Here is a 115,343-nt window from a genome sequence, read left to right as displayed (position 1 = left end):
GAGCAGGGGCTGATGCTGATCGCCCGCCGCTTTAGCTGGCAGGAAAAATAAGGAGCGAAGATGAAACCGATAATTCAGGTCCAGGCCGTGAGCCAGCGTTTTTCCACCGCCAGCGGTGAGTTTCTGGCGCTGCAAAACGTCTCGTTTGATATTCACGAAGGTGAAACCGTGAGCCTGATTGGTCACTCCGGCTGCGGTAAATCGACGCTGCTGAACCTTATCGCCGGAATAACGCTGCCGACGGAAGGCGGGCTGATTTGCGATAACCGTGAAATCGCCGGGCCGGGTCCGGAGCGCGCGGTCGTGTTCCAGAACCATTCCCTGCTGCCGTGGCTTACCTGCTTCGACAACGTGGCCCTGGCGGTGGATCACGTGTTCCGCCACACCATGAGCAAGGCGGAGCGTCGGGAGTGGATTGAACACAACCTCGATCGCGTGCAGATGGGGCACGCCCTGCATAAGCGGCCGGGAGAGATCTCCGGCGGCATGAAGCAGCGCGTCGGCATTGCCCGCGCACTGGCGATGAAGCCGAAGGTGTTGCTGATGGATGAGCCGTTTGGCGCGCTGGATGCGCTGACCCGCGCACATCTGCAGGACTCGGTGATGCAGATCCAGCAGGCGCTGAACACCACTATTGTGCTTATCACCCACGATGTGGATGAAGCAGTACTGCTCTCCGATCGCGTGCTGATGATGACCAACGGCCCGGCGGCGACCGTCGGGGAGATCCTGCACGTTGACCTGCCGCGCCCGCGTAATCGGGTGCAGCTGGCGGACGACAGCCGCTATCACCATCTGCGTCAGCAGATCCTGCATTTCCTTTATGAAAAACAGCCCAAAGCGGCGTAAAGGGGCAGCCATGACGCGACTGATCGTTATCGGCAATGGCATGGCAGCAACGCGGCTGATCGCCTCGCTGACCGCGCGTGCTCCCGGTCGCTTCGCAATTACCGTGCTGGGCGATGAGCCTGAACACGCCTACAACCGCATCCAGCTCTCGCCGGTGCTGGGTGGGGAAAAACAGGCAGAACAGATCCGCCTGCAGGATGACGCCTGGTATGAGTCCCGGGGTGTGACGGTGCGAAGGGGGGAACAGGTGCTCGCGGTAGATGTTGAGAAGCGGCTGGTCCGTACGGCACAAACCACGCTGGCCTGGGATGAGCTGGTGTTTGCCACCGGATCAACGCCCGTTGTGCCGCCTATCCCTGGCGGGGATGCCTCTCACGTCTTTACCTTCCGTCGGCTGACGGACATCGGCGCGATTCAGGCTATCCCGGGCCCGGTGGTGGTGCTGGGCGGTGGGGTGCTCGGCGTTGAGGCTGCCGCCGCGCTTGCCAGTACCTGTGACAACGTCACGCTGGTGCATCGCGGGGCGTGGTTAATGGAACAACAGCTGGACCAGCAGGCTGGCGTCCTGCTGGAAGAGGCGCTGGCAGCGCGCGGGGTGCGCTGCGCGCTTTCGTCCGGGATTGCGTCCATCGCCGCGGAGTCGGTGACGCTGTCGGACGGCAAGCGGATTCGCGCCACCCGTGTGGTGTTGGCCACTGGCGTTCAGCCCAACATCTCGCTGGCCAAAGCAAGCGGCGTTCGCTGCGCCCGCGGCATTGTGGTGAATCCGCAGATGCAGACCTCCGCGGCGAACGTCAGCGCTATTGGCGAATGCTGTGAAATCGACGGCCAGACGTTTGGCCTGGTGGCGCCCTGTCTGGCGCAGGCGGATATCCTCGCCGCCCGGCTGGCCGGGGAGGCCGTAGCCTCTTTTGCCCCAACGGACAGCGGGATGCGGCTCAAGGTGACGGGCATTGAACTGTTCACCGCCGGTCGCGCCTCGGTGCAGCCGGAGGACGTGGTCTGGAGCGCATGGGATCCCCTCACGCACCACTACCGACGCCTATTGATTCACCGCGGTGCGCTGGCTGGCGTACTGCTGATGGGGGACTGCCGCAGCGCGGCAACCTTCACCGATTTATTGGCAACGGCTGCGCCCGCCCATGCGGACTGGCTGTTCGATCGTTTCACTACGCAACCGCAGGTTGCAGGACAGAACGCTATGACAAAACCTACACTGGTGGTGGTTGGGCACGGTATGGTCGGCCACCATTTCCTCGAAGATTGCGTTAGCCGTAATCTGCATCAGCAGTATCAGATTGTTGTCTTTGGCGAGGAGCGCTATGCCGCCTATGACCGCGTGCATCTGTCGGAATATTTTGGTGGCCGCAGCGCGGCGTCGCTCTCGCTGGTGGACGGGGATTTCTTTGCCGACCACGGCATTGAGCTGCGCCTGTCGCAGCAGATCGTCGCACTCGATCGCGATGCTCGCGTGGTGCGCACCGCCAGCGGGCATGAAACCCACTGGGACAAACTGGTGCTGGCGACCGGCTCATACCCGTTCGTTCCGCCCGTTCCGGGTAACGATTTACCGGGCTGTTTTGTCTATCGCACCCTTGACGATCTGGACGCGATTGCGGCGCATGCGGCGGGCTCTCGCCGCGGGGTGGTGATTGGCGGCGGGCTGCTGGGGCTGGAGGCGGCAAATGCGCTGAAGCAGCTCGGGCTTGAAACCCACGTGGTGGAGTTTGCGCCCAACCTGATGGCGGTCCAGCTCGACAACGACGGCGCGGCAATGCTGCGCAGAAAAATCGAGGCGCTGGGCGTCAGCGTTCACATCAGCAAAGCGACGACGGAAATCGCCCCTTCGGACGGCGGGCTGGTGCTGCGCTTTGCGGATGGAGAACAGCTGGAAACGGACATGGTGGTCTTTTCTGCGGGCATACGTCCGCAGGACGCGCTGGCGCGCAGCAGCGGGCTGGCTATCGGCGAGCGTGGCGGGATCTGCATTGACGATCGCTGCCAGACCTCCGACTCGAACGTATTTGCCATCGGCGAATGCGCCCTGTGGGCGGGGAAAATCTTTGGTCTGGTCGCGCCCGGCTACCAGATGGCGCGGGTGGCCGCCGCCGCGCTGGCGGGAGAGGATAAAACATTCACTGGCGCGGATATGAGCACCAAACTCAAACTGCTGGGCGTGGACGTCGCCTCGTTCGGCGACGCTCATGGGCGCACGCCGGGTGCGCTGAGCTACCAGTGGACGCACGGCCCGCAGCAGATCTACAAGAAAATGGTGGTGAGCCACGACGGAAAAACGCTGCTCGGCGGCGTGCTGGTCGGCGATGCCAGCGAGTACGCCACGCTGGTGCAGATGATGCTCAACGGCATCGCCCTGCCAACAGAGCCGGAGACGCTGATTTTACCCGTATCATCAGGCAGTGCGCCAAAAGCGCTCGGCGTGGCGGCACTGCCGGAAAGTGCGCAAATCTGCTCCTGCCATAACGTCAGCAAAGGTGATATCTGCCAGGCGGTGAGTGCCGGTGCGACGGACATCGGCGCCGTCAAGCAGTGTACCAAAGCGGCAACCGGCTGCGGCGGGTGCAGCGCGCTGGTGAAGCAGGTGATGGAGTGCCAGCTGGCCGAGCAGGGCGTGGAGGTGAAAAAGGATATCTGCGAACACTTCCCGTACTCGCGGCAGGAGATTTACCACCTCGTACGCGTCAACCATATTCGCACCTTCGACCAGCTGATTAGCCGCTACGGGCAGGGGCACGGGTGTGAGATCTGCAAGCCGCTGGTGGGCTCGGTGCTGGCCTCCTGCTGGAATGAATACCTGCTGAAACCGTCACACCTGCCGCTGCAGGACACCAACGACCGCTACTTTGCCAACATTCAGAAGGACGGCACTTACTCCATCGTGCCGCGGATGCCCGCAGGGGAAGTGACGGCAGACGGGCTGATTGCTATCGGTCAGATTGCCAAACGCTACAACCTGTACAGCAAAATCACCGGCGGCCAGCGTATCGACCTTTTCGGCGCCACCCTTGATCAACTTCCGGCGATCTGGCAGGCGCTGGTGGAGGCCGGGTTTGAAACCGGGCACGCCTACGGCAAATCCCTGCGTACGGTGAAATCCTGCGTCGGGTCGACGTGGTGTCGCTACGGCGTGCAGGACTCCACCAGCCTCGCGGTCAGGCTGGAGCACCGCTACAAAGGCCTGCGCGCGCCGCACAAAATCAAAATGGCCGTCTCAGGCTGTACCCGCGAATGCGCCGAGGCGCAGAGTAAAGACGTCGGGGTCATCGCCACGGACAAAGGCTGGAACCTCTACCTGTGCGGCAACGGCGGTATGAAGCCGCGCCACGCGGATCTCTTTGCCAGCGATCTTGATGATGAAACGCTGATCCGCACCGTCGATCGCTTCCTGATGTTTTACATCCGCACGGCGGATCGCCTGCAGCGCACCAGCACCTGGATGGACAACCTGGAAGGCGGTCTCGACTACCTGCGGGAGGTGATCCTCAACGACAGCCTGGGCATTGCCCACGAGCTGGAGCAGGAGATGGCCCGGGTGGTGGAAACCTACCAGTGTGAATGGCAGACCACGCTTAACGATCCCAACCGCCTGGCGCTGTTCCGCACCGCCGTGAACGACACTGCCGCGGAGAACAACAAGCGCTGGCAGGAAATTTGCGGCATCGACGACATCCCGGAGCAGGCGGGCATTGGCGCGCGGCTTGGGCGTAAGCCGATTGCGCTGTTCCGCTTTGGTGAGTTCGTCTATGCCCTCGACGATCGGGAGCCGGGCAGCAGTGCGAACGTGCTCTCCCGCGGCATTCTTGGCGATGCGGCGGGCGAGCCGGTGGTGATTTCGCCGCTCTACAAACAGCGTATTCGCCTGCGCGACGGCTGTCAGGTTGATAACGGCGAACCTGCGGTTCGTGCCTGGCCGGTGAAAATTGAAGACGGCAAAGTGTGGGTTGGCAACGATGCCCTGGTGTTGCGCGCGGAGGCCTCATGATGGAAACCCGGACAACGTGCCCCTACTGTGGGGTCGGCTGCGGCGTGGTCGCCCGCGTGGAAGGTGAAACGGTAAGCGTTCGGGGGGATGAAAGCCATCCTGCGAATTTTGGCCGCCTGTGCGTGAAGGGATCGGCCCTGGGAGAAACGACGGGTCTGCAGGGGCGATTGCTGCACCCCGTGGTTGACGGTGTTGAAGGGGACTGGACGCAGGCGCTGGGCGCGGCTGGCGAACGGTTGCGGGCGATCATCGACACCTGGGGGCCGCAGGCGGTGGCCTTTTACGCCTCCGGGCAATTGCTCACGGAGGATTACTACGCCGCCAATAAGTTGATGAAGGGGTTTATCGGCGCGGCGAACATCGATACCAACTCCCGGCTCTGCATGTCGTCGGCAGTGGTGGGCTATAAACGCGCCTTCGGTGAAGACGTCGTGCCGTGCAATTACGAGGATGTGGAAAACAGTGACCTGGTGGTGCTGGTTGGCTCAAACGCGGCCTGGACGCATCCGGTGCTGTACCAGCGGCTGGTGCAGGCGCGACAGGCCAGACCGGAGATGAAAGTGGTGGTCATTGACCCGCGCAGAACCGCCACCTGTGATAGTGCCGACCTGCATCTTGCGCTCGCGCCCGGGAGCGACGCCGGGCTGTTTGTCGGTCTGCTGGATGTGATTCAGGGTACGGACGCGTGGCCGGTATCCCGCGTGGCGGCGTTTTGCGGCCTCACGCCGCAGGAGATTGCCACCTTTTACGACTGGTTTATGACAGCGCCCCGGGTCATCACGCTCTACACCATGGGGATCAACCAGTCTTCCAGCGGCAGCGACAAATGCAGCGCCATCATTAACGTTCATCTTGCCAGCGGCAAATTTAACCGTCCGGGCTGCGGCCCGTTCTCGCTGACCGGCCAGCCAAACGCGATGGGCGGAAGGGAAGTGGGCGGGCTGGCGAATCAGCTGGCGGCGCACATGAACTTCGAGCCGGACGATCTTTCGCGGGTGGCGCGTTTCTGGGGAACGGAGCGGCTGGCGCAAACTCCGGGCCTGATGGCGGTAGAGCTGTTTGACGCCATCGCCCGCGGCGAGGTGAAGGCGGTGTGGATCATGGGCACCAACCCTGCCGTCTCGCTACCGGACAGCCACGCGGTGTGCCAGGCGCTGGCGAACTGCCCGCTGGTGATTGTCTCTGAGGTGATGAGAGATACCGACACCAGCCGCTTCGCCCATATTCGCTTTCCGGCGCTGGGCTGGGGAGAAAAAGAGGGAACGGTGACGAACTCGGAGCGGCGTATTTCCCGCCAGCGCGCGTTTCTGCCTGCACCGGGCGAGGCAAAGCCGGACTGGTGGATTGTCGCGCAGGTGGCGAAACAACTGGGGCACGGTGACGCCTTTGCCTGGCAGCATCCCCACGAGATTTTTTGCGAGCATGCGGCGCTGACGGCCTTTGAAAATGACGGCGCGCGGGCGCTAAACCTTCACGATCTGGCTACGCTGACCCGTGATGCGTGGGATCAGCTTGAGCCTTATCAGTGGCCGATGGGGGATTTTCCGCGCCGGAACATCGTTCCGGTTACCCCTCAGCCGCACGGTGCGACGGTTAGCGCATTCTACCCGCTGATCCTTAACACCGGGCGCATTCGCGACCAGTGGCACACCATGACCCGCACGGGATATGTGGCCAGACTGATGCAGCATATCGCCGAACCGTTTGTTGAGGTTTGCCCTGCAGACGCCGCTCGGTTTTCTCTGTGTGACGGCCAGCTGGCGCGCATCAGCTCGCCGCGCGGCGTGATGGTAGCCCGAGTGTGCATACGCGACGGTCAGCGGGAAGGTGAGGTTTTTGCCCCGATGCACTGGAACGCGCAGTTTGCCCGTCAGGGAAAGGTTAATGCGTTGGTGGAAGGGCGCTGCGATCCGGTTTCGGGCCAGCCGGAGAGTAAACAAACCGCCGTCAGGATCATGCCCTGGCAGCCCGCCTGGCAGGGAGAACTTTATGCCCGTGCGCTACCGGAGCTGCCGCCATCGGCGCACGGGTGGCGTAAAGCCTCACGCCTGACGGTGGCGGGGGATACGCCGCTGTTCTCCTGGGTCGCGGATTACGCCCGCACCCGCGGCTGGCAGTTGCAGACTGCGCAAACGGATGCACTCAGCAGCGTACTGGCCTGGCATGAAGGCCAGCTGATGCTCGGGTTCTGGGAAGGTACCGCGTTACCGGCGCTGGCGCATACGGTCATCGAGGCCGCTTTTCAGTCGCCACCCCCGACGCCTGCTGCGCGCCATGCGCTGCTGAACGGGCAGGGCGTGGGGAAGCACCGCGATCCAGGGCGCATTATCTGCACCTGTTTCAGCGTTGGGGAAAATACGATACGGGAGGCGATTGCCGGTGGCTGTGATTCCGTCAGCGCGCTGGGGGCGAAGCTGCGCTGTGGTACTAACTGCGGTTCGTGCGTGCCGGAGCTGAAAGGGCTGTGTGGATAAGGGTGTAAGGGCGACAATCTGTTCAGGATAATCCTGAAATGTCCGCCAGGACTGCATTTCAGGGCTTATCGCGTTAACATAATAAGAGTTTATTCATAAACACAGGTTCTTATTGACGACGCTGATGGCTGTACCGTCCCGCTTTCGTTTGCTGTTTTTACTCTCCTTTCTTACGGTCGGAGCCGTTCACGGTGCGCCGAATTCCTTTATGCATCAGGCTCTGAATCCCTTTGATAATAACGGGGACAGTTTGCCCGACCTTGGTATGGCGACGCCCACAGGCGAGGGGGAAAAACACCTGGCCGAAATGGCGAAAGCCTTTGGCGAAGCCAGTATGACCGACAACGGCCTGACAACCGGCGAGCAGGCACGTCAGTTTGCCTTTGGTCAGGTGCGCGACGCGGTGAGCGGCGAAGTGAACCAGCAGATTGAGTCCTGGCTGTCGCCCTGGGGGAACGCCAGCGTGAACGTGCTGGTGGATAACGAGGGCAAATTCAACGGCAGCAGCGGGAGCTGGTTTATCCCCTGGAACGATAACAACCGCTACCTGAGCTGGAGCCAGCTTGGCCTGACGCAGCAGACGGATGGTCTGGTCAGTAACGCCGGCATCGGGCAGCGCTGGATCGCCGGGAAATGGCTGCTGGGCTATAACACCTTTTACGATAATCTGCTGGATGAAAACCTGCAGCGTGCCGGGCTGGGCGCGGAAGTGTGGGGGGAAAATCTGCACCTGTCGGCGAACTATTATCAGCCCTTTGCCAGCTGGCGTGAGCGCTCGGACATTCAGGAGCAGCGCATGGCGCGCGGATATGACGTGACGGCCAACGCCTGGCTGCCGTGGTTCCATCACCTGAATACCAGCCTCAGCGTTGAGCAATATTTTGGTGATAACGTCGACCTGTTCAATAGCGGCACCGGCTATCACAACCCGGTGGCAGTCAACCTGGGACTTAACTATACCCCCGTTCCGCTGGTGACGTTGACCGCTGCGCATAAGCAGGGTGAGAGTGGCGAGAGCCAGAATAACCTCGGGCTGAAGCTCAACTACCGCTTTGGCGTGCCGCTGGCCAAACAGCTTTCAGCCAGTGAAGTCGCCGCCACGCGCTCCCTGCGCGGAAGCCGCTATGATTCGCCGGAGCGCAACAGCCTGCCGGTGATGGAGTTCCGCCAGCGCAAAACGCTGTCCGTCTGGCTGGCCACGCCGCCGTGGGATCTGAAAGGGGGCGAAACCGTCATGCTGAAGCTGCAGATTCGCAGCACGCACGGCATCCGCCAGATCCACTGGCAGGGGGATACGCAGGCGTTGAGTCTGACATCGCCGGCTAAAAGCAACAGCAGCGACGGCTGGAGCGTGATCATGCCCGCCTGGGATGACCGGGAAGGGGCGTCAAACCGCTGGCACCTGTCGGCGGTGGTGGAAGATGAGAAAGGCCAGCGCGTCTCGTCTAATGAAATCACGCTGACCGTGGTGCAACCGCTGGTCGCATTGCCTGACGACGACCCGCGCTGGAAGCTGCTGCCGGATGAATAACCCTTAAAAAATGCGTTCCTGGTGAACCCATACCGCGGCTTCCACGCGCGATTTTAGCTTCATTTTCTTCAGCATATGCTTCACATGCACTTTGACCGTGCTTTCGGTGATATCCAGGCGGCGGGCGATCATTTTGTTCGGCAGCCCCTGGGCAATGAGCTTGAGAATATCGCGCTCGCGCGGGGTTAACTGGCTGACGTCACGGTCCGAGGTGGCGCGGTTTGCCCGCAGGCTGGCGGCGAGGACCGGCGTTAAGGCTTCGCTGAGCACCATCTCGCCCGCCGCCGCCTGCTGCAGTGCCTTAAGCAGATCTTCCGGCTCCATATCTTTCAGCAGATAGCCATCCGCCCCGCGCTTGAGCGCCGTGACCACATCCTCTTCGTGGTTCGACACGCTAAAGACGACAATGCGCCCGGAGAGCGATTTTTCCCGCAGCTTGTCGAGGGTTTCCAGACCGTTCATGCCCGGCATATTCAGATCGAGCAGGATCAGATCGGGATCGAGGGATTCGGCAAGCTCAATGCCCTGTTCGCCGTTGCTGGCTTCGCCGACCACGGTGATATCGGGTGCCATGCTGACCAGCTGTTTCACGCCAGTACGCAGCATCGGATGGTCGTCGATCAGCAGGATGGATGCCGGTTCCTGATTAGTCATGGGTATCTCCTTGAGCAATTGTGAGCGGTTTCTCGGGAATAAAGGTGACGACAACTTCCGTGCCACCCGTCTCTCTCCGGCGAACCTGGCAATCACCGCGCAGGCTTTGGGCGCGGTCTCGCATAATAATTAAACCATAGTGGTTCGTGCGTTCGGCATTTTCCGGCACGCCGCGGCCGTTGTCGTGAACCGTCAGCTTCACCTGATTGTTGTGCTGGCTGACGGTGACCGTTACCGCCGTCGCGCCGGCATGCTTAAGCACGTTGCTCAGCGCTTCGCGGGCGATCTGCAGTAAATGGATGGCCTGATGGGAGGGGACAAACCGCGGCGGCAGCTGGTAATCCAGCTTCACCGGGAACCCCAGCCGGGCGCTAAATTCGTGACAGCTGGCTTCCAGCGCCGGGCGCAGGCCCGGCTCGGTCAGCTGCAGACGGAAGGTGGTCAGCAGCTCGCGAAGCTGGATCCAGGAGGTATTCAGCTCGTTGCGGATCTGGCTCAGCAGCTGCTTGTTGCTTTCCGGCATCTCAGCATCCTGCATCTGCAGGCAACTGACCTGCATTTTCATACAGGAGAGCGACTGGGCGATGGAGTCGTGCAGTTCGCGGGCGATGGTCGCGCGCTCTTCCATGACGATCAGCTGCTGCTGTTTTTCCTGATGCCTGTCGAGCGCCAGCGTGGCCGTTAACTGTTCAACCAGCGTATCCACCAGCTGCTGCTGGTCGTGGCTCAGGTGGCGTCCGGTTGGCAGGGTGGCCAGCAGAATGCCGTACTGGGTGTGGCTGTCCGTCAGACGCCACTTCAGGGTGGTGCCGCCGGAGGTCAGCGGCGGCAGGCCGCGAGGGCAAAGATGGCAGCCTTTGTCATCGCAGGACATATCCGACTGACAGGTAAATTCCTGATGGTTCTCTTCGTCTTCCACATCGTAGACCCGCAGCTCCAGGTCGCGCAGCAGGGTCAGATTTTGCAAACCGTTCAGCACCGGCGAGAGACGTTCGCATAACGGCACCTGCATGTGCAGGCGGCGGTTGGCCTGCCACAGGAAGGAGAGGATCTCGTTTTTCTGCTCAAGGCCCGCCGTTTTTTCCTGCACGCGCTGTTCCAGCACCGCGTAACTCTCGGAAAGCTCTGCCGACATGGTGTTGAGCGCCTGGCCGAGCATCGCCATCTCGTTGCGTCCGCTGATGTGCGTGCGCTGGGTGAAATCGCGCGCGGTGACCGCGCGGGCCATCGCCAGCAGCTGTTTCCAGGGATTCAACAGCCGGGCGCGAAGCCAGACGATAGTGAAGATCAGCAGCAGCCCCATAAACAGCGCCATTGCCCGGTGCACCATTACCACCCGGTCGATGCGTAGTTCGGTGGTCTGGTCGAACGCGGAGACCAGCGCGTCAATGCGCGTAACGAACCCCGCCACGTCCTGGGCAACCGCCTCTGTACTGTGCGCCTGTTTCAGGCCCGGCTGCAGCTGGGTGTGCCAGTACCCCTGAAGGGCTTTAAGCTGGGATTGTTGACCGGCGCGAATGGCGGCATTTTCCAGCTCGGGGCTGAACGCGGTGCGCTCCATTTCATCAATTAAGGGCCGATCGGCCTGCGTCAGGGGAACCGATGCCAGCAGGCGATAACTCTGCATGCGTAGTGAGCCTGCCTCATTAATGGCATGCGCATTACCCTGTACCCCCTGTACCAGCCAGCCGGAGATCGCCATGCCGGTCACGCCGATGGCGGTGGACAGCAAAACAATCAGGGCGAGCTGATTCACGAGCGTCAGCGGAGATAAACATCTTTTTAACATAGAGTTGGCGTGCTCCTGACGTGGCCTGCTTGCAGGAATGGCGCTATTCTGGTGCATACCCTGGAGTATACCCATACCAATAAAGGATTACCCCTAAATTGCCAACGGAGTAGGGGGCAGAACGCGGGGGTGGCAGGAACGCGTCAGCGCCGTGAAAAACCACGTCTTTTTTGTCGAATTAACCTACTCACTAAGGATAAGCCCTTTTTTTGTGCCGCAAATCCTCCCACTTTTCCTTTGATTTATATCAACTTACCGCCGCCCTAAAACCCTAATGTTTGCAGCATCATTCGAGAATCAGAGGTGTCTATGAGTCACTCATCCGCTCCCGAAAGGGAAAGTGGTGCCGTTATTACAGACTGGCGTCCAGAGGATCCGGCGTTCTGGCAACAGCGCGGCCATCGTGTTGCAAGCCGGAATCTGTGGATTTCCGTTCCGTGCTTGCTGTTAGCGTTTTGCGTATGGATGTTGTTTAGTGCAGTGGCGGTCAACCTGCCGAAAGTTGGGTTTACGTTTACGACCGATCAGCTGTTTATGTTGACGGCGTTACCGTCGCTGTCGGGTGCGCTGCTGCGTGTCCCTTACGCGTTTATGGTACCGGTCTTTGGCGGTCGTCGCTGGACGGCGTTCAGCACGGGCATCATGATCGTTCCTTGCGTCTGGCTCGGCTTCGCGGTGCAGGATACCTCCACGCCGTTCAGCGTGTTCGTGATTATCTCTCTGCTGTGCGGTTTTGCCGGGGCGAACTTCGCCTCCAGTATGGCAAACATCAGCTTCTTCTTCCCGAAAGCGAAGCAGGGCGGTGCGCTGGGCATTAACGGCGGTCTGGGGAATATGGGCGTCAGCGTGATGCAGCTGATTGCGCCGCTGGCGATTTCGGTTTCCATTTTTGCGGCCTTTGGCGGCGGTGGCGTTGAGCAGGCGGATGGTTCATCCCTGTACCTGCAAAATGCGGCCTGGATTTGGGTGCCATTCCTGGTGGTGTTCACCCTTGCAGCCTGGTTCTTTATGAATGACCTGTCCGCGTCGAAAGCGTCGCTGAGCGAACAGCTGCCGGTGCTGAAGCGTGGGCACCTGTGGGTGATGGCGCTCCTGTATCTGGCCACCTTCGGTTCGTTTATCGGTTTCTCGGCGGGCTTCGCTATGCTGTCGAAAACGCAGTTCCCGGAAATTCAGATCCTGCACTTTGCCTTCTTCGGGCCGTTTATTGGTGCCCTGGCGCGTTCCGTTGGCGGCATGATCTCTGACCGTCTCGGCGGGACGCGCGTAACGCTGGTTAACTTCGTCGTGATGGCGGTCTTCTGTGCGCTGCTGTTCCTGACGCTGCCGGCAGACGGACAGGGCGGTAACTTCATCGCCTTCTTCGGGGTGTTTATGGTGCTGTTCCTGACGGCCGGGCTGGGGAGTGCGTCCACCTTCCAGATGATCTCCGTGATCTTCCGTAAGCTGACCATGGATCGCGTGAAGGCGCAGGGGGGAAGCGAAGAGCAGGCCATGCGTGAAGCGGCGACCGATACGGCGGCGGCACTGGGCTTTATCTCTGCGATTGGCGCGATTGGCGGCTTCTTTATCCCGAAAGCGTTTGGTATTTCGCTGGAGCTGACCGGCTCTCCGGCGGGCGCAATGAAAGTTTTCCTTGTCTTCTATATCGCCTGCGTCGTGATCACGTGGCTGGTATATGGGCGTAATACTAAGAAAAAATAAGTAAGTGTGATTATCCGTTTACGCGGCCTTCGGGTCGCGTTTTTTTTGCTGATAATTAGTTACAACATACTGAAATGCGCGCAGAGGAAACCAGCGGGTAACACTGTGATCGCCATCGCTTTACAGGGGGGTCTACCCCTTAATACCTGAGATGTTAACGAGCGCCCTGTTTTTTGTATGGTAAAAAACAAATAATCTTATATATCAATGAGATGAGTAGTTTCAAAAAATACCGCTTTGGTGGTATTCAGCGTAACCCCACCCCGGAAAGTCCCGCGTCGTCTTGATCGTTATCAATTCTCCCCCTCTTTCAGGGCGTTACCTTCGCTGCAAATCAGCAATGTCGATTTAGAGAGCCACAGGCTCCACACAGGAGATACCCGATGAGCAAATTTTTGGACCGGTTTCGCTACTTCAAACAGAAGGGCGAAACTTTTGCCGATGGGCACGGCCAGGTTCTGGATACCAACCGGGACTGGGAAGACGGTTACCGCCAGCGTTGGCAGCATGACAAAGTCGTCCGTTCAACCCACGGTGTGAACTGTACTGGCTCATGTAGCTGGAAGATTTTCGTTAAAAACGGTCTGGTGACCTGGGAAATGCAGCAGACCGACTATCCGCGCACCCGTCCGGATATGCCAAACCACGAACCGCGCGGCTGCCCGCGTGGCGCCAGCTACTCCTGGTATCTCTACAGCGCGAACCGCCTCAAATACCCGCTGATGCGCAAGCGCCTGATGAAAATGTGGCGCGAAGCGAAGGTACAGCACAGCGATCCGGTTGATGCCTGGGCCTCCATTATTGAAGATGCGGACAAAGCGAAAAGCTTTAAGCAGGCCCGCGGCCGCGGCGGCTTTGTGCGTTCTTCCTGGAAAGAGGTCAACGAGCTGATTGCCGCTTCCAACGTCTACACCGTTAAAACCTACGGTCCTGACCGCGTGGCGGGCTTCTCGCCGATCCCGGCGATGTCGATGGTCTCTTATGCCTCCGGCGCGCGCTATCTCTCCTTAATCGGCGGCACCTGCCTGAGCTTCTACGACTGGTACTGCGACCTGCCGCCAGCCTCGCCGCAGACCTGGGGCGAGCAGACCGACGTGCCGGAATCCGCGGACTGGTACAACTCCAGCTACATCATCGCCTGGGGCTCTAACGTGCCGCAGACCCGTACGCCGGACGCGCACTTCTTTACCGAAGTGCGTTACAAAGGCACCAAAACCGTGGCGGTAACCCCGGACTACGCCGAAATCGCCAAGCTGTGCGACCTGTGGCTGGCACCGAAGCAGGGTACCGATGCCGCGATGGCGATGGCGATGGGCCACGTCATGCTGCGCGAGTTCCACCTGGATAAGCCTAGCCAGTACTTCACCGACTACGTCCGCCGCTACACCGACATGCCAATGCTGGTGATGCTGGAAGAACGTGACGGGTACTACGCCGCGGGCCGCACCCTGCGCGCCGCCGATCTGGTGGATGCGCTGGGTCAGGAAAATAACCCTGAGTGGAAAACCGTCGCGTACAACAGCAACGGCGAGCTGGTGGCGCCAAACGGCTCTATCGGCTTCCGCTGGGGCGAGAAGGGCAAGTGGAACCTTGAGCAGCGTAACGGCACGACGGGCGAAGAGACGGAACTGCGTCTGAGCATGCTGGGTAGCCAGGACGAGATCGCCGAGGTCGGCTTCGCGTACTTCGGCGGCGAAGGTTCCGAACATTTCAACAAGGTTGAGCTGCAGAACGTCCTGATGCATAAGCTGCCGGTGAAACGCCTGCAGCTGGCCGACGGCTCTACCGCGCTGGTCACTACCGTTTATGACCTGACCATGGCGAACTACGGCCTGGAGCGTGGTCTGAACGATGAAAACTGTGCGACCAGCTATGACGACGTGAAAGCCTACACCCCGGCATGGGCGGAACAGATCACCGGCGTACCTCGCGCGCAGATCGTGCGTATCGCCCGTGAGTTCGCTGAAAACGCCGACAAGACCCACGGCCGTTCGATGATCATCGTCGGTGCGGGTCTGAACCACTGGTATCACCTGGATATGAACTACCGTGGTCTGATCAACATGCTGATTTTCTGCGGCTGTGTCGGTCAGAGCGGCGGCGGCTGGGCGCATTACGTAGGCCAGGAAAAACTGCGTCCGCAGACTGGCTGGCAGCCGCTGGCGTTTGCCCTCGACTGGCAGCGCCCGGCACGCCATATGAACAGCACCTCTTACTTCTATAACCACTCCAGCCAGTGGCGCTACGAAACGGTCACCGCCCAGGAGCTGCTGTCGCCGATGGCGGATAAATCCCGCTACAGCGGCCACCTGATTGACTTCAACGTGCGTGCTGAGCGCATGGGCTGGCTGCCGTCTGCACCTCAGCTGGGCACCAACCCGCTGCGCATCGCGGAAGAGGCGAAGAAGGCGGGGATGTCGCCGGTGGATTACACCGTGAAATCACTGAAGGATGGCTCAATCCGTTTCGCGGCAGAACAGCCGGAAAACGGGAAAAACCATCCGCGTAACCTGTTTATCTGGCGCTCCAACCTGCTGGGCTCGTCCGGTAAAGGTCACGAGTACATGCTGAAATACCTGCTGGGTACTGAAAACGGCATTCAGGGGAAAGATCTCGGCAAGCAGGGCGGCGTGAAGCCGGAAGAGGTGGAGTGGAAAGACAACGGTCTCGACGGCAAGCTGGATCTGGTGGTGACCCTCGACTTCCGTCTCTCCAGCACCTGCCTGTACTCCGACATCGTGCTGCCTACCGCCACCTGGTACGAAAAAGACGACATGAATACCTCGGATATGCATCCGTTTATTCATCCGCTGTCTGCGGCCGTTGACCCGGCGTGGGAATCGAAAAGCGACTGGGATATCTACAAGGACATCGCGAAGAAATTCTCTGAGGTCTGCGTAGGGCACCTCGGCAAAGAGACCGACGTGGTGACGCTGCCAATCCAGCACGACTCCGCTGCCGAACTGGCTCAACCGCTGGACGTGAAGGACTGGAAAAAAGGCGAGTGCGATCTGATCCCGGGCGTGACTGCGCCGCACATTATTCCGGTGGAACGTGATTACCCGGCAACGTACGAACGCTTTACCTCTATCGGCCCGCTGATGGAGAAAATCGGTAACGGCGGGAAAGGGATTGCCTGGAACACCCAGAGCGAAATGGATCTGCTGCGCAAGCTTAACTACACCAAAGCGGACGGCCCGGCGAAAGGTCAGCCCTGCCTTAACACGGCGATTGATGCCGCAGAGATGATCCTGACCCTGGCACCGGAAACCAACGGTCACGTCGCGGTGAAAGCCTGGGCGGCGCTGAGTGAGTTTACCGGTCGCGATCATACGCACCTGGCGAAGAATAAAGAGGAAGAGAAAATCCGCTTCCGCGATATTCAGGCGCAGCCGCGCAAGATTATCTCCAGCCCGACCTGGTCTGGCCTCGAAGATGAGCATGTCTCTTACAACGCTGGCTACACCAACGTTCACGAGCTGATCCCATGGCGCACCCTCTCCGGCCGTCAGTCACTGTATCAGGATCACCAGTGGATGCGCGACTTCGGTGAAAGCCTGCTGGTTTACCGTCCGCCAATCGACACCCGCTCTGTGAAAACCGTAATGGGTGCGAAATCGAACGGTAACCCGGAGAAGGCGCTGAACTTCCTGACGCCGCACCAGAAGTGGGGGATCCACTCCACCTACAGCGACAACCTGCTGATGCTGACCCTGTCGCGCGGTGGTCCGATTGTCTGGATGAGCGAAACGGACGCCAAAGATCTGGGTATCGAAGATAACGACTGGATCGAAGTGTTCAACAGTAACGGTGCCCTGACGGCGCGGGCGGTGGTGAGCCAGCGCGTACCGGCCGGGATGACCATGATGTACCACGCGCAGGAGCGTATCGTGAACCTGCCGGGGTCAGAGATCACCGAGCAGCGCGGCGGGATCCACAACTCCGTGACCCGTATTACGCCGAAACCGACCCATATGATCGGTGGCTATGCCCAGCTGGCCTACGGCTTTAACTACTACGGTACCGTAGGTTCGAACCGCGATGAGTTCGTGGTGGTACGTAAGATGAAGAATATTAACTGGTTAGACGGCGAAGGTAATGACCAGGTACAGGAGAGCGTAAAATGAAAATTCGTTCACAAGTCGGCATGGTGCTGAATCTGGATAAATGCATCGGCTGTCATACCTGCTCGGTCACCTGTAAAAACGTCTGGACCAGCCGTGAAGGTATGGAGTATGCCTGGTTCAACAACGTGGAAAGTAAGCCGGGCACCGGCTTCCCGACCGACTGGGAAAACCAGGAGAAGTGGAAGGGCGGCTGGATCCGCAAAATCAACGGTAAGCTGCAGCCGCGCATGGGTAACCGCGCTTTGCTTCTGGGAAAAATCTTCGCTAACCCGCATCTGCCGGGCATTGAGGATTATTACGAGCCGTTTGACTACGACTATCAGAACCTGCACAACGCGCCGGAAAGCAAACACCAGCCGATCGCCCGTCCTCGCTCGCTGATCACCGGTCAGCGCATGGACAAAATTACCAGCGGTCCAAACTGGGAAGAGATCCTGGGCGGCGAGTTCGAAAAACGCGCCAAAGACCAGAATTTCGAGAACATGCAGAAGGCGATGTACGGCCAGTTCGAAAACACCTTCATGATGTATCTGCCGCGCCTGTGCGAGCACTGCCTCAACCCGGCGTGCGTGGCGACCTGCCCGAGCGGTGCCATCTACAAGCGTGAAGAAGACGGCATTGTCCTTATCGACCAGGACAAGTGCCGCGGCTGGCGGATGTGCATCACCGGCTGCCCGTACAAAAAAATCTACTTCAACTGGAAGAGCGGCAAGTCTGAGAAGTGCATCTTCTGCTACCCGCGTATTGAAGCCGGTATGCCGACCGTTTGCTCCGAGAGCTGCGTAGGCCGTATCCGCTACCTCGGCGTGCTGCTGTACGACGCGGACGCAATTGAAAACGCTGCCAGCACCGAGCACGAGAAAGATCTGTATCAGCGTCAGCTGGACGTGTTCCTCGACCCGAACGATCCGAAGGTGATTGAGCAGGCGCTGAAGGACGGCATTCCGCAGAGCGTGATTGACGCCGCGCAGCAGTCTCCGGTGTACAAAATGGCGATGGACTGGAAACTGGCCCTGCCGCTGCACCCGGAATACCGCACGCTGCCTATGGTCTGGTACGTGCCGCCTCTGTCGCCGATTCAGTCAGCCGCGGATGCGGGCGAGCTGGGCAGTAACGGCATTCTGCCGGACGTGGAAAGCCTGCGTATCCCGGTTCAGTATCTGGCAAACCTGCTGACCGCAGGCGATACCCAGCCGGTACTGCTGGCGCTGAAACGTATGCTGGCGATGCGCCACTTCAAACGTGCCGAAACCGTGGACGGCGTGACCGATACCCGCGCGCTGGAAGAGGTCGGTCTGACCGAAGCGCAGGCGCAGGAGATGTACCGCTACCTGGCGATTGCCAACTACGAAGATCGTTTCGTGGTGCCGAGCAGCCACCGTGAACTGGCCCGCGAAGCCTTCCCGGAGAAAAATGGCTGTGGCTTTACCTTTGGCGACGGCTGCCACGGGTCAGACAGCAAATTCAATCTGTTCAACAGCCGCCGCATCGACGCCATGGATGTGACCAGTAAAACGGAGCCGCACTCATGATTGAACTCGTCATTGTTTCGCGTCTGCTGGAGTACCCGGATGCTGCACTGGTGCAGCATCAGCAGGAGCTGTTTGATGCACTCGCGTCATCCGAAAACCTGGATAAAGAGGATGCCCAGCAGCTTGGGGTTTTCCTCCGCGACCTGTTAGCGCGCGATCTTCTCGATGCGCAGGCGGACTACAGCCAGCTGTTTGACCGCGGGCGGGCAACCTCGCTGCTGCTGTTTGAACATGTTCACGGTGAGTCCCGCGACCGCGGTCAGGCGATGGTCGACCTGATGGCGCAGTACGAGCAGCACGGCCTGCAGCTCGACAGCCGCGAGCTGCCGGACCATCTGCCGCTCTATCTGGAGTATCTGGCGCAGCTGCCGAAAGAGGAGGCGCTGGGTGGTCTGCAGGACATCGCGCCGATCCTTGCGCTGCTCGGCGCGCGGCTTCAGCAGCGCGAGAGCCGCTACGCGGTGCTGTTCGACCTGCTGGTGAAGCTGGCCAACGCGTCGGTCGACAGTGAAAAAGTGGCGGAGAAAATCGCCGATGAAGCCCGGGACGATACCCCGCAGGCGCTGGATGCCGTCTGGGAGGAAGAACAGGTGAAATTCTTTGCTGACCAGAGCTGTGGCGAGTCTGAAATTTCTGCTCACCAGCGTCGTTTTGCCGGTGCCGTTGCCCCGCAATATTTGAATATCTCTAACGGAGGACAGCAATAATGCACTTCCTGAATATGTTCTTCTTTGATATCTACCCGTATATCGCGGGCACCGTGTTCCTGGTGGGAAGTTGGCTGCGTTATGACTACGGCCAGTATACCTGGCGCGCTGGCTCCAGCCAGATGCTGGATCGTAAAGGGATGCATGTGGCCTCTAACCTGTTCCACATCGGTATTCTGGGCATTTTTGCCGGCCACTTCCTCGGCATGCTGACGCCGCACTGGATGTACGAAGCGTGGCTGCCCATTGAGGTGAAGCAGAAGATGGCGATGATCGCCGGGGGGGCCTGCGGGGTGATGACCCTGGTGGGGGGCCTGCTGCTGTTGAAGCGTCGTCTGTTCAGCCCCCGCGTGCGGGCAACCACCACCGGGGCGGACATCCTGATCCTCTCCCTTTTGATGGTACAGTGCGCGCTGGGTCTGCTGACCATTCCGTTCTCGGCGCAGCATATGGACGGCAGTGAAATGATGAAGCTGGTGGGCTGGGCGCAGTCAGTGGTGACTTTCCACGGTGGTGCATCTGAACATCTGGACGGCGTGGCGTTTATCTTCCGCGTTCATCTGGTGCTGGGGATGACGCTGTTTGTGTTATTCCCGTTCTCTCGCCTGGTGCACATCTGGAGCGCGCCGGTGGAATACCTGACGCGCAAATACCAGATTGTACGCGCCCGTCGCTAATTTGCCGTTTTGATACCAACCCCGCACTCGCGGGGTTTTTTTTCGCCCCAGCCCAGGTTATTGCCCGCTGCAGCAAACAGGATCAGCGCGCCGCCCGCCAGCTGCGTCAGGTTCAGCGAGTGTCCGAATACCAGATTATCAACAACGATCGCCACTACCGGATAGATAAACGACAGCGAGCCGGTAATGGGCGTCGGCAGCTTCTGAATCGCACTGTAGAGCAGTTGATACATAATGCCGGTATGGACAATGCCCAGCGTCAGCAAGATCGGCCAGGGGAAATCGGCGGAGAATGACGGCATGCGGGCAAAGGGCAGAAGCATGACGACGCCCGTCAGTACCTGGATGAAGGCAATGTGCTGCGGCGCAACCGATCTCAGCTTGCGGGCAATGATGGCCGTTACCGCATAGAAGAAGGCTGCGGCCATTGCCAGCCCGATCCCGGCGAGCCAGTCGGCGCCATGTGCGCTGGTCAACTCACTGGAGAGCAAAATGACCACGCCGCCAAAGGCGAGCACCAGCCAGCCCCATTTCACCAGGCTGACACGCTCGCCGAAAAGCATCCCCATCAGTACCAGCATAAACGGCTGGGTGTTATACACCACGGTCGAAAGACCAATCGAGATCCGTTCATAGGCGGCGAAGAGCAGCAGCCAGTTCACCACTAATGCCGCTCCGCCGAGGATCGCCAGCAGCAGCGTCGTGCGGGTGAGGGGGCTAAACGGCTTTCGACTCATGCGAATAAAAATGAACAGTGCCAGTGCCCCTATCAGGCAGCGCCAGAACACCACTTCCGTTACCGGCAGACCGGATAGTAAAACAAACGCGCCAATTGAGCCGGAAATTAACATCGCCAGGCTCATTTGCCAGACGCCTTTATGGAAATCACGCATCATTCACCTCCTGATTGATGACGTTATTGTCGAAAATGGCTGTCGTGTTTTACAGGGGTGATATAAGGTTGAAGAGCTGAATGACTTTTTAAAATTAGGTGAAAATGATGGAATGCCTTCTTGATGATATCGACCGACAAATCTTAGCCTGTCTGGTTGAGGATGCGCGTATGTCCCTGAAGGTGCTCAGCGGGCGTATCGGGCTGACGTCACCCAGCACGGCAGAGCGCCTGAAAAGGCTGGAAGAGCGCGGTGTGATTCAGGGGTATAGCGCGCGGGTGAACCTGGCGGCGTTGGGGTATACGCTGCAGGCGCTGGTGCGCGTACGGCCGCTGCCGGGGCTGTTGCATAAAGTGGATAAGTACATTCAGGCAATGCCGGAGTGTATTGAGAGCGACAAAGTGACCGGGGAGGACTGCTTTGTTATCCGGCTGGTGGTGCGGTCAATCGAACAGCTTGATGCGCTGCTGGACGGGCTGGCGGAGCATGCCCAGTGCAATACGTCGATTGTGAAAAGCACGCCGGTGACGCGACGTTTGCCACCGATGTAGCCATCTGTCGCCGGGTGGCGGCTGCGCCTCGCCCTTCGGGTCGTTGCCTGCGGCAACGCTTTCTCGCTACGCTCGAATCGAACCTTAGTCGAAGCTTCTCATCCTTCCCCGTTACGGAAATTCATGATGCCCGGTGCGAACAGAGAGTTTAGAGTCGTATGGGAATTGATGGTGGTGGGGGAAGGATTCGAACCTTCGAAGTCGATGACGGCAGATTTACAGTCTGCTCCCTTTGGCCGCTCGGGAACCCCACCAGGGGTAATTCAAATTTTGAGGTGATGCTGAGAGATGGTGGTGGGGGAAGGATTCGAACCTTCGAAGTCGATGACGGCAGATTTACAGTCTGCTCCCTTTGGCCGCTCGGGAACCCCACCACGGGGTAATGCTATTAACTGGCCTGCTTCCTGCTGGAAGCGGGGCGCATCATATCAAATGAGGCGCCCCTGTAAAGCATTCCTTTAGTGAAATGACGTCGTTTGCCTGCTTTTTATCCGTAAAGGTGCAAAGCTAATCAATTCATTTCCCTGGGATTAAAGAATAATGGTTCTGTTACCGTAAACGAAGACCCGCTGCGCCAGCACCTGATACAGCGCACGGCTGAGCACATTCTTCTCAACGTCGCGCCCGGCGCGCATCATGTCCTCAGCCGTGTAGGTGTGATCCACATGAATCACGTCCTGCATGATGATAGGACCTTCATCCAGGTTGTCATTCACGTAGTGCGCCGTGGCTCCGATGATCTTCACGCCACGCTCATAGGCCTGATGGTAAGGACGCGCACCGATAAAGGCCGGCAGGAACGAGTGGTGAATGTTGATAATCTTATTCGGGAAGCGCGCCACGAAGGATGGCGTCAGCACGCGCATATATTTCGCCAGCACCACGTAGTCCGGGTTGTGCGCTTCAATGGCCTGCGCCATCAGGTTGTCGTGTTCTTCACGGGTGTGGCCTTCATGGCTGACCAGCTCGAACGGAATATCAAAACGCTCGACCAGCGTGCGCAGCGTCTCGTGGTTGCCGATAACGGCGGCAATTTCGACGTCCAGACCGCCGTAGTTGGCTTTCATCAGCAGATCGCCCAGGCAATGTGCCTCTTTGGTCACCAGAATCACGATGCGGCGTCGGCCTGCGGGGGTCAGTTCACGCACGGAGCCTTCCGGCAGCGCGCTGTCCAGATCGGCAAGCAGGGTGGTGTCGTTGAAAATACCTTCCAGTTCGGTACGCATGAAGAAACGTCCGGTACGGTGGTCAACGAACTCGTTGTTCTGCACGATATTCAGTTCATGCTTGTAACAAATGTTGGTAATTCGTGCGATCAGTCCTTTTTGATCGGGACAGATGGTGCGCAGAACTTTACGTTGTAGTGATTGCATCGCCGGGAAATCCTGTTTGTATTTGCGAAGTCTGGGTTGTCAGGCGTTACTGCCCGCAACACTTTTTAAATTTTTTACCTGAACCACACGGGCAGGGATCGTTACGACCAAACTGTGGGCGCGTTCCGTCAATATAATACCATTGCCCGCTTTCCTTTAAGAACCGGGAACGTTCGATAATGGCGCCAGGCTTATTATTCTCGGTAAAGCGGGCCACAAAGCTGACATAACCCTCATCAGCATGACTCCCGGTTGAGGATTCATAGACGGTAAGGCCAAGCCATTGCGTACTGGCGAACCCGGCTTCGATCTCCTGTCTGAATTCCGCCGCGTGGCAGGACGGGTGCCAGGTTTTAATCAGGTAGTCTGCGTCTTTGATCACAAAAGCAGTGTACCGTGAACGCATGAGGTGTGACGGGTCTGGTGCAACCTGATCGCCAGAAAGATATCGCTGGCAACATAGGCTATACTCCAGAGCGCTACCACAAGGGCAGAGTTGAGACACGATTCTCTTCCTGGAACAATAAATAAAGGCGTTAAACGCTTCGGGTAGCACTATGTTAACTGAGCTGTTGCGTTGATGCTATGTCAGGAATCCAGGGGACGTAAAACAGGGCTAATGAGAAAGGTTAAAATTGGACTGGCGCTGGGCTCAGGTGCAGCCCGCGGATGGTCACATATCGGCGTGATTAACGCGTTAAAACAGATGGGTGTTGACGTCGATATTGTTGCAGGGTGTTCAATCGGCTCGCTTGTCGGCTCCGCTTACGCGTGCGGGAAGCTGCCGGAGCTCGAGACCTGGGTGCGTTCCTTCAGTTACTGGGACGTGCTTCGTCTGATGGATCTCTCATGGCAGCGTGGCGGACTCTTACGCGGCGAACGCGTCTTTAACCAGTTCCGCCAGGTTATGCCTCTCGAAGACTTCACGGATTGCCAGATGCCGTTCGGCGCCGTCGCGACGAACCTTAGCACCGGTCGCGAGCTTTGGCTGACCGAAGGGGATATCCATCTTGCCGTTCGCGCCTCCTGCAGTATACCGGGCTTAATGGCGCCCGTGCCGCATAACGGCTACTGGCTTGTCGACGGTGGCGTCGTTAATCCGGTCCCCATCTCTCTGACGCGTGCCATGGGGGCAGACATCGTGATTGCCGTGGACCTGCAGCATGATGCCCACCTGATGCAACAGGATCTTATGCCGGTCAATCTGCAGAGCGACGAACCTGAGGGCGAAAAACTGGCCTGGCATGAGCGCCTGCGTGGCCGAATCGGGCGTATGACTGCACGACGCGCGGTGGCGGCCCCGACAGCCATCGAAATCATGACCACCTCAATCCAGGTACTTGAGAACCGCCTCAAGCGAAATCGTATGGCCGGCGACCCGCCAGACATTCTTATTCAACCGTACTGTCCACAAATCTCTACCCTCGATTTCCATCGGGCTGAGGCCGCCATCGCAGCGGGCTCGTTAGCCGTCGAAAAGAAAATGAACGAACTGTTGCCTTTTGTGCGAACAGCACGTTAAGCACCTTTTTTTGACTACTTCAGCAAAATCTGACAGGCGATAGTGCCGATCGCATGCCACTATTTAGTTACTGTCAGCCAGGGGAGGAACCATGACGCAGCCATTGGCCGGAAAACATATTTTGATTGTAGAAGACGAGCCCGTTTTCCGATCGCTACTGGATTCGTGGTTATCCTCACTGGGCGCTAACACGTCACTGGCTGAAGATGGCATCGACGCCCTGGAGAAAATGAACAGCATCACGCCCGATTTGATGATTTGCGACATTGCGATGCCGCGGATGAATGGGCTGAAGCTGGTTGAACATCTGCGTAACGAAGGCAACCAGACGCCGATTCTGGTGATATCCGCCACGGAGAATATGGCGGATATCGCGAAAGCGTTGCGTCTTGGGGTGCAGGATATTCTGCTTAAGCCGGTCAAGGATCTGAACCGGTTACGGGAAACGGTATTAGCCTGTCTTTATCCGAATATGTTTAATTCCCGGGTAGAGGAAGAGGAGCGCCTTTTCCAGGACTGGGATGCCCTGGTCAGCGATCCGCCCGCTGCGGCGAAGCTTTTACAAGAACTCCAGCCGCCCGTTCAGCAAACCATTTCGCATTGCCGTATCAATTATCGTCAACTGGTGGCGGCAGACCAGCCTGGGCTGGTGCTGGATATTGCGCCACTGTCGGATGTCGATCTTGCGTTTTATTCCCTGGATGTCACCCGGGCGGGGGATAACGGCGTATTAGCGGCGTTACTCCTTCGTGCGTTATTTAACGGTTTGCTGCAGGAACAGTTATCGCATCAGGGGCAACGGTTGCCGGAGTTAGGCAGTTTACTCAAACAAGTCAACCAGCTTTTTCGTCAGGCGAATTTACCCGGACAGTTTCCGCTGCTGGTCGGTTATTACCACAGCGGTTTAAAAAATCTTATCCTCGTTTCAGCCGGCCTCAACGCTTCACTGAATACCGGTGAGCACCATATTCAGGTGAGTAACGGTGTGCCGCTTGGGACATTGGGAACGGCGTATCTTAATCAAATAAGCCACCGCTGTTCCTCCTGGCAGTGCCAAATTTGGGGCGCCGGGGGACGGCTACGCTTAATGTTGTCCACGGAATAAGCAATTGGATCTTAATTTTAAGATTGCTTTACCTGTGTTTTACGGGGAGTGCTACTATCGCTGCCCAGATTCATGCGTATTTATCCTAATTGATCGGCAACGCGTTCTTTTCAGACCCGAACTGCGGGGCGAGACTGATATACTCAACGCGTTATTTATTGCATAAAAGTTCAAAACTTGAACAGCTCAGGAGAATTTGAATGGCTGCCCTAAATTCGAAAGTCAGAAAGGCCGTCATCCCGGTAGCGGGATTGGGGACCAGGATGTTACCAGCAACTAAGGCGATTCCTAAAGAGATGCTGCCTCTGGTTGATAAGCCATTAATCCAGTATGTCGTCAACGAATGTATCGCAGCCGGCATTACGGAAATTGTGCTGGTTACGCATTCATCAAAAAACTCTATCGAAAACCATTTCGATACAAGCTTTGAACTTGAAGCCATGCTGGAAAAACGTGTTAAGCGTCAGCTGTTAGAGGAAGTTCAGTCTATTTGTCCTCCGCACGTTACTATTATGCAGGTTCGTCAGGGGCTGGCGAAAGGTCTGGGCCACGCCGTCATGTGTGCACACCCTGTTGTGGGTGACGAGCCTGTGGCGGTGATTCTGCCAGACGTAATTCTGGATGAATACGAATCCGATCTCTCTCAGGATAACCTTGCTGAGATGATCAAACGTTTCGACGAAACAGGCAGCAGCCAGATCATGGTTGAGCCGGTGGAAGACGTGACGGCTTACGGTGTGGTTGACTGCAAAGGCGTTAACCTTGAGCCGGGTGAAAGTGTGCCAATGGTTGGCGTCGTAGAGAAGCCTAAAGCCGACGTAGCGCCTTCAAACCTGGCCGTAGTGGGTCGCTATGTCCTTAGCGCTGAAATCTGGCCTCTGCTGGCGAAAACGCCTCCAGGCGCGGGTGATGAGATCCAGCTGACCGATGCCATTGATATGCTGATCGAGAAAGAGACCGTTGAGGCTTACCATATGAAAGGTAAGAGCCATGACTGCGGTAATAAGCTCGGTTATATGCAGGCATTCGTGGAATATGGCATTCGCCACAATACCCTGGGTGAAGAATTTAAAACCTGGCTCAAAGAGAGCCTAGGTATTAAGAAATAAGCCATAGTGGTAAATGTTCAAAACCGGTGAGGCCTGGCCCACCGGTTTTTTTATGCCCATAACATCCAGAGACCAGCCGGGAGTAACTGCGGCGAAACAGGTGAATAACGCTTTATGACAGAGTGTAAGGGGATGTTTGCGACAAATTTTGGTTAAAAAAAATCCCGCATTATGCGGGATTTTTCTGAATGCGGCTTGATTAATCCTTGATCAGGAAGTCATCCAGCTGTTTACCTTGCTCATCCATGGCTTTCTTGATAACAGCAGGAGTACGACCCTGGCCAGTCCAGGTTTTAGTTTCGCCGTTCTCGTCAACATAGCTATATTTAGCAGGACGAGCAGCACGCTTAGCTTTAGTACCGGTTTTAGCTGCAGCCATGCTGTTCAGCAATTCATTTGGATCGATACCATCAGCAATCAGCATTTCACGATATTGCTGCAGTTTACGAGTACGTTCTTCGATTTCAGCAGCAGCAGCGCTTTCTTCTTCACGACGTTCATTAACTACAACTTCTAATTTTTCCAGCATTTCTTCAAGCGTTTCGAGGGTGCATTCTCTTGCCTGCGCACGAAGAGTACGGATGTTGTTCAGAATTTTAAGTGCTTCGCTCATTGTAGTAATCTCAAACTTATAATGGGGGGTGGTTTGTTGACCTAATAATAGAGCCATAAATTCAGATGTGCAATAGCCAGGAATGTAAGGAATTCAAAAAATACTAAATAATGCCGCTATTATTAATTACGCTAACTTAAATTTCATCGCCCGACAGTCTCGCTTGTTATCACGCAAACCAGCTTTACCCGGCCGCTCGCCTGTTTTTTTGTGACATTTACCGCAGGAATTATAGTTGCGGCGGAGAAATATCAGCCTTTCGTATTAGTTCCCGTCAGGGATGCTAAGACTGGAATAGTTAATAAATAGTGAATTTTAATGAACGATGATTCCACTATAAAAAGAAGTGTTATGTTTGGTTGAACTTATAACATATCAGCCATGCTGAATGGGTTTACCTCCTGTTTTAACGCACTATTTTCGTCAACCGTCGTTCCTGAAAACCGCCCTCGACCGCAGGGGCTGTGCGCCGCATCGCGGATGACCAGACAAAATATGGTACAATCAATCATCGGGAATATTACACATTGATTAGGGTTTTACGGCCAATGGCACAACTTTATTTCTACTATTCGGCAATGAATGCCGGGAAATCCACCGCGTTGCTGCAATCCTCATACAATTACCAGGAACGAGGAATGCGTACCGTTGTTTATACGGCGGAAATTGACGACCGCTTTGGAGCAGGGAAGGTAAGCTCCAGAATAGGGCTCTCGTCGCCTGCGAGACTGTTTAACCCCAAAACGGACCTGTATGAGGACATTCGCACAGCCCATGCCGCGCAGCCCATTCACTGCGTTCTGGTGGATGAGAGCCAGTTTCTGACGCGTGAACAGGTTCATGCGCTTTCAGAGGTGGTGGATGAACTCGATATTCCCGTGCTTTGTTACGGGCTGCGTACGGATTTCCGCGGTGAACTCTTTGCCGGGAGCCAGTATTTGCTCGCCTGGTCGGATAAACTCGTTGAACTGAAGACTATCTGTTTTTGCGGTCGTAAAGCCAGCATGGTGCTTCGTCTCGACCAGGCCGGGAAACCTTATGCAGATGGTGAGCAAGTGGTGATAGGCGGGAATGAACGATATGTATCGGTCTGCCGTAAGCACTATAAGGAAGCGCTGGCTGTAGGCTCGCTGACGGCGATTCAGCACGATAACAGAAAGTAACGTCGGCCTTATCATTCAGACATAAAAAAACCCGCCATAAAGGCGGGTTTTTCATCAGCAGTCAATTAAGCGCTTTTCTTCGCTTTCTTGTCAGCTTTAATGACAGGCGCTTCTGTTTTCACAGCGGCAACGTCACCTTCTTTAAACTCACGACCGTAGTAGGTATCCAGCAGGATCTGTTTCAGCTCGGAGATCAGTGGGTAGCGTGGGTTAGCACCGGTACACTGGTCATCGAATGCATCTTCAGACAGCTTATCTACGTGAGCGAGGAAGTCAGCTTCCTGCACGCCCGCTTCACGGATTGATTTAGGAATACCCAGTTCAGCTTTCAGGCTTTCCAGCCATGCCAGCAGTTTCTCGATCTTAGCGGCAGTACGGTCGCCCGGTGCGCTCAGACCCAGGTGGTCAGCGATTTCAGCATAACGACGACGAGCTTGCGGACGGTCGTACTGGCTGAAAGCAGTCTGCTTGGTTGGGTTGTCGTTCGCGTTATAACGAATAACGTTGCTGATCAACAGGGCGTTCGCCAGACCGTGAGGAATATGGAACTGTGAGCCCAGTTTGTGCGCCATTGAGTGGCAAACACCCAGGAAGGCGTTAGCAAACGCGATACCGGCGATGGTTGCGGCACTGTGGACACGTTCACGAGCAACCGGGTTTTTAGAGCCTTCGTTGTAAGACGCTGGCAGGTTTTCTTTCAGCAGTTTAAGTGCCTGCAGAGCCTGACCGTCAGAGAACTCAGATGCCAGCACTGAAACATAAGCTTCCAGGGCGTGAGTCACGGCATCCAGACCACCGAACGCACACAGTGACTTCGGCATATCCATGACCAGGTTCGCATCAACGATAGCCATATCTGGCGTCAGCGCGTAGTCAGCCAGTGGGTATTTCTGACCTGTTGCATCGTCGGTTACAACCGCAAATGGAGTGACTTCTGAACCGGTACCGGAAGTGGTCGTTACCGCGATCATCTTCGCTTTCACGCCCATTTTCGGGAACTTGTAGATACGTTTACGGATGTCCATAAAGCGCAGCGCCAGTTCTTCGAAGTGGGTTTCCGGATGCTCGTACATCACCCACATGATTTTCGCGGCGTCCATTGGGGAACCACCACCCAGTGCGATAATCACATCAGGCTTGAAGGAGTTAGCCAGTTCAGCACCTTTACGTACTACGCTCAGGGTTGGGTCAGCTTCAACTTCAAAGAACACTTCAGTTTCAACGCCAGCTGCTTTCAGCACAGAGGTGATCTGGTCAGCATAGCCGTTGTTGAACAGGAAACGGTCAGTCACGATGAGCGCACGTTTGTGGCCATCAGTAATCACTTCATCCAGCGCGATTGGCAGAGAGCCACGGCGGAAGTAGATAGATTTCGGAAGTTTGTGCCACAACATGTTTTCAGCTCGCTTAGCAACGGTTTTCTTGTTGATCAGGTGTTTTGGACCAACGTTTTCAGAGATGGAGTTACCACCCCAGGAACCACAACCCAGAGTCAGGGAAGGTGCGAGTTTGAAGTTGTAAAGGTCACCGATACCACCCTGAGAAGCAGGGGTGTTGATCAGGATACGCGCCGTTTTCATCATCTGGCCGAAGTGAGCCACACGTTCTGGCTGGTTATCCTGGTCGGTGTACAGGCAAGAAGTGTGACCGATACCGCCCATTGCAACCAGTTTCTCGGCTTTCTCTACCGCGTCTTCGAAATCTTTTGCACGGTACATGGCAAGCGTAGGAGACAGTTTTTCGTGTGCAAACGGCTCGCTTTCGTCGACAACTTTCACTTCACCGATCAGGATTTTGGTGGTTGCCGGCACAGTAAAGCCTGCCAGTTCAGCGATTTTATACGCTGGCTGACCGACGATAGCGGCGTTCAGCGCGCCATTTTTCAGGATGATGTCCTGAACCGCTTTCAGCTCTTTACCCTGCAGCAGGTAGCCGCCGTGGCTGGCGAAACGTTCGCGAACGGCATCGTACACGGAGTCTACAACGACCACAGACTGTTCAGATGCGCAGATCACGCCGTTATCGAAGGTTTTAGACATCAGTACAGACGCAACAGCACGCTTGATATCAGCAGTTTCGTCGATGACTACAGGCGTGTTACCCGCACCCACACCGATAGCCGGTTTACCGGAGCTGTATGCTGCTTTAACCATGCCAGGACCACCGGTCGCGAGGATCAGGTTAATGTCAGGGTGATGCATCAGCGCGTTAGACAGCTCAACAGAAGGTTGGTCGATCCAGCCAATCAGATCTTTTGGTGCGCCCGCAGCGATAGCAGCCTGCAGAACGATATCCGCAGCTTTGTTGGTCGCGTCTTTCGCACGTGGGTGTGGAGAGAAGATGATTGCGTTACGGGTCTTCAGGCTGATCAGCGATTTGAAGATGGCAGTAGAGGTTGGGTTGGTTGTCGGAACAATACCGCAAATGATGCCGATAGGTTCGGCGATAGTGATAGTACCGAAGGTGTCGTCTTCGGACAGCACGCCACAGGTTTTCTCATCTTTATAGGCGTTGTAGATATACTCAGAAGCGAAGTGGTTTTTAATCACTTTATCTTCAACGATACCCATGCCGGATTCGGCAACGGCCATTTTAGCGAGAGGGATTCGAGCATCTGCAGCAGCCAGTGCGGCCGCGCGGAAGATTTTATCAACCTGTTCTTGGGTGAAATTGGCATATTCACGCTGGGCTTTTTTAACGCGCTCGACGAGGGCGTTCAGTTCAGCGATATTAGTAACAGCCATAATGCTCTCCTGATAATGTTTAAACTCTTTTAGTAAACCAGCGCTCGATACGTCACACAGTATAGACAGAGCCGAAACCACTTGCGTAACTTAAAATAAAACAAAGAGTTACTTTCTGCACCAGCACACTAATTTACTAAAAGAGCCTTACCTTAGCATCATCCTTTTTTGGCAGGTGACCTCCCTGGGGGCGTAACCAAGATTACTCACTTCTGAGTACGAAAATCATGATCTGCGTCAATTTTCCCCCAAGCTGATACCTTTCAGCAGGGTTATTTCGTTGAGATTTTTCCAGTGTTAAATAATTACGTAAGTATTGGAAGCGGCGCTATCATTGATTATACAAATGTTTAACATCCTGAAATGATAACGTTTTGGTACAGATTTCAAGTGAAGTATGCTGATAAAAAAGGTATCTTCAGCGCGATTTCTCATGACAATTTGTCAGTCCCGGGCATCTGTATAAGCGGAGCAAAACGTGATCCAAACGCTCTTTGATTTTCCAACGTATTTTAAATTTTTTATTGGTTTGTTTGCCCTGGTCAACCCGGTGGGGATCATTCCTGTCTTCATTAGTATGACGAGTTACCAGACGGCGGCGGCCAGGAATAAAACCAACCTGACCGCTAACCTGTCAGTGGCGATCATATTGCTGACCTCCCTTTTTCTCGGGGACACGATTCTTCAGCTGTTCGGGATTTCGATTGATTCTTTCCGCATTGCGGGTGGGATCCTGGTGGTGACCATCGCCATGTCTATGATCAGCGGAAAACTGGGTGAGGATAAACAGAACAAACAGGAGAAGTCGGAAACCGCCATCAGAGAAAGCATTGGCGTGGTACCGCTGGCATTACCGCTGATGGCCGGTCCTGGTGCCATCAGTTCAACCATTGTCTGGGGCACGCGTTACCATAGCCTGATGCACCTGATTGGCTTTTCTGTCGCCATTGCCATTTTCGCGCTCTGCTGCTGGGGAGTATTCCGCATGGCCCCCTGGCTGGTGCGCCTGCTGGGGCAGACGGGCATCAACGTCATTACCCGTATCATGGGCCTGTTGTTGATGGCGTTAGGCATTGAATTCATCGTTACGGGGATTAAAAGCATTTTCCCCGGCCTGTTACACTAATATTTCGGATGAAAGAACGGGGCGACGGCTCCGTTTTTTTACGTGATTATCAGCAAATCATATAACTAAAGTTGAAATGCTCACATGTCATAATAAATTCTACTAATAATGTTCACTTCTTGTATTTCAATAAGTTATTAAACCCGCCTGACTTCCTCTGTGCAGAAAACCTGCGATCGCTCTGTTATTTTACTCACATGATACTCTGGGGCTTGCTGAGAGATAACCGAAATGATATTAGTAATTTCAACATTCCCTTAGAGGAATGTGCTAAATAATAACCAGTTGTTAAATTTTTGTACAAAACCACTCGTTGAGAGCGCAACGACGCGCTCGCAGAGAAAATTTTCTCTATCACATTGAATATCTGATGTTTTTAAGGGTGTTCAATGTCTGGCAGGGCTGCCCACAAAGATACGGTGTTCACCGTAAAAGAGAATTGCTTAACAAATTTGCAAAATGTATTGGCGCGCGTTTACGCCATTTGATACTTTCCGGCCTAATATTTTGCAGCATAAAACAACCAGATGAGAATTATTTTCATATTGTTCTCTTCTCAGATATCCAGCACGGGTCTCAAACAGGGGAGGCCTGTGAAGAATCGACGCAAGACGGCCATACGAGCGGTCAGTAATAAAAAAAGTCGGTGATAGCAAGCAGTAAAAGAAGAACCTGACAGCAGCAAAAAAAACTCCTGCGCTGTACAGGCCCCAACAGGGGATTACACAGCTGGCGAAGGCCAGTAATTATAATGAGTGGAGTACCAACACAATGTCCATCATCACAAAAAAAAATCTGGTAGCGGCGGGGATTTTAACTGCGCTAATCGCGGGCAACGCTGCAATGGCTGCGGACGTTCCTGCAGGTGTTCAACTGGCTGAGAAGCAGACGCTGGTGCGTAACAACGGTGCGGAAGTTCAGTCTCTTGACCCGCACAAAATTGAAGGTGTTCCTGAGTCTAACGTTAACCGCGACCTGTTCGAAGGTCTGCTGGTCACCGACGTAGACGGCCACCCGGCTCCGGGCGTGGCAGAAAAATGGGAAAACAAAGATTTCAAAGTCTGGACCTTCCATCTGCGTAAAGATGCGAAATGGTCTGACGGTACGCCGGTAACGGCGGAAGATTTCGTTTATAGCTGGCAGCGTCTGGCGAATCCAACGACCGCCTCTCCGTATGCGAGCTACTTGCAATATGGCCACATCGCCAATATTGATGACATCATCGCGGGCAAAAAACCGGTAACCGATCTGGGCGTAAAAGCGATTGATGCCAATACTTTTGAAGTGACGTTGAGCGAACCTGTTCCGTACTTCTATAAGCTGCTGGTTCACCCGTCCGTCTCCCCGGTACCAAAATCCGCTGTGGAAAAATTTGGTGAAAAATGGACCCAGCCTGCCAATATCGTGACCAACGGTGCGTATAAACTGAAAGACTGGGTGGTCAACGAACGTATGGTCCTGGAGCGTAACCCGCAGTACTGGGACAACGACAAAACCGTGATTAACCAGGTCACCTACCTGCCAATCTCTTCTGAAGTGACTGACGTAAACCGCTACCGCAGCGGCGAAATCGACATGACCTATAACAACATGCCGATTGAACTGTTCCAGAAATTGAAAAAAGAGATCCCGAAAGAAGTTCACGTCGATCCCTACCTGTGCACCTATTACTATGAGATCAATAACCAGAAAGCACCGTTCACCGACGTACGTGTCCGTACTGCGCTGAAGCTGGCACTGGATCGCGACATCATCGTGAACAAAGTGAAAAACCAGGGCGATCTGCCGGCATACAGCTACACCCCGCCATACACTGATGGCGCAAAACTGACCGAGCCAGACTGGTTCAAACAGACGCAGGAACAGCGTAACGCGGAAGCGAAGAAACTGCTGGCCGAAGCAGGCTACACCGCGGACAAACCGCTGACCTTCAGCCTGCTGTACAACACCTCCGATCTGCACAAAAAACTGGCTATCGCTGTCGCCTCGATCTGGAAAAAGAACCTGGGCGCAAACGTGAAGCTGGAGAACCAGGAGTGGAAAACCTTCCTCGACAGCCGTCATCAGGGCACCTTTGATGTGGCGCGTGCAGGCTGGTGTGCGGACTATAACGAGCCGACCTCTTTCCTGAACACCATGCTGAGCGACAGCTCAAACAACACCGCGCACTATAAGAGCCCGGCGTTTGACAAGCTGATTGCCGACACGCTGAAAACCACTGACGAAGCACAGCGTACTGAACTGTACTCTAAAGCTGAGCAGCAGCTGGATAAAGATTCCGCGATCGTTCCGGTTTACTACTACGTTAACGCCCGTCTGGTGAAACCGTGGGTAGGTGGCTACACCGGTAAAGACCCGATGGATAATATCTACGTTAAAAACTTGTATATTATCAAGCATTAATGGCAATGAGTGGGGCGAGCTTGCTCGCCCCACGGTGTCTAACCAACGTCACATTATATAGGCACACGCCAGAAGGTACGGGCAATGTTGAAATTTATCCTACGTCGCTGTCTTGAAGCGATTCCAACGTTATTTATTCTCATCACGATTTCCTTCTTCATGATGCGTCTTGCGCCGGGCAGTCCTTTTACCGGTGAACGTACGCTGCCGCCAGAAGTGATGGCGAATATCGAAGCGAAATACCACTTAAACGATCCTATCTCCACCCAGTACTTCAATTATCTGAAGCAACTGGCTCACGGTGATTTTGGACCGTCATTTAAATATAAAGACTATTCCGTTAACGACCTGGTGGCGTCCAGCTTCCCGGTTTCAGCTAAGCTGGGTGCGGCCGCATTTATTCTGGCTATCGTTTTCGGGGTCACTGCCGGCGTTATCGCCGCGCTCAGACAAAATACCAAATGGGATTATGCCGTAATGGGGGTGGCAATGACCGGGGTAGTAATACCCAGCTTCGTTGTAGCGCCATTACTGGTGATGATATTTGCCATTACGCTGAAGTGGCTGCCGGGCGGCGGCTGGAACGGCGGGGCATTAAAGTTCATGATTTTGCCAATGGTGGCCTTATCTCTGGCGTATATCGCCAGCATCGCGCGTATCACCCGTGGTTCGATGATCGAAGTGCTGCACTCAAACTTCATTCGCACCGCGCGCGCTAAAGGGCTGCCGATGCGCCGGATTATTTTCCGCCACGCGCTTAAACCGGCGCTGTTGCCAGTGCTCTCCTACATGGGACCGGCTTTTGTCGGGATCATCACCGGTTCAATGGTTATCGAAACGATCTACGGTCTGCCGGGGATTGGCCAGCTGTTCGTTAACGGCGCGCTCAACCGCGACTACTCGCTGGTGCTGAGCCTGACTATTCTCGTCGGTGCGCTGACCATCCTCTTTAACGCTATCGTCGATGTGCTGTACGCCGTCATCGATCCGAAAATCCGTTACTAACACTGGAGCACGCCATGATGTTGAGTAAGAAAAACAGCGAGGCGCTGGAAAACTTCAGTGAAAAACTGGAAGTAGAAGGTCGTAGCCTCTGGCAGGATGCGCGCCGTCGTTTTATGCACAACCGTGCTGCGGTTGCTAGCTTGATTGTTCTGGTGATCATCGCCCTGTTTGTGACCCTGGCGCCGATGCTGTCGCAATTTACCTATTTCGACACCGACTGGGGAATGATGTCCAGCGCGCCGGATATGGAATCTGGCCACTATTTTGGCACGGACTCTTCCGGTCGTGACCTGCTGGTACGCGTCGCCATCGGTGGCCGTATCTCGCTGATGGTGGGTATCGCGGCGGCGCTGGTGGCGGTGATCGTGGGGACGCTCTACGGCTCACTTTCCGGCTACCTTGGTGGCAAAGTGGACTCAGTAATGATGCGTCTGCTGGAAATTCTGAACTCCTTCCCGTTTATGTTCTTCGTGATCCTGCTGGTGACCTTCTTCGGCCAGAATATCCTGTTGATCTTCGTGGCCATCGGGATGGTGTCATGGCTGGATATGGCGCGAATTGTTCGCGGCCAGACGCTGAGCCTTAAACGCAAAGAATTCATCGAAGCTGCACAGGTGGGTGGCGTATCGACCGGAAATATCGTGGTTCGCCATATCGTTCCTAACGTGCTGGGTGTGGTGGTGGTCTATGCCTCACTGCTGGTGCCAAGCATGATCCTGTTTGAATCCTTCCTGAGCTTCCTCGGTCTGGGTACGCAAGAGCCGCTGAGTAGCTGGGGTGCGCTGCTGAGTGACGGGGCAAACTCAATGGAAGTTTCACCGTGGCTGCTGTTGTATCCGGCTGGCTTCCTGGTCGTTACCCTGTTTTGTTTTAACTTTATCGGCGATGGCCTGCGTGATGCCCTCGACCCGAAAGACCGTTAAGGAGCGCCGTGATGACAATAATTGAAACGGCAACAGCGCCACAGGCGCAACAGCGCAGCGACCTTCTGCTGGATGTCAAAGATCTCCGCGTCACCTTTAAGACGCCGGACGGGGATGTGACCGCCGTAAACGATCTCAACTTCAACCTGCGTGCCGGTGAAACGCTGGGCATCGTGGGCGAATCGGGCTCCGGGAAATCGCAAACGGCCTTCGCGCTGATGGGACTGCTGGCGGCTAACGGGGTGATTGGCGGTTCCGCCAGGTTCAACGGCCGTGAGATCCTCAACCTGCCAGAGCATGAGCTGAACAAGCTGCGTGCTGAGCAGATTTCGATGATTTTCCAGGATCCGATGACCTCGCTTAACCCGTACATGCGCGTGGGTGAGCAGCTGATGGAAGTGCTGATGCTGCACAAAGGCCTGAGCAAAGCCGAAGCCTTTGAAGAGTCCGTTAAAATGCTCGATGCGGTAAAAATGCCGGAAGCGCGTAAGCGTATGCGCATGTTCCCGCATGAGTTCTCTGGCGGTATGCGCCAGCGTGTGATGATTGCGATGGCGCTGCTGTGTCGGCCAAAACTGCTGATTGCTGATGAACCAACCACTGCGCTGGACGTGACCGTACAGGCGCAAATCATGACTCTGTTAAACGAGCTGAAGCGTGAGTTCAACACGGCGATTATCATGATCACCCACGATCTGGGGGTAGTGGCGGGCATCTGTGACAAGGTGCTGGTTATGTATGCCGGTCGTACCATGGAATATGGCAAAGCGCGCGATGTCTTCTATCACCCCGCGCATCCGTACTCGATTGGCCTGTTGAATGCGGTTCCGCGCCTCGATGCGGAAGGGGAATCCCTGCTGACCATTCCGGGCAACCCGCCGAACCTGCTGCGTCTGCCGAAAGGCTGTCCATTCCAGCCGCGTTGTCCGCACGCGATGGAGATCTGCAACAGCGCGCCGCCGCTGGAAGAGTTTGCACCAGGCCGTCTGCGCGCCTGCTTTAAGCCGCAGGAGGAGCTGGTATGAACGCATTAGATGAAAAACGCAACGTGCTGCTCGAAATCGCCGATCTTAAAGTGCATTTCGACATCAAAGATGGCAAACAGTGGTTCTGGCAGCCGCCTAAGACCCTGAAAGCGGTGGACGGTGTTACGCTTCGTCTGTATGAAGGGGAAACCCTGGGCGTGGTGGGCGAGTCTGGCTGCGGCAAATCGACCTTCGCGCGTGCCATTATCGGTCTAGTGAAAGCGACCGGCGGTAAAGTGGCGTGGCTGGGCAAAGATCTGCTGGGCATGAAACCCGACGAGTGGCGCGACGTGCGCAGCGATATCCAGATGATTTTCCAGGATCCGCTGGCGTCATTAAACCCGCGTATGACCATCGGTGAAATCATTGCCGAGCCACTGCGCACCTATCACCCGAAGATGCCGCGCCAGGAAGTCCGCGATCGTGTTAAAGCGATGATGATGAAGGTGGGGCTGTTGCCCAACCTCATCAACCGTTATCCGCACGAGTTCTCCGGCGGCCAGTGCCAGCGTATTGGTATTGCGCGTGCGCTGATCCTTGAGCCGAAACTGATCATCTGCGATGAGCCGGTTTCCGCGCTGGACGTGTCCATTCAGGCGCAGGTTGTAAACTTGCTGCAGAAGCTGCAGCGCGAAATGGGGCTGTCGCTGATCTTCATTGCGCACGACCTGGCCGTGGTGAAACACATCTCTGACCGCGTGCTGGTGATGTATCTGGGTCATGCCGTGGAGCTGGGCACCTACGATGAGGTGTACCATAATCCGCTGCACCCCTACACCAAAGCGCTGATGTCGGCAGTGCCGATCCCCGATCCCGACCTGGAAAAGAATAAAACGATTCAGCTTCTGGAAGGGGAATTACCTTCACCGATCAACCCACCGTCGGGCTGCGTGTTCCGTACACGGTGCCCAATGGCCGGGCCGGAATGCGCCAAAACGCGACCGGTTCTGGAAGGCAGTTTCCGACATGCGGTTTCCTGCCTGAAAGTAGACCCGTTATAATCGCAAGGGCTGACAAGATGTCAGCCCTTATTTTTTGCGAGGTCACTGTGTCGCGTATATTCACGTCAGCCCGTCGGCGGCTCTATCATTTATTATTCGATCCTGAAACGCTGTCCGGACGACGCGTCGAAGGGCTCTGCGGATTATTTGCGCTCCTTAGCGTGATTGTCATCTTTATAGAGTCAGGTGCCGGAACGCAATATCACCTGACGTTTGACGAATGGCATATCTTTGTCTGGCTTGAACTGATAATAACCCTGGTCTTTACCGCGGAATATCTTCTCAGAGTGATTGCCTGGCCCAACCCGGCCCGATATGTTTTCAGCTTTTGGGGATTTATCGATTTAGCCACAATTCTGCCTCTCTATGTAATGTGGCTGTGGCCGGAAATCAGCCTGAGCTATGTCTTTGCCTGGCGCGCGATGCGCGTTATTCGGGTATTACGCATCCTGAAATTATTGCGTTTTATGCCGTCTCTGCACATATTCTGGAGCGCAATCGTCAGCGCCCGCCATCAGCTTATTCTCTTCTACTCGTTTATTGCCATCGTCATGATTGTTTTCGGCGCGCTGATGTACTTGATAGAAGGGCCTAAATATGGTTTCACGACGCTCAACGCTTCTGTCTACTGGGCAATTGTTACCGTCACGACGGTGGGGTATGGGGATATCACACCGCATACGCCGCTGGGACGTATTGTCGCATCGGTACTGATACTGATTGGTTATTCGGTGATTGCCATTCCAACAGGGCTGATTACCACGCACATGAGCAGTGCTTTTCAGACCCGCAAGCAGCAGCGTAAGTGTCCGCGCTGCCACCAGGCGGAACATGAGCTTAACGCCCGGTTCTGCAACCGGTGCGGAAGTGAATTAGCGGATTAAATAAAAAAGGCTGCAATCGCAGCCTTTTTTATTATTCACGCCAGAGAATATGGCACAGCTTGTGGTTTTTTTCGCGACACAGCAGGACGCGGGCGAAGATATCGTTAATTTCGCCGCCGTCTTCATCGGCCAGTCCAATCACCACTTCAGCAAAGAAGTCCGGATTGAGGTCGAAATCCACATGCTCGGCCCAGTCTTCAGCAGGATCGAACAACTCGGCGCCGCCGCGCTCTTCGAACTGCAGATTAAAGAGGATCACGTCCGCGGGATCGAGATTATCAACCGCCAGTTCGAGAAAAATGTCATAGGCCTGCTCGAGCGTTTCGTCTTCGGTCAGGCGATTGTTCAGATCCATTTCCATGATGACTACCTGTTTAACATCGTTGGGCACGTTTTACAGCAACGGACTAAAGAAGTAAAACAGTCGTTCGGCAATTCTCTGCCACAGCGGACGTTTTACCCACAGTCTGGCATCCAGCAGGCGGGAGCGGGAGATATAATCATCCTGCACCGCCGCGAGGTCGCCGCCAAAGCCGGCATCATCAATCACCAGCGTGATTTCAAAGTTTAGCCACAGGCTGCGCATATCCAGGTTCACCGTTCCCACCAGGCTCAGTTCGCCGTCAACCAGCACGCTCTTGGTATGCAGCAACCCGCCCTCAAACTGGTATATTTTTACCCCTGCAGCCAGCAGTTCGCTAAAGAAGGCGCGACTGGCCCAGCCCACCAGCAGCGAGTCATTTTTGCGCGGCAAAATGATGCTCACATCCACACCGCGCTGCGCTGCGGTACAGATCGCGTGCAGGAGATCGTCGCTGGGGACAAAGTAGGGCGTGGTCATGATCAGGTATTCACGCGCGGAGTACGTAGCCGTCAGCAGCGCCTGATGGATCAAATCTTCCGGGAAGCCCGGGCCAGAGGCAATGGTATGAATGGTGTGACCGCTGGCCTCTTCGAACGGCATGATATTGCCGTCGGGCGGCGGCGGCAGGATACGTTTACCGGTCTCGATCTCCCAGTCACAGGAGTAGACGATGCCCATCGAGGTGGCAATCGGCCCCTCCATGCGCGCCATCAAATCCACCCACTGGCCCACGCCCGAGTCCTGTTTGAAGAAACGGGGGTCAACCATGTTCATGCTGCCGGTATAGGCAATATAGTTATCGATCATGACCATCTTGCGGTGCTGGCGGAGATCCATCCGGCGCAGAAACACACGCAGCAGATTGACCTTCAGCGCCTCAACTACCTCGATGCCGGCATTACGCATCATGCCTGCCCAGGGGCTACGGAAGAAGGCCACGCTGCCCGCGGAGTCGAGCATCAGGCGGCAGTGAATACCGCGTCGCGCGGCGGCCATTAGCGATTCTGCCACCTGGCCGGCCATGCCGCCGGGTTGCCAGATATAAAACACCATCTCAATATTGTGCCGGGCCAGCTGGATATCGCGGATCAGCGCCTGCATGACATCATCGGAGGAGGTCAGCAGCTGGAGCTGGTTGCCTTTTACGCCGCCAATCCCCTGACGTCGCTCGCACAGCTTAAACAGCGAGGAGGCTACGCTGCTGTTCTCCTCGGCAAAGATGTGTTTGCAGGCTTTAAGGTCATGGAGCCACTTCGCGGTCGAAGGCCACATGGCGCGGGCCCGCTCGGCGCGGCGTTTCCCCAGATGAAGCTCACCGAAAGAGAGATAGGCAATAATTCCTACCAGCGGCAGGATGTAGATTATCAGAAGCCAGGCCATGGCAGAGGGTACGGCTCTGCGCTTCATCAGGATGCGTAATGTCACACCCGCGATTAACAGCCAGTATCCCAGAATGACCAGCCAACTCACCACGGTGTAGAAGGTTGTCATGAGTGAAAAAATCCTTTTGAAAGCGTATTGTTATGAGTGTACGCATCAGGAATCATCTGGCAAATAAAAACGCCAGCTAAAAGCGCTGGTTTGCTGTGGGGTTGGGTTTATAATGGCCTTTCTTTTAGAGAAAGAGTTGTAGACATGAAGCGCAGTAGAACAGAAGTAGGGCGCTGGCGCATGTTGCGACAGGTGAGTCGTCGCAAGGCTCGTTGGCTGGAAGCACAATCCCGCCGCAATATGCGTATTCACGCCATCAGGAAATGTGGAATGACCCGGCACCGCAACGCGTTGTTGTTCGCCGTCCAGGATTTCTGAGAACCATGAGGGCACCGTAATGGTGCCCACTGTTTTTATAGCGTCTTATTTTTGGAATAGCGTATTTGCAGCGCTGTTCCTGTTGGGTTTAGCAAAAGGAGGGAGAAGTGTTTGCGGAGTTTGGTGTACTGAATTTCTGGACGTACGTGGTCGGCGCATTTTTTATCGTGCTGGTGCCAGGGCCCAATACCCTGTTTGTACTTAAAACCGGGATTGGTCACGGCGTGAAAAAAGGTTATCTTGCCGCGACAGGGGTATTTATCGGTGATGCGGTACTGATGTTTCTGGCCTGGGCGGGCGTTGCTGCTTTAATTCAGACTACCCCGGTGCTGTTTAATATCGTGCGTTATCTCGGCGCGTTTTATCTGCTGTGGCTGGGCGGCAAAATGCTCTGGTCGGTGGTGAACCGTCAGAACAACGCGCACGAGAGCGGCCCCGAGCCTGCCAGTATGATCATGAAGCGCGCGCTGGTATTAAGCCTGACGAATCCAAAAGCGATTCTGTTCTACGTCTCGTTCTTCGTTCAGTTCATTGACGTGAATGCGAAAAACACCGGAACCTCTTTCCTGATCCTCGCGACCACGCTTGAGTTGATTAGCTTTATCTATATGAGCTTCCTGATCTTCTCCGGCGCGTTTGTCACGCGTTATCTGAAAACCAAAAAGAAACTGGCAAAGCTGGGCAATGGCCTGATCGGGCTGCTGTTTGTCGGGTTTGCGGCGAGGCTGGCGTCGCTGCATTGATGGTTTGAAAGGCTCCTGCGGGAGCCTTTTTAATGTCATTGACAACCCCTCATCATTTAGTTGTATAGTACAACTAAATGATGAGGGCATACTATGCACAGCGAAACCCCCGTAGTCAGCGTTATCCGTCGTTCCTCGCGTCTGATGGTGCGAGAGTTGGGCTTTATGGCTTCCACCCTGGCCTCAACCCCTTATTCGCCCTCGGCCGTTCACACGCTCGTCGAAATCGCCTTGCGCAAAGAGATGACCGCAGGTCAACTGGTGCAGCTGCTGGGGCTGGAAAAATCCAGCGTCAGCCGGATGCTGGCTCGCCTGATTGCCGCGGGTGAACTTGAAGAGGTGGTGTCCGCTGATGATGCCAGATCAAAATGCCTCAGGCTGACGGCGAAAGGCCACGACACGGTCCATAAAATTAATACCTTCAGCAACGCGCGCGTTGTATCAGCGATAAAATCCCTGCAGCCCGCTCAGCAAGAAACCATCTCCCGGGGATTGTCCCTGTACGCCAACGCGCTGCTGGCGTGTCGGGAGGAGGGCGTTGCTATGCCCCCTGATGAGCTTAAGATCGTGCAGGGCTACCTTCCCGGCATGATTGGCCGCATCGCAGAGATGCACGGATGCTATTACGCGCGCGAGCATCATTTCGGCCGCTTCTTTGAGGCTAAAGTGGCCTCCGGTCTGGCAGAGTTTAGTGGCCGGCTGGATAAACCCTGTAACCAGGTCTGGCTGGCGGTGATGAACGACAGGATTGTCGGGTCAGTGGCAATCGATGGTGAGGATTTAGAACAGGGCGCAGCCCACCTGCGCTGGTTTATTATCGACGACGGCTGTCGGGGCCATGGCGCTGGAAAAAAATTACTCACCGAAGCGATGCGTTTTTGCGACGACGTCGGGTTTTCAGCCGTACATCTCTGGACATTCAATGAGCTGACCACCGCCCGGCGCCTGTATGAATCGTTTGGTTTTACGCTGGTTAAAGAGTGGGAAGGCGACCAGTGGGGCAGCCTCATAACGGAGCAGCAGTTTACGCGACGACGGGACGCGTAGCCGCCATGATAAAAAAGGCTCCTTTCGGAGCCGATTTCGTCTCAGAACACTTTCTTATACGGGCGAACCGTCACTTTCGCATACACACCCGCGGCAACGTACGGGTCTGCATCAGCCCAGGCCTGAGCGGCTTCCTGGGATTCAAACTCAGCAATGACCGTGGAACCCGAAAAACCGGCGGCGCCCGGGTCGTTGCTGTCTACCGCAGGCATGGGGCCCGCGGTCAGTAAGCGGCCCTCATCCTGGAGCAACTGCAAACGTGCCAGATGAGCAGGGCGTACAGACTGACGTTTATCGAGGGAATCAGCAACATCTTCAGAGTAAATCACGTAAAACACGGCGAAGCTCCTTAACCGGTAAAAGTGTCAGTTACGTTATGTGAAAGGGCAAACGACTGCAATGTAAAATAAAAACAATGTTAATGCCCTGATCTGAATGCGCCTTTTTTCGCCTCTCTTACGCTAAAGTTGCGCCAGGACAAAGTGTCTTATTGAATATGATTGCTATTTGCATTTAAAATCAGGGTTCGGTTTTTTAACGTTGATGACTATGACTTCGATGACCCTTGATTTACCTCGCCGCTTTCCCTGGCCGACGCTGCTTTCTGTCGTGATTCACGGTGCTGTTGTGGCGGGTTTGCTCTATACCTCGGTTCATCAGGTTATTGAAATGCCCGCGCCCGCGCAGCCGATCTCGGTGACGATGGTATCGCCTGCGGATCTCGAACCCCCGCAGGTTGCACCGCCGCCGCCACAGCCGGTTGCAGAACCGGAGCCAGAACCCGAGCCTGTTCCGGAACCACCGAAGGAAGCGCCGGTGGTGATCCACAAACCTGAACCAAAACCGAAACCTAAGCCGAAGCCCAAACCGGTGAAGAAGGTCGAGGAGCGTCCGAAACGCGAAGAGCGTCCGGTTGAACCACGCGCAACCCAGCCGGTAGAAAATGCAGCCCCTTCACGTCCGGTGATGAACAATACGGCAACGACCACCAAACCAACGGTCGCCGCGCCAGCGGGCCCGCGAGCCGTGAGCCGCAGTCAACCGCAGTATCCGCCTCGCGCCAGGATGTTGCGTATTGAAGGCCGCGTGCGGGTAAAATTTGACGTCACGGCGGATGGGCGCGTTGATAACGTGGAGATCCTGTCAGCGCAGCCTTCGAATATGTTTGAGCGCGACGTGAAAGCGGCAATGCGCAAATGGCGTTATGAGCCAGGCAAACCGGGTAGTGGGTTGGTCATTAATATTGTTTTCCGCCTGAACGGCGGGGCACAGATGGAATAAAAAAAGCCTCCGCAAGGAGGCTTTTTTTTGCCGGTGGTTCAGGCCTGCGGAAGCTGGCGAGGTTTACCTTCGCTGTCGACAGCCACATAAATAAACAGCGCTTCTGTCGCTTTATAACGCTGTCCAATCGGCTCAGAAGAGACTTTCTTCACCCAGACTTCGATGTTAATGGAAATAGAGGTATTGCCGCGTTTTACGCAGCGCGCGTAGCAGCACACCACATCACCCACCGCCACCGGGCGCAGGAAGGTCATGCCGTCTACTCTCACGGTTACCACACGCCCGTGGGCGATCTCTTTTGCCAGAATTGCGCCGCCCATATCCATCTGCGACATCAGCCAGCCGCCAAAAATATCGCCATTGGCATTGGTGTCAGCGGGCATTGCCAGTGTGCGTAAAACCAGTTCGCCCTGAGGGGCGTTAGTTGTTGTCATTGTTTTAACTCGTAACGGAAGACTTCAGGCGGGATGCTACTATGATTTCACAGCGGTGAGAATAGACCAGAACGCCTGTTGCAGACGTTCTGGTCAGTCATTAATCAGTGCTTGTCGTCCTGGGGCATATGGCGATAGATATATACACCGCTTAGCAGCGTAAAGATAAGCGTCAGCGCGGTCAGGCCGAAGACCTTAAAGTTGACCCAGATATTCTGCGGCAGCCAGAAAGCGATATAGATATTGGCGAGACCGCAGAGAATAAAGAACACCGCCCAGGCAATATTCAGACGCGACCAGACCTCCTGAGGCAGCGTCAGCTCTTTGCCCAGCATGCGCTGGATCAGCGGCTTTTTCATTACCCACTGGCTGATTAACAGTGCACCCGCAAACAGCGCGTAAATCACGGTCACTTTCCACTTAATAAATTCATCATTGTGGAAGAACAGCGTAAGCCCGCCGAATACGGCGACCAGAACAAACGTCACCAGCGCCATCTTTTCGACTTTACGATAGCGAACCCAGCTGTAAATCAGGACAACAGCGGTCGCAACGATCAGCGCAGTGGTCGCGGCATAAATGTCGTACAGCTTATAAAAAGCAAAAAAGACCACGAGCGGTAAAAAATCAAGAAACTGCTTCATTCTGTGATTCCATTTTCTGAGCGGGGCGGGAGGCCTGGGTGCCCCCCGCCTCAGGATTACTGGCGAATTAACATATACAGGCGGAACAGGTAGACCAGCAGTACCGCTGAAATCAAATTGCTCAGCGTATTCGCCACTACCGCACCCACATTTGGCGTTAATACCGCAAAGTTCGGTGCAAACAGTAACAGGAGCGTTTTGGCCAGCAGCCAGCCGACTACAGCAGGCGCTACCAGACGCATATTAGCCCATGCGAGACGGATGCTGCTGCGCATCGCGGTAAAAATACCCATTTTATCCTGCACAATCATCACAGGCGCAAAGGAGAGCACGATAGCCAGTAACACACCCGGCACCACCACCAGCATGATCCCCATTTGCACCAGCAGGGTGGTTAAAAAGATCAGGATAAACAGTTTAGGTAACACCGGGGCGCTGGCACCAATCGCCCGTAAGGCGCTAACCCGATGACCTGCCGACACCAGCTGAATCAACAGCAACACGCCGCCGGCCAGAATGGCGTTACCAATCAGGCCGGAGAACGTAGATGCGGCAGACGCGCGCAGCAGAATTTGTTGCTGCTCCGGCGTCATGTTTTGCACCAGTTCAAACAGCCCCACGCTTCCCGCCAGATGGTCGCCCTGGCTCAGACTGGCAATCTGTTCGTCACTCGGTGAGAACGCATGACCCAGCACCACCGTGATAAAGGCGCATAACAACGCGATCAGTAAAAAGGTTATGAACTGATTGCGGAAAAAGTTTCCCGTGTCACGGTAGACAGACTTCGCCGTGATAGACATGCACTCTCCTTGAGTATTGCAGGTGTTAATTAGCCGGCAATTGTACACCGGATGCGCCTGCTGTGGCAGCATCAAGGCTTGTATGGAAAAGCATATCTTTGTAAAGCGGCGGTAATCCAACGCGCGCCCGGGCGCGATTACAGGCTTCGTTAACCTGTCCCTCTTCACCCGACATCGCAAACTCGCGGCACGGGCTGGGGCGATTTTCATAGATGGTACATCGGGTCGAGACCCCAGGTTCACCCTCCAGCGCCACACAGCGGGCCTGCTTTTGGTTCGTGCCGCTCATGCAGCGCAGAAAGGGGGTTAACGGTTCAGTGAGATGAACCGGAACGGTACCGCCGCCATCGCTGGCCTCGGCCCAGTAGAAAGAGACTCGAAAATACGCACAACAGGCTCCGCACGTCATGCACGGGTTGATATCACTCATGGCACACCTGCAAAAGAAGAACGCATCAAATCAATTTGTGAGAGCGCTAAATTATCCAGCCGCCAGAGGAAGAGCAAGAGGGGGAAAAGAGAAAATTTTGTAACCGTGAAATGCCAAAAATTGACATGGAAACAACTTATCGGTTTTTAGTGCGTAACAAAAAATTAATCCAGATCAATGAATGTTAAGTTACTGGTTTTTATGTGATCTGGGGCAGATCACTTATTACTCTTTTGTGAGTATATTCTCATCCGCGATTAAAACCACAACGATGGAGCGGATATGAAAAAATTAGCGGTGGCAGCCCTTGTATTAAGCAGTCTCTCTGGTGGCGCGTACGCGCATGAAGCAGGCGAATTCTTTATTCGTGCCGGTTCGGCCACGGTTCGCCCAACCGAAGGTTCGGATAACGTGCTGGGAATGGGCGGTTTTAACGTCAGTAATAACACCCAGTTAGGTTTAACCTTTACCTGGATGGCGACGGATAACATTGGTGTTGAGCTTCTTGCCGCAACGCCTTTCCGTCATCGCGTGGGCCTTGGGCCAACCGGTGATATCGCCACGGTGCACCATCTGCCGCCAACGCTGATGGCACAGTGGTACTTTGGTGATGCCAGCAGCAAGGTGCGTCCGTATATTGGTGCGGGTGTGAACTACACCACGTTCTTTGATGAGAAATTTAACGATACCGGAAAAGACGCCGGTCTGACTGATCTTAGCCTGAAAGATTCGTGGGGGATGGCGGGACAGGTCGGGCTGGATTATCTGATTAACCGCGACTGGTTAATTAACGCCTCCGTCTGGTATATGGATATCGATACCGATGTACGCTTCAAAGCGGGCGGTCAGCAGCAAAGCATCAGCACGCGTCTGGATCCGTGGGTATTTATGTTCTCTGCGGGTTATCGCTTCTAGTCCCTTCTGTTCAATGCGCCCCCGGCGGGGCGCATATCCTTTCTTACTTTTGAATCAGATAGCGAATGGTCGGGCCATCCTGCTGGATATCCAGCACCGTGTACCCATGGTTTTTGGCATCCAGCGGTATATTGTTGATGGACTGCGGGCAGTCGCTGACCACCTCCAGAATTTCGCCTTTCTTAAGCTGCGGTAACGCTTCAAGCGTAGCAACCGCCGGATAAGGGCAGGGTTCGCCGACCATATCAAGACGGTAATCAGGCACAATCTGTTTCATGCAGCGTTCTCCTGCGTTTCTGTTTTGACACTCCCACGGCGGAAGAAACGTTTCTCCTGCGCGATAACCAGTAAAAACGCGACCAGCAGCAGGGCATAGGTGACCAGCAGGCCGCCGAGAGGCCCGAAGGTGTTCAGCAGGTTGACCTTGTCCCAGCTGGTGGCGAGCGCCGGGGACAGGTCGTCCCAGAAGTACGCCAGGAGCGTCGAGCCGATAACATTTCCCAACCCCACCCACCAGTAATGCACCTGACCTTCAACGGCGCGGTACATCCAGCCAGTTTCACACCCGCCAGCCAGCACAATCCCGAAGCCAAACAGCAGTCCGCCAATCACCGCGTTAGGACCGGCCCACATGATTTTGGGTTCGACGCCTAACTGCACATAGCTGAAGATGCCGATGGCGCTGACCGCCATCCCGGCGATAATCGCTTTTGCCATCATCGTGCGCCCGGTGATCCACATATCGCGAAACGCGGAGGTAAAGCAGATCTGCGCGCGTTCAATCAGCAGACCAAAACCCACACCGAACAGCATCGCCAGACCGAGTTTGGGCTGGTTCAGGGCCGTGCAGAGCGCCCATGCCACCATCGCGAAAAAGACCAGCATTCCGAGGCGGAAACGGTGACGCGCCTGCGAGGGCTTTTGCGTAAGCGGCGACGCGGCGCTCACTTTGACCATTTTGACGGGAATACGGAACAGTGGAAGAAGGGTAAATTTTGCGCCTAAGTAAGAGCCGATCGCTGTAGCAACAGCAAAGAACCAGGCATGGAGCGAAAACTGCGGGATCCCGGTAAAGAAGGCGGCAAGGTTGCAGCCCATCGCCAGGCGCGCGCCGAATCCGGCAATCATGCCGCCGACAATTGCCTGCAAAATACGGATCCGGCTTTTAGGCAGCCTGAGCTTTATGTTGTTTGCCCACAGCGCGGCGGCAAAACAGCCCCCGAACATGCCAATGATCATCATCCCGTCAATGCGGGTTAGCGGCGTACCGTCCAGATGGATGAGTTTGAAGTAACCCCACGCTTCGGTATGCACGCCAGCGAGTTGCAGCAGTTGCCCACCCCAGCGGGTAAACTCGCCAGTCACGGCCCAGAAAGTACCGGTGATGCCGAAATAATAAGTAGAGAGAATGCCAGCTGCGATAACGGCTGGAACAGGTGACCAGAACTTAATCAGGTAAGTCTGTTTGAAGGATTGCCATGACATGAATAAGCCTCTGAACTCAGAAGGATTAAAGATAAAAAAGAGTCCAGATCATACGCTTACATGACCGTTTGAAAAGCCATTCACACCGAAAATATCGAAAGGATCAATTTTGACGTAATTCTTTGTAGATAGCGGGAAAGGAAGGGTAACCGTCTGGCAGGGATGCCAGACGGTGGATGGGTCAGGATTTACGCGTCGCGGCCTTCATGGCGCTGACGAAGGTTTTCAGCTCGGCCAGCATCTGCTCTGGCTTGTCGACGTTCTTCTCGATGATCTTCACAATCGCGGAGCCGGAAATGGCACCTGCCGCCTTCGCGTCAATCGCCGCGGTGACCTGATCCGGAGATGAAATGCCGAAGCCCTGCAGCGGTGGTGCGGCGTGATATTCAGCCAGCTTTTCCACCAGATGATGCAATGGCAGCGCCGCTTTGTTCTCCGCACCGGTCACACCCGCGCGGGAGAGCAGGTAGGTATAACCGCGTCCGTAGGAGGCAATCTGGCGCAGCAGTGCGTCATCCGCATTTGGCGGGCAGATGAAGATCGGGGCCACATTATGGCGCATCGCTGCCTGGCGGAACGGTGCGGACTCTTCAACCGGCACGTCGGCTACCAGCACCGAGTCGACGCCCACCCGCGCGCACTCGGCATAAAATTCGTCGATTCCGCGGTTGAATACCAGGTTGGCGTACATCAGCAGACCAATCGGAATGCTCGGGTGCTTCTGGCGGATCGCGGCCAGCATCTCGAAGCACTGGGTTGGCGTCACGCCTGCGGCAAAGGCGCGCAGCGTCGCGTTCTGAATGGTCGGGCCATCCGCCAGCGGGTCAGAGAACGGGATCCCCAGCTCCAGCGCATCGGCACCGGCTTCAATCAGGGTGTCGATAATCTTCAGCGACTGCTCCGGGCCCGGATCGCCCAGGGTGACGAAGGGAACGAACGCGCCTTCCTGGCGGGATTTCAGCTCTGCAAATACGTTATCGTAGCGTTCCATCAGATTTCCCCTCGTGCTTTCAGAATATCGTGAACGGTGAAGATATCTTTGTCACCGCGACCGGAAAGGTTTACCACCAGCAGTTGCTCTTTTTCCGGGTTTTCTTTCATCATTTTCAGCGCATGTGCCAGGGCATGCGAAGACTCCAGCGCCGGGATGATCCCTTCGCTGCGACACAGCGTTTTGAACGCTTCAAGGGCTTCGTCATCGGTAATGGAAACGTAATCCGCACGACCGGTGCTGTTCAGGAATGCATGCTGGGGCCCGACGGACGGGAAGTCCAGACCGGCAGAAATGGAGTACGACTCTTCAATCTGGCCTTCATCGGTCTGCATCATCGGCGCTTTCATGCCGAAGTAGATGCCCACGCGGCCATGCTTCAGCGGCGCTCCGTGCTCGCCGGTTTCGATGCCGTGGCCGGCAGGCTCCACGCCAATCAGGCCGACGTTCGTTTCGTCGATAAAATCAGCGAACATGCCGATCGCATTAGAGCCGCCACCCACGCAGGCGATAACGGCATCCGGCAGGCGACCCTCTTTTTCGAGGATCTGCGCTTTGGTCTCTTCGCCGATCATACGCTGGAATTCGCGGACAATCGTCGGGAACGGATGCGGACCCGCAGCGGTACCCAGCATGTAATGTGCGGTCTCATAACTGCCAGACCAGTCGCGCAGCGCTTCGTTACAGGCATCTTTCAGCGTGGCGGAGCCGCTGTGCACCGGGATCACTTCAGCACCCATCAAACGCATACGGAAAACGTTCGGCGACTGACGCTCAACGTCTTTCGCACCCATGTAGATGCGGCATTTCAGGCCGAGCAGGGCGCTGGCGAGCGCAGAGGCTACGCCATGTTGGCCTGCGCCGGTTTCTGCGATGATTTCGGTTTTGCCCATCCGCTTCGCGAGCAGCGCCTGACCCAGCACCTGGTTGGTTTTATGGGCGCCGCCGTGCAGCAGGTCTTCACGCTTGAGATACAGCGTGGTTTTGGTGCCTTCGGTCAGATTGCGGCATTTGGTCAGCGCCGTTGGACGGCCTGCATAGTTTTTCAGCAGATCGGTAAATTCAGCCTGAAACGCCGGATCTTTCTGCGCGCTGACAAAGGCTTCTTCCAGCTGGCGCAGTGCGGGCATCAGGATTTGCGGGACGTACATCCCACCAAACTCACCAAAATACGGGTTAAGTAATGTCGTCATCTTCTCTTCCTTAATATGCACGCAGAGTTTTAAATACGGAGGCCAGTTTGCTGGCATCTTTTATGCCGGGCTGGGACTCTACGCCTGAATTGAAATCGAGGCCCGCGCAGCCCATTTTGGCAGCTTCCACGCAGTTATCCGGGCTTAAACCCCCCGCCAGCAGGACGTTGTCCAGCTTTTCACCGTTCAGCAGTGACCAGTCAAATCGCTGGCCCGTGCCGCCCTGGCCGTTGTCGAGGACGTATTTGTCCACATGGTTCAGGTTTCGCGCGGGTAACGTCTTATCGACGCGTTGTGCTTTCCAGATTTGCACCTGCGGTGCCAGCGCGGCGCGCAGGTCATTGATATACGCCTGATCCTCATCACCGTGGAGCTGTACCGCGCTCAGCGATAACGCGTCGGTTTTCGCCGCAACGTCGGCGATGTCCGCATTACGGAAGACGCCGACATAGCTGAGTGGAGCCGCGGCTATCACCTTACGCGCCTGCTCTTCGCTTACCGCGCGCGGGGAGGTCTCCACAAAAATCAGTCCGCCGTAAATGGCGCCCGCTTCATAGGCGGCCTGGGCGTCCTGCTCGCGGGTTAAGCCGCACACTTTGTTTTCACCGAGCAGCACCCGACGCACTGCCGCATTGAGATCGTCATGCGCCATCAGGGCGGAGCCAATCAGAAAACCGTTGGCAAAGTGGCTTAGCTCGCGCACCTGAGCGTAGCTGTTAATGCCAGACTCGCTGATAACGGTTACGCCGGAACCCAGACGCGGCGCCAGCTGGCGCGTGCGGTTGAGGTCGATGGACAGATCGCGCAGGTCGCGGTTGTTAATCCCGACCACTTTGGCCCCGAGCGCGATGGCGCGTTCCAGCTCCTCTTCGTTGCTTACTTCGGTCAGCACGCCCATGTTCAGGCTGTGGGCCACGGCAGCAAGCTGGCGATACTGTTCGTCATCCAGAACCGAGAGCATCAGCAGGCAGGCATCCGCCTGATAGAAACGCGCCAGCCAGATCTGATACGGGTCAATAATAAAGTCTTTGCACAGGATCGGCTGCGGCGCGATGCCGCTGACGATCGGCAGAAAATCGAAGCTGCCCTGAAAATATTTCTCATCCGTCAGCACGGAGATGGCGGACGCATGATGCTTATAAATACCGGCAATACGTGCCGGGTCGAAATCGTCACGGATAACGCCTTTAGACGGGGACGCTTTTTTGCACTCAAGAATAAACGCGGTGCGCGCACCCTGCAGGGCGTCATAGAAACGACGGCTGCTCGGAACGACGTCATTCTGAAAACTGGCAAGCGGCTGCTGTTGCTTGCGGGCTTCCACCCAGATGGCCTTATCGGCAACGATTTTCGCTAAAACGGTCTGCATTCTTTACCCTCTTGCCGCAAGTGCGGTAACGCGATCGTAAGCTGCACCGGAGCGCAGTACATCCAGAACTTTTTGAACGTTGGCCTTCAGATCTTCCTCACCGTGCAAACGCATCAGCATGGCGACGTTGGCAGCAACGGCGGCCTCATGGGCGACCTCTCCCTTACCTTGTAATAAGCGCGTCAGAATGTCACGGTTTTCTTCCGGCGTACCGCCTGCCAGCGCCTCCTGGTGATACGGGGTTAATCCAAAGTCAGCGGCTTCCAGCTGGTAGCTCAGGATTTCGCCGTCACGCAGTTCGGCCACCAGCGTAGGGGCATGCAGCGACACTTCATCCATCCCGCCGCTGTGTACTACGGCAGCCCGTTGATAACCGAGCACGCGCAGCGTCTCAGCAATCGGCAGGACCAGCTCCGGGCTATAGACGCCAATCAGCGCCAGCGGCGGGTGAGCCGGGTTGATCAGTGGACCGAGCACGTTAAACAGCGTGCGGGTTTTGAGCTGCTGGCGAACCGGCATCGCGTGGCGGAAACCGGTGTGGTATTTCGGCGCAAACAGGAAGCAAACGCCCAGGTCATCCAGCGCTTCACGGGAACGTTCGGCGTTCATATCGAGATTAATGCCGAATGCCGCGAGCAAATCAGACGATCCGGAGCGGCTGGAAACGCTGCGGTTACCGTGTTTCGCCACTTTTAAACCACACGCCGCCGCCACAAAGGCGCTGGCGGTAGAGATATTGATACTGTTACTGCCATCACCTCCGGTACCAACGATATCCGCAAACGGATAGTCGGGGCGCGGGAACGGAGCGGCATTTTCCAGCAGGGCCGTAGCGGCGCCCGCGATCTCCTGCGGGCTTTCGCCACGCACTTTCATGCTCACCAGCGCAGCCGCCAGCTGTTCAGGCTTCAGCTCACCGCGAACCACGGCAGAGAAGAGCTGGTGGCTCTCCTGCTGGCTCAGGGTTTGTGCCTGGTACAGTTTTTCCAGAATCGGTTGCAGGGTGTTGGTCTGCTCCAGTTTCTGCAACGCCCAGTCCAGGGTCTGTTCCAGCAGACGAGCACCGTGTGAGGTCAGGATCGATTCAGGGTGGAACTGCATACCACAGACGCGGTCGGCATCGTGACGCACCGCCATCACCATCCCTTCAAACGAGGCGTTAATGGTCAGCCCGGCAGGAATGTTGCTTCCGACCAGCGAGTGGTAGCGTGCCACCGGGAGCGGATTCGGCAGCCCGGCAAACATTGCCTGGCCGTCATGTTCGATGCTGGACGCTTTACCGTGCAGGATTTCACCCGCCTGACCGACGTAGCCGCCATAGGCTTCCACAATCGCCTGATGACCGAGGCAGATGCCGATAATCGGCAGCTTGCCGCGCATGCGGGTCAGCAGCTCCGGCATACAGCCCGCTTCACTCGGTGCGCCAGGGCCCGGGGAGAGCATCAGCACCGGGTTTTGCATGGTAGCCAGACGGTCAATCAGGGTCTGTGCCGGGACATGGTTACGATAGATAACAACGTTATGTCCATTCGCACGCAGCTGATCTGCCAGGTTATAGGTAAATGAGTCGATGTTATCGAGCAGCAGAATGTCAGCCATCAGAAAATCTCCTGTGCATGATGTGCGGTAGCAATGGCGCGAAGGACCGCACGCGCTTTACTGCGTGTTTCGTCAGCTTCAGACTGCGGAACAGAATCAAGAACAATCCCGGCACCCGCCTGTACGGTGGCGATACCGTCTTCGACGTAAGCGGAGCGGATGACGATGCAGGTATCCAGATCGCCATGGGCGGTGAAATAGCCCACCGCGCCGCCATAGCTGCCGCGACGACGTCCTTCGGCGGCGGCAATCAGCTGCATGGCGCGCACTTTCGGCGCACCGCTCAGGGTGCCCATGTTCATGCAGGCGCGATAGGCATGCAGCACGTCGAGGTCATGGCGTAACTCACCGACCACGCGGGAGACCAGATGCATGACGAAGGAGTAACGGTCAACTTTGGTCAGGTCCGCCACGTAACGGCTGCCAGGGGTGCAAATGCGGGCCAGATCGTTACGCGCCAGGTCAACCAGCATCAGATGCTCGGAGAGCTCTTTGTGGTCGGTTCGCATTTCCAGTTCGATGCGGCTGTCGAGATCGCGATCCAGTGAACCGTCTGCGCGACGTCCGCGTGGACGGGTACCGGCGATCGGGTAGATTTCAATCTGGCGGCTGGTGGCGTCGTACTTCAGCGAACTTTCCGGCGACGCGCCAAACAGGGTGAAATCGTTATCCTGCATAAAGAACATGTACGGGCTTGGGTTGCTCTTTTTCAGCACATCATAGGCCGCCAGCGGCGACGGGCAGGGCAGAGAGAAGCGACGGGAAGGCACCACCTGGAAAATTTCCCCGGCGCGAATCGCTTTTTGCATCTGGCGAACCACGGCACCGTACTGATCGTCGGTCTGGTTAACTTCGCAGGTCATTTTCTCCACGCGCTGCACGGGCAGCGCAGGCGGCGCTTCGGTCATCTGCTGCTGCAGCTGCATGATGCGGTGTTCGAGACGCTGCTTCTCTGAGGAAGACGGCGTGAACAGGCTTGCCTGAATGCGGGTATATTTTTTCTGATGGTCGATCACCAGCAAGGTTTCAGCCAGATAGAAGCAGTAATCCGGGCAGCGGTTACCCTGTTCTGTTTCTGGCAAATCTTCAAAACCGGCGACCAGGTCGTAAGCAAACAGTCCACCGAAGAACATCGCCTCGCGTTCATCTTCCGGTACAGTGACCAGATTCTGCAGCAGGCGGAAAGCATCAAAGACGGACAGGGAGCAGAGGCGCGCGTCTTCATCCAGCAGCTGGCTGACCGGCGGGAAGTGCAAAATACGCATTTCCGGATGACGTTCATTTTCAATGCCGGCAGGCAGAGTGGCATCCAGCAATGGCAGCAATGACGCACCGTTCTCAGACAGCGCTTTGATGGTTACGGTGCTATCTAACGCCGTAATACGCAGCGCGCTGTCGACCAGCAGCAGACTCTTCAGATCGTCCTTGCTGTCGATATCCGCCGACTCCAGCAGCAGTGTTGCCGGACGGGCACCGCAAACCTGATGAAACAGCGCGGTAGGGTTGTGACGATAGACCGCCTCGCAGGTCAGCAGTTCGAGGTGTGGTTTGGCTGTTTGCATTATTGTGTTCTCATTTTCTGTTCAAAAAAAAGCCCGCTTAGTCGCGGGCTGGGTATCTGTTTGCATTTCGCAGACGCGTGACACTGCCCGATAATCAGGAAGTACGCCACCAACCGTGCAGAGTGCAATGTGCTGTCATTTTCAGATACCTTTCTCGTGTGAACTTGCGTACTAGTTAACTAGTTCGGTGGCGTGTTGTCAACCCTTGATTTCAGAATTTCGTTTTAAGTCGGTATCATGGTGGTTTCGGATGTCTCCAACCTGTTATGGGAAGTGCTTTGAGCGATACCACCTACGCGATTATTTATGATTTACACAGCCATACTCAGGCCTCTGATGGCCTGCTGACACCCGAAGATCTGGTTCATCGTGCCGTTGAAATGCGCGTCGGCACGCTGGCGATAACCGATCACGATACGACAGATGCCATTCCGGCGGCGCGCGCCGAGATTGCCCGCAGTGGACTGGCGCTGAATCTGGTGCCAGGCGTCGAGATCTCGACGGTCTGGGAAAACCACGAAATTCATATTGTTGGCCTGAACATCGATATAGACCATCCGGCACTTCGGGCCTTTTTGCAAGAACAAAAAGCACGCCGTCATCAGCGTGCTGAGATGATCGGCGAGCGGCTGGAAAAGGCGCATATTCCGGGCGCGCTGGAAGGCGCGCGAAAGCTGGCGAACGGCGGGGCGGTCACGCGCGGTCATTTCGCCCGTTTTCTGGTTGAAGCAGGCAAGGCCACGACGATGGCGGATGTCTTTAAAAAGTATCTTGCACGGGGGAAAACCGGATACGTTCCGCCGCAGTGGTGTACAATAAAACAAGCTATTGATGTGATTCATCATTCTGGCGGTAAGGCCGTGCTGGCCCATCCGGGGCGGTATAATCTTTCTGCTAAATGGCTGAAAAGACTGCTGGCACATTTTGCCGAATGCGGCGGTGAGGCGATGGAAGTCGCCCAGTGTCAGCAGGCACCCAATGAGCGTGCGCAGCTCGCGACCTATGCGCGTCAGTTTGGCCTGTTTGGGTCGCAGGGGTCTGATTTCCATCAGCCCTGCGCCTGGATCGAACTGGGGCGCAAGCTCTGGTTGCCCGCAGGCGTTGAGCCGGTCTGGCAGCTCTGGGAACAGCCGCAGCAAATTGAAGAGAGGGAAGTATGAGTCAGTTTTTCTATATCCATCCGGATAACCCGCAGCCGCGCCTGATTAATCAGGCCGTGGAGATCGTCCGCAAAGGCGGCGTGATTGTCTACCCAACCGATTCTGGCTATGCGCTGGGCTGCAAAATTGAAGATAAAGGGGCGATGGAGCGTATTTGCCGCATTCGCCAGCTGCCGGACGGCCATAACTTTACCCTGATGTGCCGCGATCTCTCCGAGTTGTCGACCTATGCTTATGTCGATAACGTGGCGTTTCGCCTGATCAAGAACAACACGCCGGGTAATTACACCTTCATCCTGAAAGGGACCAAAGAAGTGCCGCGTCGTCTGTTGCAGGAAAAACGTAAAACCATCGGTATGCGCGTGCCGTCGAACCCGATAGCGCAGGCGCTGCTGGAAACCCTCGGCGAGCCGATGCTCTCCACCTCGCTGATGCTGCCGGGAAGTGAGTTTACGGAGTCGGATCCGGAAGAGATTAAAGATCGTCTGGAGAAGGTCGTTGAGCTGATTATTCACGGTGGCTATCTCGGACAACAGCCAACCACCGTGGTCGACTTAACCGAAGACACACCGGAAGTGATTCGTGAAGGCGTGGGCGATGTAAAGCCTTTCTTGTAATGGTATAAGCAGATATACTACGCGGCCATCAAAGCAGGGCGCGGCCCTTTTTTGACCTGATTCGACGCCTGTGAAGGCGACACCTGAGGAAGCTCAATGAGCGAGAAGTTACAGAAAGTGCTGGCGCGTGCCGGCCACGGCTCGCGCCGTGAAATCGAAGCCATTATTGAAGCGGGCCGCGTGAGTGTGGACGGTAAAATCGCCACGCTGGGTGACCGCGTAGAAATCGTACCGGGGCTGAAGATCCGTATCGACGGTCATCTTATCTCCGTGAAAGAGTCCGCTGAGCAGATCTGCCGCGTGCTGGCTTACTATAAGCCGGAAGGCGAGCTGTGCACCCGCAACGACCCGGAAGGTCGCCCGACGGTGTTTGACCGTCTGCCAAAACTGCGTGGCGCTCGCTGGATTGCCGTCGGTCGTCTGGACGTGAACACCTGCGGTCTGCTGCTGTTTACCACCGACGGTGAGCTGGCAAACCGTCTGATGCACCCAAGCCGTGAAGTGGAACGTGAATACGCCGTGCGTGTCTTTGGCCAGGTTGATGAGAATAAACTGCGCGACCTGTCGCGTGGCGTTCAACTGGAAGACGGTCCTGCGGCGTTCAAAACCATCAAATTTACCGGTGGGGAAGGCATTAACCAGTGGTACAACGTAACCCTGACCGAAGGCCGTAACCGCGAGGTGCGTCGTCTTTGGGAAGCTGTCGGCGTGCAGGTTAGCCGCCTGATCCGTGTCCGTTACGGCGACATCCTGCTGCCAAAAGGCCTGCCGCGTGGGGGATATACCGAACTGGATCTGACCCAGACCAACTACCTGCGCGAGCTGGTTGGCCTGACGCCGGAAACCACCTCTAAAGTGGCGGTGGAGAAAGATCGTCGTCGCATGAAGGCGAATCAGATCCGTCGTGCGGTGAAACGCCATAGCCAGGTGAACAGCAATCGCCGCGCCGGCAGCCGCAATAACAACGGTTAAAAACAGAAGCCCGGTCACAGTGACCGGGCTTTTTTTTAGTAATCAATCCCGATTTGCGCTTTGATACCTGCGTCAAAGGCATGCTTTACCGGACGCAGTTCGCTGACGGTATCGGCCAGCTCAAGTATATCCCGATGACACCCGCGCCCCGTGATGATGACCGTCTGATGGACAGGCCGGTTCTTGAGGGCCGTCAGCACGGCGTCCAGCGGCAGATAATCGTAGGCGACCATATAGGTGATCTCATCCAGCAGAACCATATTCAGCGAGGGATCGGCCAGCATTCTTTTCGCGTGCTCCCAGACGGCGAGACAGGCTGCGGTATCGGTTTCCCGGTTCTGGGTGTTCCAGGTAAACCCGGTCGCCATTACCTGAAACTCTACGCCGTGAGGCTCAAGCAAATTGCGCTCACCGTTGGGCCACTCGCCTTTAATAAACTGGATAACGCCGACCTTCTGCCCGTGGCCGACCGCACGGGTGGCGGTACCAAACGCGGCGGTGGTTTTCCCTTTACCGTTGCCGGTAAAAACGATGACGATCCCTCGCTCGTCCTGCGCGGCTGCGATGCGAGCGTCAACCTGTTCTTTCAGCCGCTGCTGGCGTTGCTGATGACGTTCTTTACTCATTGCGAAATTCCCGGCTTACGGCCCGGCTGGGCGTCAAAGGTCATCCCGGTTTTGCGGCGACTGTCATCACCCATCAGCCAGAGATAAAGCGGCATGATATCGGCCGGGGTTTTCAGCTTCTGCGGATCTTCACTCGGGAAGGCGCTGGCGCGCATTTTGGTGCGCGTTCCACCCGGATTAATGCAGTTTACGCGCAGATGACGGCTCTGGTACTCCTCCGCCAGCACCTGCATCATGCCTTCGGTCGCGAATTTTGATACGGCATAGGCGCCCCAGTTAGCGCGCCCCTCCCGGCCAACGCTGGAGGAGGTGAAGACCAGTGAGCCAGAATCCGATTTGAGTAATAAAGGAAGCAGTGCCTGGGTCAGGAAAAACGTCCCGTTGACGTTGACCTGCATGACCTCCTGCCAGATCGCGGGATCCTGTTCATCCATCGGGCGAACCTCTCCAAGCAAACCGGCATTGTGCAGTACGCCGTCCAGTCGCGGGTAGTGCGTGCTGATGCGGTGAGCAAGTTCCTGACATGTCGCGGGGGTACAGGTGAGCAGATCCAGCGTGTACCAGCGGGCAGGAAGGCCACCAGCGGCTTCAATCTCCTGCGCCACCCCTTTCAGTTTTTCTTCGTTACGACCGGTCAGGATGACGCTCGCGCCATACTCAGCGTAGGTTAGCGCCGCTTCACGGCCAATCCCATCGCTGGCCCCGGTGACAAGGATGATGCGGTTCTGCAGCAGATTTTTTTGCGGTTGATAATGCACGGTGACTCCTCGGCGCACAGTGACTCAAAGACGCCTTCTTTTATGACTTTTCGGCTTTATGCCCGAATTAGCATGAGAATTCAATCAGTCTACAGGACGCATTACTGTAAAATTAACAATTTGCAAATATTTAAACTCCCGACCGGGGATTCCTGAAGGCGGCTCGCAGAGGTAATGTCACGAGCGAGACGCATGGGCAGGGCTGTTGTACACTGCCGTGAAAGATTCGTGGTTAAATCAAGGTGGAACGCGTGGAATTACTTTCTCAATATGGGTTGTTTTTGGCCAAAATCGCAACGGTGGTGATTGCCATTGCGGTGGTTGCCGTTCTGATTGTTAACCTGACGCAGCGCAAGCGTCAGCGTGGGGAATTACGCATTACCCGCCTGAGCGAGCAGTACCAAGAGATGCAGGAAGAGATGTCACTGGCTCTGCTGGATACGCATCAACAGAAACTGTGGCATAAAGCGCAGAAGAAAAAGCATAAACAGGAAGCCAAAGCGGCGAAGGCAAAAGCTAAGCTGAATGCACCGCAGGATAAGGTCATTCCACGGGTTTATGTGCTCGATTTTAAAGGCAGCATGGATGCGCATGAAGTCGCGTCTTTGCGCGAAGAGGTCACTGCCGTGCTGGCCGTGGCGACACCGCAGGATCAGGTTGTCGTGCGTCTTGAAAGCCCCGGTGGCGTGGTTCACGGTTACGGGCTGGCGGCGTCACAGCTGCAGCGTTTGCGTGAAAAACAGATCCCATTGACCGTGGCCGTGGATAAAGTGGCGGCGAGCGGTGGCTATATGATGGCCTGCGTGGCGGATAACATTGTTGCCGCGCCGTTCGCCATTATTGGCTCGATCGGCGTGGTCGCGCAAATCCCGAACTTTAACCGCTTCCTGAAAAATAAAGAGATTGATATCGAACTTCACACGGCGGGTCAGTACAAACGTACCCTGACGCTGCTCGGGGAAAACACGGAAGAAGGGCGTCAAAAATTCCGTGAGGATCTCAATGAAACGCATCACCTGTTTAAAGATTTTGTGCACCGTATGCGCCCGACGCTGGATATCGAACAGGTGGCAACGGGTGAGCACTGGTACGGCGTCCAGGCGCTGGAGAAAGGGCTGGTGGATGCCGTTGGCACCAGTGACGATCTGCTGCTCAACCTGATGGACGGCCGTGAGCTGGTTGGGGTGCGCTTTACCCAGCGTAAGCGACTGCTTGACCGCTTTACCAACAGCGCGGCAGAGAGTGCGGACCGCCTGCTGCTCCGCTGGCTACAACGCGGGCAGAAACCGCTGCTGTAAACAAAAACGCGAGGCCTGTGCCTCGCGTTTTGCGTTAATCGACCAAGTGATATTTCTCTGAAAGCGTATGCGCCAGGTATTTAAACATGTTAAACACGGCGGTGCTTTTCGGGGTCGGTAACCCCTGTTCGTCAAGGAAGTATTCACCGCTGAACACCAGCACGCCATTACGCTGCTCTACGCCGGTGGCTTCAATGCCCGCCAGCGTGTCTTCATGGTCACGGATAAGCTTGTTTGCTTCGATAAGCAGAGAGGCTCGGTCAATGGGTTGGGTCGTATTCTGCATAATCCACTCCTTAAACAGTGACAATAGTCTACGCCGCGGGCGCTTTGGGGGCAAATTTTCCCTGTAATGTGAGGGGATAAGGTGCGGGACCCTGGCTGGCAGGATTTGCTTTTGCATGCTAATAAAGTTGCGTAACGAATTTTATCAGGTAGAGTGTGCGCTTTCGTCATTCTGGCAACAGAATTGCTTGACATTCGACCGGGAATTCGTCACGAATTACACGAGATGTGAGAAAAATACCCGAGAACTCAATCACCTGGGCGTGTTTTCTTTGATGCCCGGTAAGACAAAGGGGTTGATATCTCCTGACGCAGTCGCAATATCATTGGCTCGTCGTCAGCGGAAGGGAAATCAACGTGCGGCGTATTCCTGGAAGAATTAAATTAGGTAAAGGTGAATATGGGTAAAGCTCTCGTCATCGTTGAGTCCCCGGCAAAAGCCAAAACGATCAATAAGTATCTGGGTAATGACTACGTGGTTAAGTCCAGCGTCGGTCATATCCGCGATTTGCCGACCAGTGGCTCAGCCAGCAAAAAGAGCGCAGACTCTACCTCCACCAAAGGGGCTAAAAAGCCTAAAAAGGATGAACGTAGCGCGCTTGTCAACCGCATGGGTGTTAACCCATGGCATAACTGGGATGCACACTATGAAGTGCTGCCAGGAAAAGAAAAAGTCGTTAACGAACTGAAGCAGCTGGCTGAAAAAGCAGACCACATCTATCTCGCAACCGACCTTGACCGCGAAGGGGAGGCCATTGCATGGCACCTGCGGGAAGTGATCGGGGGCGATGACAAACGCTACAGCCGTGTAGTGTTTAACGAAATTACGAAGAATGCGATTCGTCAGGCGTTTGAGAAGCCGGGCGAGCTGAATATTGACCGTGTCAACGCCCAGCAGGCGCGTCGTTTTATGGACCGCGTTGTGGGCTATATGGTCTCTCCACTGCTGTGGAAGAAGATTGCCCGTGGCCTGTCCGCAGGACGCGTGCAATCTGTTGCCGTGCGCCTGGTCGTTGAGCGTGAGCGCGAAATTAAAGCCTTCGTGCCGGAAGAGTTCTGGGAAGTGGACGCCAGCGTGACCACGCCGGGCGGAGACGCACTGCCGCTGCAGGTCAGCCATCAGAACGACAAGCCTTTCCGTCCAGAAAACCGCGACCAGACCATGGCCGCTGTCGCGCTGCTGGAAAAAGCACGCTATCAGGTACTGGAACGAGAAGATAAACCGACCAGCAGTAAGCCTGGGGCGCCGTTTATTACCTCCACGCTGCAACAGGCTGCAAGTACCCGTCTGGGTTACGGCGTGAAGAAAACCATGATGATGGCCCAGCGCCTGTATGAAGCGGGTTACATCACCTATATGCGTACTGACTCAACTAACCTGAGCCAGGACGCGGTTAACATGGTGCGTGGCTATATCAGTGACAATTTCGGCAAGAAATACCTTCCGGAAACTGCCAACCAGTTCGCCAGCAAAGAGAATTCCCAGGAAGCGCACGAAGCAATTCGTCCTTCTGATGTCTCTGTGTTAGCCGAATCGCTGAAGGATATGGAAGCGGACGCGCAGAAGCTGTATCAGCTGATCTGGCGTCAGTTCGTGGCGTGTCAGATGACGCCAGCGCAGTACGATTCCACCACGCTGACCGTCGGCGCGGGGGATTTCCGTCTCAAGGCGCGCGGTCGCATCCTGCGCTTCGATGGCTGGACGAAAGTGATGCCCGCGCTGCGTAAAGGCGATGAAGACCGGACGCTGCCTGCGGTGAACAAAGGGGACGAACTGTCTCTGGTTGAGCTGATCCCGGCTCAGCACTTCACCAAACCACCTGCGCGCTTTAGCGAAGCCTCTCTGGTAAAAGAGCTGGAAAAACGCGGTATTGGCCGCCCGTCAACCTACGCGTCCATCATCTCGACGATTCAGGACCGTGGTTACGTACGTGTTGAAAACCGTCGTTTCTATGCGGAAAAAATGGGGGAGATCGTCACCGATCGCCTGGAAGCCAACTTCCGCGAGTTGATGAACTACGATTTCACCGCGCAAATGGAAGACAGCCTCGATCAGGTTGCCAGCCATCAGGCAGAGTGGAAAAAAGTACTCGATAGCTTCTTCAGTGACTTTACCGACCAGCTTGAAAAAGCGGAGAAAGATCCTGAAGAGGGCGGCATGCTGCCTAACCAGATGGTCCTGACCAGCATCGACTGCCCAACCTGTGGCCGCAAGATGGGGATCCGCACCGCAACGACGGGGGTATTCCTCGGCTGCTCTGGCTATGCGCTGTCGCCAAAAGAGCGCTGCAAAACCACCATCAATCTGGTGCCTGAGAATGAAGTTCTTAACGTGCTGGAAGGTGATGATGCAGAAACCAACGCCCTGCGTGCCAAACGCCGCTGCAAAAAATGCGGCACGGCAATGGACAGCTACCTGATCGATCCAAAACGTAAATTGCACGTCTGCGGTAACAACCCAACGTGTGACGGCTATGAGATCGAAGAGGGTGAGTTCCGCATTAAAGGCTATGACGGTCCGATTGTGGAGTGCGAGAAATGTGGTTCTGAAATGCACCTGAAAATGGGGCGTTTCGGGAAGTACATGGCCTGCACCAACGACGAGTGTAAGAACACGCGCAAAATTCTGCGTAACGGTGAAGTGGCTCCACCGAAGGAAGACCCGGTTCCGCTGCCAGAGTTACCGTGTGAGAAATCCGATGCCTATTTCGTGCTGCGTGATGGCGCTGCAGGGGTTTTCCTTGCAGCCAACACGTTCCCGAAATCGCGCGAAACCCGCGCGCCGCTGGTGGAAGAGTTACACCGTTTCCGCGATCGTCTGCCTGAGAAACTGCGTTACCTGGCCGATGCGCCTCAGCAGGATCCGGAAGGCAACAAAACCGTGGTACGTTTTAGCCGTAAAACGAAGCAGCAGTATGTGGCGGCAGAGAAAGAGGGTAAAGCGACCGGATGGTCAGCCTTCTTTGTCGATGGCAAATGGGTTGAAGGCAAGAAATAATCTTCCCTTACCGTAACTTACCTGCAAAAGGGCCGGCTTTCCGGCCCTTTTTTATTGCCTTGTTATTATTTTTTGTTCCGTACTATACAGTCAGGCTATAAATGATATAGTGGTTATAGTTAACCTGTTTCTTATTATTAAATCGTCTTAAGCGATTGACCGCATGCGCTAAATCGGATGGTCTGGCATGAAATTACAGCAGCTTCGTTATATCGTTGAGGTGGTGAATCACAACCTTAACGTCTCTTCTACCGCCGAGGGTTTGTATACCTCGCAACCGGGTATCAGCAAACAAGTTCGTATGCTGGAGGACGAGTTAGGTATCCAGATATTTGCCCGCAGCGGTAAGCACCTGACGCAGGTGACGCCTGCAGGGCAGGAAATCATCCGTATTGCGCGGGAAGTCCTCTCCAAAGTCGATGCGATTAAGTCTGTGGCCGGGGAACACACCTGGCCGGATAAAGGCTCGCTGTATATCGCCACGACGCATACCCAGGCACGCTATGCGCTTCCGGGTGTGATTAAGGGCTTTATCGAACGTTATCCACGCGTCTCGCTGCATATGCATCAGGGCTCACCAACGCAGATTGCGGAGGCGGTATCGAAGGGCAATGCGGACTTTGCTATCGCAACGGAGGCGCTGCACCTGTATGACGATCTGGTAATGCTTCCATGCTACCACTGGAACCGTTCCATTGTGGTCACCCCTGATCACCCGCTGTCGGGTAAAGGCTCGGTGACGATCGAAGAGCTGGCGCAATATCCTTTAGTGACCTACACGTTTGGTTTTACCGGGCGCTCGGAGCTCGATACGGCGTTTAACCGGGCAGGATTAACGCCGCGTATTGTCTTTACCGCCACCGATGCCGACGTGATTAAGACCTATGTCCGGCTGGGGCTGGGGGTAGGCGTCATCGCCAGCATGGCGGTCGATCCGGTGTCAGACCCTGACCTGGTACGCCTTGATGCGCACGATATTTTCAGCCATAGCACCACAAAAATTGGGTTCCGTCGCAGCACCTTCCTGCGTAGCTATATGTATGATTTTATTCAGCGCTTTGCCCCGCATTTAACGCGTGATGTGGTGGATACCGCCGTTGCATTACGCTCTAATGAAGATATTGAAGAGATGTTTAAAGATATCAAACTCCCGGCAAAATAATCACACCCGGTATCTTTCCCCTGCGGAAAGATACCGAAATAACCCCTCAAAGCTAAATTAGAATTATCATCATCTACCCTCCCTGCCATATAATGTCATTAGCCTTTTATTTTGTGTGGTTTTAATGTCGTGAATTGGCGACAAAAGTAGAAACTATTTTACGGCTTCGCAAATTTTTCTTTTCAATTATTTATTTCTGGTCAAAAGATTGAATATTTCATACCTCCCGATGCGTAAATTCACTGGCTTTTCGGCTAAAGTTTCTTTAGGATTTATCTCAACAGATGATTAATTGTACCAATTGTTTGGTCCTAAATGATAAGCGATGTCGATTGTATGAGGTTAGCAATGCCTTCAGGAAGTGAAGAACCGCAAAGGGATCCTGCGCTCAAGCGTAAAGCCTGGCTGGCGGTCTTTCTCGTCTCCGCCCTGTTTTGGGTGGCTGTTGCTCTCCTGGCCTGGAAATATTGGGGTTAAATATGGCAGTGACGGTTCGTACAGCTTCGGTGAAACAGATGTGTCAGCATCGTGACAATGGCCACAGAGGGCGGAAAGCACCGGCGACGGTTGTCCCCGCGTCCTGGAAACTGACGCCGCAGCAGCAAGCGTTTATTGATGTGTTCGCAGAAGACGAACCCAAAAAACAATAATTTAGTTTATTGCGTAACGATGCAAATAGTCTGAATAAGACTCTGCACCTTTGTACTCTTTAATAAATACACATCAGCAATATAGCGCTGAGGACAAACCTCGGAACTTTTTATAAATAATGCCTGGTGTCCCTATGATGAATAACATGACGTCTCACAAATACTGGTCATGGATCGGCGTTTTTACCGTGTCGATTCTGTTCTGGAGCCAACTCATCTGGCTGGCCCTAAGCTAAATTGTAAAACCTCGCTACGGCGGGGTTTTTTGTTTCCTCCCTTCTGGACCAGTCCGAAATTTATCAATTTGGGTTGTTATCAAAACGTTACGACATCTTTGTGTTATCTTTAATTACAGCCCTGATGATTGTCGGGACATCTCTGTGATTAAGGAGGAGCTTATGTCGTTAACCCTACGCGAAGCCAGTAAGGACACATTACAGGCAGAAAATAAAACCTGGCATTACTACAGCCTGCCGAAGGCTGCCAGAACGCTTGGGGACATTTCGCGTTTACCCAAGTCATTGAAAGTTTTACTTGAAAATCTCCTGCGCTGGCAGGATGGTGACTCCGTTACCCTCGAAGATATTCAGGCACTGGCAGGGTGGCTCAAGAATGCCCATGCCGACAGAGAAATCGCCTACCGCCCGGCAAGGGTCCTGATGCAGGACTTTACCGGCGTTCCTGCGGTGGTTGATTTAGCCGCCATGCGCGAGGCCGTTAAGCGCCTCGGGGGTGACACGGCAAAAGTGAATCCACTCTCCCCGGTTGATCTCGTCATCGACCACTCCGTCACCGTGGATCGATTCGGCGATGACGATGCCTTTGGCGAGAACGTGCGACTGGAAATGGAGCGTAACCACGAGCGCTACGTCTTTCTGAAGTGGGGACAGCAGGCGTTCAGCCGGTTTAGCGTGGTCCCGCCAGGTACCGGTATTTGTCACCAGGTGAACCTTGAGTACCTGGGTAAAGCTGTCTGGAGCGAATTGCAGGATAAAGAGTGGGTGGCTTACCCGGACACGCTGGTAGGCACGGACTCGCATACCACCATGATCAACGGTCTGGGTGTGCTGGGCTGGGGCGTAGGCGGTATTGAAGCGGAAGCCGCTATGCTCGGCCAGCCGGTCTCTATGCTCATCCCTGATGTGGTGGGCTTCAAGCTGACCGGCAAGTTGTCCGAAGGCATTACCGCCACCGATCTGGTGCTCACCGTCACCCAGATGCTGCGTAAGCACGGCGTGGTGGGCAAGTTTGTTGAATTCTACGGCGACGGACTGGATTCGCTGCCGCTGGCCGACCGCGCCACCATCGCCAATATGGCGCCGGAATATGGCGCGACCTGCGGCTTTTTCCCTATCGATGACGTCACGCTGGAATATATGCGTCTCAGTGGCCGCAGCGAAGAGCAGGTGGCGCTGGTAGAGGCGTATACCAAAGCCCAGGGGATGTGGCGAAATCCGGGTGATGAGCCAGTATTTACCAGCACCCTGGAACTGGACATGGGAACGGTAGAGGCGAGCCTCGCCGGGCCTAAACGTCCTCAGGATCGCGTCGCACTGACCGATGTGCCGAAAGCGTTTACCGCCAGCAATGAGCTGGAGGTGAACGTGGCGAAGAAAGACCATCGTCCAGTCGACTATGTTCTGAACGGTCATCAGTATCAGCTTCCGGACGGCGCGGTGGTGATTGCCGCCATTACCTCCTGCACCAACACGTCGAACCCCAGCGTATTGATGGCTGCCGGTTTGCTGGCAAAAAAAGCGGTCGAGCTTGGGCTCAAACCCCAGCCGTGGGTCAAGGCCTCGCTGGCACCGGGCTCCAAGGTGGTGTCGGATTACCTCGCTCAGGCCAAACTGACGCCGTATCTCGACGAACTGGGCTTTAATCTCGTGGGCTATGGCTGTACGACCTGTATTGGTAACTCCGGTCCGCTGCCTGAGCCCATTGAAACGGCGATTAAGCAGGGCGACCTGACGGTTGGCGCTGTGCTTTCCGGGAACCGCAACTTTGAAGGGCGCATTCATCCGCTGGTAAAAACCAACTGGCTTGCCTCGCCGCCGCTGGTCGTGGCTTATGCGCTGGCAGGGAATATGAATATCAATCTCGTGACCGATCCGATTGGTCACGATCGCAAGAATGACCCTGTTTATCTGAAAGATATCTGGCCGTCCTCGCGGGAAATCGCGCTGGCCGTTGAAAAGGTCTCCACCGAGATGTTCCGCAAGGAGTATGCGGAAGTCTTTGAAGGCACGCCGGAATGGAAAGCCATTAACGTTGCAGGTTCGGATACCTATGACTGGCAGGATGACTCGACCTATATTCGTCTGTCGCCATTCTTTGATGAGATGCTGGCCGAGCCGGCACCGCTCAAGGATATTCACGGCGCGCGCATCCTGGCGATGCTGGGGGATTCTGTCACGACTGACCATATCTCTCCGGCGGGGAGTATCAAAGCCGATAGCCCTGCAGGCCGCTATCTGCAAAGCCGTGGCGTAGAGCGCCGTGATTTTAACTCCTACGGTTCGCGCCGTGGTAACCACGAAATCATGATGCGCGGCACGTTTGCTAACATCCGTATTCGTAATGAAATGGTACCGGGTGTGGAAGGGGGCATGACGCGTCTTCTGCCGGGAACGGAAGTCGTTTCGATTTATGACGCGGCCGTCAAATATCAGCAGCAAGGTACGCCGCTGGCGGTGATCGCCGGGAAAGAGTACGGTTCTGGCTCAAGCCGTGACTGGGCAGCGAAAGGTCCGCGCCTGCTTGGCGTACGCGTGGTTATTGCGGAATCGTTCGAACGTATTCACCGGTCGAATCTGATTGGCATGGGGATCCTGCCGCTTGAGTTCCCGCAGGGCGTGACGCGCAAAACCCTGGGCCTGACGGGGGAAGAGCAGATTGACATCAGCGGGCTGCAAAACCTGTCACCGGGGAAAACGGTGCCGGTGAAATTAACGCGGGCAGACGGGAAAACCGAGGTGGTGGAATGCCGGTGTCGTATTGATACGGCCACCGAGCTGACCTATTACCAGAACGACGGCATTTTACATTATGTGATTCGTAAGATGCTGGACTGATGAAAGAGCCCGGCCTGTGCCGGGCTTTTTTACATCACTCTTTCAGAAGATGGCCCATCTTGGCGGCTTTGGTATCGAGATAGTGGGCGTTTTTCGGGTTACGGCCGACAATCAGCGGAACACGCTCGACGATATTGATCCCCGCTTCGGTCAGGATCTCCACTTTTTTGGGGTTATTGGTCAGAAGTCGAACTTCATCCACGCCCAGCAGTTTGAACATATCGGCACACAGGGTGAAATCACGCTCATCAGCGGCGAAGCCGAGTTGATGATTCGCTTCAACCGTATCGTAGCCCTGGTCCTGAAGTGCGTAAGCGCGAATTTTATTCAGCAGACCAATATTGCGGCCTTCCTGACGGTGATAAAGCAGCACACCACGGCCTTCTTCAGCAATATGAGAGAGGGCCGCTTCCAGCTGGAAACCACAATCACAGCGCAGGCTGAACAGTGCATCGCCGGTAAGACACTCCGAATGTACACGGGACAGCACCGGCGTCTGCCCTGAAATGTCGCCATAAACCAGTGCGACATGATCCTGTCCGGTTGCCAGTTCTTCAAATCCGACCATCAGGAAATCGCCCCATGGGGTTGGCAGTTTGGCTTCTGCCACACGTTTAAGCTGCATGTGATTCTCCAGAGTAGGCTGGCACGTTTCGTGTCCAGGCCCTGTTTTACTTTCTGTATCTGCTCATTTTGCCACAAGCCCGGCATGTTCGCCTAATGGGCGCCACGCTATATGAACGTTAAACGCACGATCCGACATCTCCACCCGGCGGATAAATTTCAGTTATGATTGTGACGCTTAGCGAAAAAGGAGAAGACATGCTTTCAATCGCCAGACGTACGGCAGCAGGTGCGGCCATTTTACTGATTATGCCTCTGGCCGTATGGGTTTCAGGCTGGATGTGGCAGCCCGGGCACAATACCGCGTGGCTGAAAACGTTATACTGGATTACGGAGACGGTGACCCAGCCGTGGGGAATCATTACCCACGTGCTTCTCTGTGCCTGGTTCCTCTGGTGCCTGCGTTTTCGTCTGCGCGCGGCGCTGATGTTGTTTGCGATCCTCGCGGGAGCGATCGTTATTGGCCAGGGCGTTAAGTCCTGGGTAAAGGATCGCGTTCAGGAGCCGCGACCTTTTGTCGTCTGGCTGGAAAAAGCACATCATATTCCTGTCGATGAGTTCTACACTTTAAAGCGTAAAGATCGCGGGGCGCTGGTAAAGGAACAGCTTTCGGAACAGCAGGATATCCCAAAGTTCTTGCGTAAACACTGGCAAAAAGAGACCGGGTTCGCGTTTCCTTCCGGTCACACCATGTTTGCGGCCAGCTGGGCATTACTGGGGGTCGGGCTGCTTTGGCCACGACGCCGGACAGTCACCATCGCGATTCTGCTGGTCTGGGCAACGGGGGTGATGGGGAGCCGCTTACTGCTGGGGATGCACTGGCCACGGGACCTGGTCGTCGCTACGCTTCTCTCATGGATGCTGGTGACGCTGGCGACCTGGCTTGCTGAACGCTTCTGCGGGCCGCTTACGCCACCGCCAGAAGAGAAACAAGAAATTGCCGAACGGGAGCAAAACGACGCCTGACGGTTGATATTCCGTATTTTGCCCATAAATCCATGACTGGCGCGTCACTTTTTCCGTTTCGCGCCCGTCACTAAAATGGTAGTTTATAAGGCTGATTGCGGTGAGTTGAACACACTTTATTCGCTTGAACCACATAACGGGAAGTAATGTGAAATATTTACTCATTTTCTTACTGGTCTTGGCGATTTTTGTCATTTCAGTCACATTGGGTGCGCAAAACGATCAACAGGTGACGTTTAACTATCTGCTGGCTCAGGGCGAGTATCGCGTGTCGAGCCTGCTGGCGGTCTTATTTGCTGCGGGCTTTGCCATCGGCTGGCTGGTTTGCGGTCTGTTCTGGTTGAAAGTCCGTGTCTCTCTTGCGCGCGCTGAACGTAAAATTAAACGACTCGAAAATAACATTGCGCCTGCGTCCGACGTACCGGAAAGCTCTGGTGTGCCGGTCGTGAAGGAATAATCGACGATGCTGGAGTTGTTGTTTCTGCTTTTGCCTGTCGCCGCAGCCTATGGCTGGTACATGGGCCGCAGAAGTGCGCAACAAACAAAACAGGATGAGGCCAACCGTCTCTCCCGCGACTACGTGGCGGGGGTGAACTTCCTCCTGAGTAATCAACAGGACAAAGCGGTAGACCTGTTCCTCGACATGCTGAAAGAGGATACCGGGACCGTTGAAGCGCATCTCACCTTAGGCAACCTGTTCCGCTCGCGCGGTGAGGTCGATCGCGCCATTCGTATCCACCAGACTCTGATGGAAAGCGCCTCCCTGACATACGAGCAACGCCTCCTCGCCGTACAACAGCTGGGGCGGGATTACATGGCCGCAGGGCTCTACGATCGCGCTGAAGATATGTTCTCGCAGCTGGTGGACGAAACGGATTTCCGCATCGGCGCGCTGCAGCAGCTGTTGCAAATTTATCAGGCCACCAGTGACTGGCAGAAAGCCATTGATACGGCCGAACGTCTGGTGAAGCTGGGTAAAGACAAGCAGCGCGTAGAGATAGCCCATTTCTACTGCGAGCTTGCCCTTCAGCAGATGGGCAATGACGACATGGACAAAGCCATGGCGTTGCTGAAGAAAGGGGCCGCCGCAGACCGCAACAGCGCGCGCATCTCCATCATGATGGGGCGTGTCTTTATGGCGAAAGGTGACTACGCCAAAGCCGTTGAAAGCCTGCTGCGGGTGATCGACCAGGACAAAGAGCTGGTCAGTGAAACGCTGGAGATGCTGCAAACCTGCTACCAACAGCTGGGCAAGCAGGAGGAGTGGGTCGCTTTCCTGCGTCGCTGTGTGGAAGAGAATACCGGCGCGACCGCGGAACTGATGCTCTCAGACGTGGTTGAGCAGTATGAGGGGAGTGATACCGCCCAGGTCTATATTACCCGGCAGCTGCAGCGTCATCCGACCATGCGGGTTTTCCACAAGCTGATGGATTACCACCTGAACGATGCTGAAGAAGGGCGCGCGAAAGAGAGCCTGATGGTCCTGCGCGACATGGTCGGCGAGCAGGTGCGCAGTAAGCCGCGCTATCGTTGCCAGAAATGTGGTTTCACCGCCTATACGCTCTACTGGCATTGTCCATCATGCCGTGCCTGGTCCACCATTAAGCCTATACGTGGTCTCGACGGACAGTAATTTTTTAAAACACCTTATTTTAGTTACAACATACTAGTGGCTTTAAAACCTCTTCTGGCTCCGTGCGGTTTGTCGGCTTACCAGAGGGCGCAAATGGATCCTGTCAATTTGCAGCGCCGGCAGGTAGAATGCTCGCCGTTTATCTGTTCCGCGCCGCTGCGCGCCCATAGACGAAAAGGGCTGGTCATGACGTCTGTTACATCCTCCACTTCCCGCGTAATTACCGATTCTCCTGTTGTTGTTGCGCTTGATTACAATAAGCGTGACGCCGCGCTGGCGTTTGTCGACGGTATCGACCCTCGCGATTGCCGCCTGAAAGTTGGCAAAGAGATGTTCACGCTGTTTGGACCGCAAATTGTTCGCGATTTGCAACAGCGCGGCTTTGACGTTTTCCTTGACCTCAAATTCCACGATATCCCGAATACCACGGCGCATGCCGTTGCCGCCGCTGCAGAACTCGGCGTCTGGATGGTCAACGTTCATGCGTCGGGTGGGGCAAGAATGATGACGGCCGCCCGTGAAGCGCTCGTGCCGTTCGGCCAGGATGCGCCGTTACTGATTGCGGTGACTGTGCTGACCAGTATGGACGAAAGTGATTTACGCGATCTCGGTGTGACGTTGTCACCTGCGGAACAGGCCGAGCGTCTCGCGCGGTTGACGCAACAGTGTGGTCTTGACGGCGTCGTCTGCTCGGCGCAGGAAGCTGTACGCTTCAAGTCTGCACTGGGTCAGGATTTCAAACTCGTCACCCCAGGGATCCGTCCCGCAGGCAGCGACGTTGGCGATCAGCGCCGTATTATGACCCCTGAGCAGGCGCTGGCAGCAGGCGTAGACTACATGGTCATCGGACGTCCGGTAACGCAGTCTGCAAACCCGGCTGAGGCGCTGAAGGCCATCAACGCATCGTTGAAAAAGGGGGCATAATGACCGATTCCAACAGTCGTCTGGTCTACTCAACCGAGAGCGGACGCATAGACGAACCGAAAACGAAAGTGGAGCGTCCAAAAGGGGACGGTATCGTTCGCATCCAGCGTCAAACCAGCGGGCGAAAAGGTAAAGGGGTGTGCCTTATCACGGGCATTGACCTGGATGATGCCGGGCTGACAACGCTGGCGGCCGAGTTGAAAAAGAAATGTGGCTGCGGCGGTGCCGTGAAAGACGGCATTATTGAAATCCAGGGCGATAAGCGCGATCTAATAAAGTCTCTGCTCGAAGCCAAAGGCATGAAAGTCAAACTGGCGGGTGGTTAAAATAAATAAGCCGCGGCAATTGCCGCGGCTCGTTTTATATACGTGCGTAAGTCAGACCTGAAATGCGTTCAAATATCGCAATATCGGGGGAAGGCTTATAGAGTAATTATTTGCCAACCTGGTGACCGATAATACCACCGACAGCAGCGCCACCTAATGTACCCAGCGTACTACCATCTGTTAAGACTGCACCACCGAGAGCACCAGCACCGGCACCAATCGCGGTGTTACGGTCACGTTTAGACCAGTTAGAGCATGCGCTCAGGGACATTGCTACAGTGATTGCCAGAACAGCGGCGGCTAATTTTTTGCTGGTTAAGGTCATAATACTTTCTCCTGAATTATCGATTCACGGAAAGATGTACACGTTAAGTATAGACGAATCGAATACTTAAAACTGTTCTCCGTGAAAGCTGGTCGCGCAGGTGTTACGTCATCACGCAGGTGATAGTCACTTCCTGTTATATCGCTAACAGTAATTTTACGACTTTACGTCAGGTTAAACAGGTAAAAACTCTTAAAGCAGGGTTAAGAATCTTCTCAGAGAAAGAACAACATGCGCGCCCGAAATTCGGGCGCGGAGGGGAATCAGGCGGTAGTTTTGATTATATTGACGATGAGACCATCATCTTCCATTTTATTCCGGTGCTCCTCGCTTAAACGATCGTCAGTAATAACGCGGCTAAAGCGTGAAACGGGTCCCATGGTGTAAGGATGAACGGCGCCAAATTTTGAGCTATCGGTGAGCACTATGGCTTCACACTCTTTTTCCAGTACGGCGTTTACAACGTCAGAGCGCATCATATCCCGGCCGGTAAAGCCTGTTTCCGGTTGCCAGCCGTCAATCCCGATAAAGGCCTTACTGAAATGGACCTGCTGGACGTACTGACGGGTCAGCGGGCCGACCATGCTTTCACTTTTTTTCTGGTAAATCCCGCCCAGCAGAATCACCTCGCAGCGCGTCTCTTTAAGCAAATGCGCGATATAACTACTGACAGTGATAATGGTCACGTCCTTCTGATCGGCAAGCGTGCGCGCCAGAAGGGCATTACTGCTGCCGTTTTCAATAAAGACTGTCTCGCCATTATTCACTAACGATGCGGCAAATTCCGCCAGTTCACGTTTCAGCGCGTAGTTATTCATCATACGCGTCTCTACATCATCACTGTCCAGCGGGACAGCATACCCGTGCGCGCGACGCAGGTAGCTCTGTTTTTCCAGCAGATTAAGATCCTGACGGATGGTGACTTCAGAAACGCCAGTGGTTTTGGCGAGATCGACTACGCTGACGCGCCCCTGGTCAATGACCATCTGCAAAATGAGTTGTTGTCGGGAATTCATAGCATCCATTTAATAAAGCGAAACGAAGTCGGAAACTGTGGGTTTAAACTTCCCACGGCGCTTTGGGCTGGCTGTTTTCGGGCGCAACGTCAGCGCCATTCTGAGCAAGAAGTTCAGACTTCAGGATCTCCAGATTACGAATAGCAGAGTGATAATCGCCCGCCACCAGGATATCCAGCACGGTATCAATACGTTGTGCTACAGCTTGTGCATCAATAGTAGACATAATCTCACCCCAGGCGCGAAAAGTTAATATTTTCAATGATGCAGAAATTAGGATCAAAAGAGAAGGGAAAAAATGCAATAACGAAATCACATAAACGGAAGTGATAAGTTTATTCCCCCTCATAAAGCAGGCCGGGTGAGTGGATTAGTCTAAAACTGCGCGCAAGGCGCTTTTTATAAGAGGTATTAGACTATGACAGTTATCAATCAGCCAACCTGCACACTGTTTACCGATACTGAACGGTTCACCCAGTTGTCAGGCTATTATGAGGCGGAACGACGCACAGTCTGGATGATGCTGCGAGCCCAGCCACGTCCTTGCTTCAACCATGCGTTAATCGAGGAGATCATGAATTTTTCATGGCTGGTTCGCCAGTCCGGCTTTACGGTTGATTTTTGGGTTACCGGTTCGCTGGTGCCTGAAATGTATAACGTGGGCGGCGATTTACAATTCTTCGTCGAATGCCTGCAGAACGGGCGTCGTGAAGCGTTACGGGCGTATGCCCGCGCCTGCGTTGATTGCGTCCACGCCGCGTCACGGGGGTTTGATACAGGAGCCATCAGCCTGGCAATGGTCGAAGGCAGTGCATTAGGGGGTGGCTTTGAGGCCGCGCTGGCGCACCATTTTGTCCTGGCGCAGCGCGATGCCCGTTTAGGTTTCCCTGAAATCGCCTTTAATTTGTTCCCGGGGATGGGCGGATACTCCCTGGTGGCACGCCGGTCAGGCATGAAGCTGGCGGAGGAACTCATCTACAAAGGAGAGTCTCATACGGCGGAATGGTACGAACAGCACGGGCTGGTGGATGTGCTGTTTGAACCCGGACAAAGCTATGTCTCTGCCAGAACCTTCATCGATACGCTGGCACCAAAACTGAATGGCGTAAGGGCGATGTTGCGCGCTCGTGCGCGTGTTCTGCAGTTGCCCCGCAGTGAACTGATGGACATCACGGAAGACTGGGTTGACGCGGCGTTCTGCCTGGAGCCTAAAGATATCGCCTACATGGAGCGTCTGGTGATGCTGCAAAACCGCCATCACGCGGCGGGTTTGCGTAAAGCCAGTTAACGTTGTTTACGCGCTTGATATCGTTTTAGCCATCGCTCGAATGCGGCAGCGGGCATCGGCTTAGCAAACAGAAAACCCTGCCGTTCGTTGACGCCGTTCTTGGTCAGAAAGGCGTCTTCTTTCGCATTTTCCACCCCTTCGGCAATCACCTGCAGGTTCAGCGCCTGCGCCACCGCGACGATGGCGCGCACCAGAGACTGGGAGATTGACTGCTTATGAATGTCTCTGACAAAAGACTGATCGAGTTTTATGGCGTCAATGGGGAAGCGGGCCAGCTGGGAAAGGGACGAGTAGCCGGTACCAAAATCGTCGAGGTGAATTTGTGCCCCGAGTCGGCTGAACTGCTGGATCACCGAAAGCGCCAGCTCTTCGTTCTCAATCAGACAGCTTTCTGTCAATTCAACGTCGACAGGGCAGTATTCAAAGTTCAAATCCTTCAGCGCCTGTTTCAGGTCACTAAAAATTCTCTGGTCGGCAAGCTGGCGCGCAGAGACGTTCACGGCCACGCGCAGGTTTATCCCCTTGTCGCGCCATTTCGCCACCTGGCGAACCACATCCAGCATGACCCAACGGCCCAGCGGCACGATCAGGCCAGATTCCTCGGCATAAGAGATAAACTCCAGCGGCGGGATCAGACCGCGCTCCGGCGATTGCCAGCGGACCAGCGCCTCCAGACTTCTGATTTCTCCGCGCCAGGTTATTTTAGGCTGGTAGTGGATCAGCAGTTGATCGTTATCCAGCGCTTTACGCAGGTTGGTATCCAGCCAGAGATACTCGAACACGCGCTGGTTCATCTCGGGAGAGAAGACGCAGAACTTGCCGCGGCCGTTCTCTTTCGCGGTATACATGGCGGTATCGGCGTTACGAATGACGCTTTCCCGGTCGTTACCGTGCTGCGGGGCGAGGGCAATCCCCAACGAGCAGCCGGTATAAACCTCAATCAGACCGATTCTGAACGGCTGGCGCAGGCGAGTCAAAATACGGGACGCCATCGCCTCCAGAGACCCCTGAGAGGTATGGGTGGCCATGACGATAAACTCATCACCGCCAAGCCGGGCCAGCACCTGGCCCTCATCCAGGCAACTCAAAATGGCGAGCGCGACAGCCTGTAACAGCTGATCGCCAAACATATGCCCGTAGGCGTCGTTGACCTTTTTAAAGTTATCCAGATCGAGATACACCACGCCAACCTGCGTATCGCCGCGGGTAGCGATGGCGTCAGAAATCAATTCGTGAATGGCATTGCGGTTTGGCAAACCGGTGATGGTATCGGTATTGGCCAGCACGCGCAGCCGCTCCTGCGCGCGGCGTTCCTCGGTAATGTCGGTACCGGAACAGATGAGGAAAATTTCATTTTTACCACTCCCGCTATGAACAAATTTGTTTCTGAACAGAAACAACCGTTGCCCCTTACGCGTTTTGATCCAGCGTTCCACTTCGTAGGAGCTGCCGTTGCGAAAGAAACCGGTAATATTCCGCTTTGAGGCTGCCGCTTCGCTGCGGCTCATAAACAGCTTAAACACGTTCTGGCCAATTACTTCGTGTTCTTTGAGACCGGTGTACTCTTCGCTCAGCCGGTTAAAACGCTGAATATTGCCGTTTTGATCGAGAATAACGATGACGGAGTTGGCCTCTGAAACAACCTGTTCCGCAAAAGAGAGTCCCTGAGCCAGATCGCGGGCCACGGAAGGGGTATCGTTCCAGGCCGACGCGGTGCCTGCCCATTCGTTGCGGGTGATTTTGCGCCCCACAAGATGGACCGGCACCTCTTCCCCGTACAGGGAGAGCGACATGGAAATACTGGAGGTAATCACGGTTAACTGACGGATGAGATCGGCCTGCTCGTCGTCCAGCGCCACCACCTGCGTAACGTCGGCATTTTCGCTGGTGGCCAGGTGCAGAGCATTGCTGTCAGCTGACAGGCGCCACCAGGGGCTGTGCGTCCCCATGTAACGAAACAGCAAATTCTGCTCCAGTTCGTCCATCATGTTTTCTCCCGCAGCTGTTCATTAGCGCACAAATTATTCATTTGCAGTCGACTTTTCCGTTGTGAAACAGCGGCAAAACCGAAGTGAACTTATTGTTTTTCCCTGTTTTCTTATAATAAAACGAGTCAGGCAGAAAAAAATACCGAGCGTATAAAAATTCAGGTAACCGAATATAACAACCCCCTTTTACTGTAGATAATTATGGCGATTTTGGGCGAAGGGAGAGGGGAATTTGTGAGAAAACGTGATGATTTTGTGGCGAGGGTAGAAAGAGGGATTGTCGGCCACTCCTGAGAGGAAATGACCGACAATTGAACAGCTTATCAGGCGACAGGGCGTGCGATAATACTGCGGGTTTCCATGCGGACTTCGGCGATAGTTACGTCAATCACGTCGGTGACTTTGTAAACTGTTTCACCTTTAATTTGCACCGTTCCGTTTTCCTGGCTGCAGACCATTTCGTCACGGACAGCGTGCAGGAACGGAGCAGGAATAAAGGCCACCGCGCCGTTATCGACCAGACGTACGCGCATACCCCCGCGGCTGATATCAATGATCTCTGCCGCAAAACGGGTATCCGTGCCGGCTTTATCCTGCAGGAAGCGCGCGTACAGCCAGTCTCCTACGTCACGCTCCGCCATGCGGTTCAGGCGGCGACGTTCGGCCATCTGCAGCGTGGTCTCCTCCTGAGGACGGGCAATCGTTTCGCCTTTGATGATCGCTTTCAGCAGACGGTGGTTCACCATATCGCCGTATTTACGGATGGGCGACGTCCAGGTGGCGTACGCTTCCAGGCCGAGGCCAAAGTGCGGGCCTGGCTCAGTGCTGATTTCTGCGAAGGACTGGAAGCGACGAATACGGCTGTCCAGGAAACCGGATGGCTGTGCATCCAGCTCGCGACGAAGCTTGCAGAACCCCGGCAGCGTAAGTACTTCTTCCGGATCCACATGCACATCGTGATTTTTCAGCAGGGCCGCCAGCGCTTCGGTATTCGCCGGGTCAAACCCGGTATGGACGTTGTAAATACCAAAGCCCAGTTTGTCGCGCAGCACGCGAGCGGCGCAAATGTTAGCGGCAATCATCGCTTCTTCTACGATACGGTTGGCAATGCGACGCGGCTCGGCCACGATATCCAGCACTTCACCTTTTTCACCCAGCACAAAGCGATAATCCGGGCGATCTTTGAACACCAGCGCATGGGTTTGACGCCACTCGCCGCGGTTCAGGCAGATACGATGCAGCAGACGGATCTGCGCGGCAATCGCGTCGGATTCCGGTTTCCAGGTGCCCGTATTTTCAAGCCAGTCGGAGACGTTATCGTAGACCAGCTTGGCTTTCGATTCGATGGTGGCGGCAAAGAACTCAATATCGTCTTCAAGGGTACCATCCGCTGCGATGGTCATGCGGCAGGCAAGGACCGGACGTACTTCATCCGGACGCAGCGAGCAGAGATCGTCTGACAATTCGCGCGGCAGCATCGGAATATTGAAGCCTGGCAGGTAGTTGGTAAAGGCACGGATCTTCGCCGCGTCATCCAGCTTGCTGCCTTCGGCAATCCAGGCTGTCGGATCGGCAATGGCAACCGTCAAATGCAGTTTGCCGTCATCGCTCTCTTCAGCGTAGAGCGCGTCATCCATATCTTCTGTGCTGGCGCTGTCGATGGTGACAAACGTCAGGGCGGTGAGATCGCGACGCGTCAAACCTTCGTCCTGCATCTCGGTCGCCACGCCATTTGGCGCTTCTTTTTCAAGATTGTGGCGCGCGAGGGTGACCCACCATGGCACGAAATGGTCAGCGCCAAAGGTGATGAACTGGGTTAACTCGGCATAGAAACCGCGATCGCCTTTCAGCGGATGACGGCGCATTTCGGCCACGGCCCAGTCACCGTCTTTAAAATCATGCTCAACACCACGGGCAGCACGGCACGGAATGGCATCTTTCAGCAGGGGATGATCCGGTACGACAGAGAGACGATCGTCTTTTCTCTGCACCTTGCCCACAAAACGGGTCAGGAACGGTTCAATCAGTTCTTCCGGCTCGGCGGACTCACGTTCCTTCTCGGTATGAATGACGGCCATGACGCGATCGCCATGCATCACTTTCTTCATCTGCGGAGGCGGAATGAAGTAGCTTTTCTGCGCGTCAACTTCAAGGAAGCCAAAGCCCTTTTCCGTGGCTTTTACGACCCCTTCTGCACGCGGCGTCTGGGAATGCAGTTGCTGTTTAAGCTGCGCTAGCAGCGGGTTGTCCTGAAACATAATGTTCTATTTTCGTAGCCATTGAGCGGCTGACAGTTTTACGCGATTCTCACTGTCTCAGCAAGCGGTCTTTGGGTAATTAGTATGGTTATTCCTCTTTACCCAACGCGACTTTCAGACGCGTAAGCCAGCCCTCAAACGCACTTTGAGTCAGCAGCGCGATGGCGTGTTCGGCTGAAAGTCCTTGATCCGTGAGCGGGGTAAACTGTGCGGCACTGAAGCGGTCCGGTGAACGTGTCAGCAACTCAACCGCAGCGGAGACCGCAGGAGAGGTCAGGGCAATCGTTTCCCGGCTGTGTATCAGGATTTCTCCCGTCAGGTCGAGCAGCGACGGCTCATGACAAAGGACCGGCGTCAGCGCTTCAAGCGTGGGCTCTGCCTGCCAGCGGGACAACGACTCAAGCTGATGCGCACTCGCATAGCGCAGTTCGACGACCGGTAACAGCGGCACCCACGCGCTGTGGATCGCGGGCAGGGTGTGCGGCTGAATATGATGCCCCGGCAACCAGCGAACAGGGTGTCCCAACAGCGCCTGAAACACCGCGACTACGCGCGCCTGAAAACCGATAAAGCCGATAATCTGGTTAATCACCACAATGTCATATATGGACAGGCCCACCTCATCCAGCTGGTTTTGCGCTTTATCATCAATGACATCAGGGGAGCTGGCGAGCTGGCGGGCATACTGCGTGATTTGCGCCAGGCGTCGGTTGCTTTCGCGAGAGGAGTCCGGGCCGGGAAGCGGGGCGAGGAGGGCGGCGTAGTGGTTACAAAGCCGCTGGACGCCACAGGCCTGCGCGACCGTCAGCGCGGTGCTGAGCCTGTCGTAGGCGCTGAGCGTGTGCAGGCGGTTCACGGGAATCGAGAGCGGAAACAGCAGATGACATAAGGCTCTGGCAGGGGTAAGCCAGCCAGAACAGGCGGCGACAATCTCATCAGGCAAGGCTAAATCGAGCAAAAAACGATCGTCGACGTTAGCGGCTTCGGGCACCAGGGGCAGAACATCCGTCTGCGCGTGGTTTGACTGGGTTTCGTGGTACCAGTGGCCTTTGCCGGAAAAACGGCGTTGTTCCATGTGCGTTCCTTGATCTCAAAATGGCGATCAATATCCTGGCGTAAGGCTGATAAAGGGAAAAATATTGTTAGGTGATAACAAATAGCAGAACGGAATAACGAAGGGAGGGGGCGGGAGAAAACTCTCTTCCCGGGCGGGAAGAGAGTCACAGCTTATTTAATTTCCAGCTCGTTCATTGCAGCGATGTTGAAGCCGCCGTCAACGTGAACCACTTCGCCGGAGATACCCGCGGAAAGGTCAGAGCACAGGAATGCTGCAGAGTTACCCACATCTTCAATGGTAACAGTACGACGGATTGGGGTAACCGCTTCGCAGTGTGCCAGCATTTTACGGAAATCTTTGATGCCGGACGCTGCCAGGGTGCGGATTGGACCTGCAGAGATGGCGTTAACGCGCACGCCTTCAGGGCCCATTGCGTTCGCCATGTAGCGTACGTTGGCTTCCAGAGACGCTTTAGCCAGACCCATCACGTTGTAGTTAGGGATAGCGCGTTCTGCGCCCAGGTAGGACAGGGTCAGCAGGGCTGCGCCCGGGTTCAGCATCGCGCGGCAGGATTTTGCCATCGCCACGAAGCTGTAGGAGCTGATGTCGTGCGCGATTTTGAAGCCATCACGGGTTACCGCATTCACGTAGTCACCGTCCAGCTGGTCGCCTGGTGCGAAGCCGATGGAGTGAACGAAACCGTCGAATTTCGGCCATGATTTTGCCAGTTCCGCAAACATGCCATCGATGCTCTCGTCTTGTGCAACGTCACATTCCAGCACAATGCTGGAACCCAGCTGCGCGGCAAACTCTTCAACACGGCCTTTCAGCTTGTCGTTCTGGTAGGTGAACGCCAGCTCAGCGCCTTCGCGATGCATTGCCTGTGCGATGCCGTATGCGATGGACAGTTTGCTGGCAACGCCAGTTACCAGAATGCGCTTACCGGAAAGAAAACCCATAGCTTTAATCCTTATATTCATTGCTAATTTTGCCTTGTAATTCATAGCATTACAGGCAGTATTTCAAAATCATTCGAAATTAGCTCGAAATTATAGCCCACTCACAGCCCCTTGTGTCACGATATTTCTCGCTGTTCTCCGAAGACGCCTGCCCCGAAGAATGCGCCGCGGACTCGCGGGGGCTCAAAATTTCAGCATTCGTCCAGTATATCACCCGGCAACAGCTTCGCCTCATCCAACCAGCGAGGAAACGCGATCCTGCAAGGGTATTCACGCTTTCCTGAGGTTGTCGATGAAGCGCGCGATGACGATAAAGAAAACCGGTACGAAGAAAATGGCGAGAAGCGTACCGCTAATCATGCCGCCAAATACGCCGGTACCGATGGCATGCTGCGTACTGTCGCTCGCCCCACGGGCCAGCATCAACGGAACAACCCCTAAGATGAAGGCTAACGACGTCATCAGAATAGGGCGCAGGCGCTGGCCAGCGGCATGAATGGTTGCCGCCAGCAGGGGCTGCCCCTGGCGATGGAGCTGCCTCGCAAATTCAACAATCAGAATGGCGTTCTTGGCCGACAGGCCGATAAGCGTAATCAGGCCGACCTTGAAGAAAACGTCATTCGTCATGCCGGCAACCGACACCGCTATGACCGCGCCGATAAGGCCCAGCGGAACGACCAGCATGACCGCAAATGGAATAGACCAGCTCTCATACAGGGCGGCCAGCACCATAAACACGACCAGTATCGACAGGACGATAAGGCCCGGAAGCTGAGATTCCGATTTTCTCTCCTGCAATGAGCTCCCTGCCCACTCGCCAGCCATGCCCTGAGGTAAATCTCTGGACAAACTCTCCATAACCTTCATTGCGGTGCCGCTGGACTCTCCCGGCGCCGCATTTCCGGTAATGCGAATAGCCGAATATCCCTGATAACGCGTCAACTGCTGGGGCGCAACGTGCCAGGAAAGCGTGGCAAACGTTGATACCGGCACCATCTGCCCCATCCGGTTTTTCACTGATAATGTCAGTAACTGCTCAGGCTGCATTCGGTAGGGCGCATCGGCCTGAATAATCACCTGCTGAACGCGGCCGTTGTTCGTAAAGTCATTGACGTAATTTGAGCCCAGGGTGACGGAGAGCGTCTGGTTGATTTCATCAAATGAGACCCCCATCGCTTCCGCCTTTTCTCTGTCCACCTGTAGCGCAAGGCTTGTTCCTTCCGGAAGCCCGTCTATATACACATCACTCAGTTCAGGGCGCTGGTTGGCCAGCAGGACCAGCGCGTCGGCAGCGCGCTTTAACGCCTCGTAGCCCAGTCCCGCTCTGTCCTGCACGTACCAGGTGAAGCCCGACGAGGTGCCCATATCCGAAATGGCCGGCGGGAGCAGGCTCATCGTGACGGCATCAGAGACGTTCGCCATGCTGGCCTGTATCCGGTCGGCTTCCTCCTGGGCCGTCGCACCCTGCCGATCTTTCCAGTCCTTCAGCGTGGTGAAGGCCATAGCCGAGTTTGGTCCTGAACCTGAAAATCCAAAGCCCAGGATCATAATGTTGCTTTCAATATCCGGCCGGGCCGCAATTTCCTCTTCAAATTTTTTCACTACGTTGAGGGTGCGCTGCATCGTGGCATCAGAAGGCAGCTGGATTGAGGACATAAAGTAGCCCTGATCTTCATCCGGCAGAAAGGACGACGGTAACGAAGACAATCCCAGAAATAGTGCAGCACAAAGCGCAGCGTACAGAAGCAGCATACGCCCGGTTCGCTTCAGAACGGCACCCAGCCCGGCTTCGTAACAGGCGGTGAGCGAACGAAAGCGCGCGTTAAATCCGACCGCAAACCTTCCGCCTCCGCTCTTTCCTGCCTTATGCGGCTTGAGTAACGTTGCGCACAGGGCAGGCGTCAGCGTCAGGGCAAGAAACGCGGACAGCAGTATGGAGACCGCCATGGAAATACAAAATTGTCGGTAGATAATCCCGACGGATCCTTCCGCAAACCCCATGGGGATAAAGACGGCGGTCAGCACCAGCGTGATGCCAATAATTGCTGGGGTGATTTCCTGCATGGCTTGCCGCGTGGCGTCACGCGGGGACAGGCTTTTTTCCTCCATCAGACGTTCAACGTTTTCTACGACCACGATGGCATCATCAACGATAATCCCTATCGCCAGCACCATGCCGAACATCGTCAGAATATTGATGGAGTAGCCGCTCAACAGCATCACGGTGAAGGTACCAAGAAGTGCGACGGGAGCAACAATCGCCGGGATAAGCGTACAGCGTATCTTGTGCAGAAACAGCAGCATAACCAGGAAGACCAGGACCATCGCTTCCACAAATGTCTGAACAACCTTCACGATAGAAAGTTTCACAAACGGCGCGGTATCGAAGGGGATCGTAAACGCCATTCCTTCGGGTAACACCCGGGAAAGTTCGTCGATGCGCGCCCGTACGCCGGAAGCCGTACTCATTGCATTGGCGCCTGGCGAGAGCTGGATTGCCGCCGCCGTTGCGGGCACGCCATTTTCACGGATGCCAAAAGCGTAGCTTTGCAGGCCAGATTCAATCCGCGCAATGTCGGACAGTTTCAGGCGGGCGCCGGATGCATCAGATTTCAGGGTGATATTCCTGAACGCCTCAACCGAGGAGAGTTGTCCCTTCACGGTGATGGGATACGTCACCCCTTGTCCTGCAGAGGCTGGCTCATCTCCCGTTTTGCCGGGCGACACAAGGGCATTTTGCTGGCCAACGGCGGTAAGAACATCGCTCACCGAAAGCCCGTAGCCGTGGAGCTTTATGGGATCCAACCATATGCGCAGCGCTTTTTCGCCGCCAAACAGCTGAACTTTCCCTACGCCGGGCACGCGACGAAGCTCGTCACTGACGTTTCTGGCAAAATAGTCGCTTAAATCGGCTTCCTCAAATTGACCCGTCGCGGACTTCAGCCCCACCATCATTAAAAAGCCAGAGTTAGCGGCCTCGACGTTAATCCCATTTTGCCTTACCGCCTGAGGCAGACGAGGCTCGACAATCTTAATCTGATTCTGCAGATCCATCTGCGCCAGCTTGATGTCCGTGCCCGGTTTAAACGTGACGGTAATCGATGCCGAACCGGTTGTGTCACTGGATGATTCAAAGTAGAGCAAATTATCTACGCCAGAGATTTCGCGCTCGATTAACGATACCACCGACGTGTTCATGATATCGGGGCTGGCCCCCGGGTAACTGACGGAAATAATGATTCCAGGCGGCGCCACCGCCGGATACTGCGCAACCGGCAAACGGGGGACAGACAGGAGTCCTGCCAGAACGATAAAAAGCGCTACTACCCATGCGAAAATGGGGCGTTCAATAAAAAAATGCGGCATTAAATTAACGTCCGGTTACGTGAATTTCATCATCAGTGGATACGCGCTTGCCGATATCCCTGAGCTGCGAAAATTTCTCAAGAAGCTGCGGTGCGTCATCGAGGCTCGTCGCGAACATCCACATGTAGGTCATCACGGAGTAAATATGTCCGGCAGTGATGCCGGTTGAGCGCGTCATCCAGACGATGGTCAGCGTAAAAAGCGCGGCAACGAGCACGCCAACCCATAAATAACCCCACGCCTCGCGGTCAGATAATGCGATACGTAAACGCGCCAGCGTGGAGTAATGTCGGTGAAGCGTGGCCGTGCCCGCCTTATGGACATAATCCACTTCTTTTTCCAGCCGATTATTCAGGCGCATGAACAGCCATTCATTTTTACGGGCATATCCTGAGACAAATCCGAGCAGAATAAATACAAACGAAAAGCACATGACGCCGGCCCAAAATTCAATAAACAACAACATGATTGCGGCACCAAAAAGTGAGCTCAGCGACGTAATAAGCAGAGGAAGGTGCATTTCAAAGAAATCCACATATTCGCGCGAGAGCGTTACCCTGGCGGCGATCGCCGAATGGTTAAGCTGATATTTGCGCTGTGCCAGGACGACGGAAACCGCGAGTCCGGCATAAATGCGTGCAAACGTGCGCGTGTCTACGCTTCGTCTGGCCGCACCGATGAACCACATGCAAAGCACCATCAGGCCATACAGCGCGGCGTTAAGCGTCTCACCGGCGAGGATGGCATTTATCGCGATGCCAGCCAGAACGGGATAAAGTAAAAACGTCACGTTTTCGGCCACCACCAGGAAAAAAGTGACAACCAGTTTTTTCCGGTGCCGTATCGCGAGTTTTTTTAGCGAGTGCATCACTCCGGCAGGTTCAGAAGAACGAAGATTATTACGGTTCATCATTATGGATAAGTTTTATCAGATGTTTTAGGTGAGTTATTTTTGCGCAAAATACCGTGATGGAGAGTCTACCGCGCGCCTGTTTAGCGGAAATGGGCGGTTGATGGAGGCTGTGTGGAGCAGCGGCTCAAATCATTCTCATAATAAGGTACAGCGGGGCTCCACCAAAAAAAATGATCAAATAACACTCGTAGTAAAAGATCAGATCCTCGATATCGGGCATCGCGTTTAACAGTACGGTGAACGTAATAATGAGATAGACAAAAATCACCATCAGCCAGAAGGCAACGACGAGCAGCTCGGTCAACGCGCCGGCTTTATTCTGGATTATCAGAGAGACAACCGACAATGCGATGCAGCCATAAATGATGGGTGATGAGAGCAGCGTTGAGGCGACTTTTTCATCCATTTTGTGTACCAGCATCAGCCAGGTATAAAGTAATCCCCAGGACAGCAGCAGGAACAGGGAATATATTCCCAGTTTTTTAGGAGAGAAATATTTAGAAAGTTCCATGTTCATTATTTCAGCCAACTTCATAAAGTCTTTAAGTAACAGGATTAATTTGCAACGCTCACTGCCAAAAGGGTTATGCCCCAATAGCGATTTTGAACGGGTATTGTCGAGTCTTTATTGACGGAATGTGTAGGCTGTATGGAGAAATAACCGCGCAGGTAAATCAGCCGGGAAATTTTCGCGACTACGGCACTTTTTCCCGGAGGCTGTGTCTTATTGTGCTAAAGATATCTGATAGCGAGCTCAAAGGGATTTTACCCGCGGAGATAAAATGCACAAAAATACGCTGATCCTTGTTGTTGAAGATGAAGACGAAATTGCCGATATACTGATGAGTTACTTAGAGCGTTCGGGAATGAAAACGCTCCGAGCCAGGCAGGGCGAACAGGCCATAGTGCTCAATCGCCTCCATAAACCGGATCTCATCTTGCTGGACATTCACCTGCCCGTATGTGACGGCTGGAGCGTACTTACCACGCTTCGTCAGGAAAGCGCTGTCCCCGTCATTATGGTTTCCGCTCTCGATCAGGATGTCGATAAGCTCATGGGGCTGAGGCTGGGCGCGGATGATTACGTGATCAAACCCTTCAACCCTTCTGAAGTTGTCGCACGGGTTGAGGCGGTGCTGCGCAGGACAAAACCCGCGCTTCAGCAGGCAGGTTCCCAGCCGCTCAGAACGCCATTTATTACTGTCTACCCGGATGACTTCTACGTGGAAGTCACCGTGGGGGCAGAAGTTGTCTCCCCGGTATTAACGACGACCGAATTTAAATTGCTCACATACCTGGTGAGATATCCGCGAAAGGTCTGCTCACGCGAAGAGCTACTCAACGCGTGTCTGCCGGAAGGGGATACACTCGACAGAACGGTCGATAGCCACATGAGCAAGTTGCGTAAAAAACTGGAGCTGGCCGGCCTTTACGGTGTTCCCGAGAGCATCAGAGGCATGGGTTACCGGCTTGGGGAAAAGAAATGAACAAAGAGTCTTTCCTGAGTCGTCAGATCTTAACGTATATGCTGTTGCTGACGTTTACGATCATTGCCATCGCCATACTTGGCTCCTGGTTTTTTTACTCCTTTATTCTGGATCACCTCCCGGGCGGCCCTGCTGCGGGCGATGACGAGCAGATGACGATGTGGGACTGGGTATGGATTGGGACCGCGACTACGATCAGTATGATTATTGCCCTCTTTTTCACGGTCAAACTTTCATCGCGGATACTCACCCCGCTAAACGCGGTAGCGTCCAGCCTGAAAAAGATTTCTCAGGGCGATCTGAACGCCAGGGCATTTTGCGCCAGTTCCCGGCTGGGTGAGATCAATCACCTGGTGACGGATTTCAATGAAATGGCGGAAAAATTACAGACGCTGGATATTCAGAGGAAATCCTGGAATGCCGCTATCGCGCATGAGCTGAGAACCCCGGTCACGATCTTACGCGGGCGGCTTCAGGGGTTGGTTGACGGCGTTTTTACCCCGGACCCGGTGCTGTTTAATAATCTTCTCAAACAGACGGAAGGGTTAACCCGCCTGATTGAAGATCTCCGGGTTGTCAGTTCGAATGGCGGGGCGGGATACAGGTTATGCCAGTCCAGAACCGATCTAAAAGGGACAATACAGAACGCACTCGATACGTTCATGCCCGAGTTCAGCCGTAAGGCGTTTACCGTCAATACAGACCTGAGGGAGCAGCAGTGCGTATTCGATCCATTACGCATCAATCAGTGTCTGACCGTTTTATTTGATAATGCCTTACACTATTCAACCTCGCGCACGCTCATCGTGAAAAATGGCGTTTCTGATAAAGGCAATTATATCCTTATTCAGGACGGGGGACCGGGCATCCCCAGAGAGTTTCATGATTTCCTGTTTCAACCCTTTCAGCGCGATAATGGCGCCAGACATGTGAACCCGGAAGGCTGTGGCTTGGGCCTGTCGGTGGTAAAAGCCATCATGCTGGCTCATGGTGGCGATGTTACCTATACCTTATCGACGCAAAACCACTCGATATTTAAACTCACCTGGCCCGACTCGTGAGCGTCAGCGGCAGGTCAAATGTGCCTGCCGGCGGTAAATGCCATATTTTTCCTAGCTTAGCATCCCATTCCTGCGGGGTAATCGTCAGTTTACCGCGTCTCGGGCTTAAGGTTATTTCGCTGAAATAAATTTCATCTTTTTTTAGCATAAGGTCAACGCGGCAGTAGTCAATGCCATCCGCCAGCTCCTGGGATGCCAGCAACGCTTGCCGGAACAAGGCCGGTTCGCCTGGCGCCAACGGTGTATTCGGATATTCCATCTGAAAGGGTTGTAAGTTCCAGTGCCTGTCATAAACGTTGATAAACCCTTTGCCGTTATCATCCGTAAAATCCGCTTCTACATAGTGGGCAACGCCATGAAAGCAATGGATCCTCAGCATTTCGGGCGCTGTGTTCCTGTCTGCATCATCGAAGAGATCGACAAACGGTTCGCAAAGTATTTTTGGCGTAATGTTTTTGTACTGCCATTCGCGCGTGGTGTAGTACATATTTTTCTTTAACGCGAGGCTCAGTTTTTTACACGCTTCTTTTTCATTAAATTGCGCTTTGTTTGTACATATTATTGTGCTGCCGCTGTCATGGTTGCACTTAAGGACGAATTTGTCAGGAAGAACTGAAAAATCAATCTGTGATGGCCTGGTATAAACGCCAATTAATGGCACCGTTTTCACGCGCGTTGTTCTGGAGGAAACGTATGCCCGAACGGCGAGTTTATCCGCAAGCATCGTGTAGAAGTTATTATGGTCATAGACCAGACGATGACATATTTTTTCACTCAACGTCGTGGGCGAGTTAATGTCAGGAGTTTCCCCGGTTGATTTTTTAAGCCTCACGGTATGAAAATGCAGGTCCGTCATTAAAAATGAGCGGCATTTTCTGATGAGATACTCTGTGTATTTTAAAACGTAAGTGGCAGTGTTCATTTCTTCTCCTCCGTAATGTCCGGATATTCTGGAGAAGAACTGTTGATTGATATTGCTTAAAATATGGAGCAGGGATGGAGACGAAAAATTTAAGGATTAAATAGCGCTCGCAGGCTATTTAATCCTTAAATTAATGGGGTAGTTTTTGTGAAGCGTCGCGCTTAGCGGTCCTTTCTCCACGCATCGGCGGTTAATGCTTCACCGAAATGACCGGCAATAAGGCGTTTTGTCAGTTCATGGAGCGGGGAGGCCATCACATCCGCCGTACTGCCGCGCTCAACAACTTCCCCCTGGTGCATGACCAGCACCTGATCGCTGATGTGCTTCATCATTCCCAGATGCTGGGTCACGTAGATATAAGAGATACCCTGTTTTTCCTGCAATTCCAGCATCAGGTTAATCAACTGAGAGCGCATCGACATATCCAGCGAGGCAAGCGCTTCGTCGGCAATGATCACTTTCGGTCGCAAAATCAGCGCACGCGCCAGACCCAGACGCTGTTTCTGGCCGGGAGCCAGCATATGGGGATAGTAACTTTCGTGATCCGGTAACAGCCCAACCATACGCAGGGTTTCAACGATGCGCTTGCGGCGCGCTTCCGGCTCCAGGTCAGTGTTCAGACGCAGCGGAAAATCGAGGATCTGCGAAATGCGCTGGCGTGGATTGAGCGAGGTCGACGGATCCTGGAAAATCATGCGGATGCGCTGGCTGCGGAAAGAGTAATCACCGAACGCCAGCGGATGATCGTCAATCAGCACTTCACCGTCGGTCGGTTCGACCATTCCCGCCAGCATTTTTGCCAGCGTGGATTTGCCGGAACCGTTCTCACCGATGATCGCCAGGGTCTGTTTTTCACGCAGGGTAAAGCTCAGGGGTTTTACCGCTTCGACCGTCTGACGATGAAACAGCCCCGTACGATAGCGAAAGGTCTTACTCAGGTTGCGGACTTCCAGCAAGGTTTCGACCATTTCACTCTCTCTCCATGTTCAGCGGGAAATGACAGGCATAAAGATGGTTTTTAGCCCCCGTCAGACGCGGCGTTTCAATGCACTTGCGCTGCGCGTAGGGACAGCGCGGCCCCAGACGACAGCCTATCGGCAGGGATTCCAGCAGCGGAATCGCCCCTGGCAGGGTATTCAGGCGGCTCTTGTGCGGCATGGCGCTGCCAAAATCCGGAATGGCGCGGATAAGCGCCTGGGTATAGGGATGATGCGGCGCGGTGATCAGGTCTTCACTCGGCGCGGTTTCGACCGTTTGCCCGCAGTACATCACATCAATTTTATCCGCCCATTTGCTGAGCATTTGCAGGTCATGGCTGATCAGCAAAATGGTGGTGTTGTTATTCTGGTTGAGACGCGACAGCAGGCGGAAAATTTGTGCCTGTGTCGTGGGCTCCATCGCGTTTGTGGGTTCATCCGCAATCAACAGGCGCGGCTGATTGGCCAGCGCGATGGCAATCATCACTTTCTGACATTCACCGTCGGTCAGCTCATAGGGGAAGCTGCGCATCGCATCTTTATGATCTTTGATCCCGACGCGGTGCAGGAGCTCGATGGCGCGACGCTTGCGCCAGCCAATGCGCTGCCACCAGCGGCCTTTATAGGTCCAGCCGGGAATGTTCTGCATCAGCTGTTTGCCCACGCGTTCCGACGGGTCGAGACAGGACTGCGGCTCCTGGAAAATCATCGAGACGTTATGCCCGACCAGCTTACGCCGCTCGCGCGGGGAGAGGCGCAGCAGGTCGATATCATCAAAGCGCATACGGTCTGCGGTCACGCGCCAGTTATCTTTTGCCACGCCGCAAATGGCCTTGGCAATCAGGCTTTTCCCCGAGCCAGATTCCCCCACCAGCCCACGAATCTCACCCTCCGCAAGGGTGATACTGATGCGATCGACGGCTTTAACCCAGCCTTCACCGGTTTTGAATTCGATGGTGAGGTTGCGAATATCAAGAAGCGGCATTATTGCACCCCCGCGTTAATTGCACGGCGAATACCGTCGCCCAGCAGGTTGATCAGCAGCACGCTCACCATAATGGCCGCACCCGGCAGCATCACCGTCCACGGCGCAACGTAGATTAATTCCAGCGCGTCACCGAGCATCGCGCCCCACTCAGGAGACGGCAACTGCGCGCCGAGGTCGAGGAAGCCAAGCGCAGCGATGTCCAGAATCGCCATCGACAGGGCGCGGGTGATCTCGGTGACCAGCCCGGCGGCAATGTTAGGCAAAACGGCAAACCACAGAATATTGAAGGTCGTTGCGCCGTCCAGACGGGCTGCGACGACATACTCTTTCTCCAGCTCATCATGCACCATGCTGTAAACCGAGCGCACGATGCGGGGCAGAATCGCCAGCCAGACGGCGAACATGGCATGCGACAGGTGCGGACCGGCAAAGGCAACCACAATGATCGCCAGCAGCAGAGAGGGGATCGAGAGCAGCGTATCGAGAATGTGGTTAAGCACCGCCGAACGCAGACCATGGGTGGAGCCCGCAAAAATACCCAGCGCCAGCCCACAGATCGTTGCCGCAAACGTCACCACAAACGCCCCGCCCACGGTAGGGGCAGCACCGCTCAGCAGGCGGCTTAGCACGTCACGTCCGAGATCGTCCGTTCCCAGGAAGAAGGAGACTTCACCGTAGCGCGACCAGGAAGGCGGCAGTAGCTGATAGCCAAGGAACTGCTGATCGATACCATAAGGCGCAAACCACGAACCAAAAATGCAAAGTACTACCAGACCGGCGCAGCCATAAAGGCCGATCATGGCCGTGGTGTCGCCGTAGAATTTACGCCACACGGTACGCAGCACACCGGGTGTGCGCTTTTCACTGTATACGCTATCGTAAGGCATACCATTCCTTATGCTTCAATGGGTTGGCCATGGCACCCAGAATATCGGACAACACGTTCACAATGATCACCAGCGAACCAATCACCATCACCCCTGCCGAAATCGCCGCGTAGTCCTGCTGGCGGATGGCGTTAATCAGCCACCGTCCCAGCCCGGGCCAGCTAAAGACCATCTCGGTGATCATGGCCAGCGTGAGCATGGTAGAAAACTGTAATCCCAGACGTGGAATTACCGGCGGCAGGGCGTTATGCAGGACGTTGCGACGCAGGATGGTCAGGCGCGACAACCCGCGCGTCGCGGCGGCTTTGACATAGTTCTGGTCAAACACCTCGATGGTACTGAGACGCATCAGACGGATCACTTCGGTCGTCGGTGCCACCGCCAGGGTCAGCACCGGCAATACCATATGGCGCAGGGCGCTAACGATCATCTCATCGCGCCACACGGAATCGGAGAGCCATGCGTCAACGATCGCAAAGCCCGTCACCGTTTTCACCGTGTAAAGCAGGTCAAAACGGCCTGAGACCGGCAACCAGCCCATGGTCAGCGAGAAGAAAAGCGTCAGCAGCAGCGCCAGCCAAAAGACCGGGATGGAGAAGCCGAGCAGGGCCAGCGCACTGATAAACTTATCCTGCCATTTGTTGCGATAAATGCCGGCTAACATCCCCACGGGAATGCCAACCATCAGGGCAAAGCCGAAGGCCAGAATGCACAGCTCCATCGTGGCCGGGAAGACCTCTTTTAACTGCTCGGAAATCAGCTGTCCGTTAATGCTGGACACCCCAAAATCCCAGTGTAGCAGCCCGTTAAACCAGAAGAGCCAGGCATCCCACAGGGAAGAGCCCTGGAGCGGGGCATGCGGCGTGAAATAGCTCAGGCTGAAGCCGACAAAGTTCAGGAAAAAGAGCGTCACCAGCAGCAACAGGAGCCGACGTAAGGTAAAAATAATCATGGTTTTTTCACCTCTTGTTCTTTTTCACGCGACACACCGGCGAACGAGGCGTTGCCGAAAGGACTCAGCACCAGGCCTTTAATATCATAACGATAGGCCTGCAGACGCAGGGAGGAGGCCAGCGGCAACACCGGCAGCTCCTGCGCGAGGATCTTCTGCGCTTCATCATAGGCGTCGATGCGGGAAGCCAGCTGTTGGGAAGCCAGCGCTTTTTGCAGCACGGCGTCAAACTCCCGGTGACACCAGTGGGCGTAGTTGGTCTGCGAGTTTATCGCCGCACAGCTTAGCAACGGACGGAAGAAACTGTCCGGATCGTTACTGTCGGTTGCCCAGCCGGTCAGGGTTAAATCATGATTCATATCCATCAGGCGCGCCTCCTGGAAACGGCCCTCTACCGGTACGATGATCACCTTCACGCCGACCTGCGCCATATCCGCCTGCAGCAGCTCGGCGGTCTTGAGCGGGCTCGGGTTCCACGCCTGGGAACTGGTGGGCACCCAAAGTTGCAGCGTGAGGTTTTCCGCGCCCAGCGCCTTCAGCTGTTCGCGCGCTTTTGCCGGATTGTATTCCGTAATTTTAGCCTCACCGTCGTAGGCCCACGAGGCGCGCGGTAAAATTGAGGCGGCGGTTTCCGCTGTGCCGTAGTAGATCGACTGCATCAGGCGCTGGTTGTTGATCGCCAGCGCCAGCGCATGACGAACGGCAGGGTTATTCAGCGGCGGCTTATCGGTGTTAAAGGCCAGATAAGCGATATTCATGCCGGGACGTAACGTCAGACGCAGGCGCGGGTCGTCGCGCAGAATGGTGAGCTGGCTGGCAGCAGGCCAGGCGAGCACGTCACACTCCCCGGTGAGCAGTTTTGACAGACGCCCCGTCCCGCCGGAACCCAGATCGACCACCACCTGCGGCATCAGCGGCGTGCCGCGCCAGAAATGTTCGTGGCGCTGCAGACGAATGTATTGCCCGGCGCGGTATTCGGCCAGCTGGAACGGACCGGTGCCGACCGGCTGGCGATCGAGCAGTTCCTGACGATCTTTTTTCGTCAGCTTCGCCGCGTATTCGGCCGACATAACGGACGCATAGTGAGTCGCCAGGTGCCAGAGGAAAGAGGCATCCGGTCGGGTCAGCGTAAATTCCACCGTCCGGTTATCCAGCTTGCGCACGCTCTTAACGGTGTCGGCAAACTGCAGGCTGTCGAAATAGGGGAAGTTGCTGCCGTTGACGTTATGCCACGGGTGATTGCGGTTAAAGATACGCTGGAACGTAAAGACCACATCGTCCGCGTTCAGCTTGCGCGTGGGGGTAAACCACGGCGTGCGCTGAAACGCCACATCATCACGAAGATGAAAACGGTAGGTTGCGCCGTTATCCAGTACTTCCCAGCTCTCCGCCAGCTCGGGGACCAGACGGTAGGTGTAAGGATCGACATCAAGCAGCCGATCGTAAAGCTGGGCGGCGAGGGTATCCACAATCAGGCCGCTGCCCGCTTTTTGCGGGTTGAAGGTGTCCACCTGGCCGCTGACGCAATAGACGAAGCCGCTGTCTCGAATGTCAGGCTGCGGCGTTTGCCCGGGCGCAGCAAAGGCCAGGCTGCTGAACAGACCGAGTGCAAAAAAGGACGATAAAACCAGACGCATAATTTTTAAGGTTTTTAGGTTCGATCTGCAAAGTGTATCGCACTTACGCCTGCTTCGTAAAAATGTCTGCGGGTAAGTGCTGATATTGTCAGCGCATTTGATGCTTTTTGAGCAATGCCCTTAACTGATGGTAGGTCAGGCCCAGCAGTTCAGCCGCCCGTTTCTGGTTATATTTTGCTGCCTTCAGGCTTTGTTCCAGCAGCTGTTGCTCCTGGTCGTGCTGGAACTGACGTAAATCCAGGGGAAGGGGGGGCGCATCGGCCGACAACGACGGAGTGGGTACCGGGGGGGCGCTGCGCTGAAAAGGATCGATAATAATATTGTCCAGCTCCGTCTCGCTGCTGGCGTGGCGATAGACGGAACGCTCGACGACGTTTTTCAGCTCGCGGATATTTCCCGGCCAGTGATAAGCAAGCAGCATCTCCCGGGCATAGTCGCTAAAGCCGGGGAACAGTGGCAGACCCAGTTCACGGCACATCTGGATAGCAAACTGTTCTGCCAGCAGCATGATGTCGCTTTGCCGCTCGCGCAGCGGGGGAAGCTGAACGACGTCAAAAGCCAGCCGGTCAAGCAGATCGGCACGGAATTTTTCCTGTGCGACCCTTTCCGGCAGGTTGGCGTTGGTGGCGCAGACCAGGCGCACGTTGACCTGCAGCGGCTGGCTGCCGCCGACACGCTCCAGCTCGCCGTACTCAATCACACGCAGCAGTTTTTCCTGCACCAGCATCGGCGCGGTGGCCAGTTCGTCGAGAAACAGTGTGCCGCCGTCGGCGCGTTCAAAGCGTCCGGGATGACGCTTCTGAGCGCCGGTAAAGGCGCCCGCTTCATGGCCGAAGAGCTCGCTGTCGAGCAAATTTTCATTGAGCGCCGCGCAGTTAAGGGAAATGAAGGGGCCATCCCAGCGCCCGGACAAATAATGCAGACGGTTGGCTATTAGCTCCTTTCCGGTTCCGCGTTCACCGATGATGAGCACCGGTTTATTGAGCGGCGCAAGGCGGGAGACCTGTTCCAGCACTTCCAGAAAACTGTTGGCTTCACCGAGTAAATTGTCTTTGTATCCAGGCATGATGAAATTAACCACTCCTTAGCGATATTCACCAGGTAAGCATAGTTGCGCGCTGCCTGAAAAGCAATCAGGCTCATAAAAATCAATAAGATAAAAGTTGGCACGGGTTTTGTATTATCTGTACAGCAGGGCATCGCCCGATTACAGAACTATGAGGATTCGATTATGGGTATTTTTTCTCGTTTTGCCGACATCGTGAACGCCAACATCAACTCGCTGCTTGAGAAAGCGGAAGATCCGCAGAAACTGGTACGCCTGATGATTCAGGAGATGGAAGACACGCTGGTTGAAGTGCGTTCTACCTCCGCCCGTGCGCTGGCGGAGAAAAAACAGCTTACGCGTCGTATTGAGCAGGCTACCGCTCAGCTGAACGAATGGCAGGAGAAAGCGGAGCTCGCGCTGCGAAAGGACAAAGAAGATCTGGCCCGTGCGGCGTTGATTGAAAAACAGAAGCTTGCAGAGCTGGTGGCGACTCTTGAGCATGAAGTGACGCTGGTGGATGACACGCTCAGCCGAATGAAGAAAGAGATCGGTGAGCTTGAAAACAAACTGAGCGAAACGCGGGCGCGTCAGCAGGCGCTGACTTTGCGTCACCAGGCGGCGAGCTCTTCCCGCGACGTGCGTCGTCAGCTGGACAGCGGCAAACTGGATGAGGCGATGGCGCGTTTTGAATCGTTTGAGCGTCGTATCGACCAGATGGAAGCGGAAGCCGAAAGCCACAGCATCGGCAAGCAGAAGTCGCTGGATCAACAGTTCGCCGATCTGAAAGCCGATGATGAAATCAGCGAGCAACTGGCGGCACTGAAAGCCAAAATGAAGCAAGATAACCAATAATAATGCCTGCGGCACCTGAGCGTGCCGCCTCGTAAGACAAGGAGTACACATGAGCGCGCTTTTTCTGGCTATTCCCCTGACTATTTTCGTGCTGTTCGTATTGCCGATATGGCTCTGGCTGCACTACAGCAACCGTTCTTCACGGGGCGAACTTTCCCAGGGTGAACAACAGCGTCTGGCACAGCTCTCAGAAGAGGCAAACAGAATGCGCGAACGCATTCAGGCGCTGGAAGCCATTCTCGATGCCGAACACCCAAACTGGAGGGATCGTTAATGTCTGGACTGAATCTGAACAAAAAGTTGTGGCGTATTCCGCAGCAGGGCATGGTGCGAGGCGTCTGTGCCGGGCTGGCCCATTATCTTGATGTCCCGGTAAAACTGGTCCGCGTGGTCACCGTGCTGTCGATCTTCTTCGGTCTGGCATTTATTACCCTGGTGGCGTACATCATTCTGTCGTTTGTTCTTGACCCGATGCCAGAAGGGGAACTGGCTGCGGAAGGTGCTCCCACCAGCAGCGATCTCCTCAATGCTGTGGATGAGCAACTCGCCGCCGGTGAGAAGCGGTTACGGGAAATGGAACGTTATGTCACATCCGATACCTTTACGCTGAGAAGTCGTTTCCGTCAGCTTTAAGAGAGAAAAGAGATGAAACAACACTGGCAACAGGCCGGTCAGAAGGTAAAACCCGGCCTGAAAATCGCAGGTAAGCTGGTCCTGATGACCGCGTTACGTTACGGTCCGGCTGGGGTAGCGGGGTGGGCGATTAAATCGGTTGCCCGCAAGCCGGTCAGAATGGTGCTGGCCGTGGCACTCGAACCGCTGTTGCAAAACGTTGCAAAACGGCTTTCACGCCGTTATTTCACCCGGTAATGCCCCCTCGCGTTGGCCTTTCTCTTTCGTGAGCAGGGCTGGCGACAGTTAACGCTATTTTCGCTTTTCCCCATTCTTTCTTTGCGGCAGCTCACAATACTGCGTTGAGCTGCTTTGCAATGCCCTTTTTCTGCCTCCCGGTCCGTTGACAGATATTTTCCATGGGAGTAGATTGCCATCTGTGGGACCGCTACCATGGAAAATAAAGTGAACGCAAAAATTAAAGAACTTATTAATCGTATTTACGGGGAAATGTTTTCTGATGCCCAGCTCAATGCGCTAATGGAAAATATCGGAAAGGCTGCTGCTGTTATTACGGAAACGCGTAAAACGGGTTGGGATGAAAATGATGTTGTGCTGATTACCTATGCCGATCAATTTTCGGCAGAAGGGGAGAAGGCACTTCCTGTTTTTACACGTTTTTATAATAAATGGCTTTCTGCTTCTTTTTCTCACGTCCATCTTTTACCTTTTTATCCATGGTCTTCGGACGACGGTTTTTCTGTCATTGATTATCATGAAGTTGCACCTGAAACAGGAACGTGGCGAGACGTTGCCGAATTAAAACAGTCAACCAGTTTGATGTTTGATTTTGTCTGTAACCACATGTCAGCCAAAAGCAAATGGTTTGCTAATTATCTTAAACAAACCCCAGGGTACGATGATTTCTTTATTGCTGTCGATCCTCAAACTGACCTCTCCGCCGTAACGCGTCCGCGCGCATTACCGCTTCTTACACCTTTCACGCTTCATGATGGCAGCGTACGCCACCTGTGGACCACCTTCAGTGACGACCAGGTCGATCTCAATTTCGCCTCGCCACAGGTGCTGATTGCGATGGTCGACGTGCTGCTGCATTACCTGATTGAAGGGGCGCGTTACATCCGGCTGGATGCCGTTGGGTTTATGTGGAAAACGCCCGGAACATGTTGCATCCACCTTGAACAAACGCATCTCCTCATTCAGCTCTTCCGCGCCATTACCGACGTCGTTGCACCTGGCACGGTGATCATCACGGAGACCAACGTTCCGCATCAAGACAATATCTCTTACTTTGGCAACGGTGAAAATGAAGCGCAGATGGTTTACCAGTTCTCGCTGCCTCCGCTGGTACTGCATGCGGTGCATAGTCAGGATGTTCGTGTTCTCAGTGAGTGGGCTGCGTCGCTAACGCTGCCCTCCACGAACACCACCTGGTTCAACTTCCTGGCCTCGCATGACGGGATTGGCCTTAATCCGTTACGGGGAATTTTACCCGAATCAGAGATCCTCTCCCTGGTTGAAAAACTTCAGCACGAAGGGGCGCTGGTTAACTGGAAAAATAACCCGGATGGTACCCGAAGTCCTTATGAAATTAACGTAACCTATCTGGATGCATTAAGTACGCTTGATTGTGATGATAATCAACGCGTGGCCCGCTTTATTCTGGCGCACGCCGTGCTGTTAAGTTTTCCGGGTGTGCCTGCGGTTTATATTCAAAGTATTCTGGGTTCGCGTAATGATTATGAAGGGGTTAAGCGCCTGGGATACAACCGTGCGATTAATCGAGAGAAATATGTTGCAGGCCAAATTGATGGCGCGTTGGAAAATAAAAACAGTTTGCGATGTCAGGTCTATTCCGCGTTAAGCCGGTTAATTGCGCTGCGTCGGGCAGAAAAAGCATTTCATCCTGACAGTGAAGCGTATTTTAGTGCACCGGATGACGCTATTTTAAAAATCACTCGCGTTGCGGCATTGGGTGAAAAGATAACCGCAATATTTAATTTCAGCGAACGTACACAAACGGTGCAATCCGATATTTCAGTTGGCAGGGATTTGATCGCCGGAAATGTTATTACCGATACAACGCTAACCCTTACTCCATGGCAGGTGTTGTGGATTAAAGAAAACTAAAAAAGGATCTTAAACATGAAAATGCCCCGAATTGTGCTGATCTCAGCACTGGTTTCGTGCGCCTTGTTATCAGGGTGCAAGGATGACAAACCCTCTGCTGTCACCATCGAGTTTATGCACTCGTCGGTTGAGCAGGAGCGTCAGGCGGTTATTACGGAACTGATCGAAAAATTCGAGAAAGAGAACCCCGGCATTACCGTAAAACAGGTGCCGGTAGAAGAAGATGCCTATAACACCAAAGTGATTACGCTGGCCAGAACCGGCGCGCTGCCCGAAGTGATTGAAGTCAGCCACGACTACGCGAAGGTGATGGACAAGGAACAACTGCTGGATCGCAAGGCGATCGGCGAAGCCATCAAGGCGGTCGGTGAAAACACCTTCTATGACGGCATCTTGCGCGTTGTTCGTACGGAAGACGGTTCTGCATGGACGGGGGTGCCGATCAGCGCCTGGTTGTCCGGTGTCTGGTACCACAAAGATGTGCTTGCCGCGGCGGGTATTGACGAGCCGCATAACTGGAAACAGTTGCTTAACGCCAGCCAGCGCCTGAACGACCCGGCCAGGAAACATTACGGCATTGCGCTGCCAACCGCGGAAAGCGTGATGACCGAGCAGGCATTCTCTCAGTTTGCACTTTCCGGTGGCGCGAACGTTTTTGATGCAAAAGGGAATATCAATATCGATACCCCTGAAATGGCGGGCGCTCTGGCGTTTTATAAAGCGCTGGCCGCGAACACCATGCCTGGCTCAAACGATGTCATGGAGATCAAAGATGCCTTCATGAACGGTTCTGCCCCCATGGCCGTTTACTCCACCTACATCCTGCCGGCGGTCTTTAAAGACGGAAACCCGGCCAACCTCGGCTTTGTTGTGCCAACAGAAAAGTCGTCTGCCGTCTACGGCATGGTCACCTCCCTGACGATCACCGCCGGTCAGACTGAAGACGAAACGAAAGCCGCAGAGAAGTTTGTCACCTGGATGGAACAGGCTCAACAGGCAACGGACTGGGTAATGATGTCGCCCGGCGCGGCATTGCCGGTGAACAAACTGGTCGTCGGCACCGATACCTGGAAAAAAAATGATGTGATTAAAGCCTTTGGGCAACTGCCTTACGAACTGATCGCGCAGTTCCCGAATGTCCAGGTGTTTGGCGCCGTGGGGGACAAAAACTTCACTCGCATGGGGGATGTGACGGGGTCCGGGATTATCAGTTCCATGGTGCATAACGTCACGGTGGGGCAACACGATCTCCGCGCGACGTTGAGCAGCAGCCAGAAGCAACTGACTGACCTGATGTCACAACGATAGGAGCGCTTTGCGGAAGGAAATTATGAAGACGTTGTTTTCTGGTCGTTCAGATATGCCTTTCGCCATGCTGCTGTTGGCCCCCAGCCTGATTTTGCTGGGGGGCCTGGTGGCCTGGCCGATGATTTCCAACATTGAAATCAGCTTTTTACGTTTGCCGCTTAACCCGCGCATCAGCGCCGTGTTTGTCGGGCTGGACAATTACATTCGCATTCTCAGTGATGCCGCTTTCTGGCATTCGCTGTGGATGACGTACTGGTACACCGCACTGGTTGTGATGGGGAGTACGGTGCTGGGGCTGGCCGTTGCCCTTTTCTTTAACCGCGAGTTTCGCCTGCGCAAAACAGCCCGTTCGCTGGTGATTTTGTCCTATGTCACCCCGTCCATATCACTGGTGTTTGCCTGGAAATACATGTTCAACAACGGCTACGGGATTGTGAACTATCTGGGCGTTGATCTGCTGCATCTGTATGACCAGGCGCCATTGTGGTTCGACAATCCAGGCAGCAGCTTTGTGCTGGTAGTGTTGTTCGCCATCTGGCGTTACTTCCCGTACGCGTTCATTTCGTTTCTCGCGATTTTACAGACCATTGATAAATCGCTGTATGAAGCTGCGGAAATGGACGGTGCCAATGCCTGGCAGCGTTTTCGTATCGTCACGCTGCCCGCGATTATGCCGGTGCTGGCGACGGTAGTGACGCTCCGCACTATCTGGATGTTCTACATGTTTGCGGATGTCTACCTGCTGACGACCAAGGTCGATATTTTGGGCGTCTATCTCTACAAAACGGCTTTCGCTTTCAATGATTTGGGTAAAGCAGCCGCGATCTCCGTCGTGCTGTTCGTGATCATCTTCGCGGTGATCCTGCTGACCAGAAAAAGGGTAAACCTCAATGGCAACAAATAAACGCGTACTGGGCCGTATTGGTTTTTATCTGGGGCTGCTGCTGTTTCTTGTCATCACACTGTTCCCGTTTTTCGTGATGTTGATGACGTCGTTCAAAAGCGCAAAAGAGGCGATATCCCTGCACCCGACTATATTGCCGCAGGAGTGGACGTTGCAGCATTACGTCGACATTTTCAACCCGCTGATTTTCCCGTTTGTGGACTACTTCAGAAACAGCATGGTGGTGTCATTGATCTCATCGGTGATTGCCGTATTTCTCGGTACGCTCGGGGCTTACGCCTTGTCCAAACTGCGTTTTAAAGGACGTGCGACGATCAATGCGAGCTTCTACACCGTCTACATGTTCTCCGGGATTTTGCTGGTCGTACCGTTGTTCAAAATCATCACCGCGCTCGGCATTTATGACACAGAACTGGCGCTGATCGTCACCATGGTGACCCAGACGTTGCCCACTGCCGTCTTCATGCTGCGCAGCTATTTCGACACCATTCCGGACGAAATAGAAGAGGCTGCGATGATGGATGGTCTGAATCGCCTGCAGATCATCTTTCGCATCACCGTGCCGCTGGCGATTTCCGGTCTCGTGTCGGTCTTTGTCTACTGCTTCATGGTGGCGTGGAACGACTATCTGTTTGCCTCCATTTTCCTCTCGAGTGCCAGCAATTTCACTCTGCCGGTCGGGCTGAACACCCTCTTTAGCACGCCAGATTATATCTGGGGTCGCATGATGGCGGCATCGCTGGTGACGGCACTTCCGGTGGTCATCATGTACGCATTATCAGAACGTTTTATTAAAAGTGGTTTGACCGCCGGCGGCGTTAAGGGCTGAGGCGGCCAGTATTTTTTCCCAGGAGCAAGTCATGAAAAAGTTAGTTGCAACGGCGCCTCGTGTGGCGGCGCTGGTGGAGTATGAAGATCGTCCGGTTGCTGTCCATGAAGTGAAAATTCGTGCCCGCTTTGGCGCACCGAAACACGGCACCGAAGTTGTGGATTTCCGCGCGGCAAGCCCGTTTATTGATGAAGAGTTCAACGCGGAGTGGCAGATGTTCACGCCGCGTGAAGCCGGTGCAGCCCGCGGGATCGAATTCGGTAAGTTCCAGCTGGGCAATATGATTGTTGGCGACATTATTGAATGTGGTGCTGACGTGACGGAATACCAGCCAGGCGACAGCGTCTGCTGCTATGGTCCGCTGCAGGAGACGGTCATTGTTAACGCGGTCAATAACTACAAGCTGCGTAAAATGCCGCAGGGCGCGTCCTGGAAAAACGCCGTTTGCTACGATCCGGCACAGTTCGCCATGAGCGGCGTGCGCGATGCCAACGTCCGGGTCGGGGATTTTGTGGTCGTGGTCGGGCTTGGGGCCATTGGCCAGATTGCGATCCAACTGGCGAAAAAAGCCGGCGCGTCAATTGTCATCGGTGTCGATCCTATCGCCCACCGTTGCGAGATTGCCCGCCGCCATGGGGCAGACCACTGCCTTAATCCAGTCGGTACGGACATCGGCCTGGAGATCAAAAAGCTGACCGGGAAGCAGGGCGCGGATGTGATCATCGAAACCAGCGGCTTTGCTGATGCACTGCAGTCTGCGCTGCGCGGACTCGCCTACGGCGGCACTATCTCCTACGTCGCCTTCGCGAAACCGTTCGCAGAAGGCTTCAACCTCGGTCGCGAAGCGCATTTCAATAACGCGAAGATCGTCTTTTCGCGCGCCTGCAGCGAACCCAATCCGGATTACCCGCGCTGGAACCGCAAACGTATTGAGGAGACCTGCTGGGAGCTGCTGATGAACGGTTATCTCAACTGCGAGGACCTGATCGACCCGGTTGTCACTTTTACCACCAGCGCTGAAAGCTACATGCAGTATGTCGATCAGCACCCTGAACTGAGCATCAAAATGGGCGTCACTTTTTAAGCTAAGGAGAGCACCAATGAAAATCGCAACCCAAAACCAGGCTTTTTTCCCAACCCCGATTCTGGAGAAGTTCCAGTACATCAAAGCGATGGGTTTTGATGGCTATGAAATTGACGGCAAACTGCTGGTAGAAAACCTTGATGAGGTAAAAGCCGCGATCAACGCCACTGGCCTGCCGGTGACGACAGCATGTGGGGGATACGATGGCTGGATTGGCGACTTCATTGAAGAGCGTCGGCTGAATGGGTTAACACAGATTGAACGTATTCTGGAGGCCCTGTCAGAGGTAGGGGGCAAGGGCATTATCGTGCCTGCAGCCTGGGGAATGTTTACCTTCCGCCTGCCACCGATGACCTCCCCACGCAGCCTCGAAGGCGACCGCAACGCGGTGAGTGCTTCGCTGCGCTGGCTGGATGAGGTGGCGGGGCGTACCGGAACGACGATTTACCTGGAACCCCTGAACCGCTATCAGGATCACATGATCAATACCCTGGCGGACGCGCGTCGTTATATCGAAGAGAACGCGCTGAAACACGTACAGATCATCGGCGATTTCTACCATATGAATATCGAAGAAGATTCACTGACGGAGGCGCTGCATCGCAACCGCGATCTGCTTGGTCACGTCCATATTGCCGATAATCATCGTTATCAGCCGGGAAGCGGTAGCCTCGATTTTGCCAGCCTGTTCGATCAGCTGCGCGCGGATAATTACCAGGGCTATGTGGTGTATGAGTGCCGTGTTCGTGCCGACGACCCGGCTCAGGCGTACCAGGACTCTCTCACTTATTTGCGTGAATGCTAAGGATGACGAGCGTGATGAGTCCCTCTACACCTTCGTGCCTGCGCGTCGCCATTATTGGCGCCGGGCAGGTCGCGGAAAAAGTGCATGCCTCGTATTACGCCACACGCAGTGATGTTCAGATGGTGGCTGTGATGGATAGCCACCCTGAACAGGCACAGGCGTTTGCGGAACGTCATGCCATCCCCTCTGCCTGGCAGGATGTGCGGGAGATGCTTAAAGCGGTTAAGCCGGATGTGGTGAGCGTCTGTTCGCCTAACCGGTTTCACTTTGAACACGTGATGGCAGCGCTGGAAGCCGGCTGCCATGTGATGTGCGAGAAACCGCCAGCCATGACGCCACAAGAGGCCGACCAGATGCGCATCGCTGCGCGTAAGGCGGGAAAAGTACTGGCGTATGATTTTCACCATCGTTTCGCACTGGATACGCAACAGGTGCGTGAGGCCGTGATGAACGGCGCATTGGGTGAAATTTATTTCACCACGGCGCAGGCGCTGCGGCGCTGTGGGGTGCCGGGCTGGGGCGTCTTTACCAACAAATCGTTACAGGGCGGTGGACCGCTGATTGATATTGGTATCCATATGCTGGATGCCGCGATGTACGTGCTGGGGTTCCCGGCGGTTAAACGGGTGACGGCGCACAGCTTTCAAAGGCTGGGAAACCGCAAAAGCAGCGGCCAGTTTGGCACGTGGGATCCCGCTCAGTTTACCGTTGAAGATGCCCTGTTCGGCACCATTGAATTTTGCAACGGCGGCATTCTGCGTCTGGACACCTCGTTTGCGCTGAATATCCGTGAGCAATCGATCATGAACGTCACATTCTGCGGTGAAAAGGCAGGGGCCACGCTTTTCCCGGCCCACATTTATCACGACGACGCTGGTGTTTTACATACCCTCACGCAGCGAGAAGAGGCGGACGATCGGCGCCATTTACGCAGTATGGATGCCTTTGTCCGTCATGTGCTGGGGGAACCCGTAACGATCGCCGATGCAGAACAGGGGCTGGTTATCCAGCAGCTTGTCGCCGCGCTGTATGAGTCGGCAGAAACAGGGGAAAGCGTCTCATTATGCTAAACGTCTCTGTCTTAACCGATCCGGGCTTTTGTCCCCACAGCCTGAATAAATACGCCTCCATCATGGCCTGCGGTAATGGCTACATGGGGATCCGGGCGACGCATGAAGAAGAGTACACCCGGCAAACCAGAGGCATGTATCTTGCCGGGCTTTATCATCAGGCGGGTCCTCACGAGACCACGGAACTGATCAACCTGCCAGATATCACCGGTATGGATATTGAACTGGATGGGGTGAATTTTACGCTGCTTTCAGGCGAGATCCTCGCGTGGCAACGCGAGCTGGTGTTTGCCAATGGCGAACTCCGGCGCAGCGTCGTCTGGCGCTCGCCCAACGGAAAACGCTACCGTCTGGAGAGCCGCCGTTTCGTCTCGCTGGATCAGTTGCCGTTAGCGGCGATGCAATTCTCGATTACGCCGCTTGATGCCGACTCGCAGGTCGTGCTGAACACCGGCATTGATGCGACGCAAACCAACAGCGGAAGACAGCATCTGGATGAAGTGTCGGTCAGAGTGTTTGACCAGCATTACCTGCAGGGTGTCTATGAAACGCAGGACCGGGGCTCTGAGGTTGTCATCTCGGCGTTTTGTCAGCTGTCTGCTAACAGCGATAGCTGCTTCACCGCAAAAAATCGTCGGTTGCTGGCGCACTATTCACTGATGGTGGCTCAGGGTGACACTGTCACGCTGGATAAACTTGTCTGGGTTGCTCACCGCAGCGATAAAGCCCTGTCGCAGGCGTCGTTTGCACGCAGCGCGCTGGCGGATCTCAAAGTGTGTGCGGCGAGGGGTTATGCCGCGCTGCTGGAAAGCTCTGCGTGTGTCTGGGAAGAGGTCTGGCGCGACGCCCGGGTAGAGGTGGACTCGACGGAAGGTCAGGATCAGATGGCGCTGGACTACGCCGTCTGGCATCTGACCGCCATGACCCCGGCCCATGATGAGCGAAGCAGCATTGCCGCAAAAGGGTTGACGGGAGAGGGGTATAAAGGCCACGTCTTCTGGGATACGGAAATTTTCCTGCTGCCTTTCCATCTTTTTACCCGTCCGCAGGTCGCCCGGAGCCTGCTGCGCTATCGCTGGCTTAACCTGGCCGGCGCCCGGGAAAAAGCCCGTCGCAACGGCTGGCCGGGCGCGCTGTTCCCCTGGGAGAGTGCGGCAAGTGGTCAGGAAGAGACGCCGGAGTTTGCCGCCATCAACATCCGAACGGGCACGCGCCAGAAGGTGGCCTCCGCGCTGGCTGAACACCATATCGTGGCGGACATTGCCTGGGCCGTGGTCGCCTACTGGCAGGCGACGCAGGATGATGCCTTTATGCGCAAAGAAGGTCTGACGTTGCTGATGGAAACCGCCGCGTTCTGGATGGGGCGCGCAACGGAAGTCAATGATCGTCTGGAAATCCATGACGTGATTGGACCGGACGAATACACGGAACATGTGAACAATAACGCCTACACCAACTATCTGGCCTGGAACAACGTTGCCAGTGCATGTCGGTTTATGGCGATGTTTGAGCGTGAAGATGGGCGTTTTACGGAGAATGCCACCCGGTTCCTGGCGAGATTATGGTTACCGGAAGCCGATGCAGACGGAGTGATCCCACAGGATGATACCTTCATGGCGAAACCGGCTATTGATTTGAGCCGTTATAAAGCGAAAGCGGGGAAGCAGACCATTCTGCTCGATTACTCCCGTGCGGAAGTGAATGAGATGCAGATCCTTAAGCAGGCCGATGTTGTGATGCTTAACTACCTGTTGCCCGAACGGTTTACGCCGCAGCAATGTGCCGCCAACCTGGCGTTCTACGAGCCCCGTACGATCCATGACTCTTCGCTGAGCAAGGCCATTCACGGCATTGTGACGGCCCGTTGCGGCGATACGGAAGGGGCCTATGCTTTCTGGCGTGCTGGTGTCGCCATTGACCTGGGGGACGATCCCCACAGCAGCGACGACGGCATTCATGCTGCCGCCACCGGCGCGATCTGGTCCGGCGTGATTCAGGGATTTGCCGGTATGCAGATTGTAGAAGGGGAACTGCATCTTGCGCCGAAGCTGCCCGCTCACTGGCGCAAACTTGCATTTCCGCTGCGCTGGCGGAACGCGCGCATGCGCTTTGCCTTTGAAAAAGACGTGCTAACAATCGATACCACCGCACCCGTCACGTTAACCCTCTGGGGAAAAACGTTGTGCGTCACGGAGCGGCAGGCACTGTCCTTAAGGGATTTTCTTACGCCTGATAATGGGACCGCTACCACGGAGGCCAGCCATGAAGCCTGAAGCTGTTGTTTTCGATCTTGACGGCGTCATCACCGATACCGCGCATCTGCACTTCCTCGCCTGGCGCGCGGTAGCGCAGGAGATTGGCATTGCCATCGACGAGGTGTTTAACGAGGAGTTGAAGGGAATTAGCCGCATGGAATCCCTGCAGCGGATCCTGCGACACGGTTCAAAAGAGGGGGCATTCGACGATAAACAGTGCCTGGCGCTGGCGGGTAAGAAAAATGCGCTCTACGTCGCGTCTCTGGCGTCGTTGACCGAGGCGTCGCTGCTGCCGGGCATCCGCGAGGTGCTGGCGGAGATACGTGCGGCGAAGGTCAAAATTGGGCTCGCCTCCGTTTCCCTGAATGCGCCCCGCATACTGACGGCGCTCGGCATTGAGGACGCCTTTGATTTTTGTGCCGATGCCTCCCTCATTGTCTGTTCGAAACCTGACCCGGAGATCTTCCTCGCCGCCTGCGCTGGTCTGGGGGTTTGTCCTGAATCGGCCATCGGTATTGAAGATGCCCCCGCAGGCGTTGAGGCGATCAACGCTGCGGGAATGCTATCGGTTGGGATTGGATCGGGCCTGCACCATGCGGGATTACAACTTCATTCAACGCGGGAACTGACCTGGAAATGCCTGACCGATTTCTGGGCATCCCGGACGTATTGATAAGGAATTAATGATGGCGCAATTGTCTCTGAAACATATCCAGAAAATCTATGATAACCAGGTTCATGTGGTAAAGGATTTCAATCTCGACATAGAGGACAAAGAGTTTATCGTTTTCGTCGGTCCGTCAGGTTGCGGCAAGTCGACAACGCTGCGCATGATTGCGGGGCTGGAAGAGATCTCCGCAGGGGAACTGGTAATTGATGGCGTTTGCATGAACGACGTGCCGGCCAAATCCCGCGATATTGCCATGGTTTTCCAGAACTATGCGCTGTATCCGCATATGACGGTCTACGACAACATGGCGTTTGGCCTGAAAATGCAAAAAATCGCCCCGGCGATCATTGAGGAACGGGTTAACTGGGCGGCTCAGATTTTGGGTTTGCGTGAATATCTGAAGCGTAAACCCGGCGCATTGTCGGGGGGACAGCGCCAGCGCGTGGCGTTAGGCAGGGCGATTGTGCGTGAAGCGGGTGTCTTCCTGATGGATGAGCCGTTATCCAACCTCGATGCCAAGCTTCGCGTGCAGATGCGAGCGGAAATCAGCAAGCTGCATCAAAAGCTCAACACCACGATGATTTACGTGACCCACGATCAGACGGAAGCGATGACGATGGCCACCCGCATCGTCATCCTGAAGGACGGCATTATTCAGCAGGTGGGGGCTCCAAAGCAGGTTTATAACGAACCGGCGAATATGTTTGTTGCGGGTTTCATTGGCTCGCCTGCCATGAATTTTATTCGCGGCGCGTTAGACGATCGTTATTTCGTCACGGAAACCCTGCGCCTGGAAATCCCACAGGAGATACTTGCGGCTCTGAATAACGCGGGGTATCAGCGTAAAGCGGTGGTGTTTGGCATCCGCCCGGAAGATATCCTGACCCTGCAGAACCGTGATGATGACATTGCGGCGAAAGTCAGCGTCGCTGAACTCACTGGCGCGGAATTTATGCTCTATGCCACCGTCGGCGGACATGAGCTGGTTGTCCGCGCAGGAGCCGCGAATGATTATGCCGCAGGGGATAATATCGGTATTCAGTTCGATATGAATAAGTGCCATTTCTTCGACGCGGAAACCGAAGCGGCTATCAGATAAAAAAGTGTTTGCCGGAAATTCACGTTTCCGGTTTTTTTGTTTGTTAATTATAAAGGGAATATTACATGAGTACTCTACTAAGAAGTGCTGCGCTCGTTCTGTGCGCAGGGGTTAGCTGTGCGCAGGCAACTGAAAAAGCGACGCAGTGGGAATTTAATATTGGCGCGATGTATGAAATTGAAAACGTCGAAGGGCAGGGCGAGGATAAAGACGGCTTATATGAACCGTCCGTTTGGTTTAATGCCACCTGGGACGCATGGACAATTTCGCTGGCCATGTATCAGGAGGGGCCGGTTGATTACAGCAGTATGACCCGCGGCACCTATTTTGATCGTCCGGAATTTGAATTACGTTATCGCTTTATCGGAACCGATGATTTTACCCTCGGCCTGACCGGTGGTTTCCGTAATTACGGCTACCACTTCAAAGATGAGCACGGGGCGAAAGACGGTAGCGCGAATATGCAGCGCTATAAAATCCAGCCTGACTGGGATATTAAATTAACCGACGACTGGCGTTTTGGCGGCTGGTTTGCCATGTATCAGTTTGCCAACGATCTGGAAAAAACCGGCTATGCTGACAGCCGCGTCGAAACAGAAACCGGCTTTACCTGGACCCTTAACGAAACCTTTGCGGCAAAAGTGAATTACTATTTAGAGCGTGGTTTTAATATGGATGGTTCTCGTAATAACGGCGAATTTTCCACGCAGGAAATTCGTGCCTATCTGCCCATTTCATTAGGCCAGACCACGCTCACGCCGTATACCCGCCTGGGGCTCGATCGCTGGTCAAACTGGGACTGGCAGGACGATCCCGAGCGTGAAGGGCATGATTTCAACCGACTCGGTATGCTCTACGCGTATGACTTTAATAATGGTTTGTCCATGACGCTGGAATACGCTTATGAGTGGGAAAACCACGATGAGGGCGAAAGCGACCGCTTCCACTATGCGGGGGTTGGCGTAAACTACGCGTTCTGACCGATGTCACCAGGGGCTGTCAGCCCCTGGTGTTAGCGCAGGGAGGCGGCCAGCAAAAAATGCGTATCGACAAGCACTTTCTGTGGAGCAGGATGACCGGCAATTCGCCTGAAGAGAAGGTCGCAGCTCTCTTCACCCAGTTTGCGGGTGGGAATATCAAAGCCACCAGGCGCGGGGGTTAAAATAAGCGACAGCATTGGGTCACTGTATCCGGCTATCACCACCTGCTCCGGGATCATCAGGTTTAACTCATCCGCCGCGCGATAGAGGCTCAGTAATTTCATACTGTCAGTGGCGAATACGGCATCAGGTGGCGTGGGTGAGGACAACAGTTTAAGCGCCGCCGTTAGCGCGCTCTCATGGGTATAACCGCCATCCATAATCCAGTCCGGGTTAAGCGCAATATTGTGCTTCTCCAGGCTAGCTTTATACCCTGCAAGGCGATCAATCGACACGTGATAATCAAGTGGCGCATGCAAACAGGCAATGTTGCGGCGACCATTCTTAATAAACGCTTCCGTCAGCGTGGCGCTGTCATGAAAATTATCCGTATCAACGGAATAGATATTCTGATAATCCCCTTCCACTTTGCCAATCACCACAACCGGGACGCCATAGGCATCCAGCGTGGTAAAAAAGGATTCATTAGCGGGTGAGCTCAGCATAATGATCCCTTTGATCATCTTCTGTTTTATTTTATTCACGCATTTCAACAGGTCGTCTTCACTGCTTTTTGACGTTTGCAAAATGACGTCAAAACCTTCTTCTTCCGCTTTTGCCGTAATCGCGTGAAGGATATCGGAGAAAAAAGGGTTACCGGCGGTGGTTTTGGTTGAGCGGGTAGAAATAACCATAATGGCGTCGAAACCAGAAGAGGTCAGGGCACGGGCCAGTTTATTGGGCTGATAATTTAATTCGTCAATCGCCTTCAGCACTTTGTCCCGCGCTTCGGGAGAAATATTGGTTTGTTTATTCAGAACGCGGGAAACGGTTGATTTCGATACGCCCGCAACCCGTGCGATATCATAGATGGTGGGTGACATACACCTTACTCACTCAGGACTGACAGCAATACCGTTCATCTTACTGGAGAGAAAACGGCAATAGCAATAAATAAGAATTGATAATCAACGATCTGCCCCCATCTATTGTATTCTGAAGCAAGGTATTTATGGCTTCCGGGCAACGAAGGATGGCGATGAAGCGACTAAAAAATGAACTCAATTCACTGGTCAACCGCGGCGTTGACCGTCATCTGCGTCTGGCGGTGACCGGGCTAAGCCGCAGCGGTAAGACGGCGTTTATCACCGCGATGGTAAACCAACTCCTGAATCTGCACGCTGGCGCGCGCCTGCCGTTGCTTGGCGCGGTTCGGGAAGAGCGTCTGCTGGGCGTTAAGCGTGTTCCGCAACGCGATTTTGGTATTCCCCGGTTTACCTATGACGAAGGGCTGGCGCAGCTCTACGGCGATCCGCCCAGCTGGCCGACGCCGACACGAGGAGTCAGTGAAATTCGCCTTGCGCTGCGTTTCCGCTCGAATGAATCCCTGATGCGCCACTTTAAGGACACCTCAACGCTGTACCTCGAAATCGTCGATTACCCCGGCGAATGGCTGCTCGACTTGCCGATGCTGGCGCAGGATTACCTCACCTGGTCCCGGCAGATGACGGGGCTGTTGCAGGGGCAACGTGCAGAGTGGTCGTCGACGTGGCGACAGCTGTGCGAAGGTCTGGATCCGCTGGCACCAGCAGATGAAAACCGTCTGGCGGCTATTGCTGAGGCCTGGACAGCGTATCTGCATCAGTGTAAGCAGGAAGGTCTGCATTTCATCCAGCCAGGGCGGTTTGTCCTGCCGGGGGATTTAGCGGGGGCACCCGCGCTGCAGTTCTTCCCATGGCCGGATGTGGACGGTACTGGAGAGGCGAAGCTGGCGCAGGCCGACAAGCACACCAATGCAGGTATGCTGCGGGAACGTTACAATTACTACTGTGAAAAAGTGGTCAAGGGTTTCTATAAAAACCATTTTTTACGCTTCGACCGTCAGATCGTGCTGGTGGATTGTCTGCAGCCGCTTAACAGTGGGCCGCAGGCCTTCAACGATATGCGCCTCGCGCTGACGCAGCTGATGCAAAGTTTTCACTACGGCCAACGGACGTTATTTCGCCGTCTGTTCTCACCGGTGATCGATAAGCTGCTGTTTGCGGCGACTAAAGCCGATCACGTGACGGTCGATCAGCATGCCAATATGGTATCGCTGCTGCAGCAACTGGTGCAGGATGCCTGGCAAAACGCCGCGTTTGAAGGTATCAGCATGGATTGCCTGGGGCTTGCGTCCGTGCAGGCGACGCAAAGCGGGTTGATTGACCTCAATGGCGAGAAAATTCCGGCCTTACGCGGCAATCGCCTCAGCGACGGCGAACCGCTTACTGTCTATCCGGGCGAAGTGCCCTCGCGCCTGCCGGGCCAGGCCTTCTGGCAGAGCCAGGGCTTCCAGTTTGAAGCCTTCCGCCCTCAGGCCATGAGCGTCGACACCCCGTTGCCCCACATCCGTCTGGATGCGGCGCTGGAGTTTTTGATTGGAGATAAATTGCGATGACGGAACCGTTAAAACCGCGCATAGACTTTACCGGAACGCTTGAGCAGGCGCAGCAGGAGGCGTTTAAAACGGCGCAGACGTTCAGCGGTGCGCAGGCAGATAATTTTTCCCCGGCGCTCGCGGAGGAGCCGGGCGTTGAGGAAGGACCTGCGGAGGCGGCCGTGGAAGCCGCGTTGCGTCCGAAACGCAGCCTGTGGCGTAAAATGGTGACTGCGGGTCTGACGCTGTTTGGCGTAAGCGTGATCGGGCAGGGTGTACAGTGGACGATGAATGCCTGGCAAACCCAGGATTGGGTTGCGCTCGGCGGATGTGCCGCGGGCGCGCTGATTGTCGGGGCGGGCGTTGGATCGGTTGCCACCGAGTGGCGTCGGCTCTGGCGTCTGCGACAGCGCGCGCACGAGCGTGATGAGGCCCGGGATCTGCTGCACAGTCACGGCACCGGTAAAGGCCGCGTGTTCTGTGAAAAGCTGGCCAGCCAGGCTGGAATCGATCAGTCGCACCCGGCACTCCAGCGCTGGTATGCCGCCATTCACGAAACCCAGAACGATCGGGAAGTGGTGACGCTCTACTCCCATATGGTTCAGCCGGTGCTGGACGCTCAGGCGCGGCGTGAAATCAGCCGCTCTGCGGCGGAATCCACGCTGATGATTGCCGTCAGCCCGCTGGCGCTGGTTGATATGGCTTTTATCGCCTGGCGTAACCTGCGCCTGATCAACCGTATCGCAAACCTTTACGGCATAGAACTGGGTTACTACAGTCGGATCAGACTGTTTAAG

At 55.0% G+C, this 115,343-nt stretch carries 104 protein-coding genes, 2 tRNA genes, 1 other RNA gene and 1 other annotated feature (2 of these 108 only partly in view); of the genes, 61 read left to right on the top strand and 46 right to left on the bottom strand.

The features are described 5' to 3' along the window. From ntrB to EKN83_RS01285, 5 genes are all read left to right on the top strand, one after another. On the top strand, positions 1-51 hold the end of the coding sequence (gene ntrB, locus EKN83_RS01305; protein WP_059387005.1) for a nitrate ABC transporter permease. Its footprint begins 828 nt before the window's first position; the window shows 51 of its 879 coding nt (coding positions 829-879); its start codon lies beyond the left edge, outside the window; it ends in the stop codon at positions 49-51. Between the two features lie 9 nt (positions 52-60). Beyond that, entirely contained in the window at positions 61-849 is a 789-nt protein-coding gene (locus EKN83_RS01300; protein WP_045286270.1) for an ABC transporter ATP-binding protein, read from the top strand. Between the two features lie 10 nt (positions 850-859). Continuing rightward, positions 860-4,849, top strand: coding sequence for a nitrite reductase large subunit NirB (gene nirB, locus EKN83_RS01295; RefSeq protein WP_126800185.1), 3,990 nt, complete (start codon positions 860-862; stop codon positions 4,847-4,849). Then, entirely contained in the window at positions 4,846-7,323 is a 2,478-nt protein-coding gene (locus tag EKN83_RS01290; RefSeq protein ID WP_126800184.1) for a nitrate reductase, read from the top strand. Before nirB ends, EKN83_RS01290 begins: the two co-directional genes overlap by 4 nt. A gap of 124 nt (positions 7,324-7,447) precedes the next feature. Beyond that, positions 7,448-8,854: a YchO/YchP family invasin gene (locus EKN83_RS01285; protein WP_126800183.1), complete on the top strand. Its 1,407-nt coding sequence runs from the start codon at positions 7,448-7,450 to the stop codon at positions 8,852-8,854. A 3-nt stretch (positions 8,855-8,857) separates the two neighbouring features. Here EKN83_RS01285 and narL read toward each other — a convergent pair whose 3' ends face one another. Both narL and narX read right to left on the bottom strand, forming a co-directional pair. Next, positions 8,858-9,508 (bottom strand): two-component system response regulator NarL, encoded by a 651-nt coding sequence (narL, locus tag EKN83_RS01280; protein ID WP_008499531.1) that lies wholly within the window; start codon positions 9,506-9,508, stop codon positions 8,858-8,860. Then, positions 9,501-11,297, bottom strand: a complete 1,797-nt coding sequence (gene narX / locus EKN83_RS01275; RefSeq protein ID WP_025756540.1) for a nitrate/nitrite two-component system sensor histidine kinase NarX — start codon at positions 11,295-11,297, stop codon at positions 9,501-9,503. Before narX ends, narL begins: the two co-directional genes overlap by 8 nt. A gap of 309 nt (positions 11,298-11,606) precedes the next feature. On the opposite strand from narX, the gene EKN83_RS01270 reads away from it, so the two are divergent. The 5 genes from EKN83_RS01270 (at position 11,607) to narI (ending at position 20,044) form a co-directional block, all read left to right on the top strand. Next, positions 11,607-13,001, top strand: a complete 1,395-nt coding sequence (locus EKN83_RS01270; protein ID WP_095449167.1) for a NarK family nitrate/nitrite MFS transporter — start codon at positions 11,607-11,609, stop codon at positions 12,999-13,001. Between the two features lie 383 nt (positions 13,002-13,384). Then, positions 13,385-17,128: a nitrate reductase subunit alpha gene (locus tag EKN83_RS01265; RefSeq protein ID WP_126800182.1), complete on the top strand. Its 3,744-nt coding sequence runs from the start codon at positions 13,385-13,387 to the stop codon at positions 17,126-17,128. Then, entirely contained in the window at positions 17,125-18,660 is a 1,536-nt protein-coding gene (narH, locus tag EKN83_RS01260; protein WP_025756543.1) for a nitrate reductase subunit beta, read from the top strand. Before EKN83_RS01265 ends, narH begins: the two co-directional genes overlap by 4 nt. Beyond that, positions 18,657-19,367 carry a nitrate reductase molybdenum cofactor assembly chaperone gene (gene narJ / locus EKN83_RS01255; protein ID WP_045286273.1) on the top strand — a complete coding sequence of 237 codons (711 nt, stop codon included), beginning with the start codon at positions 18,657-18,659 and terminating at the stop codon, positions 19,365-19,367. Before narH ends, narJ begins: the two co-directional genes overlap by 4 nt. After that, positions 19,367-20,044 carry a respiratory nitrate reductase subunit gamma gene (narI, locus tag EKN83_RS01250; protein ID WP_045286274.1) on the top strand — a complete coding sequence of 226 codons (678 nt, stop codon included), beginning with the start codon at positions 19,367-19,369 and terminating at the stop codon, positions 20,042-20,044. The genes narJ and narI overlap by 1 nt, the downstream gene beginning before the upstream one ends. On the opposite strand, the gene EKN83_RS01245 is transcribed toward narI, so the two are convergent. Continuing rightward, entirely contained in the window at positions 20,041-20,937 is an 897-nt protein-coding gene (locus tag EKN83_RS01245) for a DMT family transporter (RefSeq protein ID WP_126800206.1), read from the bottom strand. The two genes, narI and EKN83_RS01245, sit on opposite strands and share 4 nt — an antisense overlap. 107 nt (positions 20,938-21,044) lie before the next feature. On the opposite strand from EKN83_RS01245, the gene EKN83_RS01240 reads away from it, so the two are divergent. Then, a complete protein-coding gene (locus EKN83_RS01240; RefSeq protein ID WP_126800205.1) occupies positions 21,045-21,488 on the top strand; it encodes an Lrp/AsnC family transcriptional regulator in 444 nt (147 codons plus the stop codon). Between the two features lie 5 nt (positions 21,489-21,493). Here the strand turns inward: EKN83_RS01240 and EKN83_RS01235 are convergent. The 5 genes from EKN83_RS01235 to EKN83_RS01215 all read right to left on the bottom strand — a co-directional run bounded on the left by EKN83_RS01235 (position 21,494) and on the right by EKN83_RS01215 (position 23,366). Then, a non-coding RNA gene (locus tag EKN83_RS01235) (RtT sRNA) lies at positions 21,494-21,611 on the bottom strand. Between the two features lie 46 nt (positions 21,612-21,657). Continuing rightward, positions 21,658-21,742: transfer RNA gene (locus tag EKN83_RS01230), tRNA-Tyr, on the bottom strand. A 35-nt stretch (positions 21,743-21,777) separates the two neighbouring features. After that, a tRNA-Tyr gene (locus EKN83_RS01225) sits at positions 21,778-21,862 on the bottom strand. Positions 21,863-22,018: 156 nt separating this feature from the next. Then, entirely contained in the window at positions 22,019-22,861 is an 843-nt protein-coding gene (gene purU / locus EKN83_RS01220; RefSeq protein WP_014832256.1) for a formyltetrahydrofolate deformylase, read from the bottom strand. Between the two features lie 46 nt (positions 22,862-22,907). Further along, complete coding sequence (locus EKN83_RS01215) at positions 22,908-23,366, bottom strand: YchJ family protein (RefSeq protein ID WP_047958841.1); 459 nt, start codon at positions 23,364-23,366, stop codon at positions 22,908-22,910. A 114-nt stretch (positions 23,367-23,480) separates the two neighbouring features. Between EKN83_RS01215 and rssA the strand changes: the two genes are divergently transcribed. The 3 genes from rssA to galU all read left to right on the top strand — a co-directional run bounded on the left by rssA (position 23,481) and on the right by galU (position 26,597). Then, positions 23,481-24,383 (top strand): patatin-like phospholipase RssA, encoded by a 903-nt coding sequence (gene rssA / locus EKN83_RS01210; protein ID WP_045286277.1) that lies wholly within the window; start codon positions 23,481-23,483, stop codon positions 24,381-24,383. A 91-nt stretch (positions 24,384-24,474) separates the two neighbouring features. Then, entirely contained in the window at positions 24,475-25,488 is a 1,014-nt protein-coding gene (rssB, locus tag EKN83_RS01205; RefSeq protein ID WP_045286278.1) for a two-component system response regulator RssB, read from the top strand. A gap of 200 nt (positions 25,489-25,688) precedes the next feature. After that, positions 25,689-26,597, top strand: a complete 909-nt coding sequence (gene galU, locus EKN83_RS01200) for a UTP--glucose-1-phosphate uridylyltransferase GalU (protein ID WP_126800180.1) — start codon at positions 25,689-25,691, stop codon at positions 26,595-26,597. Between the two features lie 199 nt (positions 26,598-26,796). Here the strand turns inward: galU and hns are convergent, their stop codons facing one another. After that, the gene (gene hns, locus EKN83_RS01195) at positions 26,797-27,210 is read right to left on the bottom strand and encodes a histone-like nucleoid-structuring protein H-NS (protein ID WP_008502781.1); all 414 of its coding nucleotides are present in this window, start codon (positions 27,208-27,210) and stop codon (positions 26,797-26,799) included. 548 nt (positions 27,211-27,758) lie between these two features. On the opposite strand from hns, the gene tdk reads away from it, so the two are divergent. Beyond that, positions 27,759-28,373: a thymidine kinase gene (tdk, locus tag EKN83_RS01190; protein ID WP_025756552.1), complete on the top strand. Its 615-nt coding sequence runs from the start codon at positions 27,759-27,761 to the stop codon at positions 28,371-28,373. A gap of 65 nt (positions 28,374-28,438) precedes the next feature. Here tdk and adhE read toward each other — a convergent pair whose 3' ends face one another. Then, positions 28,439-31,117 carry a bifunctional acetaldehyde-CoA/alcohol dehydrogenase gene (gene adhE, locus EKN83_RS01185; protein ID WP_025756553.1) on the bottom strand — a complete coding sequence of 893 codons (2,679 nt, stop codon included), beginning with the start codon at positions 31,115-31,117 and terminating at the stop codon, positions 28,439-28,441. Between the two features lie 478 nt (positions 31,118-31,595). On the opposite strand from adhE, the gene EKN83_RS01180 reads away from it, so the two are divergent. From EKN83_RS01180 to EKN83_RS01150, 7 genes are all read left to right on the top strand, one after another. Then, positions 31,596-32,243 (top strand): YchE family NAAT transporter, encoded by a 648-nt coding sequence (locus EKN83_RS01180; protein ID WP_008502784.1) that lies wholly within the window; start codon positions 31,596-31,598, stop codon positions 32,241-32,243. A gap of 771 nt (positions 32,244-33,014) precedes the next feature. Further along, complete coding sequence (gene oppA, locus EKN83_RS01175; protein WP_126800179.1) at positions 33,015-34,646, top strand: oligopeptide ABC transporter substrate-binding protein OppA; 1,632 nt, start codon at positions 33,015-33,017, stop codon at positions 34,644-34,646. Positions 34,647-34,730: 84 nt separating this feature from the next. Next, the gene (oppB, locus tag EKN83_RS01170; RefSeq protein WP_008502786.1) at positions 34,731-35,651 is read left to right on the top strand and encodes an oligopeptide ABC transporter permease OppB; all 921 of its coding nucleotides are present in this window, start codon (positions 34,731-34,733) and stop codon (positions 35,649-35,651) included. Positions 35,652-35,665: 14 nt separating this feature from the next. Next, positions 35,666-36,574 carry an oligopeptide ABC transporter permease OppC gene (oppC, locus tag EKN83_RS01165; RefSeq protein WP_025756556.1) on the top strand — a complete coding sequence of 303 codons (909 nt, stop codon included), beginning with the start codon at positions 35,666-35,668 and terminating at the stop codon, positions 36,572-36,574. Positions 36,575-36,585: 11 nt separating this feature from the next. Next, positions 36,586-37,599, top strand: a complete 1,014-nt coding sequence (locus EKN83_RS01160; protein WP_025756557.1) for an ABC transporter ATP-binding protein — start codon at positions 36,586-36,588, stop codon at positions 37,597-37,599. Then, entirely contained in the window at positions 37,596-38,600 is a 1,005-nt protein-coding gene (gene oppF, locus EKN83_RS01155; protein ID WP_025756558.1) for a murein tripeptide/oligopeptide ABC transporter ATP-binding protein OppF, read from the top strand. The genes EKN83_RS01160 and oppF overlap by 4 nt, the downstream gene beginning before the upstream one ends. A gap of 47 nt (positions 38,601-38,647) precedes the next feature. Next, entirely contained in the window at positions 38,648-39,484 is an 837-nt protein-coding gene (locus EKN83_RS01150; protein ID WP_126800178.1) for an ion transporter, read from the top strand. A 31-nt stretch (positions 39,485-39,515) separates the two neighbouring features. Here EKN83_RS01150 and EKN83_RS01145 read toward each other — a convergent pair whose 3' ends face one another. After that, positions 39,516-39,845 (bottom strand): HI1450 family dsDNA-mimic protein, encoded by a 330-nt coding sequence (locus EKN83_RS01145; RefSeq protein WP_025756560.1) that lies wholly within the window; start codon positions 39,843-39,845, stop codon positions 39,516-39,518. A 33-nt stretch (positions 39,846-39,878) separates the two neighbouring features. Beyond that, positions 39,879-41,339: a cardiolipin synthase gene (cls, locus tag EKN83_RS01140; protein ID WP_126800177.1), complete on the bottom strand. Its 1,461-nt coding sequence runs from the start codon at positions 41,337-41,339 to the stop codon at positions 39,879-39,881. 144 nt (positions 41,340-41,483) lie between these two features. Between cls and EKN83_RS01135 the strand changes: the two genes are divergently transcribed. The 3 genes from EKN83_RS01135 to EKN83_RS01125 all read left to right on the top strand — a co-directional run bounded on the left by EKN83_RS01135 (position 41,484) and on the right by EKN83_RS01125 (position 43,447). Next, positions 41,484-41,657: a YciY family protein gene (locus tag EKN83_RS01135; protein WP_088244222.1), complete on the top strand. Its 174-nt coding sequence runs from the start codon at positions 41,484-41,486 to the stop codon at positions 41,655-41,657. A 107-nt stretch (positions 41,658-41,764) separates the two neighbouring features. After that, positions 41,765-42,400: a leucine efflux protein LeuE gene (gene leuE / locus EKN83_RS01130; RefSeq protein WP_025756562.1), complete on the top strand. Its 636-nt coding sequence runs from the start codon at positions 41,765-41,767 to the stop codon at positions 42,398-42,400. A gap of 93 nt (positions 42,401-42,493) precedes the next feature. Further along, complete coding sequence (locus tag EKN83_RS01125) at positions 42,494-43,447, top strand: helix-turn-helix domain-containing GNAT family N-acetyltransferase (protein ID WP_126800176.1); 954 nt, start codon at positions 42,494-42,496, stop codon at positions 43,445-43,447. A 41-nt stretch (positions 43,448-43,488) separates the two neighbouring features. On the opposite strand, the gene EKN83_RS01120 is transcribed toward EKN83_RS01125, so the two are convergent. Further along, positions 43,489-43,785 carry a YciI family protein gene (locus EKN83_RS01120; protein WP_025756564.1) on the bottom strand — a complete coding sequence of 99 codons (297 nt, stop codon included), beginning with the start codon at positions 43,783-43,785 and terminating at the stop codon, positions 43,489-43,491. 220 nt (positions 43,786-44,005) lie between these two features. Here EKN83_RS01120 and tonB point away from each other — a divergent pair, with 220 nt between their 5' ends. Next, entirely contained in the window at positions 44,006-44,728 is a 723-nt protein-coding gene (gene tonB / locus EKN83_RS01115; RefSeq protein WP_045285931.1) for a TonB system transport protein TonB, read from the top strand. A gap of 38 nt (positions 44,729-44,766) precedes the next feature. On the opposite strand, the gene yciA is transcribed toward tonB, so the two are convergent. The 4 genes from yciA to EKN83_RS01095 form a co-directional block, all read right to left on the bottom strand. Then, positions 44,767-45,162: an acyl-CoA thioester hydrolase YciA gene (yciA, locus tag EKN83_RS01110; RefSeq protein WP_008502796.1), complete on the bottom strand. Its 396-nt coding sequence runs from the start codon at positions 45,160-45,162 to the stop codon at positions 44,767-44,769. A 104-nt stretch (positions 45,163-45,266) separates the two neighbouring features. Next, positions 45,267-45,806 (bottom strand): septation protein A, encoded by a 540-nt coding sequence (locus EKN83_RS01105; protein WP_025756566.1) that lies wholly within the window; start codon positions 45,804-45,806, stop codon positions 45,267-45,269. A gap of 56 nt (positions 45,807-45,862) precedes the next feature. After that, positions 45,863-46,606, bottom strand: coding sequence for a YciC family protein (locus tag EKN83_RS01100; protein ID WP_025756567.1), 744 nt, complete (start codon positions 46,604-46,606; stop codon positions 45,863-45,865). Between the two features lie 25 nt (positions 46,607-46,631). Then, positions 46,632-47,036, bottom strand: a complete 405-nt coding sequence (locus EKN83_RS01095) for a YkgJ family cysteine cluster protein (protein WP_025756568.1) — start codon at positions 47,034-47,036, stop codon at positions 46,632-46,634. Between the two features lie 282 nt (positions 47,037-47,318). Between EKN83_RS01095 and ompW the strand changes: the two genes are divergently transcribed. Beyond that, positions 47,319-47,951 (top strand): outer membrane protein OmpW, encoded by a 633-nt coding sequence (gene ompW / locus EKN83_RS01090; protein WP_025756569.1) that lies wholly within the window; start codon positions 47,319-47,321, stop codon positions 47,949-47,951. 43 nt (positions 47,952-47,994) lie between these two features. On the opposite strand, the gene yedF is transcribed toward ompW, so the two are convergent. The 7 genes from yedF to EKN83_RS01055 all read right to left on the bottom strand — a co-directional run bounded on the left by yedF (position 47,995) and on the right by EKN83_RS01055 (position 56,150). After that, a complete protein-coding gene (yedF, locus tag EKN83_RS01085; RefSeq protein ID WP_025756570.1) occupies positions 47,995-48,228 on the bottom strand; it encodes a sulfurtransferase-like selenium metabolism protein YedF in 234 nt (77 codons plus the stop codon). Continuing rightward, on the bottom strand, positions 48,225-49,436 hold the full coding sequence (gene yedE, locus EKN83_RS01080; RefSeq protein WP_126800175.1) for a selenium metabolism membrane protein YedE/FdhT: 1,212 nt from the start codon (positions 49,434-49,436) through the stop codon (positions 48,225-48,227). Before yedE ends, yedF begins: the two co-directional genes overlap by 4 nt. 181 nt (positions 49,437-49,617) lie before the next feature. Beyond that, positions 49,618-50,427, bottom strand: coding sequence for a tryptophan synthase subunit alpha (gene trpA, locus EKN83_RS01075; protein WP_045285935.1), 810 nt, complete (start codon positions 50,425-50,427; stop codon positions 49,618-49,620). Continuing rightward, the gene (gene trpB, locus EKN83_RS01070; RefSeq protein WP_047958829.1) at positions 50,427-51,620 is read right to left on the bottom strand and encodes a tryptophan synthase subunit beta; all 1,194 of its coding nucleotides are present in this window, start codon (positions 51,618-51,620) and stop codon (positions 50,427-50,429) included. Before trpB ends, trpA begins: the two co-directional genes overlap by 1 nt. A gap of 10 nt (positions 51,621-51,630) precedes the next feature. Further along, positions 51,631-52,989, bottom strand: a complete 1,359-nt coding sequence (trpCF, locus tag EKN83_RS01065) for a bifunctional indole-3-glycerol-phosphate synthase TrpC/phosphoribosylanthranilate isomerase TrpF (RefSeq protein WP_126800174.1) — start codon at positions 52,987-52,989, stop codon at positions 51,631-51,633. Positions 52,990-52,992: 3 nt separating this feature from the next. After that, positions 52,993-54,588: a bifunctional anthranilate synthase glutamate amidotransferase component TrpG/anthranilate phosphoribosyltransferase TrpD gene (gene trpD / locus EKN83_RS01060; RefSeq protein WP_008502806.1), complete on the bottom strand. Its 1,596-nt coding sequence runs from the start codon at positions 54,586-54,588 to the stop codon at positions 52,993-52,995. After that, positions 54,588-56,150: an anthranilate synthase component 1 gene (locus EKN83_RS01055; protein WP_126800173.1), complete on the bottom strand. Its 1,563-nt coding sequence runs from the start codon at positions 56,148-56,150 to the stop codon at positions 54,588-54,590. Before EKN83_RS01055 ends, trpD begins: the two co-directional genes overlap by 1 nt. Positions 56,151-56,173: 23 nt before the next feature. Next, positions 56,174-56,268: a sequence feature (Trp leader region), on the bottom strand. Between the two features lie 148 nt (positions 56,269-56,416). Here EKN83_RS01055 and rnm point away from each other — a divergent pair. From rnm to rluB, 3 genes are all read left to right on the top strand, one after another. Continuing rightward, positions 56,417-57,310, top strand: a complete 894-nt coding sequence (rnm, locus tag EKN83_RS01050; protein WP_126800172.1) for an RNase RNM — start codon at positions 56,417-56,419, stop codon at positions 57,308-57,310. Then, positions 57,307-57,927, top strand: coding sequence for an L-threonylcarbamoyladenylate synthase (locus EKN83_RS01045; RefSeq protein ID WP_025756578.1), 621 nt, complete (start codon positions 57,307-57,309; stop codon positions 57,925-57,927). Before rnm ends, EKN83_RS01045 begins: the two co-directional genes overlap by 4 nt. 96 nt (positions 57,928-58,023) lie before the next feature. Further along, a complete protein-coding gene (rluB, locus tag EKN83_RS01040) occupies positions 58,024-58,899 on the top strand; it encodes a 23S rRNA pseudouridine(2605) synthase RluB (RefSeq protein WP_025756579.1) in 876 nt (291 codons plus the stop codon). A 35-nt stretch (positions 58,900-58,934) separates the two neighbouring features. Here the strand turns inward: rluB and cobO are convergent, their stop codons facing one another. Both cobO and EKN83_RS01030 read right to left on the bottom strand, forming a co-directional pair. Then, positions 58,935-59,525: a cob(I)yrinic acid a,c-diamide adenosyltransferase gene (gene cobO, locus EKN83_RS01035; protein ID WP_126800171.1), complete on the bottom strand. Its 591-nt coding sequence runs from the start codon at positions 59,523-59,525 to the stop codon at positions 58,935-58,937. After that, positions 59,522-60,283: a YciK family oxidoreductase gene (locus EKN83_RS01030; RefSeq protein WP_045285942.1), complete on the bottom strand. Its 762-nt coding sequence runs from the start codon at positions 60,281-60,283 to the stop codon at positions 59,522-59,524. Before EKN83_RS01030 ends, cobO begins: the two co-directional genes overlap by 4 nt. Positions 60,284-60,534: 251 nt before the next feature. Between EKN83_RS01030 and sohB the strand changes: the two genes are divergently transcribed. Further along, positions 60,535-61,581, top strand: a complete 1,047-nt coding sequence (gene sohB / locus EKN83_RS01025; protein ID WP_025756582.1) for a protease SohB — start codon at positions 60,535-60,537, stop codon at positions 61,579-61,581. A 34-nt stretch (positions 61,582-61,615) separates the two neighbouring features. Here the strand turns inward: sohB and EKN83_RS01020 are convergent, their stop codons facing one another. Next, on the bottom strand, positions 61,616-61,867 hold the full coding sequence (locus EKN83_RS01020; protein ID WP_003856804.1) for a YciN family protein: 252 nt from the start codon (positions 61,865-61,867) through the stop codon (positions 61,616-61,618). Positions 61,868-62,266: 399 nt separating this feature from the next. On the opposite strand from EKN83_RS01020, the gene topA reads away from it, so the two are divergent. The 5 genes from topA to acnA all read left to right on the top strand — a co-directional run bounded on the left by topA (position 62,267) and on the right by acnA (position 69,750). Then, positions 62,267-64,864, top strand: coding sequence for a type I DNA topoisomerase (gene topA, locus EKN83_RS01015; RefSeq protein ID WP_025756584.1), 2,598 nt, complete (start codon positions 62,267-62,269; stop codon positions 64,862-64,864). A 187-nt stretch (positions 64,865-65,051) separates the two neighbouring features. Then, a complete protein-coding gene (gene cysB / locus EKN83_RS01010; protein WP_126800170.1) occupies positions 65,052-66,026 on the top strand; it encodes an HTH-type transcriptional regulator CysB in 975 nt (324 codons plus the stop codon). Between the two features lie 336 nt (positions 66,027-66,362). Next, on the top strand, positions 66,363-66,503 hold the full coding sequence (locus EKN83_RS01005) for a YmiA family putative membrane protein (protein ID WP_216689425.1): 141 nt from the start codon (positions 66,363-66,365) through the stop codon (positions 66,501-66,503). A gap of 310 nt (positions 66,504-66,813) precedes the next feature. Next, entirely contained in the window at positions 66,814-66,912 is a 99-nt protein-coding gene (gene ymiC / locus EKN83_RS23445) for a small membrane protein YmiC (RefSeq protein ID WP_032672427.1), read from the top strand. Between the two features lie 162 nt (positions 66,913-67,074). Then, positions 67,075-69,750: an aconitate hydratase AcnA gene (gene acnA, locus EKN83_RS01000; protein ID WP_126800169.1), complete on the top strand. Its 2,676-nt coding sequence runs from the start codon at positions 67,075-67,077 to the stop codon at positions 69,748-69,750. A gap of 34 nt (positions 69,751-69,784) precedes the next feature. On the opposite strand, the gene ribA is transcribed toward acnA, so the two are convergent. Next, entirely contained in the window at positions 69,785-70,375 is a 591-nt protein-coding gene (gene ribA, locus EKN83_RS00995) for a GTP cyclohydrolase II (protein ID WP_008501210.1), read from the bottom strand. Positions 70,376-70,572: 197 nt separating this feature from the next. Between ribA and pgpB the strand changes: the two genes are divergently transcribed. The 5 genes from pgpB (at position 70,573) to yciH (ending at position 74,223) form a co-directional block, all read left to right on the top strand. Then, the gene (gene pgpB, locus EKN83_RS00990) at positions 70,573-71,340 is read left to right on the top strand and encodes a phosphatidylglycerophosphatase B (protein WP_095440495.1); all 768 of its coding nucleotides are present in this window, start codon (positions 70,573-70,575) and stop codon (positions 71,338-71,340) included. A 148-nt stretch (positions 71,341-71,488) separates the two neighbouring features. Continuing rightward, complete coding sequence (locus tag EKN83_RS00985; RefSeq protein ID WP_025756587.1) at positions 71,489-71,797, top strand: LapA family protein; 309 nt, start codon at positions 71,489-71,491, stop codon at positions 71,795-71,797. Between the two features lie 6 nt (positions 71,798-71,803). Further along, positions 71,804-72,973 (top strand): lipopolysaccharide assembly protein LapB, encoded by a 1,170-nt coding sequence (gene lapB / locus EKN83_RS00980; protein WP_025756588.1) that lies wholly within the window; start codon positions 71,804-71,806, stop codon positions 72,971-72,973. 186 nt (positions 72,974-73,159) lie between these two features. After that, positions 73,160-73,897, top strand: a complete 738-nt coding sequence (pyrF, locus tag EKN83_RS00975; protein ID WP_025756589.1) for an orotidine-5'-phosphate decarboxylase — start codon at positions 73,160-73,162, stop codon at positions 73,895-73,897. After that, positions 73,897-74,223 carry a stress response translation initiation inhibitor YciH gene (yciH, locus tag EKN83_RS00970; RefSeq protein WP_126800168.1) on the top strand — a complete coding sequence of 109 codons (327 nt, stop codon included), beginning with the start codon at positions 73,897-73,899 and terminating at the stop codon, positions 74,221-74,223. The genes pyrF and yciH overlap by 1 nt, the downstream gene beginning before the upstream one ends. 106 nt (positions 74,224-74,329) lie before the next feature. On the opposite strand, the gene osmB is transcribed toward yciH, so the two are convergent. The 3 genes from osmB to EKN83_RS00955 all read right to left on the bottom strand — a co-directional run bounded on the left by osmB (position 74,330) and on the right by EKN83_RS00955 (position 75,790). Further along, entirely contained in the window at positions 74,330-74,548 is a 219-nt protein-coding gene (osmB, locus tag EKN83_RS00965) for an osmotically-inducible lipoprotein OsmB (RefSeq protein WP_008501216.1), read from the bottom strand. A 263-nt stretch (positions 74,549-74,811) separates the two neighbouring features. Further along, on the bottom strand, positions 74,812-75,564 hold the full coding sequence (locus EKN83_RS00960) for a DNA-binding transcriptional regulator YciT (RefSeq protein WP_025756591.1): 753 nt from the start codon (positions 75,562-75,564) through the stop codon (positions 74,812-74,814). Between the two features lie 43 nt (positions 75,565-75,607). Further along, positions 75,608-75,790 (bottom strand): hypothetical protein, encoded by a 183-nt coding sequence (locus tag EKN83_RS00955; RefSeq protein WP_025756592.1) that lies wholly within the window; start codon positions 75,788-75,790, stop codon positions 75,608-75,610. Between the two features lie 192 nt (positions 75,791-75,982). Between EKN83_RS00955 and EKN83_RS00950 the strand changes: the two genes are divergently transcribed. Then, the gene (locus EKN83_RS00950) at positions 75,983-76,852 is read left to right on the top strand and encodes a crotonase/enoyl-CoA hydratase family protein (protein ID WP_025756593.1); all 870 of its coding nucleotides are present in this window, start codon (positions 75,983-75,985) and stop codon (positions 76,850-76,852) included. Here the strand turns inward: EKN83_RS00950 and pdeR are convergent. The 7 genes from pdeR to EKN83_RS00915 all read right to left on the bottom strand — a co-directional run bounded on the left by pdeR (position 76,849) and on the right by EKN83_RS00915 (position 87,904). After that, positions 76,849-78,840 (bottom strand): cyclic di-GMP phosphodiesterase, encoded by a 1,992-nt coding sequence (pdeR, locus tag EKN83_RS00945; RefSeq protein WP_126800167.1) that lies wholly within the window; start codon positions 78,838-78,840, stop codon positions 76,849-76,851. The two genes, EKN83_RS00950 and pdeR, sit on opposite strands and share 4 nt — an antisense overlap. Before the next feature lie 323 nt (positions 78,841-79,163). Then, entirely contained in the window at positions 79,164-81,098 is a 1,935-nt protein-coding gene (locus EKN83_RS00940) for an exoribonuclease II (RefSeq protein ID WP_126800166.1), read from the bottom strand. Between the two features lie 88 nt (positions 81,099-81,186). After that, complete coding sequence (locus EKN83_RS00935; protein WP_126800165.1) at positions 81,187-82,173, bottom strand: CMD domain-containing protein; 987 nt, start codon at positions 82,171-82,173, stop codon at positions 81,187-81,189. A gap of 152 nt (positions 82,174-82,325) precedes the next feature. Next, entirely contained in the window at positions 82,326-83,114 is a 789-nt protein-coding gene (gene fabI, locus EKN83_RS00930) for an enoyl-ACP reductase FabI (RefSeq protein WP_025756597.1), read from the bottom strand. Between the two features lie 270 nt (positions 83,115-83,384). Next, entirely contained in the window at positions 83,385-86,480 is a 3,096-nt protein-coding gene (locus tag EKN83_RS00925) for a multidrug efflux RND transporter permease subunit (RefSeq protein ID WP_126800164.1), read from the bottom strand. Between the two features lie 4 nt (positions 86,481-86,484). After that, positions 86,485-87,348 (bottom strand): ABC transporter six-transmembrane domain-containing protein, encoded by an 864-nt coding sequence (locus EKN83_RS00920; RefSeq protein WP_409513600.1) that lies wholly within the window; start codon positions 87,346-87,348, stop codon positions 86,485-86,487. Between the two features lie 169 nt (positions 87,349-87,517). Further along, entirely contained in the window at positions 87,518-87,904 is a 387-nt protein-coding gene (locus EKN83_RS00915; RefSeq protein ID WP_045285958.1) for a hypothetical protein, read from the bottom strand. 271 nt (positions 87,905-88,175) lie between these two features. Between EKN83_RS00915 and EKN83_RS00910 the strand changes: the two genes are divergently transcribed. After that, on the top strand, positions 88,176-88,880 hold the full coding sequence (locus EKN83_RS00910; RefSeq protein ID WP_126800162.1) for a response regulator: 705 nt from the start codon (positions 88,176-88,178) through the stop codon (positions 88,878-88,880). After that, the gene (locus tag EKN83_RS00905) at positions 88,877-89,941 is read left to right on the top strand and encodes an ATP-binding protein (RefSeq protein WP_126800161.1); all 1,065 of its coding nucleotides are present in this window, start codon (positions 88,877-88,879) and stop codon (positions 89,939-89,941) included. The genes EKN83_RS00910 and EKN83_RS00905 overlap by 4 nt, the downstream gene beginning before the upstream one ends. On the opposite strand, the gene EKN83_RS00900 is transcribed toward EKN83_RS00905, so the two are convergent. From EKN83_RS00900 to pspF, 7 genes are all read right to left on the bottom strand, one after another. Further along, positions 89,922-90,863: an ATP-grasp fold amidoligase family protein gene (locus EKN83_RS00900; RefSeq protein ID WP_126800160.1), complete on the bottom strand. Its 942-nt coding sequence runs from the start codon at positions 90,861-90,863 to the stop codon at positions 89,922-89,924. The two genes, EKN83_RS00905 and EKN83_RS00900, sit on opposite strands and share 20 nt — an antisense overlap. A 161-nt stretch (positions 90,864-91,024) precedes the next feature. Beyond that, positions 91,025-91,831 (bottom strand): peptide ABC transporter ATP-binding protein SapF, encoded by an 807-nt coding sequence (sapF, locus tag EKN83_RS00895; protein ID WP_025756604.1) that lies wholly within the window; start codon positions 91,829-91,831, stop codon positions 91,025-91,027. Between the two features lies 1 nt (position 91,832). Next, positions 91,833-92,825, bottom strand: coding sequence for a putrescine export ABC transporter ATP-binding protein SapD (gene sapD / locus EKN83_RS00890; RefSeq protein WP_025756605.1), 993 nt, complete (start codon positions 92,823-92,825; stop codon positions 91,833-91,835). Beyond that, the gene (sapC, locus tag EKN83_RS00885) at positions 92,825-93,715 is read right to left on the bottom strand and encodes a putrescine export ABC transporter permease SapC (protein WP_047958815.1); all 891 of its coding nucleotides are present in this window, start codon (positions 93,713-93,715) and stop codon (positions 92,825-92,827) included. The genes sapD and sapC overlap by 1 nt, the downstream gene beginning before the upstream one ends. Further along, on the bottom strand, positions 93,702-94,667 hold the full coding sequence (gene sapB, locus EKN83_RS00880; protein WP_045285954.1) for a putrescine export ABC transporter permease SapB: 966 nt from the start codon (positions 94,665-94,667) through the stop codon (positions 93,702-93,704). The genes sapC and sapB overlap by 14 nt, the downstream gene beginning before the upstream one ends. Further along, a complete protein-coding gene (gene sapA / locus EKN83_RS00875; protein WP_025756608.1) occupies positions 94,664-96,304 on the bottom strand; it encodes an ABC transporter substrate-binding protein SapA in 1,641 nt (546 codons plus the stop codon). Before sapA ends, sapB begins: the two co-directional genes overlap by 4 nt. An 88-nt stretch (positions 96,305-96,392) precedes the next feature. Beyond that, entirely contained in the window at positions 96,393-97,370 is a 978-nt protein-coding gene (gene pspF / locus EKN83_RS00870; protein ID WP_126800159.1) for a phage shock protein operon transcriptional activator, read from the bottom strand. A 165-nt stretch (positions 97,371-97,535) separates the two neighbouring features. On the opposite strand from pspF, the gene pspA reads away from it, so the two are divergent. The 15 genes from pspA (at position 97,536) to EKN83_RS00795 (ending at position 111,971) form a co-directional block, all read left to right on the top strand. Further along, on the top strand, positions 97,536-98,204 hold the full coding sequence (pspA, locus tag EKN83_RS00865) for a phage shock protein PspA (RefSeq protein WP_025756610.1): 669 nt from the start codon (positions 97,536-97,538) through the stop codon (positions 98,202-98,204). A gap of 49 nt (positions 98,205-98,253) precedes the next feature. After that, a complete protein-coding gene (gene pspB / locus EKN83_RS00860) occupies positions 98,254-98,478 on the top strand; it encodes an envelope stress response membrane protein PspB (RefSeq protein WP_126800158.1) in 225 nt (74 codons plus the stop codon). Further along, entirely contained in the window at positions 98,478-98,837 is a 360-nt protein-coding gene (gene pspC, locus EKN83_RS00855) for an envelope stress response membrane protein PspC (protein WP_025756612.1), read from the top strand. The genes pspB and pspC overlap by 1 nt, the downstream gene beginning before the upstream one ends. Before the next feature lie 12 nt (positions 98,838-98,849). Beyond that, the gene (pspD, locus tag EKN83_RS00850; RefSeq protein ID WP_047958810.1) at positions 98,850-99,074 is read left to right on the top strand and encodes a phage shock protein PspD; all 225 of its coding nucleotides are present in this window, start codon (positions 98,850-98,852) and stop codon (positions 99,072-99,074) included. 195 nt (positions 99,075-99,269) lie between these two features. Further along, entirely contained in the window at positions 99,270-100,967 is a 1,698-nt protein-coding gene (locus EKN83_RS00845; RefSeq protein ID WP_126800157.1) for a sugar phosphorylase, read from the top strand. Positions 100,968-100,982: 15 nt separating this feature from the next. Then, on the top strand, positions 100,983-102,275 hold the full coding sequence (locus tag EKN83_RS00840; RefSeq protein ID WP_126800156.1) for an ABC transporter substrate-binding protein: 1,293 nt from the start codon (positions 100,983-100,985) through the stop codon (positions 102,273-102,275). 22 nt (positions 102,276-102,297) lie between these two features. Further along, a complete protein-coding gene (locus EKN83_RS00835; RefSeq protein WP_126800155.1) occupies positions 102,298-103,179 on the top strand; it encodes a carbohydrate ABC transporter permease in 882 nt (293 codons plus the stop codon). After that, on the top strand, positions 103,166-104,008 hold the full coding sequence (locus EKN83_RS00830) for a carbohydrate ABC transporter permease (protein WP_045285087.1): 843 nt from the start codon (positions 103,166-103,168) through the stop codon (positions 104,006-104,008). The genes EKN83_RS00835 and EKN83_RS00830 overlap by 14 nt, the downstream gene beginning before the upstream one ends. Before the next feature lie 31 nt (positions 104,009-104,039). After that, on the top strand, positions 104,040-105,092 hold the full coding sequence (locus EKN83_RS00825; RefSeq protein ID WP_095449095.1) for a zinc-dependent alcohol dehydrogenase: 1,053 nt from the start codon (positions 104,040-104,042) through the stop codon (positions 105,090-105,092). A gap of 16 nt (positions 105,093-105,108) precedes the next feature. Then, on the top strand, positions 105,109-105,897 hold the full coding sequence (locus EKN83_RS00820; RefSeq protein ID WP_045285085.1) for a sugar phosphate isomerase/epimerase family protein: 789 nt from the start codon (positions 105,109-105,111) through the stop codon (positions 105,895-105,897). 14 nt (positions 105,898-105,911) lie between these two features. Beyond that, complete coding sequence (locus tag EKN83_RS00815) at positions 105,912-106,967, top strand: Gfo/Idh/MocA family protein (RefSeq protein WP_032672429.1); 1,056 nt, start codon at positions 105,912-105,914, stop codon at positions 106,965-106,967. Then, on the top strand, positions 106,961-109,240 hold the full coding sequence (locus tag EKN83_RS00810) for a glycoside hydrolase family 65 protein (RefSeq protein WP_126800154.1): 2,280 nt from the start codon (positions 106,961-106,963) through the stop codon (positions 109,238-109,240). Before EKN83_RS00815 ends, EKN83_RS00810 begins: the two co-directional genes overlap by 7 nt. After that, positions 109,230-109,895 (top strand): beta-phosphoglucomutase, encoded by a 666-nt coding sequence (gene pgmB / locus EKN83_RS00805; RefSeq protein WP_045285083.1) that lies wholly within the window; start codon positions 109,230-109,232, stop codon positions 109,893-109,895. Before EKN83_RS00810 ends, pgmB begins: the two co-directional genes overlap by 11 nt. Before the next feature lie 13 nt (positions 109,896-109,908). Next, the gene (locus EKN83_RS00800) at positions 109,909-110,991 is read left to right on the top strand and encodes an ABC transporter ATP-binding protein (protein WP_126800204.1); all 1,083 of its coding nucleotides are present in this window, start codon (positions 109,909-109,911) and stop codon (positions 110,989-110,991) included. 65 nt (positions 110,992-111,056) lie between these two features. Continuing rightward, entirely contained in the window at positions 111,057-111,971 is a 915-nt protein-coding gene (locus tag EKN83_RS00795; RefSeq protein WP_025756624.1) for an OmpG family monomeric porin, read from the top strand. A 32-nt stretch (positions 111,972-112,003) separates the two neighbouring features. Here the strand turns inward: EKN83_RS00795 and EKN83_RS00790 are convergent, their stop codons facing one another. Then, positions 112,004-113,014, bottom strand: a complete 1,011-nt coding sequence (locus EKN83_RS00790; RefSeq protein ID WP_126800153.1) for a LacI family DNA-binding transcriptional regulator — start codon at positions 113,012-113,014, stop codon at positions 112,004-112,006. Positions 113,015-113,169: 155 nt separating this feature from the next. Here EKN83_RS00790 and EKN83_RS00785 point away from each other — a divergent pair, with 155 nt between their 5' ends. Both EKN83_RS00785 and EKN83_RS00780 read left to right on the top strand, forming a co-directional pair. Continuing rightward, a complete protein-coding gene (locus EKN83_RS00785; protein WP_025756626.1) occupies positions 113,170-114,567 on the top strand; it encodes a YcjX family protein in 1,398 nt (465 codons plus the stop codon). After that, on the top strand, positions 114,564-115,343 hold the 5' portion of the coding sequence (locus EKN83_RS00780; protein WP_126800152.1) for a YcjF family protein. Its footprint extends 273 nt past the window's final position; 780 of the gene's 1,053 nt are visible here — the first part of the coding sequence; its start codon is at positions 114,564-114,566; the stop codon falls past the right edge of the window. Before EKN83_RS00785 ends, EKN83_RS00780 begins: the two co-directional genes overlap by 4 nt.

The sequence above is a fragment of the Enterobacter sp. WCHEn090032 genome (assembly GCF_003986875.1).
In the GTDB taxonomy this organism is placed as follows: Bacteria; Pseudomonadota; Gammaproteobacteria; order Enterobacterales; family Enterobacteriaceae; genus Enterobacter; species Enterobacter sichuanensis.
The sequence above is the reverse complement of the archived record's forward strand: the minus strand, read 5'-3'. Positions and strand labels throughout refer to the sequence as shown.

Bases quoted from the DNA above. Each gene is read 5' to 3' on its own strand.
- sapD (WP_025756605.1), bottom strand. From the start codon at position 92,825: ATGCCGCTTCTTGATATTCGCAACCTCACCATCGAATTCAAAACCGGT.
- rssB (WP_045286278.1), top strand. From the start codon at position 24,475: ATGACGCAGCCATTGGCCGGAAAACATATTTTGATTGTAGAAGACGAG.
- lapB (WP_025756588.1), top strand. From the start codon at position 71,804: ATGCTGGAGTTGTTGTTTCTGCTTTTGCCTGTCGCCGCAGCCTATGGC.
- EKN83_RS01055 (WP_126800173.1), bottom strand. From the start codon at position 56,150: ATGCAAACAGCCAAACCACACCTCGAACTGCTGACCTGCGAGGCGGTC.
- EKN83_RS01125 (WP_126800176.1), top strand. From the start codon at position 42,494: ATGCACAGCGAAACCCCCGTAGTCAGCGTTATCCGTCGTTCCTCGCGT.
- pgmB (WP_045285083.1), top strand. From the start codon at position 109,230: ATGAAGCCTGAAGCTGTTGTTTTCGATCTTGACGGCGTCATCACCGAT.
- yciA (WP_008502796.1), bottom strand. From the start codon at position 45,162: ATGACAACAACTAACGCCCCTCAGGGCGAACTGGTTTTACGCACACTG.
- EKN83_RS01240 (WP_126800205.1), top strand. From the start codon at position 21,045: ATGGAATGCCTTCTTGATGATATCGACCGACAAATCTTAGCCTGTCTG.
- EKN83_RS01100 (WP_025756567.1), bottom strand. From the start codon at position 46,606: ATGTCTATCACGGCGAAGTCTGTCTACCGTGACACGGGAAACTTTTTC.
- trpD (WP_008502806.1), bottom strand. From the start codon at position 54,588: ATGGCTGACATTCTGCTGCTCGATAACATCGACTCATTTACCTATAAC.
- EKN83_RS01105 (WP_025756566.1), bottom strand. From the start codon at position 45,806: ATGAAGCAGTTTCTTGATTTTTTACCGCTCGTGGTCTTTTTTGCTTTT.
- pspF (WP_126800159.1), bottom strand. From the start codon at position 97,370: ATGCCTGGATACAAAGACAATTTACTCGGTGAAGCCAACAGTTTTCTG.
- EKN83_RS01290 (WP_126800184.1), top strand. From the start codon at position 4,846: ATGATGGAAACCCGGACAACGTGCCCCTACTGTGGGGTCGGCTGCGGC.
- EKN83_RS01145 (WP_025756560.1), bottom strand. From the start codon at position 39,845: ATGGAAATGGATCTGAACAATCGCCTGACCGAAGACGAAACGCTCGAG.
- EKN83_RS00900 (WP_126800160.1), bottom strand. From the start codon at position 90,863: ATGAACACTGCCACTTACGTTTTAAAATACACAGAGTATCTCATCAGA.
- EKN83_RS00840 (WP_126800156.1), top strand. From the start codon at position 100,983: ATGAAAATGCCCCGAATTGTGCTGATCTCAGCACTGGTTTCGTGCGCC.
- ymiC (WP_032672427.1), top strand. From the start codon at position 66,814: ATGAATAACATGACGTCTCACAAATACTGGTCATGGATCGGCGTTTTT.
- sapC (WP_047958815.1), bottom strand. From the start codon at position 93,715: ATGCCTTACGATAGCGTATACAGTGAAAAGCGCACACCCGGTGTGCTG.
- trpA (WP_045285935.1), bottom strand. From the start codon at position 50,427: ATGGAACGCTACGATAACGTATTTGCAGAGCTGAAATCCCGCCAGGAA.
- osmB (WP_008501216.1), bottom strand. From the start codon at position 74,548: ATGACCTTAACCAGCAAAAAATTAGCCGCCGCTGTTCTGGCAATCACT.
- EKN83_RS01045 (WP_025756578.1), top strand. From the start codon at position 57,307: ATGAGTCAGTTTTTCTATATCCATCCGGATAACCCGCAGCCGCGCCTG.
- sapB (WP_045285954.1), bottom strand. From the start codon at position 94,667: ATGATTATTTTTACCTTACGTCGGCTCCTGTTGCTGCTGGTGACGCTC.
- EKN83_RS00845 (WP_126800157.1), top strand. From the start codon at position 99,270: ATGGAAAATAAAGTGAACGCAAAAATTAAAGAACTTATTAATCGTATT.
- EKN83_RS00955 (WP_025756592.1), bottom strand. From the start codon at position 75,790: ATGTCTACTATTGATGCACAAGCTGTAGCACAACGTATTGATACCGTG.
- trpB (WP_047958829.1), bottom strand. From the start codon at position 51,620: ATGACGACATTACTTAACCCGTATTTTGGTGAGTTTGGTGGGATGTAC.
- yciH (WP_126800168.1), top strand. From the start codon at position 73,897: ATGACCGATTCCAACAGTCGTCTGGTCTACTCAACCGAGAGCGGACGC.
- nirB (WP_126800185.1), top strand. From the start codon at position 860: ATGACGCGACTGATCGTTATCGGCAATGGCATGGCAGCAACGCGGCTG.
- sapA (WP_025756608.1), bottom strand. From the start codon at position 96,304: ATGCGTCTGGTTTTATCGTCCTTTTTTGCACTCGGTCTGTTCAGCAGC.
- EKN83_RS00925 (WP_126800164.1), bottom strand. From the start codon at position 86,480: ATGCCGCATTTTTTTATTGAACGCCCCATTTTCGCATGGGTAGTAGCG.
- oppA (WP_126800179.1), top strand. From the start codon at position 33,015: ATGTCCATCATCACAAAAAAAAATCTGGTAGCGGCGGGGATTTTAACT.
- EKN83_RS00935 (WP_126800165.1), bottom strand. From the start codon at position 82,173: ATGGAACAACGCCGTTTTTCCGGCAAAGGCCACTGGTACCACGAAACC.
- hns (WP_008502781.1), bottom strand. From the start codon at position 27,210: ATGAGCGAAGCACTTAAAATTCTGAACAACATCCGTACTCTTCGTGCG.
- pspA (WP_025756610.1), top strand. From the start codon at position 97,536: ATGGGTATTTTTTCTCGTTTTGCCGACATCGTGAACGCCAACATCAAC.
- narL (WP_008499531.1), bottom strand. From the start codon at position 9,508: ATGACTAATCAGGAACCGGCATCCATCCTGCTGATCGACGACCATCCG.
- EKN83_RS00920 (WP_409513600.1), bottom strand. From the start codon at position 87,348: ATGCACTCGCTAAAAAAACTCGCGATACGGCACCGGAAAAAACTGGTT.
- EKN83_RS01285 (WP_126800183.1), top strand. From the start codon at position 7,448: ATGGCTGTACCGTCCCGCTTTCGTTTGCTGTTTTTACTCTCCTTTCTT.
- pdeR (WP_126800167.1), bottom strand. From the start codon at position 78,840: ATGATGGACGAACTGGAGCAGAATTTGCTGTTTCGTTACATGGGGACG.
- ribA (WP_008501210.1), bottom strand. From the start codon at position 70,375: ATGCAGCTTAAACGTGTGGCAGAAGCCAAACTGCCAACCCCATGGGGC.
- EKN83_RS01005 (WP_216689425.1), top strand. From the start codon at position 66,363: ATGAGGTTAGCAATGCCTTCAGGAAGTGAAGAACCGCAAAGGGATCCT.
- topA (WP_025756584.1), top strand. From the start codon at position 62,267: ATGGGTAAAGCTCTCGTCATCGTTGAGTCCCCGGCAAAAGCCAAAACG.
- cobO (WP_126800171.1), bottom strand. From the start codon at position 59,525: ATGAGTAAAGAACGTCATCAGCAACGCCAGCAGCGGCTGAAAGAACAG.
- EKN83_RS00820 (WP_045285085.1), top strand. From the start codon at position 105,109: ATGAAAATCGCAACCCAAAACCAGGCTTTTTTCCCAACCCCGATTCTG.
- ompW (WP_025756569.1), top strand. From the start codon at position 47,319: ATGAAAAAATTAGCGGTGGCAGCCCTTGTATTAAGCAGTCTCTCTGGT.
- EKN83_RS01095 (WP_025756568.1), bottom strand. From the start codon at position 47,036: ATGAGTGATATCAACCCGTGCATGACGTGCGGAGCCTGTTGTGCGTAT.
- oppB (WP_008502786.1), top strand. From the start codon at position 34,731: ATGTTGAAATTTATCCTACGTCGCTGTCTTGAAGCGATTCCAACGTTA.
- galU (WP_126800180.1), top strand. From the start codon at position 25,689: ATGGCTGCCCTAAATTCGAAAGTCAGAAAGGCCGTCATCCCGGTAGCG.
- EKN83_RS00800 (WP_126800204.1), top strand. From the start codon at position 109,909: ATGGCGCAATTGTCTCTGAAACATATCCAGAAAATCTATGATAACCAG.
- EKN83_RS01245 (WP_126800206.1), bottom strand. From the start codon at position 20,937: ATGCGTGATTTCCATAAAGGCGTCTGGCAAATGAGCCTGGCGATGTTA.
- purU (WP_014832256.1), bottom strand. From the start codon at position 22,861: ATGCAATCACTACAACGTAAAGTTCTGCGCACCATCTGTCCCGATCAA.
- narJ (WP_045286273.1), top strand. From the start codon at position 18,657: ATGATTGAACTCGTCATTGTTTCGCGTCTGCTGGAGTACCCGGATGCT.
- rssA (WP_045286277.1), top strand. From the start codon at position 23,481: ATGAGAAAGGTTAAAATTGGACTGGCGCTGGGCTCAGGTGCAGCCCGC.
- tdk (WP_025756552.1), top strand. From the start codon at position 27,759: ATGGCACAACTTTATTTCTACTATTCGGCAATGAATGCCGGGAAATCC.
- EKN83_RS00960 (WP_025756591.1), bottom strand. From the start codon at position 75,564: ATGAATTCCCGACAACAACTCATTTTGCAGATGGTCATTGACCAGGGG.
- EKN83_RS00815 (WP_032672429.1), top strand. From the start codon at position 105,912: ATGAGTCCCTCTACACCTTCGTGCCTGCGCGTCGCCATTATTGGCGCC.
- EKN83_RS00835 (WP_126800155.1), top strand. From the start codon at position 102,298: ATGAAGACGTTGTTTTCTGGTCGTTCAGATATGCCTTTCGCCATGCTG.
- adhE (WP_025756553.1), bottom strand. From the start codon at position 31,117: ATGGCTGTTACTAATATCGCTGAACTGAACGCCCTCGTCGAGCGCGTT.
- EKN83_RS00940 (WP_126800166.1), bottom strand. From the start codon at position 81,098: ATGTTTCAGGACAACCCGCTGCTAGCGCAGCTTAAACAGCAACTGCAT.
- sapF (WP_025756604.1), bottom strand. From the start codon at position 91,831: ATGGTCGAAACCTTGCTGGAAGTCCGCAACCTGAGTAAGACCTTTCGC.
- narI (WP_045286274.1), top strand. From the start codon at position 19,367: ATGCACTTCCTGAATATGTTCTTCTTTGATATCTACCCGTATATCGCG.
- yedE (WP_126800175.1), bottom strand. From the start codon at position 49,436: ATGTCATGGCAATCCTTCAAACAGACTTACCTGATTAAGTTCTGGTCA.
- rluB (WP_025756579.1), top strand. From the start codon at position 58,024: ATGAGCGAGAAGTTACAGAAAGTGCTGGCGCGTGCCGGCCACGGCTCG.
- cls (WP_126800177.1), bottom strand. From the start codon at position 41,339: ATGACAACCTTCTACACCGTGGTGAGTTGGCTGGTCATTCTGGGATAC.
- EKN83_RS00790 (WP_126800153.1), bottom strand. From the start codon at position 113,014: ATGTCACCCACCATCTATGATATCGCACGGGTTGCGGGCGTATCGAAA.
- EKN83_RS00785 (WP_025756626.1), top strand. From the start codon at position 113,170: ATGAAGCGACTAAAAAATGAACTCAATTCACTGGTCAACCGCGGCGTT.
- EKN83_RS01020 (WP_003856804.1), bottom strand. From the start codon at position 61,867: ATGCAGAATACGACCCAACCCATTGACCGAGCCTCTCTGCTTATCGAA.
- tonB (WP_045285931.1), top strand. From the start codon at position 44,006: ATGACCCTTGATTTACCTCGCCGCTTTCCCTGGCCGACGCTGCTTTCT.
- pgpB (WP_095440495.1), top strand. From the start codon at position 70,573: ATGCTTTCAATCGCCAGACGTACGGCAGCAGGTGCGGCCATTTTACTG.
- EKN83_RS00950 (WP_025756593.1), top strand. From the start codon at position 75,983: ATGACAGTTATCAATCAGCCAACCTGCACACTGTTTACCGATACTGAA.
- EKN83_RS00830 (WP_045285087.1), top strand. From the start codon at position 103,166: ATGGCAACAAATAAACGCGTACTGGGCCGTATTGGTTTTTATCTGGGG.
- EKN83_RS01265 (WP_126800182.1), top strand. From the start codon at position 13,385: ATGAGCAAATTTTTGGACCGGTTTCGCTACTTCAAACAGAAGGGCGAA.
- pyrF (WP_025756589.1), top strand. From the start codon at position 73,160: ATGACGTCTGTTACATCCTCCACTTCCCGCGTAATTACCGATTCTCCT.
- narH (WP_025756543.1), top strand. From the start codon at position 17,125: ATGAAAATTCGTTCACAAGTCGGCATGGTGCTGAATCTGGATAAATGC.
- EKN83_RS00915 (WP_045285958.1), bottom strand. From the start codon at position 87,904: ATGGAACTTTCTAAATATTTCTCTCCTAAAAAACTGGGAATATATTCC.
- EKN83_RS00905 (WP_126800161.1), top strand. From the start codon at position 88,877: ATGAACAAAGAGTCTTTCCTGAGTCGTCAGATCTTAACGTATATGCTG.
- trpCF (WP_126800174.1), bottom strand. From the start codon at position 52,989: ATGCAGACCGTTTTAGCGAAAATCGTTGCCGATAAGGCCATCTGGGTG.
- pspC (WP_025756612.1), top strand. From the start codon at position 98,478: ATGTCTGGACTGAATCTGAACAAAAAGTTGTGGCGTATTCCGCAGCAG.
- EKN83_RS01135 (WP_088244222.1), top strand. From the start codon at position 41,484: ATGAAGCGCAGTAGAACAGAAGTAGGGCGCTGGCGCATGTTGCGACAG.
- EKN83_RS00795 (WP_025756624.1), top strand. From the start codon at position 111,057: ATGAGTACTCTACTAAGAAGTGCTGCGCTCGTTCTGTGCGCAGGGGTT.
- yedF (WP_025756570.1), bottom strand. From the start codon at position 48,228: ATGAAACAGATTGTGCCTGATTACCGTCTTGATATGGTCGGCGAACCC.
- EKN83_RS01270 (WP_095449167.1), top strand. From the start codon at position 11,607: ATGAGTCACTCATCCGCTCCCGAAAGGGAAAGTGGTGCCGTTATTACA.
- EKN83_RS00825 (WP_095449095.1), top strand. From the start codon at position 104,040: ATGAAAAAGTTAGTTGCAACGGCGCCTCGTGTGGCGGCGCTGGTGGAG.
- EKN83_RS01160 (WP_025756557.1), top strand. From the start codon at position 36,586: ATGACAATAATTGAAACGGCAACAGCGCCACAGGCGCAACAGCGCAGC.
- EKN83_RS00810 (WP_126800154.1), top strand. From the start codon at position 106,961: ATGCTAAACGTCTCTGTCTTAACCGATCCGGGCTTTTGTCCCCACAGC.
- EKN83_RS00910 (WP_126800162.1), top strand. From the start codon at position 88,176: ATGCACAAAAATACGCTGATCCTTGTTGTTGAAGATGAAGACGAAATT.
- rnm (WP_126800172.1), top strand. From the start codon at position 56,417: ATGGGAAGTGCTTTGAGCGATACCACCTACGCGATTATTTATGATTTA.
- acnA (WP_126800169.1), top strand. From the start codon at position 67,075: ATGTCGTTAACCCTACGCGAAGCCAGTAAGGACACATTACAGGCAGAA.
- cysB (WP_126800170.1), top strand. From the start codon at position 65,052: ATGAAATTACAGCAGCTTCGTTATATCGTTGAGGTGGTGAATCACAAC.
- pspD (WP_047958810.1), top strand. From the start codon at position 98,850: ATGAAACAACACTGGCAACAGGCCGGTCAGAAGGTAAAACCCGGCCTG.
- oppF (WP_025756558.1), top strand. From the start codon at position 37,596: ATGAACGCATTAGATGAAAAACGCAACGTGCTGCTCGAAATCGCCGAT.
- pspB (WP_126800158.1), top strand. From the start codon at position 98,254: ATGAGCGCGCTTTTTCTGGCTATTCCCCTGACTATTTTCGTGCTGTTC.
- oppC (WP_025756556.1), top strand. From the start codon at position 35,666: ATGATGTTGAGTAAGAAAAACAGCGAGGCGCTGGAAAACTTCAGTGAA.
- fabI (WP_025756597.1), bottom strand. From the start codon at position 83,114: ATGGGTTTTCTTTCCGGTAAGCGCATTCTGGTAACTGGCGTTGCCAGC.
- narX (WP_025756540.1), bottom strand. From the start codon at position 11,297: ATGTTAAAAAGATGTTTATCTCCGCTGACGCTCGTGAATCAGCTCGCC.
- EKN83_RS01300 (WP_045286270.1), top strand. From the start codon at position 61: ATGAAACCGATAATTCAGGTCCAGGCCGTGAGCCAGCGTTTTTCCACC.